The organism is Sphingomonas sp. LaA6.9 (genome assembly GCF_022601895.1).
Taxonomy (GTDB): Bacteria; Pseudomonadota; Alphaproteobacteria; order Sphingomonadales; family Sphingomonadaceae; genus Sphingobium_A.
The window spans coordinates 1-113259 of record NZ_JAKVIO010000007.1 but is presented as its reverse complement, the minus strand read 5'-3'; the positions used below and the strand labels follow the sequence as shown (position 1 = coordinate 113259).

Annotated in this window: 105 protein-coding genes (1 of these 105 only partly in view); 53 read left to right on the top strand and 52 right to left on the bottom strand. The window is 65.1% G+C overall.

The features are described from left to right. Together MKI88_RS05770 and MKI88_RS05765 are read right to left on the bottom strand one after the other, a co-directional pair. Positions 1 to 606, bottom strand: partial view of a type II toxin-antitoxin system HipA family toxin gene (locus MKI88_RS05770; RefSeq protein WP_241630009.1) — the start only. It extends 720 nt beyond the left edge of the window; the window shows 606 of its 1326 coding nt (coding positions 1-606); it begins with the start codon at positions 604 to 606; the stop codon falls past the left edge of the window. Next, positions 593 to 877 carry a helix-turn-helix transcriptional regulator gene (locus MKI88_RS05765; RefSeq protein ID WP_241630008.1) on the bottom strand — a complete coding sequence of 95 codons (285 nt, stop codon included), beginning with the start codon at positions 875 to 877 and terminating at the stop codon, positions 593 to 595. The genes MKI88_RS05770 and MKI88_RS05765 overlap by 14 nt, the downstream gene beginning before the upstream one ends. A gap of 166 nt (positions 878 to 1043) precedes the next feature. On the opposite strand from MKI88_RS05765, the gene MKI88_RS05760 reads away from it, so the two are divergent. Then, a complete protein-coding gene (locus tag MKI88_RS05760; protein WP_241630007.1) occupies positions 1044 to 1523 on the top strand; it encodes a hypothetical protein in 480 nt (159 codons plus the stop codon). Between the two features lie 802 nt (positions 1524 to 2325). Here the strand turns inward: MKI88_RS05760 and MKI88_RS05755 are convergent. The 5 genes from MKI88_RS05755 to MKI88_RS05735 form a co-directional block, all read right to left on the bottom strand. After that, complete coding sequence (locus MKI88_RS05755; RefSeq protein ID WP_241630006.1) at positions 2326 to 9906, bottom strand: hypothetical protein; 7581 nt, start codon at positions 9904 to 9906, stop codon at positions 2326 to 2328. Positions 9907 to 10471: 565 nt separating this feature from the next. Further along, positions 10472 to 11560, bottom strand: coding sequence for a glycosyltransferase family 4 protein (locus MKI88_RS05750; RefSeq protein WP_241630005.1), 1089 nt, complete (start codon positions 11558 to 11560; stop codon positions 10472 to 10474). After that, positions 11557 to 12570: a polysaccharide pyruvyl transferase family protein gene (locus MKI88_RS05745; protein ID WP_241630004.1), complete on the bottom strand. Its 1014-nt coding sequence runs from the start codon at positions 12568 to 12570 to the stop codon at positions 11557 to 11559. The genes MKI88_RS05750 and MKI88_RS05745 overlap by 4 nt, the downstream gene beginning before the upstream one ends. Beyond that, the gene (locus MKI88_RS05740) at positions 12567 to 14063 is read right to left on the bottom strand and encodes a lipopolysaccharide biosynthesis protein (RefSeq protein WP_241630003.1); all 1497 of its coding nucleotides are present in this window, start codon (positions 14061 to 14063) and stop codon (positions 12567 to 12569) included. The genes MKI88_RS05745 and MKI88_RS05740 overlap by 4 nt, the downstream gene beginning before the upstream one ends. Positions 14064 to 14078: 15 nt before the next feature. Beyond that, positions 14079 to 14834 (bottom strand): glycosyltransferase family 25 protein, encoded by a 756-nt coding sequence (locus tag MKI88_RS05735; protein WP_241630002.1) that lies wholly within the window; start codon positions 14832 to 14834, stop codon positions 14079 to 14081. Positions 14835 to 15066: 232 nt separating this feature from the next. On the opposite strand from MKI88_RS05735, the gene MKI88_RS05730 reads away from it, so the two are divergent. The 9 genes from MKI88_RS05730 to MKI88_RS05690 all read left to right on the top strand — a co-directional run bounded on the left by MKI88_RS05730 (position 15067) and on the right by MKI88_RS05690 (position 25508). Next, positions 15067 to 16014 carry a glycosyltransferase family A protein gene (locus tag MKI88_RS05730; protein ID WP_241630001.1) on the top strand — a complete coding sequence of 316 codons (948 nt, stop codon included), beginning with the start codon at positions 15067 to 15069 and terminating at the stop codon, positions 16012 to 16014. A gap of 63 nt (positions 16015 to 16077) precedes the next feature. Beyond that, complete coding sequence (locus tag MKI88_RS05725) at positions 16078 to 18243, top strand: AAA family ATPase (protein ID WP_241630000.1); 2166 nt, start codon at positions 16078 to 16080, stop codon at positions 18241 to 18243. A 43-nt stretch (positions 18244 to 18286) separates the two neighbouring features. After that, positions 18287 to 19615 (top strand): hypothetical protein, encoded by a 1329-nt coding sequence (locus MKI88_RS05720; RefSeq protein ID WP_241629999.1) that lies wholly within the window; start codon positions 18287 to 18289, stop codon positions 19613 to 19615. A 25-nt stretch (positions 19616 to 19640) separates the two neighbouring features. Further along, entirely contained in the window at positions 19641 to 19934 is a 294-nt protein-coding gene (locus tag MKI88_RS05715) for a hypothetical protein (RefSeq protein ID WP_241629998.1), read from the top strand. Positions 19935 to 20051: 117 nt separating this feature from the next. Beyond that, on the top strand, positions 20052 to 21200 hold the full coding sequence (locus tag MKI88_RS05710) for a glycosyltransferase (protein WP_241629997.1): 1149 nt from the start codon (positions 20052 to 20054) through the stop codon (positions 21198 to 21200). Positions 21201 to 21224: 24 nt separating this feature from the next. Next, positions 21225 to 22526 carry a UDP-glucose/GDP-mannose dehydrogenase family protein gene (locus tag MKI88_RS05705; RefSeq protein WP_241629996.1) on the top strand — a complete coding sequence of 434 codons (1302 nt, stop codon included), beginning with the start codon at positions 21225 to 21227 and terminating at the stop codon, positions 22524 to 22526. Between the two features lie 236 nt (positions 22527 to 22762). Further along, entirely contained in the window at positions 22763 to 23920 is a 1158-nt protein-coding gene (locus MKI88_RS05700; protein WP_241629995.1) for an outer membrane beta-barrel protein, read from the top strand. Between the two features lie 2 nt (positions 23921 to 23922). Further along, positions 23923 to 24888: a hypothetical protein gene (locus MKI88_RS05695; RefSeq protein WP_241629994.1), complete on the top strand. Its 966-nt coding sequence runs from the start codon at positions 23923 to 23925 to the stop codon at positions 24886 to 24888. 158 nt (positions 24889 to 25046) lie between these two features. Continuing rightward, a complete protein-coding gene (locus tag MKI88_RS05690) occupies positions 25047 to 25508 on the top strand; it encodes a hypothetical protein (RefSeq protein ID WP_241629993.1) in 462 nt (153 codons plus the stop codon). Between the two features lie 64 nt (positions 25509 to 25572). On the opposite strand, the gene galU is transcribed toward MKI88_RS05690, so the two are convergent. Then, a complete protein-coding gene (gene galU, locus MKI88_RS05685) occupies positions 25573 to 26451 on the bottom strand; it encodes a UTP--glucose-1-phosphate uridylyltransferase GalU (RefSeq protein WP_241629992.1) in 879 nt (292 codons plus the stop codon). Positions 26452 to 26539: 88 nt separating this feature from the next. On the opposite strand from galU, the gene MKI88_RS05680 reads away from it, so the two are divergent. The 8 genes from MKI88_RS05680 to MKI88_RS05645 all read left to right on the top strand — a co-directional run bounded on the left by MKI88_RS05680 (position 26540) and on the right by MKI88_RS05645 (position 34500). Beyond that, a complete protein-coding gene (locus tag MKI88_RS05680; protein WP_241629991.1) occupies positions 26540 to 26797 on the top strand; it encodes a hypothetical protein in 258 nt (85 codons plus the stop codon). After that, complete coding sequence (locus MKI88_RS05675) at positions 26794 to 27282, top strand: MarR family winged helix-turn-helix transcriptional regulator (RefSeq protein ID WP_281063709.1); 489 nt, start codon at positions 26794 to 26796, stop codon at positions 27280 to 27282. Before MKI88_RS05680 ends, MKI88_RS05675 begins: the two co-directional genes overlap by 4 nt. Before the next feature lie 174 nt (positions 27283 to 27456). Beyond that, the gene (locus MKI88_RS05670) at positions 27457 to 28119 is read left to right on the top strand and encodes a CerR family C-terminal domain-containing protein (RefSeq protein WP_241629990.1); all 663 of its coding nucleotides are present in this window, start codon (positions 27457 to 27459) and stop codon (positions 28117 to 28119) included. Further along, on the top strand, positions 28116 to 29117 hold the full coding sequence (gene hlyD / locus MKI88_RS05665; RefSeq protein ID WP_241629989.1) for a secretion protein HlyD: 1002 nt from the start codon (positions 28116 to 28118) through the stop codon (positions 29115 to 29117). The genes MKI88_RS05670 and hlyD overlap by 4 nt, the downstream gene beginning before the upstream one ends. A gap of 2 nt (positions 29118 to 29119) precedes the next feature. Next, on the top strand, positions 29120 to 30847 hold the full coding sequence (locus MKI88_RS05660) for an ATP-binding cassette domain-containing protein (protein ID WP_241629988.1): 1728 nt from the start codon (positions 29120 to 29122) through the stop codon (positions 30845 to 30847). Continuing rightward, entirely contained in the window at positions 30844 to 31977 is a 1134-nt protein-coding gene (locus tag MKI88_RS05655; protein ID WP_241629987.1) for an ABC transporter permease, read from the top strand. The genes MKI88_RS05660 and MKI88_RS05655 overlap by 4 nt, the downstream gene beginning before the upstream one ends. Further along, positions 31974 to 33083 (top strand): ABC transporter permease, encoded by a 1110-nt coding sequence (locus tag MKI88_RS05650; RefSeq protein WP_241629986.1) that lies wholly within the window; start codon positions 31974 to 31976, stop codon positions 33081 to 33083. The genes MKI88_RS05655 and MKI88_RS05650 overlap by 4 nt, the downstream gene beginning before the upstream one ends. Positions 33084 to 33087: 4 nt before the next feature. Then, complete coding sequence (locus MKI88_RS05645; RefSeq protein ID WP_241629985.1) at positions 33088 to 34500, top strand: efflux transporter outer membrane subunit; 1413 nt, start codon at positions 33088 to 33090, stop codon at positions 34498 to 34500. Between the two features lie 121 nt (positions 34501 to 34621). Here MKI88_RS05645 and MKI88_RS05640 read toward each other — a convergent pair whose 3' ends face one another. Both MKI88_RS05640 and MKI88_RS05635 read right to left on the bottom strand, forming a co-directional pair. Continuing rightward, positions 34622 to 35731, bottom strand: coding sequence for a helix-turn-helix transcriptional regulator (locus tag MKI88_RS05640; protein WP_241629984.1), 1110 nt, complete (start codon positions 35729 to 35731; stop codon positions 34622 to 34624). Positions 35732 to 35960: 229 nt separating this feature from the next. Beyond that, positions 35961 to 36644 carry an alpha/beta hydrolase gene (locus MKI88_RS05635; RefSeq protein WP_241629983.1) on the bottom strand — a complete coding sequence of 228 codons (684 nt, stop codon included), beginning with the start codon at positions 36642 to 36644 and terminating at the stop codon, positions 35961 to 35963. 294 nt (positions 36645 to 36938) lie between these two features. On the opposite strand from MKI88_RS05635, the gene chrA reads away from it, so the two are divergent. Further along, the gene (gene chrA, locus MKI88_RS05630) at positions 36939 to 38246 is read left to right on the top strand and encodes a chromate efflux transporter (RefSeq protein WP_241629982.1); all 1308 of its coding nucleotides are present in this window, start codon (positions 36939 to 36941) and stop codon (positions 38244 to 38246) included. Between the two features lie 4 nt (positions 38247 to 38250). On the opposite strand, the gene MKI88_RS05625 is transcribed toward chrA, so the two are convergent. The 17 genes from MKI88_RS05625 to MKI88_RS05545 all read right to left on the bottom strand — a co-directional run bounded on the left by MKI88_RS05625 (position 38251) and on the right by MKI88_RS05545 (position 54447). Beyond that, a complete protein-coding gene (locus MKI88_RS05625) occupies positions 38251 to 38922 on the bottom strand; it encodes a cytochrome c family protein (RefSeq protein ID WP_241629981.1) in 672 nt (223 codons plus the stop codon). A gap of 1 nt (position 38923) precedes the next feature. Continuing rightward, on the bottom strand, positions 38924 to 39301 hold the full coding sequence (locus MKI88_RS05620; protein WP_241629980.1) for a cytochrome C oxidase subunit IV family protein: 378 nt from the start codon (positions 39299 to 39301) through the stop codon (positions 38924 to 38926). 10 nt (positions 39302 to 39311) lie between these two features. Continuing rightward, positions 39312 to 40010, bottom strand: a complete 699-nt coding sequence (locus tag MKI88_RS05615) for a heme-copper oxidase subunit III family protein (protein WP_241629979.1) — start codon at positions 40008 to 40010, stop codon at positions 39312 to 39314. A gap of 11 nt (positions 40011 to 40021) precedes the next feature. Continuing rightward, positions 40022 to 40732, bottom strand: coding sequence for a heme-copper oxidase subunit III (locus tag MKI88_RS05610; protein WP_241629978.1), 711 nt, complete (start codon positions 40730 to 40732; stop codon positions 40022 to 40024). Continuing rightward, entirely contained in the window at positions 40729 to 42465 is a 1737-nt protein-coding gene (locus MKI88_RS05605) for a cbb3-type cytochrome c oxidase subunit I (RefSeq protein WP_241629977.1), read from the bottom strand. Before MKI88_RS05605 ends, MKI88_RS05610 begins: the two co-directional genes overlap by 4 nt. Further along, positions 42465 to 43340 (bottom strand): cytochrome c oxidase subunit II, encoded by an 876-nt coding sequence (locus tag MKI88_RS05600; RefSeq protein ID WP_241629976.1) that lies wholly within the window; start codon positions 43338 to 43340, stop codon positions 42465 to 42467. The genes MKI88_RS05605 and MKI88_RS05600 overlap by 1 nt, the downstream gene beginning before the upstream one ends. A gap of 158 nt (positions 43341 to 43498) precedes the next feature. Then, positions 43499 to 44536, bottom strand: a complete 1038-nt coding sequence (locus MKI88_RS05595) for an MBL fold metallo-hydrolase (protein WP_241629975.1) — start codon at positions 44534 to 44536, stop codon at positions 43499 to 43501. Beyond that, positions 44533 to 45204 carry a peroxiredoxin gene (locus MKI88_RS05590; protein WP_241629974.1) on the bottom strand — a complete coding sequence of 224 codons (672 nt, stop codon included), beginning with the start codon at positions 45202 to 45204 and terminating at the stop codon, positions 44533 to 44535. Before MKI88_RS05590 ends, MKI88_RS05595 begins: the two co-directional genes overlap by 4 nt. Positions 45205 to 45284: 80 nt before the next feature. Then, complete coding sequence (locus MKI88_RS05585; protein ID WP_241629973.1) at positions 45285 to 46229, bottom strand: ROK family protein; 945 nt, start codon at positions 46227 to 46229, stop codon at positions 45285 to 45287. Between the two features lie 64 nt (positions 46230 to 46293). After that, positions 46294 to 46509 carry a hypothetical protein gene (locus tag MKI88_RS05580; RefSeq protein ID WP_241629972.1) on the bottom strand — a complete coding sequence of 72 codons (216 nt, stop codon included), beginning with the start codon at positions 46507 to 46509 and terminating at the stop codon, positions 46294 to 46296. Between the two features lie 7 nt (positions 46510 to 46516). After that, positions 46517 to 47482 carry a magnesium/cobalt transporter CorA gene (gene corA, locus MKI88_RS05575; protein WP_241629971.1) on the bottom strand — a complete coding sequence of 322 codons (966 nt, stop codon included), beginning with the start codon at positions 47480 to 47482 and terminating at the stop codon, positions 46517 to 46519. A 110-nt stretch (positions 47483 to 47592) separates the two neighbouring features. Next, positions 47593 to 48267 (bottom strand): fumarylacetoacetate hydrolase family protein, encoded by a 675-nt coding sequence (locus MKI88_RS05570; RefSeq protein WP_241629970.1) that lies wholly within the window; start codon positions 48265 to 48267, stop codon positions 47593 to 47595. 71 nt (positions 48268 to 48338) lie between these two features. Next, positions 48339 to 49790, bottom strand: coding sequence for a succinylglutamate-semialdehyde dehydrogenase (astD, locus tag MKI88_RS05565; protein WP_241629969.1), 1452 nt, complete (start codon positions 49788 to 49790; stop codon positions 48339 to 48341). Continuing rightward, positions 49787 to 50797, bottom strand: a complete 1011-nt coding sequence (locus tag MKI88_RS05560; protein ID WP_241629968.1) for an arginine N-succinyltransferase — start codon at positions 50795 to 50797, stop codon at positions 49787 to 49789. The genes astD and MKI88_RS05560 overlap by 4 nt, the downstream gene beginning before the upstream one ends. Beyond that, a complete protein-coding gene (locus tag MKI88_RS05555; RefSeq protein ID WP_241629967.1) occupies positions 50797 to 51993 on the bottom strand; it encodes an aspartate aminotransferase family protein in 1197 nt (398 codons plus the stop codon). The genes MKI88_RS05560 and MKI88_RS05555 overlap by 1 nt, the downstream gene beginning before the upstream one ends. Before the next feature lie 7 nt (positions 51994 to 52000). Beyond that, on the bottom strand, positions 52001 to 53425 hold the full coding sequence (locus MKI88_RS05550) for an FAD-binding oxidoreductase (protein WP_241629966.1): 1425 nt from the start codon (positions 53423 to 53425) through the stop codon (positions 52001 to 52003). After that, positions 53422 to 54447: a DUF1338 domain-containing protein gene (locus tag MKI88_RS05545; RefSeq protein ID WP_241629965.1), complete on the bottom strand. Its 1026-nt coding sequence runs from the start codon at positions 54445 to 54447 to the stop codon at positions 53422 to 53424. Before MKI88_RS05545 ends, MKI88_RS05550 begins: the two co-directional genes overlap by 4 nt. Before the next feature lie 87 nt (positions 54448 to 54534). Between MKI88_RS05545 and gcvA the strand changes: the two genes are divergently transcribed. The 9 genes from gcvA (at position 54535) to MKI88_RS05500 (ending at position 64496) form a co-directional block, all read left to right on the top strand. Beyond that, positions 54535 to 55455, top strand: coding sequence for a transcriptional regulator GcvA (gene gcvA, locus MKI88_RS05540; RefSeq protein ID WP_241629964.1), 921 nt, complete (start codon positions 54535 to 54537; stop codon positions 55453 to 55455). 67 nt (positions 55456 to 55522) lie between these two features. Further along, a complete protein-coding gene (locus MKI88_RS05535) occupies positions 55523 to 56515 on the top strand; it encodes an acyltransferase (protein ID WP_241629963.1) in 993 nt (330 codons plus the stop codon). Positions 56516 to 56720: 205 nt separating this feature from the next. After that, complete coding sequence (locus tag MKI88_RS05530; protein WP_241629962.1) at positions 56721 to 57908, top strand: serine hydrolase; 1188 nt, start codon at positions 56721 to 56723, stop codon at positions 57906 to 57908. Further along, positions 57905 to 58789, top strand: coding sequence for a LysR family transcriptional regulator (locus tag MKI88_RS05525; RefSeq protein WP_241629961.1), 885 nt, complete (start codon positions 57905 to 57907; stop codon positions 58787 to 58789). Before MKI88_RS05530 ends, MKI88_RS05525 begins: the two co-directional genes overlap by 4 nt. 68 nt (positions 58790 to 58857) lie before the next feature. After that, a complete protein-coding gene (gene dgcN, locus MKI88_RS05520; protein WP_241630047.1) occupies positions 58858 to 59892 on the top strand; it encodes an N-acetyltransferase DgcN in 1035 nt (344 codons plus the stop codon). After that, positions 59850 to 60839, top strand: a complete 990-nt coding sequence (gene dgcA, locus MKI88_RS05515) for an N-acetyl-D-Glu racemase DgcA (RefSeq protein ID WP_241629960.1) — start codon at positions 59850 to 59852, stop codon at positions 60837 to 60839. Before dgcN ends, dgcA begins: the two co-directional genes overlap by 43 nt. Continuing rightward, positions 60836 to 62407 (top strand): amidohydrolase family protein, encoded by a 1572-nt coding sequence (locus MKI88_RS05510; RefSeq protein ID WP_241629959.1) that lies wholly within the window; start codon positions 60836 to 60838, stop codon positions 62405 to 62407. Before dgcA ends, MKI88_RS05510 begins: the two co-directional genes overlap by 4 nt. Next, positions 62398 to 63648, top strand: coding sequence for a dicarboxylate/amino acid:cation symporter (locus MKI88_RS05505; RefSeq protein WP_241630046.1), 1251 nt, complete (start codon positions 62398 to 62400; stop codon positions 63646 to 63648). Before MKI88_RS05510 ends, MKI88_RS05505 begins: the two co-directional genes overlap by 10 nt. A 5-nt stretch (positions 63649 to 63653) precedes the next feature. Then, complete coding sequence (locus MKI88_RS05500) at positions 63654 to 64496, top strand: phytanoyl-CoA dioxygenase family protein (RefSeq protein WP_241629958.1); 843 nt, start codon at positions 63654 to 63656, stop codon at positions 64494 to 64496. Between the two features lie 21 nt (positions 64497 to 64517). Here MKI88_RS05500 and MKI88_RS05495 read toward each other — a convergent pair whose 3' ends face one another. Both MKI88_RS05495 and MKI88_RS05490 read right to left on the bottom strand, forming a co-directional pair. Beyond that, positions 64518 to 65804 (bottom strand): amidohydrolase family protein, encoded by a 1287-nt coding sequence (locus tag MKI88_RS05495; RefSeq protein WP_241629957.1) that lies wholly within the window; start codon positions 65802 to 65804, stop codon positions 64518 to 64520. Next, on the bottom strand, positions 65801 to 67843 hold the full coding sequence (locus tag MKI88_RS05490) for an alpha/beta fold hydrolase (RefSeq protein ID WP_241629956.1): 2043 nt from the start codon (positions 67841 to 67843) through the stop codon (positions 65801 to 65803). The genes MKI88_RS05495 and MKI88_RS05490 overlap by 4 nt, the downstream gene beginning before the upstream one ends. Before the next feature lie 135 nt (positions 67844 to 67978). On the opposite strand from MKI88_RS05490, the gene dacB reads away from it, so the two are divergent. Beyond that, positions 67979 to 69433 carry a D-alanyl-D-alanine carboxypeptidase/D-alanyl-D-alanine-endopeptidase gene (gene dacB, locus MKI88_RS05485; protein WP_241629955.1) on the top strand — a complete coding sequence of 485 codons (1455 nt, stop codon included), beginning with the start codon at positions 67979 to 67981 and terminating at the stop codon, positions 69431 to 69433. A gap of 6 nt (positions 69434 to 69439) precedes the next feature. Here dacB and MKI88_RS05480 read toward each other — a convergent pair whose 3' ends face one another. Both MKI88_RS05480 and MKI88_RS05475 read right to left on the bottom strand, forming a co-directional pair. Next, positions 69440 to 70441 (bottom strand): serine hydrolase, encoded by a 1002-nt coding sequence (locus MKI88_RS05480; protein ID WP_241629954.1) that lies wholly within the window; start codon positions 70439 to 70441, stop codon positions 69440 to 69442. Continuing rightward, complete coding sequence (locus MKI88_RS05475) at positions 70438 to 71940, bottom strand: AmpG family muropeptide MFS transporter (protein ID WP_241629953.1); 1503 nt, start codon at positions 71938 to 71940, stop codon at positions 70438 to 70440. Before MKI88_RS05475 ends, MKI88_RS05480 begins: the two co-directional genes overlap by 4 nt. Before the next feature lie 258 nt (positions 71941 to 72198). Here MKI88_RS05475 and MKI88_RS05470 point away from each other — a divergent pair, with 258 nt between their 5' ends. The 6 genes from MKI88_RS05470 (at position 72199) to MKI88_RS05445 (ending at position 78596) form a co-directional block, all read left to right on the top strand. Beyond that, positions 72199 to 75195 (top strand): TonB-dependent siderophore receptor, encoded by a 2997-nt coding sequence (locus tag MKI88_RS05470; protein ID WP_241629952.1) that lies wholly within the window; start codon positions 72199 to 72201, stop codon positions 75193 to 75195. Between the two features lie 181 nt (positions 75196 to 75376). Beyond that, a complete protein-coding gene (locus MKI88_RS05465; RefSeq protein ID WP_241629951.1) occupies positions 75377 to 75604 on the top strand; it encodes a hypothetical protein in 228 nt (75 codons plus the stop codon). Between the two features lie 24 nt (positions 75605 to 75628). Next, positions 75629 to 75778, top strand: a complete 150-nt coding sequence (locus tag MKI88_RS05460) for an alpha/beta hydrolase fold domain-containing protein (RefSeq protein WP_241630045.1) — start codon at positions 75629 to 75631, stop codon at positions 75776 to 75778. Between the two features lie 139 nt (positions 75779 to 75917). Beyond that, positions 75918 to 77261, top strand: a complete 1344-nt coding sequence (locus tag MKI88_RS05455; RefSeq protein ID WP_241629950.1) for an erythromycin esterase family protein — start codon at positions 75918 to 75920, stop codon at positions 77259 to 77261. 2 nt (positions 77262 to 77263) lie between these two features. Continuing rightward, complete coding sequence (locus MKI88_RS05450; RefSeq protein WP_241629949.1) at positions 77264 to 77938, top strand: dienelactone hydrolase family protein; 675 nt, start codon at positions 77264 to 77266, stop codon at positions 77936 to 77938. Beyond that, entirely contained in the window at positions 77925 to 78596 is a 672-nt protein-coding gene (locus MKI88_RS05445) for a phosphoribosyltransferase (protein WP_241629948.1), read from the top strand. The genes MKI88_RS05450 and MKI88_RS05445 overlap by 14 nt, the downstream gene beginning before the upstream one ends. A 30-nt stretch (positions 78597 to 78626) precedes the next feature. On the opposite strand, the gene MKI88_RS05440 is transcribed toward MKI88_RS05445, so the two are convergent. Further along, on the bottom strand, positions 78627 to 78791 hold the full coding sequence (locus tag MKI88_RS05440; RefSeq protein WP_241629947.1) for a hypothetical protein: 165 nt from the start codon (positions 78789 to 78791) through the stop codon (positions 78627 to 78629). After that, positions 78791 to 79249, bottom strand: a complete 459-nt coding sequence (locus tag MKI88_RS05435) for a hypothetical protein (RefSeq protein ID WP_241629946.1) — start codon at positions 79247 to 79249, stop codon at positions 78791 to 78793. The genes MKI88_RS05440 and MKI88_RS05435 overlap by 1 nt, the downstream gene beginning before the upstream one ends. A gap of 158 nt (positions 79250 to 79407) precedes the next feature. On the opposite strand from MKI88_RS05435, the gene MKI88_RS05430 reads away from it, so the two are divergent. The 6 genes from MKI88_RS05430 to MKI88_RS05405 all read left to right on the top strand — a co-directional run bounded on the left by MKI88_RS05430 (position 79408) and on the right by MKI88_RS05405 (position 83952). Continuing rightward, the gene (locus MKI88_RS05430) at positions 79408 to 80196 is read left to right on the top strand and encodes a ZIP family metal transporter (protein WP_241629945.1); all 789 of its coding nucleotides are present in this window, start codon (positions 79408 to 79410) and stop codon (positions 80194 to 80196) included. 313 nt (positions 80197 to 80509) lie between these two features. After that, positions 80510 to 80956, top strand: coding sequence for a CBS domain-containing protein (locus tag MKI88_RS05425; RefSeq protein ID WP_241629944.1), 447 nt, complete (start codon positions 80510 to 80512; stop codon positions 80954 to 80956). 22 nt (positions 80957 to 80978) lie between these two features. Next, positions 80979 to 81383, top strand: a complete 405-nt coding sequence (locus MKI88_RS05420) for a DUF3775 domain-containing protein (protein WP_241629943.1) — start codon at positions 80979 to 80981, stop codon at positions 81381 to 81383. 116 nt (positions 81384 to 81499) lie between these two features. After that, positions 81500 to 82648: a site-2 protease family protein gene (locus tag MKI88_RS05415; RefSeq protein WP_241629942.1), complete on the top strand. Its 1149-nt coding sequence runs from the start codon at positions 81500 to 81502 to the stop codon at positions 82646 to 82648. A 51-nt stretch (positions 82649 to 82699) separates the two neighbouring features. Then, entirely contained in the window at positions 82700 to 83644 is a 945-nt protein-coding gene (locus tag MKI88_RS05410) for a 1-phosphofructokinase family hexose kinase (protein ID WP_241629941.1), read from the top strand. Continuing rightward, a complete protein-coding gene (locus MKI88_RS05405; RefSeq protein WP_241629940.1) occupies positions 83578 to 83952 on the top strand; it encodes a MarR family winged helix-turn-helix transcriptional regulator in 375 nt (124 codons plus the stop codon). The genes MKI88_RS05410 and MKI88_RS05405 overlap by 67 nt, the downstream gene beginning before the upstream one ends. Before the next feature lie 75 nt (positions 83953 to 84027). On the opposite strand, the gene MKI88_RS05400 is transcribed toward MKI88_RS05405, so the two are convergent. Further along, positions 84028 to 85344 (bottom strand): NAD(P)/FAD-dependent oxidoreductase, encoded by a 1317-nt coding sequence (locus MKI88_RS05400; protein ID WP_241629939.1) that lies wholly within the window; start codon positions 85342 to 85344, stop codon positions 84028 to 84030. A gap of 28 nt (positions 85345 to 85372) precedes the next feature. Next, positions 85373 to 86335 (bottom strand): GlxA family transcriptional regulator, encoded by a 963-nt coding sequence (locus MKI88_RS05395; protein ID WP_241629938.1) that lies wholly within the window; start codon positions 86333 to 86335, stop codon positions 85373 to 85375. A gap of 81 nt (positions 86336 to 86416) precedes the next feature. Between MKI88_RS05395 and MKI88_RS05390 the strand changes: the two genes are divergently transcribed. Then, positions 86417 to 87100 carry a DJ-1/PfpI family protein gene (locus tag MKI88_RS05390; RefSeq protein ID WP_241629937.1) on the top strand — a complete coding sequence of 228 codons (684 nt, stop codon included), beginning with the start codon at positions 86417 to 86419 and terminating at the stop codon, positions 87098 to 87100. Here MKI88_RS05390 and MKI88_RS05385 read toward each other — a convergent pair. Next, positions 87083 to 87721: a UdgX family uracil-DNA binding protein gene (locus tag MKI88_RS05385; RefSeq protein ID WP_281063708.1), complete on the bottom strand. Its 639-nt coding sequence runs from the start codon at positions 87719 to 87721 to the stop codon at positions 87083 to 87085. The genes MKI88_RS05390 and MKI88_RS05385 overlap by 18 nt on opposite strands. Positions 87722 to 87770: 49 nt before the next feature. Next, the gene (locus MKI88_RS05380) at positions 87771 to 88136 is read right to left on the bottom strand and encodes a hypothetical protein (protein ID WP_241629936.1); all 366 of its coding nucleotides are present in this window, start codon (positions 88134 to 88136) and stop codon (positions 87771 to 87773) included. Between the two features lie 268 nt (positions 88137 to 88404). On the opposite strand from MKI88_RS05380, the gene MKI88_RS05375 reads away from it, so the two are divergent. After that, positions 88405 to 89115: a Yip1 family protein gene (locus MKI88_RS05375; RefSeq protein WP_241629935.1), complete on the top strand. Its 711-nt coding sequence runs from the start codon at positions 88405 to 88407 to the stop codon at positions 89113 to 89115. Between the two features lie 5 nt (positions 89116 to 89120). On the opposite strand, the gene MKI88_RS05370 is transcribed toward MKI88_RS05375, so the two are convergent. Next, on the bottom strand, positions 89121 to 89330 hold the full coding sequence (locus tag MKI88_RS05370; protein WP_241629934.1) for a dodecin: 210 nt from the start codon (positions 89328 to 89330) through the stop codon (positions 89121 to 89123). Positions 89331 to 89445: 115 nt separating this feature from the next. On the opposite strand from MKI88_RS05370, the gene MKI88_RS05365 reads away from it, so the two are divergent. From MKI88_RS05365 to MKI88_RS05345, 5 genes are all read left to right on the top strand, one after another. Next, positions 89446 to 91194 carry a DUF885 family protein gene (locus tag MKI88_RS05365; RefSeq protein WP_241629933.1) on the top strand — a complete coding sequence of 583 codons (1749 nt, stop codon included), beginning with the start codon at positions 89446 to 89448 and terminating at the stop codon, positions 91192 to 91194. A gap of 520 nt (positions 91195 to 91714) precedes the next feature. Then, complete coding sequence (locus tag MKI88_RS05360) at positions 91715 to 92155, top strand: DUF2165 family protein (protein WP_241629932.1); 441 nt, start codon at positions 91715 to 91717, stop codon at positions 92153 to 92155. Positions 92156 to 92449: 294 nt separating this feature from the next. Beyond that, positions 92450 to 93226, top strand: a complete 777-nt coding sequence (locus MKI88_RS05355; RefSeq protein WP_241629931.1) for a DUF2092 domain-containing protein — start codon at positions 92450 to 92452, stop codon at positions 93224 to 93226. Then, the gene (locus MKI88_RS05350; RefSeq protein WP_241629930.1) at positions 93223 to 94035 is read left to right on the top strand and encodes a hypothetical protein; all 813 of its coding nucleotides are present in this window, start codon (positions 93223 to 93225) and stop codon (positions 94033 to 94035) included. Before MKI88_RS05355 ends, MKI88_RS05350 begins: the two co-directional genes overlap by 4 nt. Positions 94036 to 94241: 206 nt before the next feature. Beyond that, positions 94242 to 95471, top strand: coding sequence for a serine hydrolase (locus MKI88_RS05345; protein ID WP_241629929.1), 1230 nt, complete (start codon positions 94242 to 94244; stop codon positions 95469 to 95471). 590 nt (positions 95472 to 96061) lie between these two features. Here the strand turns inward: MKI88_RS05345 and MKI88_RS05340 are convergent. The 11 genes from MKI88_RS05340 to MKI88_RS05290 all read right to left on the bottom strand — a co-directional run bounded on the left by MKI88_RS05340 (position 96062) and on the right by MKI88_RS05290 (position 104383). Next, on the bottom strand, positions 96062 to 96787 hold the full coding sequence (locus MKI88_RS05340; protein ID WP_241629928.1) for an SDR family NAD(P)-dependent oxidoreductase: 726 nt from the start codon (positions 96785 to 96787) through the stop codon (positions 96062 to 96064). A gap of 44 nt (positions 96788 to 96831) precedes the next feature. Beyond that, positions 96832 to 97317, bottom strand: coding sequence for a hypothetical protein (locus MKI88_RS05335; protein ID WP_241629927.1), 486 nt, complete (start codon positions 97315 to 97317; stop codon positions 96832 to 96834). Positions 97318 to 97459: 142 nt separating this feature from the next. Further along, a complete protein-coding gene (locus MKI88_RS05330; RefSeq protein ID WP_241629926.1) occupies positions 97460 to 97852 on the bottom strand; it encodes a hypothetical protein in 393 nt (130 codons plus the stop codon). Between the two features lie 50 nt (positions 97853 to 97902). Further along, positions 97903 to 98439 (bottom strand): demethoxyubiquinone hydroxylase family protein, encoded by a 537-nt coding sequence (locus tag MKI88_RS05325; RefSeq protein ID WP_241629925.1) that lies wholly within the window; start codon positions 98437 to 98439, stop codon positions 97903 to 97905. Further along, positions 98436 to 98915 carry a disulfide bond formation protein B gene (locus tag MKI88_RS05320; RefSeq protein WP_241630044.1) on the bottom strand — a complete coding sequence of 160 codons (480 nt, stop codon included), beginning with the start codon at positions 98913 to 98915 and terminating at the stop codon, positions 98436 to 98438. The genes MKI88_RS05325 and MKI88_RS05320 overlap by 4 nt, the downstream gene beginning before the upstream one ends. A 19-nt stretch (positions 98916 to 98934) precedes the next feature. Next, the gene (locus tag MKI88_RS05315; RefSeq protein WP_241629924.1) at positions 98935 to 100269 is read right to left on the bottom strand and encodes a S41 family peptidase; all 1335 of its coding nucleotides are present in this window, start codon (positions 100267 to 100269) and stop codon (positions 98935 to 98937) included. 181 nt (positions 100270 to 100450) lie between these two features. Continuing rightward, positions 100451 to 101647, bottom strand: coding sequence for a murein hydrolase activator EnvC (locus tag MKI88_RS05310; protein WP_241629923.1), 1197 nt, complete (start codon positions 101645 to 101647; stop codon positions 100451 to 100453). A 5-nt stretch (positions 101648 to 101652) separates the two neighbouring features. After that, positions 101653 to 102075: a 23S rRNA (pseudouridine(1915)-N(3))-methyltransferase RlmH gene (locus MKI88_RS05305; protein WP_241629922.1), complete on the bottom strand. Its 423-nt coding sequence runs from the start codon at positions 102073 to 102075 to the stop codon at positions 101653 to 101655. A gap of 13 nt (positions 102076 to 102088) precedes the next feature. Further along, positions 102089 to 102475 (bottom strand): ribosome silencing factor, encoded by a 387-nt coding sequence (gene rsfS, locus MKI88_RS05300; protein ID WP_241629921.1) that lies wholly within the window; start codon positions 102473 to 102475, stop codon positions 102089 to 102091. A gap of 10 nt (positions 102476 to 102485) precedes the next feature. Then, the gene (locus MKI88_RS05295; protein WP_241629920.1) at positions 102486 to 103118 is read right to left on the bottom strand and encodes a nicotinate-nucleotide adenylyltransferase; all 633 of its coding nucleotides are present in this window, start codon (positions 103116 to 103118) and stop codon (positions 102486 to 102488) included. After that, positions 103118 to 104383 (bottom strand): glutamate-5-semialdehyde dehydrogenase, encoded by a 1266-nt coding sequence (locus MKI88_RS05290; protein WP_241629919.1) that lies wholly within the window; start codon positions 104381 to 104383, stop codon positions 103118 to 103120. The genes MKI88_RS05295 and MKI88_RS05290 overlap by 1 nt, the downstream gene beginning before the upstream one ends. A 77-nt stretch (positions 104384 to 104460) precedes the next feature. Here MKI88_RS05290 and MKI88_RS05285 point away from each other — a divergent pair, with 77 nt between their 5' ends. The 5 genes from MKI88_RS05285 (at position 104461) to MKI88_RS05265 (ending at position 109067) form a co-directional block, all read left to right on the top strand. Further along, positions 104461 to 105531, top strand: coding sequence for a DUF3667 domain-containing protein (locus MKI88_RS05285; RefSeq protein ID WP_241629918.1), 1071 nt, complete (start codon positions 104461 to 104463; stop codon positions 105529 to 105531). 87 nt (positions 105532 to 105618) lie between these two features. Further along, positions 105619 to 106851: a multidrug effflux MFS transporter gene (locus tag MKI88_RS05280; protein WP_241629917.1), complete on the top strand. Its 1233-nt coding sequence runs from the start codon at positions 105619 to 105621 to the stop codon at positions 106849 to 106851. Between the two features lie 76 nt (positions 106852 to 106927). Then, positions 106928 to 107335, top strand: a complete 408-nt coding sequence (locus MKI88_RS05275) for an EVE domain-containing protein (RefSeq protein ID WP_241629916.1) — start codon at positions 106928 to 106930, stop codon at positions 107333 to 107335. 276 nt (positions 107336 to 107611) lie between these two features. Further along, the gene (locus tag MKI88_RS05270) at positions 107612 to 108673 is read left to right on the top strand and encodes a M23 family metallopeptidase (RefSeq protein WP_241629915.1); all 1062 of its coding nucleotides are present in this window, start codon (positions 107612 to 107614) and stop codon (positions 108671 to 108673) included. Beyond that, positions 108666 to 109067: a polymer-forming cytoskeletal protein gene (locus MKI88_RS05265; RefSeq protein ID WP_241629914.1), complete on the top strand. Its 402-nt coding sequence runs from the start codon at positions 108666 to 108668 to the stop codon at positions 109065 to 109067. Before MKI88_RS05270 ends, MKI88_RS05265 begins: the two co-directional genes overlap by 8 nt. Here MKI88_RS05265 and MKI88_RS05260 read toward each other — a convergent pair. From MKI88_RS05260 to MKI88_RS05250, 3 genes are all read right to left on the bottom strand, one after another. Further along, positions 109036 to 110760: a SulP family inorganic anion transporter gene (locus tag MKI88_RS05260; RefSeq protein WP_241629913.1), complete on the bottom strand. Its 1725-nt coding sequence runs from the start codon at positions 110758 to 110760 to the stop codon at positions 109036 to 109038. The two genes, MKI88_RS05265 and MKI88_RS05260, sit on opposite strands and share 32 nt — an antisense overlap. Positions 110761 to 110850: 90 nt before the next feature. After that, positions 110851 to 112698, bottom strand: a complete 1848-nt coding sequence (ggt, locus tag MKI88_RS05255) for a gamma-glutamyltransferase (protein ID WP_241629912.1) — start codon at positions 112696 to 112698, stop codon at positions 110851 to 110853. Positions 112699 to 112793: 95 nt separating this feature from the next. Beyond that, the coding region (locus MKI88_RS05250; RefSeq protein WP_241629911.1) for a class II aldolase/adducin family protein at positions 112794 to 113259 on the bottom strand (466 nt) is incomplete at its 5' end.

The following is a 113259-nucleotide window of genomic DNA, read 5'->3' as shown; positions in this document are numbered from 1 at the left end:
GACGCTGTAGGTGTCGTTGGCTGCCGAAAATTTGGCGATGAATTTCTTTGCGCCGTCATCAATCAGCGCCTTGGGGCGCGCCCCGCCAATCGACGTGCCATGATTGAGGGCCTGGTCGAGTGCCGGGGTCAGTGGCACGCCTTTTTCGATAAGGGCGGCTGCCTCCATAAGCTCGTCAAGGGAGGCTTGTGCGGCAAGGCGGGGGACATACTCTGTGGCCGATGCCTGAAAATCGAGGGCGCCAATCCGGTCGGAGCCTGACTGGAGCAGAAAGGTCAGCTCGCTGATCTCGGGTACGCGAGCAGCGTCGGGCTTTTTGCCCGTCAGCCTGTTGATGATGACCCGGCGGCCCCAGGCATCCGGCGAGCCGTCGCGAATGCAGCTTGCCATTTGCAAGCCGTTGATGGGCGCGATGACTCCTTCCTGGAGGGGGAGTTCAGGCTCGTAGATGGGAATGGCGCTCTTACGGCGCCGGTAGCTGGCACCGTAGGTAAAGAGCAGGCGCTCGCCATCCTGGTCGAGGCGGCCGGCGACCACCGGTTCTGCTGCCCCGGGCAGCCACATCCAGACAAAGGCTTCGGTAGCGTCCGGCTTAGAAGTCATCATCGACCTCCTTCACGGCGTGGCGGACGCTCTTCGGCAGCAGCGTCAGTTTCTCGTCAAGACGGGCATTGTGCATCTGGAGCGTGCGCTCGTCATAGTCGAACAGGCGCAGGCCGACGATTGAGGCGACCTCAAAGACGATGCCGATCTCAGGGCCCGGCGCGCCTTTTTCGATGCTGGATAAGGTCGTGCGGCTGATGCCGGCGCGGTCCGCCAGTTCCTGCGCGGTCAGGCCGCGCTCGGCCCTGCCGACGCGGATCAGCTTGCCGAGCATGGCGAGCGCCTGGTGCGTGACTCTGGAGTAGCTTCTCTGACGGGGCACGGTTATACCTGCTTTGTTCATTTGAGTGGACGTGAGACCTTTTCATGTCCAGAATTTTGGACATTGTGCCATAAGTCTGGCGTCTAGTCAAGTTTTGTTCATTTGATTGGTCGTAAGGATGGTTGGCGGCCAGAATTTTGTACATAGGCCTGGCTGCAATAATGATGCGCGCTCCAGCTGGGCCGAACGCTTACCGGAGGAACCGGAGGCCTTCTGGATCTGGTGTCTTGAGCAGTCGCACGATACTTTGCTGGCGCTTCTGGCCTATATTGCAGCTGAGAGTGTCGATGCCGTGCGCCGCAAAGGCGACACGGAACAGCCCGCGTATCCGTCATGCCGACTGATGCGAGCGCTCGGGGTCGACCTGGCGCACGCGTTTACGCCGGGCGTCGAGAATTACTTCTCGCGCATCAGCAGCGCGCAGATCGTGGCGGCGCTATGCGAGGCAAAGGGCGTACCTGCTGCGCCGTTCTGGTCGAAGATGAAAAAGGCCGAACTGGCAGCGCTTGCTGCTCGCGAAGTCGCCGGGACCGGCTGGCTGCCGGAAGTCTTGCGCCTGAGCGAAGAGCAAGTTTTCGAACGCGATCAGGCGGCCTGAGGCGCTTCTACCGCATTCTGCCGGTCGCGCCTGCGAGGGTCCGGCCGGTATTCATGCTGTGAGACCAGATTTAGGAGAGCCGGAAGGGAATGGCCCCCCTAAAGTCAAAGGAGAAGAAGTCGTGGCACGACGTACGCGCGAGAAGGGGGAGTTTAAGCTGCCGGCGGCAGCGTTAATCTGGGGCAGGTCGTACAGCCCGGGCCACCGCGGCAAAGTGTGGAGTTCCCCTATATGGTTGTCCCCGCATCCTTACTGATGCCGACCCCGAAATTCCGCTGGCCTGGTATCGTAATGATTATGGCCCCGACACCCTGAAAGCCGAATACCCGGATACTGGATCGCTATAGGCAAATACGGGCCTCCCGTCGCTGAGCCTCTTCTCAACGTAACGCGGGAGCAGTTTTCCGACCTACTGCGCCTCTTGGAGGCGCAGCGCTTCAAGGAGTTCTACTTTACAGTCGAGGAGACCGAGAAGGAGAGCGCGTGGCCGGTGCGAAGCTGGCGAATGGCCACTCGTCTCAGCTAGGATGGGAACAGATAGAGCGACGTTCACCCCGCAAGCTGTCGACAGCCTGCTGACGAGGGCTGAGAATGATAAGGCGAAAACAATTATATACGAGTTCCCAGTTTCATCCTGTCCGCGCCATTTTGTTAAAGAATTCTCAGAGCATAGCTCCGTCCGGCAAATTCCGGCCGCGTCCGATCACCCGACAGACAGAAAAAAGGCGGCGCCTCCATGGAGGGAGAGGCGCCGCCGATCCGGCATAGCTGACGACCTGGGGCGTCTGCTTTGCGCGGGGGGTCAGAATTTCACGGAGATCCCGCCGCTGAGGTTGTGGCGTTCGGCGTCGCCAAACTCGCCGACATATCCGACATTGAGCCGGACCGAGTCGGAAAGGTCGAGGCCAAGGCCGGCACCGAGGCGCGCTGTGGTGGTGCTGCGGTCGACGCCAGCCACGGTGAGCACGCCATTTCCGGTAACGCCGGTGAGCACGCCGCTGGCGGTGATGGCGTCTCCATCGAGCATATGGCGTATACCCGCTTCGACCCAGGAACTGAGCGGCAGATTACCAACTTTGGTTTCCGCACCCAGCGTAATACCGGCATCGGCGAACAGGGCATCGGTGCGCTTGCCCTGAACGCTGAGCGCGAACGCGCTGGTCCCCTGTTCGGTGACGCCCTCACGCCTGGTCGAGATCCAGGTGAGCCCTGCCCTGGGCGTCACCGTCATGTCGCCCGCATCGAGATCGTAATCTGCCGAAAGGTCGACCAGCCAGCTGTTGAGGCCATAGCTTCCCGCGACGCTCGTCCTGCCCGGCAGGTTACGCGTCGTCTTCGCATCCGCGCCGTCATAGGCGGCGAGCGCATGGAGACCGAGGCCGCCGATCCGCGCGTCGGCGAAAACACCGCCGACAAAGCCGTCGGCGCTGGTGCTGGCCTTCAGGTGGAACAGTTTCTGCTCACTGTCGAGATGGCCGATAAAGCCACCCACGCGCATGCCATTGCCGAAACCGTAGCCGATACCGCCGATGAGCCCGCTGGCATCGCCATTGGCCGACGACGCGCCCGTCGTCTTGTTGCCGTCGAGCTCGCTGCGCCCGAACAGCCCCTGGCCGAAGCCGAACAGGCCCTGTTCCTCGGGCATGGTGTAGCGCAGACTGCGCGCGCTGTCGGCGAGCAGCAGGCCATTGTCGATGCCGATCCGGCTCGCCGAGGCATAGGCCTCGGGCGTAAGCTGGGCAAAGGCCGCCTGACGCGACTTGCCCTGTGTGTCGACCAGATCGGGCAGCGCCGCGGTGAAGGCCGCAACCTTCTGGCCCGAACCCAGCACCGCATTGGCATAGGCGATCGAAGCCTGCGCATTGGTGCCGAAGCTCGTGTCATTGGCGAATTCGCCGACGATCTGGATCTTGTTGCCGCGCTGGGCGACGAAGCCAAAGACCGACTGCGACTTGTTGATCGTGGTGAAGCCGCCGGTGATCCCGCCACCCGCGACGACGAGGTCGATCGCGCCGCCGGGTGCCGAGCTGAGCGCGCCGGTGATGTCGATCGTCGAGCCCGAGGCGATGCTGAGCGTGCCCGAGATGTTGAGCAGGTCGCGGCCCGTGGGCGCCAGTTCCAGAAGCAGGTTCGAGCCCGATGCGAAGGCGACATTGCCATTCACCGTCATCGTTCCCGGCGAGGCGCCCGGCGACAGCGTGCCGCGCACATCGATGCTCGCATTGACCGTGCCTGCTGATCCGAAGGTCGCGCCCTGGCCGACAAGGATCGAATTGGCCGAGGTGATCGTGGTGCCCGCCTGACCGATCACGCGGCCGCCGGTGACCGCGAAGTTCTGGAAGCCGACATTGCCCGTGATCGAGAGCGTGCCGCTGCCATTCGCGAAATTTTCGAAATCGCTATAGCCCGCGCCGTTCCATGCATTGGTGCCAGCACCGCGGAATTCGAGCGTGTCGTTGCCCGCACCGCCCGAGCGCGTGCCCGTGCCGCTATTGGGCGAGGCGATGATCAGGCGATCGTCGCCCGCACCCAGATCGACATTGCCATTGAGCGCGCCCGAGATCTCGAGCGTGTTGGCAGCTGCCGAGCCCGTGAGCTGGCCGGTGGTCAGCGTCGCGCCGTTGACGATCCTCAGCCCGCTGCCGAACATGTCGACGCTGTCGAAGCTCGCATTGCCATCGACAAGCAACGTGCCTGTGCCGCCCGTCTCGAGCTGCTCGAAATTGCTGTAATCGAGCGAGTTGAGGCTGCGCGTCTCATTGGCCGCCTGCTGGAGCACGAGACGATCGGTACCCGCCCCGCCATCGACCGGGCCGGTGATCGACGCGCCGCCCGCCAGCGTCAGCACATTGTTCGCGCCGTCGAAGACGGTATTGCCCGAAGCAAGCGTCACGCCCGCCGCCAGCGTCAGATTGCCGCCGTTGATCGCGACCGACTGATAACCCGCAGTCTCGCTGAGAATGAGCGTGCCCGCACCATTGGCAACGAGATCCTCGAAGCCCGTCGCGCGGCTGGCGAACAGATTCTGGGTCACCCCGCCCGACAGATCGAAGGTGATGCTGTCGCGCCCTGCCCCGCCATTGACGGTGCCGAGGATCGAACCATCGGGGCCGACGACAAACTGATTGTCGCCGCCATCGAAGTTGAGCGCCTGCCCCTGCGCCAGCACGCCGTTCAGCGTCAGCGGCGCGGCGCCCGCCAGATTGACTGTTTCGAAACCAGCCAGTCCGCCGATCGTCGAGGCGCCGCCGAGATTGAGGTTGAGCACGTCATTGCCCGCCCCGCCATCAAGCGCCCCCGAGAGCGCACCGTTCAGCGCCAAGGTCAGGCTGTCATCGCCACCGCCCAGCGACACGCCGCCGGTGAGCGGGGTGTTGATGGTGACGTTTTGTGCGCCGTCATTGCCGATGATGTTGCCGACATCGTGCATCGACGTCCCCGGATTGAGCACGAGGTTAGAGCCGGACCCCAGTGTGATCGTGTCGAAATTCTGCGCCAGTGCCAGCGACAGCGTTCCCGCCCCCGACACGTCGAGCGATTCGAAGTTGATCACGTCGGGGATCGCGCTGACGTCGCCCGCAATGTTGAAGCCGATCGTGTCGGTGCCGAGGCCGCCGTCGATCGTGCCCGTCGCGGTGCCACCCGCCAGCATGAGGCGATCATCACCTGCGCCGAGGTTGATATGGCCCTCGACCGTGCCGCCCGTCGCCAGCGTCACGACATCCTCGCCGCCCCCCATCTCGACATGGCCCGCCACAATGCCCTCGACATTGAGGCGTTCATCGCCGTCCAATCCCGTGAGCGCGGTCGTCCCCGTGGACGCGAAGCGTGTGCCGGTGGCCACGGTGATGTTTGAATTGGCGATCGTCAGCGTCGCCAGATCTGCGGTTCCGGATATCGCGAGCGTGCCTGAGCCCTTCTGCTTCAGCGTCTCGAAGCCCTTGAACAGATCGAAATTGATCGCGCCATTGCCGGACAGATCGACAAGCAGCGTGTCGACGCCGTCTCCGCCATAAGCAATGCCTTCGAACACCGACGATGCTGCAAATACCAGCGTATCCGCGCCCGAACCCAGCGTCAGATCACCGGCCAGACGCCCGTAATTCTCGAAGACGTCATCACCATCGGCCAGATCGACCGAGCCCTGGATGACGCCCCCGGCAAGATTGCGGATCTTGTCCGTGGTTCCCGCGGTCTGGATCGCACCTGCAACGAAGCCGCCATTGGCTGCGGCGGCATCGCCCAATCCGGCGCCGCGATCATGGACCGTGTCGCCAGGGACGAACCGGGTGCCGGCGCCGCCGCGAATGGTACCCGCATTGGCGAGTTCGAAGACGCGTGATCCGGTGTTCGGGGTCGACGCGGTGAGCGCGGGAAGGAACTCGCTCGCAACGCCGATCGCAACCGACTTTGCGCCTGTCGCCTCGATCACGCCATTGGCGCCGTTGGTGACGCGAACGATGGTGTTGTCGCTGATCGTGGTCACGCCAAGGCCGACCGACATGATATCCCCGCCCGCGTCGGTCACGCCGCCGCCATTGGCGCGAATGATGCCGTCATTGCGGATATTGGCGACGACCGTAGGCGTGGTGGTCTCTTCGCAATTCTCGGCCGAAGGCGCCTTGGGATCGGCTTCGCCAACCGCCGAAATGAGCAGCGCCGCGCCGCCGGCAGCATTGGCCTGGATCGTGCCAGTGTTGCTGAAGTCGACCCGGTCGGCTTCGATGCGACCGCCGATCGCAAGCCTGCCCGCCGCCTCGATCGTGCCGCTATTATCGAACTTGCCGTTGCCGCTCTGCACGTCGATCTCGAGTGCGAGCGAGCCACCATCATAGCTCGCGTCGCCGCTGTTGCGGATCGTGCCGCTATTGCTGAATTCGACGCCCAGGCCATCGTCATCGGCGCCATAGACGGTGAGCGAAACCGTCGAGACATCGCCCCCGCCCGAGGTGAGCATGCCCGTATTCTGGAAACGGAAGCGGCCATTATAGGCGATGCCCTCCGCGCTGATCGCACCGAGCGCAGCGTCGATCGTGCCGTGATTGGCGAAGGCGCCGAGCCCGAAGCGCGCCTCTACACCGCGGACATCGGTGGTGATCGTGCCGCGGTTGATGAGGTTCAATGTGTCGTCATACTGATCGGGAAGCGCGGTCACTTCGAAGGCGGCGCGCTGGTCGGTCAGACCCGTGACGTTGAAATTGGCGGTGTTCTGGATCTCTCCATCGCCGAACAGGCGCATTCCGCTGCCAAGCGTCCCGGTCGCGGAGAGCCTGACGCGCGTGTCTTCCCCTGCCGCCTCGGCCGCGAACAATTCGAAATCGTCGGGCTTGGCGGTCGCGGACAGCGCATAGTCGCCGCTGGAAGTGAAGGAACGGCCATAGGCATCGAGGCCCCCGCCCGCATCTATGGTGCCCGAAACACCCGTCGCGACGCCATCGCGCACAAGGAAACTGTCATCACCCCCGCCAAGGCTGACACTGCCCGTCACAGCGCCACCCGTTGCGATGAACGCGTCATTGCCATCGCCAAGATTTACGTCGCCGGTGATGGAGCCCGCGTTGCGGATGAGTTCGCTGCCCCCGCGACCCAGAATGGCGACGCCCTGGCCGATGATCGAACCGCCCGCAAGATTGTCGATCACGGTCTCGTCGGTGCTGGCGCTGGCGTCGATCGCGATCCCGCCACGGCTCTGGATCAGGCCCGCATTGAGGATCACGCCGCCGCTTTCGACGGCAACGGCGCTGCCGATCATGTCGATCTTGCCGGTCTGCTCGTTGGTCAGGATGCTGCCGCGCAGCGCCACGCCAAGCGAACGGTTTGCCGGGGTCGAGGCGGCTGCATCACCTTCCTCGACAATCGAACCGCGATTGACGATCGTGCTGCCATTGCCCTCAAGCGCAATCGCGTTGTGCGGGGTCGCGGCATCGGTGACGCGGATCGCCGCGCCTTCGCCGATCAGCACCTGCGTGCCGCTGCCCGTGCGAAGTCCGGTGCCCTGCGCGAAGCTGATATCGCCCTTGCCCGCCGCGAGTTCGACGCTGCCCGCCTGGAGCGCATCGACATGCACCGCCGCGCTGCCGCCCTTGATCTTGCCCGACAGCGTCAGGTCGAGCCGCTTGCCCGCATCGTTGAACCACACGCCGGTGCCGCCGTCTTCGACGACCACCGCGCTGTTGCCGCTGCCGCTCATGTCGATATCGGCCACCAGATCGATCTTGCCATCGCCCGCGACATGGATCGTTTTGGTGGCGGTCTGCGCCGCGCCGCCCGCATCGAGCGGGCCGCCCAAGGTCAGCACGGTATCCGCGCCCGCCGCTTCGTAAACGAGCTTGCCGGCCACATCGACGCTTGCTTCCACGACATTGGCGGATTGCGTGCGATCGGCGCGCAGCCAGAGTTCGACAGTGCCGGTGCTGATCATGCCTCCGGCGAGGATGTCGTTCATCCGGAAATTGCCGTTGCGGTCGAGGCGCGAAATGTCCGCGATCGCCTTGTCGCCGTCGCTCAGCTTCAACTGACCCGAGAGTGTCCCGCCTTCGGCCGCCCAGTAGATATCGTTGTTGGTGCCTGCGGTGCCGAGGTCAACCGCACCGTTCAGCGTGCCCTTGTTGGCGATCTTGAGCTGCGAATAAGAGGTAAAACCCCGAATGGCGTTCACCGCGCCGCTGATGACGCCACCCGCATCGTTCACGATCGTGCCGTTCATCGCGACAATGCCGGTGTTCTGCTCGCCCGCGATCGTGCCGCGATTGACGATGTCACCCGACGACATGTTAACGCCGACCAGCGTACCGCGGATCGTGCCCGTCACATTGTTCACGAGCCCGCTGCCGCCATCCATGGTTAGCGCGGTCTGGTTGGTGCCGGTAAAGACGATCGAGCCGTTATTCTCGGCGCTGGTGTAGTTGAGCGCGACGCCGGAACCGAATTCACTCGCGCCGGTGATCGAGCCATTGTTGACGAAGCCCGGGCCAGTCCCGTCGCCAAAAGCCTCGACGTCGAGCGCCTTGCCGAACTGGCCGCTCGCCCTGATCGTTCCGTCGTTCACGAAGCGCCGAAGTGGCCCGCCTGCGCCCGCCTCGATCAGGATCGCAGCTGGAGAGGTGCCCGTCAGATCCAGCACACCCTTGTTGGTGAAGGACAGGCCGAAATCGCTGTCGACGTCGGGCTCAAGCGTCGGCCGGATCTCGAGGAGAGGACGAACGCCCGATGCGGTGATGTTGGCATAGCTGACGACATCGCCCTCGCCCGATACGAGCAGGCCGTTGGTATAGCTGCCCGCCGCGATCGTCGCATCGGTATCGCAGCCGCACAGATCGACGCCATAGCGCTCAAAGCCCGCGGGCAGCGAATCGCCAAGCGTAACGGTCCCCGATTTCGTGACGCGCACGCCGAAGGTGTCATAGCCGTCACCGCCGTCGATCGCGCCGCTCACTCCGCCGGCGATCACGTCGCCCGTCTGCTCGAAATAAAAGGCGTCGTCGCCGCCACCGAGGCTGATATTGCCCTGAACGGTTGCGCCCATGCGCTGCACGAACCTGTCGTTCGACTCGCCGCGCGACACGACATCGCCGATGATCGTGCCGGCATTGTCGATGTCGGTCTCGTCAAAGACCGCGCCGGTCAGTTCGATCGCAACGCCGTTACCGCCGCGCACGACCGCACCCGCGCGATTGCGCAGCTCAAGCTCATCGGCGCGGATCGCGACCGCGTCGCCGCTGCCCTCGATCGTGCCGCTATTGTCGATCACCGCGCTCGCGGCAATCGCAGCGCCACCCGCGGCATTACTCCGGATCGTACCGCTATTGCGGATCTCCTGATCGTAATAGGCGCCGCTGCTGCGGATTCCCGCCTGCATGCCGCCGTCGATCAGCCCTTCATTCTCGATGCGTTCGAACCGCGCATCGATGCCGCCCACAACCTGCCCTGTCGCGGCATTGCGGAACCGGGCGATATGGCCGCTCGACCCGTCGGGGATCATGATCGCGGGCCCGGCTGTTCCGGTGATCATGCCCGCATTGCTGATTGCATAGCGAACATATTCGTCGACCGCTGCGATGCCGCGCTGTCCCGAAATGGAGCCATCCTTGCCCACCGCGATCGTGACAAATCGGCCCGGACCGGCCACGACGCCATCTCCATCGCCACCGTCGACCGCGCCATTCACGACCAGATGACCGTTCTCGTCATAGTAGAAAGCCGTATTCGTGATCGCGTTCTTGCGCACCTTAGCGCCCGAAAGGACCGTCGTGACCTGCCCGGTCACATTCGAGACATAGCCATTGTCGTCGATCCCGCTGCAGAAAATTGCGCCGCCCTCGGGCGCGCATTCCGCGCGCGCGGGTGCGGAAGAAAGCGCGATGGCGAAGCCTGCGGCGCTCATCAGCAGACTCGCCCGCATCAGTCCATGACGCGAAACGCGACCGATGCCGGCAGAGCCGGATTTGCTATTCGACATTCAATTCCTCCGAAAATGGGCACAAATCTTCGGAGCAAGACCGCGGATGATCCTGCTCTTTTCAAATCTCTGAAGGGTCAGGTCAGATCAGAATGTCGCCACGACGCCGCGGCAGCATCATTCTGGACCAGCATGAAACTTCCTTCGTCATCAGCTTCCGGCGCGACCCATGCTTTAAGGGCGCATTGCGCAAGACCGTGTAGCGAACGATCCCGGCTCGACTGACGCAGTCCGTAGAGCGACCAAGATGGATATGACGCGACCAAGCCGGACGCGGACTGGCTCAAATCGAGACGCGCGATTTCATGGATTTACGAGGAAAATGAGGGAATTATGAGCGTTTCATGTTGATGGTGAGATCGGAGCGCCGAAGATGAGGCCGCCGATCGAGCGGATCTCGCATGGAATTTCGAGGTCTATGTAGAGGCATCGGCCAAACCTTCGGCCAGATGATCGTCAGGAGAGGATCTCTGGTTCTCCCCCCCTGGCGTCATGCTGCTACGGCGCGGTAGACCTGCGAGGTGCTGAGCGCGATCGCGTCCCAGTTGAAGCGTTCGCGAAAACTCGCCGCGTCGACCGCGAAGTCGCCGGCGGGACGCGCGAGCGCTGCGGCGAGCGCTGCAACATCGCCGACCGGGAAATAATGCGCCGGGGCGAGGCCGAGATCGCGATTGGGCTGGATGCCGCTGAGCAGCATGGGCGTCGCGCACGATGCGGCTTCGAGCGCGGCGATCGGAAGCCCTTCATGATAGGAGGGCATCACGAACAGCGATGCGTTCTCGTAGAGCACGCGCAGATTGGCGCGATCCTGGAGTCCCGCGAAGACCACGCGCTCGCTCGCGCGATCGAGCAGCGCGCGCGAATAGGGGCTGGCGTGATCCGCCCCGCCCGCGATCACCAGCTTGCGCGGGTCGTTGGACATCGCATGCGCCTCGATGAGGTCGTGCAACCCCTTTTCGGGCACCAGCCGGCCGACGGCGAGCAGATAGCCCTGCGGTTCCACGCCCAGCCGCGCCAGCGTCCCTTGCGCGCCGGCCGGGAGTTCGGGCGCACCATTGGGAATATAAGCGATGCGCCGGGCGGCCGCGGGAAATTTCACGCGCAGCCGCTCGGCGAGCGAGGGCGATACCGCGATGACCTGATTGGCCCAGCCCGTCCCGAAACGCTCGCCAAGTTTGAGCATTGTGCGTGCAAAGCGGCCCCATTTGGCGCGGTTATAATCCTCGCCATGATGCGTCACGACGACGCGCAGGCCCAGCAGCCGCGCCATCGGCGCCAGCAGCGCGGGTCCGATCGCGTGGATATGGATCATGTCCGCGCCCGCGCGCCGCGCGGCGAGGATCGCGTTGAAGGTCGAAACGATCGCTTCGAGCGAGACCGATCTGGGCGAGGCGACCGCAATCACCTCGACGCCGCGATAGGCGTAGCGAGGCTCGCTGACATAGGGCGCGCGCGCGAACACCATGATCTCGGCATCGGGCGCGATGTGCTTCACGCGCGGCAGCATTTCCTCGCAATGCGTCTCGACGCCCCCCATCACGCCGGGGATACCGCGCAGTCCGGTCACCGCAATCTTCATCGGCGCGTGCCCTCGATCAGATCACCCGCAAGCGCCGATGCCTCGTCGAGCGCCTGCGCGCTGCGCAATCGGTCGAACCCGCCCGTCCATGCGTCGACGAAGTTGCCGATCTTGCGGTAGCTGTTGTCGAGCACGACGTGCGGCAGATCAAGCAAGGTCGAGAGGATATGGCCGTGCAGTCGGTCGGTCACGACGGCGCGCCCCGACGACAGCATCGCCGTCCCCCGGTCGAGCCGCGTGCGCGCAAGCCGGTCATAGGTCTTCACGCGCGCGGTCCGTGGATTGTCGGCAATGGTGAGCAGCCTGGCGGCCGCGAGCGCGAGCCGGATCTGCATGCGATCCTCCACCAGCCAGTCTGCCACCGCGATCGAGCGCCCGCCCGAGCGCACCTGCCCCTCGACGGCCTTTTCGAGATCGGTGCGCAACAGATAGAACAGGTCGTGCGACGGCGGGCCACGATCGAGCGCCCCCATGTAGAACGCCATGTCGGGCGCCAGCAGCACCTCACACGCGAAATGCCGCCGCGCGAACTCGAGCGAGGGCGCGTCGCGCACCATTAGCGTGAAGCGCCCATGCGCCTCGATCGCGCGCGCGGTCTCTTCAACCGACTCATCGGACGCGAAATGGATCGACTGCGGCAACTGGACGATCGGATTGTTCGGGAACTGCCGCATGATCGCGATGCGGAAATCCTGGTGCGCCTTCCAGATCGTCCCGAAATTGCCGCCGCCATGAAGGAAGATCGTGCCGTCGCCGATCGCGGCGGCCATTTCATAATCGGCATGGTTCTTCAGCGCGCTGGCATAAGCGGGCTGGCGCCCATGTGCCGAGAAAAAGGCGGTTTCACCCAGCCAGATCGCCGAATCCCCGACATTGCTGTGATCGGGATAGTCGACCAGCGCGAATGGCGCATCGTCGAGCAAAGGCAGCAACTGGGAGTCGATGCTGTGCTTCAGATCGGCGATCAATGTCTGGCGCGTGGCTGGCTGGACGGTCAGCAACTGGGTCATGATTGGACAAGCCTTTTTCGAGTGAGCAGCTTCATGGCAAGCTGGCGATGGAAAGGGGAAAGGAGCGCCAGCGCGGCGAAATAGAAGAGACCGCCGAGCGGTATTGCAGCGGCGATCGCGATCCAGCCATGTGTCTGTACCATGGCGAGCCCGCCCCAGAGCAGTGCGCCCATCGTGCTCGATGCGATGAAGGGCGCACGCACGGCGGCGACGGTATCGCGCAGCCGGATTGGCGTGGACTGCGTGAGAAAGCGGATCTGGAGCGGAAGTGTCAGATAAGACCGCGCGACATAGGCGATCGCTACCGCCATCAGGCCGAAGGGGAGCGCGAGCCATGTCAGCAGGATCGTCGCGAGCAGCTGGACCACGGCGAGCGTGCGCTGGCGGCGGCTGTTGCCCATCGCGGTCAGCAGCGGTGAAGCGAAATAGTTGAGCGTATAAGGCACCGCGATCACCGCGAAGACCTGCGCGAGCTGACCGGCCTGCGCCCATTTCGCGCCGAACACGAGCGGGACGACCTCGGGCGCAAGGACGCCGAAGCCGACCAGCGCGGGGAAGGAGATCGCCGAACACATGCCGAGCATCGAGCGATAGGCCTGGCACAGCCCGTCGGCATCGTGCTGCAACCGCGAATAGGTCTGCAGTCCGACCGAGGCGAAGGGCTGGATCGCGCCATTGGCGAAAATTTCGTTCGAGCGCCAGGCAACGCGGTAGGTGCCCACCGCGGCCGCGCCGAGATTGGCGCCGATCAGCAGGTCCTGCACGCGTACCATCATCAGGAAGATCAGCTGCGCGATCGTCAGGTTGCCGCCAAAGCCCAGATTGTGCCTCGCCTGTTTCCAGCTGAAGGCACGACCGGGCATCCAGCGATACGATGTCCAGGCGAGCACGGTGCTGATCGTCTCGGTCAGCGCGCGCTGGATCACAAGCGCCCATATCCCCGCCCCGGCAAAGGCCGCCGCGACCGCGGCACCGCCACCGATCAGCCCCGCGACAAGCGATCTCAATGCGATCGTCTTGTGCCCGAATTCGCGCAGGCGCAGCGCCATGTGCGTTCCGCCCAGCGCGTTGATCGGCAGGACGAAGGCCAGCGCGCGCAGCGGATCGACAAGGCCGGGCTGTTCGATCCAGCCCGCGATCCAGGGCGCCGCGATCCAGACAAGCGCGACATAGACGATCGCGATCGCCATGTTGCTCCAGAAAATCGTATCCTTCAGCCGCGCGTCCACCACCTGGACCCGCGCGATGATCTGCATCAGCCCGCCCGTCGCAATGATCCGCCCGACCTCCGCAAAGACATATGCCATCGCGAAAATGCCGACCGCTTCCTTGCTGAGCAGCCGCGCGAGCATGACGAAGACAATCAAGGAAAAGAGCTGGTCACTTATCTGTCGCACGATCGTCCAGCCGATGGAGCGCGAGGTCTTCTTGCGCAGTTCGGCATCAAAACCGCGCGCGGCCTCGATACCGATTTGGGGGTCGCGTTCCGCCATTTTTGCCTGCGCCCCTCAGCGCTGAAAGCGGAAGCGGCGGCGGCCGAAGAGCTGATAGCCCGCACGTTCGCGCGTGTGCGCGACGAGGCGTTGCAGCTTCAGCCGGCGCGGCACGGGAAAGCGCTCGAAGCGCTGGAGCCCGATGCCGCTCTCCACCTTTCGCTCCATGAGCGGAAAGGGAAATACCGCGAGGTTACGCACCCCATGCACCCAGCTGCGATCCATCTCGTCGTCGATCGGCCGGCGGAGCTCACGACAATGTGCGGCAAGGCGCTCGGCGCCCGCGCGGGTGATCATATAGCCCTGCGTCCCGAAGCAATATCCCGCCACCTCGGTCAACCAGGTCGCGCGACAGACATAATCCTTCGCGATGATGCGGCTGGGCGCGGGCTTCTTGTAATAGAGCCGGACATAGTCATGCCCCGCAGCGCCATGATACACCGCCGCGAAGCGCGCGACATAGTCCCAGTCGACGATCACATCGTCTTCCAGCACGATATACTGATCCGCATCGGGATCGGCCAGGAGCTGAAGCCAGAGCGCGAAGTGACTTGAATAGCAGCCGATTTCACCCTGGCGCAGCGGCCTGCCCTTGGCGACGATCGCCGCGTCCTCGTCATATTCCAGATCGGGATGAAGCCTGTCCCACGCGTCGAAAAAGCGCCATGGCGCCTCGGCTCCGGCAGCGTCTGCGGCAAAGGCGCGCCTCCGTTCGGACGCATTGGCCATGCTGACGACGAAGATCCGCGTACGGACGGGTCGGGGCGTCATTCAGTATCCTTCTTCGTCATTTAGGTCACCGCCCCCCGGCGCTGCACGAAACAGTGAAACCCAATCCGCGCCGGTGCGTTCCATGCGACGGGCAAGTGGTTTCATGCTGCATTGCACACAAACGAAGCTAGGCCTTATAAAATCCCAGAAAAAGACCTGTTTCCGCACAAGAATTTCAACTCGTCGGCGATTTCGTCCAGATCGTCTTCCGCGCTGCAAAAAACGGGGTAAAATGACCGAACCGCGCTTTTCCGTTATTATTCCCGTCCACAACAAGGCACGCCATGTCGCCGAGAGCGTAGCGAGCGCGCTTGCGCAGACGCTGCCGCCGCATGAAGTGATCCTGATCGACGATGCGTCGACCGATGGCAGCGCAGAGATCATCGCGGCATTCAAACACCCCCGCATCCGTGTGCTGTTTCGCGATACGCCGGGCCCCGGCGGCTATGCCGCACGCAACCTTGGCATCGAAAAGGCGGATGGTGACTGGATCGCATTTCTCGACGCCGACGATATCTGGGCGCCCACGCATCTCGCCGACATTGCGGCGGCGATCGTGCGGGTGCCCGGGGTGGGCTGCGTTTCGACCCGCTATGAGCACGTCTTCAAGGATCGGCGGCACGAATCCAACATGCCCGCGACACTCGCCGCCGCTGAGGGGGCCAGCGTCTCGCTCGAGGGATTTCTCAGGCTATGGCTGGAAACGCGCGATTGCCCGATCTGGACAGGCGCCGCCGCATTCCGCCGTGACGTGCTGGTGCGCGCGGGCCTTTTCCCCGCAGGCAAGGCCGTACGCGGGGGCGACAAGGATCTCTGGCTTCGCGCAGTGGCGACGGCGCCCTTCACATATGTTTCGCGCGCCTCGGCCGAATTTCACCGCGACTCCGATAACAAGGTCAGCAAAAAGACCAACCCGGACACCTTGCCGCTCATCGTCGAGACGGCGCGCACGATGATTCGTGGATCAAATACGGCGGAACGCGCGTTACTCCGTCGGCTGATCAACCAGCAGATCGGGCTCTATGCGCGCTTTTCCTTCAAGGGGGAACGAATCTCGCCCAGCTTCGCACGGAACCTTTATCTGCCCGAGGGTGTTGGGCTCTACCTCCTGATCGAGGGACTGCGGCTGATGCCGGCGAAATTGCGCCAGAACATCTACCGCTCGGTAAAAAGGGTCTGATAGCTTGGTGTTCATACGCGTTTTCCGCTCTGCCCCGTCGTGCACGCAATCGGGAGGTCGTCGATGAACCGCCTAGTCCCCGTCCCTTCCGAAAGCCGTCATATCGCCCGGCGCGACGACAGCGGAGAACTGCTCGACCTGCGCGCGATCGGCCGCACGATCCGCAAGCGCTGGATCCCCATCGCGCTCGCGTCGCTCGCCTCGTTCCTGCTCACGGCGGTGCTCTACATGCTGTCGGATCCACGCTATGTCGCGACCGCGGCAATGGTGGTCGAACGCCAGACCGAGGAGCTGATCCCGCAGACCAATTCCAGCCAGCCGCTCGCCACCGACTCCCCGTCGGTCGACACCGCGGTTCAGGTGCTCAAATCGCCAGCGATCGCGGGCCGTGTCGTCGATGCGCTCAAGCTCACCGGCGTCGAGGAATTCAATCCCGACCGGCAGCCCGCACAGGCATCGTCGTCGCGCGACCGCGCGGTCCGGATCCTGCTCGGCTCGCTCGACGTGAAGCGCGAGGGCGTGTCCTATGTGATCAGCGTCAGCTACGCGTCCTCGGATCCGGACATGGCCGCGCGGGTCGCGAATGGCGTTATCGACCAGTATATCCGCGCCAATCTCGACGCTGAATCGGGCGCCTCGAAGCGCGCGGCGGAATTGCTCGGCACGCGGCTGGACCAGCTGCGCGGGCAGGTGCTCTCGGCCGAAGCGGCGGTTGCGCAGTACCGCGCATCGAACGGTCTGTTCGCGGCGTCGGATGTCAGCTCGGTAACGCAGCAGGAACTCTCGACTCTCAATACGCAGCTTGCCGAGGCGCGCGCGCAGCAAGCCGCGGCGCAGGCCCGGCTCAACACCGCGCAGTCGCAGATCGCGCGCGGTGGCGGCGGCGACAGCCTGGGCGAAGCGCTCAATTCGCAGACCGTGTCGGCACTTCGCGCACAGCGGGCGCAGATCAGTTCGAAGGTCGCCAATCTCTCGGCACGCTATGGTCCGAAATATCCCGAACTGGTGGAAGCCCAGAGCCAGCTCAAGGATATTGACGGCCAGATCCAGGCCGAAGTCGATCGCGTGGTCGCGAGCCTGTCCGCCGAGGCGCGCGTGGCCAGCCAGCGCACAGCCTCGATCGCTGGGTCGATCGGCGGCGTGGAAGGCCGGCTGGCGACCGATACGACCGCCGCGGTCCGGCTGAGCGAGCTCGAGCGCAACGCCGAATCCGCGCGCGTGCTCTACCGCGCGTTTCTCGACCGGTACAAGGAAGCGGTCGCGCGCCAGGGCACCGAAACGAGCGGCGCCGCAAAGGTCTCGCGCGCGCAGGCGCCGGTCATCCCGATGTCGCCCAATCCGGTCGTGTTCTTAGGGATAGCGCTGGTGGGCGCCGTGGCGGCCTCGGTCGCGGTGATGCTGATCATGCAATTCTTCGAAAGCGGGCTCAGGACTGCGGAGGGAATCGAGAAGCGACTCAACGTTCCCGCGCTGGGATCGATTCCAGAACTTAGCTCGCTGCCCGAGGCGCGAGAGCTGCGCGGCGGGACGCCATGGCCCGCCCAGTTCGTTCTCGACTATCCGCGTTCGGCCTTTACCGAGTCCTTCCGGGCACTCAAGACGTCGCTACTCTTCGCACCCACGTCGCGCGAAGTGAAGATCGTCGCGGTCACTTCGGCGTTTCCCGGCGAAGGCAAGACCAGCACCGCGATCTGCCTTGCGCGCACGGCGGCGCTGTCGGGGTCGCGTACGGTGCTGATCGACTGCGATTCGCGTCGCCGCGCCTCCTCCAAGCTGATGTCGGATGCGATCCCCGCCGGGCTCGCTGATGTCGTCGAGGGCCGCGTCACCCTGGACGAAGCGCTCATTCGCGATGAGCCTTCGGGCGCCTGGTGCATCGCGCAGCGCCCGGGGAGCGAGGTGCCCTTCGACATGCTCGGATCCGACGCAATGCGCCGGGTGCTCGACGAGCTTCGCCATCGCTTCGATTTCGTCGTGCTCGACACCGCACCGGTGCTGGCCGTCGCCGAATCGCGCGTGCTGGCTTCGCTCGCCGATACCGTACTGATGCTGGTCCAGTGGCAAAAGACCCCCGCCAAGGCCGCGGAGATCGCGCTCAAGCAGCTCGACGCCGTTGGCGCGCATGTAGCGGGCGTGGCGCTCAGCCGCGTCGACGTCCGCGAACAGGCGCGCAGCGGCTTCGGCGATGCGGGCCTCTATTTCGGACGCTACAAGGAATATTATACCTGAGGCGGCCACCAATGACGCATGTGCATAGCGGGGCGGCGCGCTGATGGGTGCCACCCCCTCCTTCCCGATCCCGGTACTGATTGCGGTCACGGCGCTGCTCGCCGCGGTGCTCGTCGCCGCACTGCGCCGCGTCGACGGCCGCGCCGCGCGTTTCGTGATCGCGGCGGTATGGGCGCGCTATATCCTCAGCGTCTTTCATACCGTCACTTATGATGAGGCCTTGGCCGGGCTGAGCTGGAACGCAATTGGTTCGATCGCGATCACCGCGGCGGGCTTCGTCCTCATCCAGCCACGCCACCTGATGCTGAAGGCGCTGCTCCCGGTCTACGCGATCATCGTGCTTGTTCTGACGAGCGCCAGCCTCAACGCCGGCCCCGTGAGCGCGCTCGATAGCGTCGTGAAATATGGCTATTTCATTGTCGTGATGGTCGCCTCCTACGAGGCATTGCGCGAGAATGGATCGGAGCGCTTCTTCCCCGCGCTCCTCTGGGCCTTTGCGCCGCTGCTGACATTCCAGCTGCTGTCGATCGCCACGGGGACGGTCAAGGCGTCCGAGCTGGACGGATCGGTCAGCTATATCGGCGGATATAATCACGAAGCCGCCTTCTCGGTCGCACTCGCCACCTTCTTCGTCGTTGCCTGTTTCACCGAGACACTGCGCAAGCCGCTCAAGGCCGCGCTCCTTCTCATCCTCATCGTCGGCATCGCACTCGCCAACTACCGAACGACCATCCTCGCGCTGTTGCCGCTGGCGGCGCTGCAGGCGGTCAGTGGCACGGTGCTATCCTTCCGCCGCGACCAGAGGTTCGTGCTGTTGATCGTCATGTCGGTCGTGGCGCTCGCCGCGCTTGCGATTCTCGCCGCGCAGGGATCGGAACGCTTCGCCGATCTTGGCCTTTTCCTGGGCGATCCCGGACAGTTCATCAAGCCGGTGCACGAGTTCTCGCTTGAGGAGCGTCGCCTGCTCTCCGGCCGGGCCTATATCTGGTCGGACTATATCTACACCTGGCTTGACGCCTCGACGCTGCGCCACGTTTTCGGCTTCGGGCCCGATAGCTGGGAGGATTGGTTCAAGGTCTATCCGCACAACACGCTTGTCGCGTTCCTGTTCGAGCTGGGCATGGCGGGACTGTTCGCGCTGTTGCTGTTCTGGACGGTGATGCTCGGGCATGCGTTGCGCGCGCGCGGCGCGGTTCGCTACGATCTGATCTTCGCGCACCTGTCCTTCATTCTCATGAACCTGGCCACGATGGCGCTGTGGCAGGTCGAGGGCATAATTCTCTATGCCATTGTGTGCGGATATTCGCTATTCAGCGCAGTGGAGGCGGGGGCCCCCACATACAGGACCGGGAGTACACACGCCCGGGCATAGGACTTTAAGGATCGGGAAACCGTACGTGGACGATAAGGAACGGATAGCCACGCAACGGAGCCACGACATGTCCGCCCCAGGTGCCGCTCGAATCGACGCCTCCCCGATTTCCCTCGTCGCTGCCAGCGCACGAACCGCGCTCGACACCGAACACACGCCCGAAATAGATGTGCTGGACGCGGTGTCGCGCCAGGGCTTCGACGCCCTTTCGCCCGCGGAAAAAGCACGGGCATTGCCGCGCAAGACGTGGACGATCTTCACCGCCGGAATGCTCGCCTGGGCCCTGTTTGCGATCCCTGCCTGGCTCATTTTCGGCTGATCCCCCAAAGCGGCCGGACGGCCGCATAACCGCCGTTCCCGGGCGTCATTGTGCTTTGCAGCATCGGGCGGATAGGTCATGGGGAAACCCAGTGATTCAGTCCGGAAATCAGCCCCTTTGCGCCGCAAGATCCTCTTCATCATCAACTCGCTGACGGGTGGCGGGGCAGAGCGCGTAATGGCAACCCTGCTGCGCCATTCGGAAGACTGGCGCACGCAATATGACATCGCACTCGCGCTGCTCGACGATGAGCCACAGGCCTATGCGATCCCTGACTGGATCACGATCCACCAGCTCGATTGCGGTTTCAGTCTGATCCGGAGCGCATCGCGTCTGCGTGCCCTTGTCAGGGAGATCCGGCCCGATGCAACGCTCAGCTTCCTGACGCGCGCCAACGTCGCGAACGCGTACGCCATGCGCGGCAGAAATCGACCATGGATCATCAGCGAGCGCGTCAACACAAGCGCGCATCTTGGTGCCGATGCCGCAGGCAAGGTCGGCCGGATGCTCGTGCGCCTGTCCTATCCAAAGGCCAGCGCGGTCATCGCGGTATCGCACGGCGTCGCGGACGACCTTGTCCGCAACTTCGAGGTTCCCGCCGCACGCGTCACTGCGATCGCCAATCCCGTCGACGTCGACTTCATCGCCCGGCGCGCCGCCGAGCCCGCCCCGATCCCGATCGACGGCCCCTATGTCGCGGCGATGGGGCGCCTGGTCGCGAACAAGAATTTCGCGCTGCTGATCGATGCCTTTGCCGCATCGGGCATCCCGGGCAAGCTCGTCATCGGGGGCGAAGGCCCATTGCGCGGTGCTCTCGACGCACAGATCGCGCGGCTGGGTCTTCAGCGACGCGTTATCCTCGCGGGCTTCCTTGAAAATCCCTTTCCGCTCGTCGCTGGCGCGCGCTATTTCGTGCTACCCTCAAATGCCGAGGGCTTCCCCAATGGGCTAGTCGAGGCGATGGCGACCGGTGTCGCGGTTGTCTCAACCAACTGCCTTTCGGGCCCCTCCGAGATACTCGCGGAGGCGGCGCGCGAGGACATTTCGGGCGTTACCCGCTCAAAACATGGGATTCTCGTACCCTGCAATGATCCCGCCGCGATGGCGGGCGCGATGCGCGCGCTCGAGGACGAAACGCTTCGCACGCACTATGCCATGGCCGCGCGGGAGCGCGCCGGCGCTTATGCCCCGCACAACGCCGCCCGGCGCTATTGGCGCGTCATCGAGCAGGCGCTAGATGGTCCCGGGCCGGGGCCAGCACTCTAACCTTACCGCAACTTTGGAGATTTCATGCGTATCACTATGATCGGTTCGGGCTATGTGGGCCTCGTATCTGGCGCCTGCTTCGCCGATTTCGGGCACGATGTGGTCTGCGTCGACAAGGATCAGAAGAAGATCGATGCGCTGCACGAAGGACGCATGCCGATCTATGAGCCCGGGCTCGACGCGCTGGTGGCCTCCAACGTCAAGGGTGGCCGCCTGTCCTTCACCACCGATCTCACCGACGCTGTCGCCGATGCCGATGTCGTCTTCATCGCGGTGGGCACGCCGTCGCGGCGCGGCGACGGCCATGCCGATCTGAGCTACGTCCACGCCGCCGCGGCCGACATTGCCAGGGCGATCAAGGGCTACACGGTCGTGGTGACCAAATCGACGGTGCCCGTCGGCACCGGGGACGATGTCGAGCGCATCATCCGCGAGACCAATCCCGATGCAGAGTTCGCGGTGGTCTCCAACCCCGAATTCCTGCGCGAGGGCGCGGCAATTGGCGATTTCAAGCGCCCAGACCGTATCGTCGTCGGCACCGATGACGCGCGTGCCGAAGAGGTCATGCGCGAGGTCTATCGCCCGCTCTTCATCAACAAATCGCCGATCCTGTTCATGAGCCGGCGCACCGCCGAACTCACCAAATATGCCGCCAACGCATTTCTCGCGACCAAGATCACCTTCATCAACGAGATCGCCGACCTCTGCGAGAAGGTAGGTGCCGACGTCCAGGGCGTGTCGCGCGGCATCGGGCTCGACAATCGCATCGGCGCGAAATTCCTGCACGCTGGCCCGGGCTATGGGGGATCGTGCTTCCCCAAGGATACGCTGGCTCTCCTGAAGACCGCGCAGGATTCGGGCGTGCCGCAGCGCATCGTCGAATCGGTCGTCGCGGTGAACGATGCGCGCAAGCGTGCGATGGGCCGCAAGGTGATCGACGCGCTTGGCGGCGAGGTGCGCAAGAAGACGATCGCGGTGCTCGGACTTACCTTCAAGCCCAACACCGACGACATGCGCGACAGCCCGGCGATCGACGTCGTGCGCGTGCTTCAGGACAATGGCGCCATCATCCGCGCCACCGATCCCGAGGGCATCGAACAGGCCAAGCTCGTCATCGAGAATGTCGAGTATTTCGATAACGCCTATGAGGCGATGGATGGCGCCGACGCCGCGGTGATCGTCACTGAATGGGACGCCTATCGCGCGCTTGATTTCGCGCGTGCGAAAAAGGCGATGAAGGCACCGATCCTGGTCGACCTGCGCAACATCTACCCGCGCGATCAGGTTGAGAATGCAGGATTCTCCTATACGGCGGTGGGTCGCTGAGCATGACGGGCGCGGCTCGTCGCGTGCGATGAACGCGACGGCCCGCCCATCCATGGTGCGACGCATCCAAAACCGGGTTCGCGCGCTTGTGCGCGGTGATGTTATTGCGTTTGCGTCCGGCCTGCAGTGCCGTCCTCGTCCTGGGAACCGCGCTTCCCGTCCATGCTCAGCAAGCTGATGTGCTGGAGGATTTCAGAAATGAAGGCCTCCAGTTCAGGCGTGTCGGAGCGCTTGCGGTGCGCGAACGGCCGCAGCCGCTCTACGATGCCGTTCCCTATCGTATCGACGGAGTCGAGGTGATGCCGCGGCTTAGCGCCGATACGACCTATGACAGCAACATATTTGCGATACCGCAGGCGCGCGATGACCTGATCGTGCGGCTGCGGCCGCGGATGACCGCCTCTGCAGTGCTCGGCAGTCTAGATGTCACCAGCGCGGTGGAGCTCGATCACCGCGAATATCTCTCACACAGCAGCCAAAGCACCACCGACGTCGTCTTCGGACTGGCCGGTCGCTACGATATCAGCCGCGACACCCAGCTATATGCGGGGATGCGCAACGGGCGGCGGACCGAGGACCGCGCCGACCCCGATTCTCCGTTCAATCTGCGCGAACCTGCGCAGTACGACTATGTTTCGGGCCATCTCGGCGCGGCGCACAGCTTCAACCGGATGCGCGTCGCGGGGCACGTCGGGATCGAGGACCGCGATTATCGCGACGGGCGCGATGGCCGCGGCAATCCGGTCGATCAGGATTTTCGCAGTCGCGCGCTGCTGACGAGCGATATCGCCGCCGAATATGCCTTCAGCCCGGACACCTCGGCCTTCGTCAACCTGTCGCTCAACCGACGCAATTACGCCGCTCAGGCACCGCTCGAACCTTCGCGCGATTCAAAGGGCTACCGGATCACCGCGGGCGCCAGTCTCGAGATCACAAAATTGATCCGCGGAGAAATCGGCCTCGGCTATTTCCGCCAGGGTTTCGAAAGCCCTGTCTATGACACCGTGAAGGGACTGGCGGCGCGCGCCAGGCTGGAATATTTCATGACCCCGCTCTTCACCTGGACGCTCAGGGCCAATCGCGGTGTCGAGGAGGCGTCGAGCATCGGAACCGGCGCCTATGTTGCCACGTCTATCTCGCTCCAGGCCGATTACGAGCTGTTTCGTAACCTGATACTCAGCGCAGGCGCGAATTATGAGCATGACGACTTTCAGGACATCGACCGCCGCTACGACATCCGGGGCGCGACGCTCGCAGCCGATTACAAGCTCAGCCCGCGCTATGCGCTGGGCGTTCAGTACGAGTTTCGCGATCAGGAAGCCGCCGGCGCCTTTCCCGGCCGCGAGTTCGCGCGGCACCGCCTTATGGCGGGCCTGACCGTGCAGGGGATGTGACCATGGCGCAGTTTACCCGACGATCGATACTCGCCGCAGCGGCGGCCGCGCCGCTGACCGTCCTTGCGCAGCGCGCGCCCGGCCGCCCAGCCGGCAAGAGCGCCCGTTCGGGGCAGCGGATCACAGGTGCCCGGTTCGTCGATCTCGGCAATGGCGCGATCGTCGTCGATCATCCGGTCGACGGCCTGATCGTCGAGGATGTGAAGGCGGAACGCCTTTACCGTTTTCTGGAGAACACCGCCGCCAAGGGCGCGCCACCCGCACCGCTCACGCGCTTCGTGCTCCGCCGCATCTCGGCGCGCGATCTCGAACGCGGCATGACGCGCATCCGGCACGCCTCGCATGCGGGGCTGATCGAGGATGTCACCGCCTATGGCAGTGGCAATTGCGCGAACTATTGCGTCGGCTTCGCGCTCGACGACGAGGCGCACGACATCATCTATCGCCGCGTCCAGGCGCACGGCTTCGCTGAAGCCACGCGTCCACGGGACAAATACTGGAATGGCGACGGCTTCACCGACGAGCGGGGCAATCGCGCGATCCGCTATCTCGATTGCGTCGCGAGCGGATGCAGCGACGGCGGTTTCGATCTGAAATCGAGCGAGGTCATGGTCATCGGCTGCACCGCGCGGGGCAACAAGCGCAACTTCAGACTCTGGGGCAACGGCCGCCTCGAACGCTGTACGAGCGAGAACCCCAAATGGCACGGCGGCGTGGGCGGCCCCGCGCATTTCTCCTTTCACGGTCCCGAGGCGCGCTACGTCATCGACCGCCCCGTGGTGCGCGCCGATCCGGCCAACAAGGCGCCCGTCTTCCTGTTCGACACCAAGGCCCCCGCTGAAATCGAAATCCGCAATGCCGATATCGACGCCCCGGGAGCGCCGCTCATCGTCGCGGGCGGGCAGCAAATCCCGAAGATCAAATGGGTGCCCGCGCGCGCAGCGCAGAAGATCCGCACCGCGAAGTAGGTGCCGGCGCACAGGGCCGTCACGGCATCCTGTCCGGTAGTGGTGGAAAACCGACACTTCGGAAATTGCGTGATTATCTGGTGCAGACCAACTCGACGCTGGCCTTTGCTTAGGGTACAAAACCCTGATTGCGCGGCAACCTTCACGAAGGATGATGCATGGCGACAGCAACCAGCGAATTCATGCCCGCTTCGGCCGAACAGCCTTCGGACAAGCAGCGGCTCTTCCTTCGGTATTTCACGGGAACCCTGATCGATCTGGTGGTTCTTAACCTGTTCAACGAATATTCCGATCAGGTTTATGTCGATACCTTCACGACTTCACTGCTCGCGGCCATTCTACTCCAACTGCTGCTGAAGGGGACTATTGCGGTCGAGCATTGGGTTGCCGGATTCTTCCATGGAAAGTCCGGCGGGTTCATGACCTTCCTGCGCTTCTTCTGTGCCTGGCTTGTGCTGTTCGGCTCCAAATTCGTGATCCTGGAGGCGCTGGCCATGGCGTTCGGGGATAGCGTCCGCTTCGAAGGCATGTTCCACGGGATCGTGGTGCTGATCATCGTCGTGGTCGTGATGCTCATCGCCGAAGAGCTGGTTGTGCGGTTCTACCGCCGGCTCAACTGAAGCTTCCGCTCTCGGGCAACACGGCTGGCCCCACGATGACGGGGCCAGCCGTGAACCCGCCCCGCTACGCCGCCACGCGGGTCTCGATGATTGATGCCGCGAAGGCGCGCACCGTCGGCGCGATGTCGGGCCTTGCGAGCGCCATGGCCATCGTCGCCTCGACATAGCCCGCCTTGTCGCCGCAGTCGTAGCGCCTCCCCTGGAAGGTGTAGCCGTGAAAGGGCTGGTCGCGCATCACCTTCTCCATCGCATCGGTGAGCTGGATTTCTCCCCCCGATCCGCGCTGGTGATCGGCGAGCGCCTCCATCACCGCCGGCTGGAGGATATAGCGCCCGACGATCGCGAGATTGGAGCGTGCGTCCGCTGGCGCCGGCTTCTCCACCATCCCCTTCACCTCGGTCAGCGCACCGTCGCGCTTGCCGGGCGTCAGGATGCCGTAGCTCCCGGTCCGTGCCGGATCGACTTCCTCGGCACAGATGATGTTGCCGCCCGTGCGGGCGTGGGCCGCAACCATCTGCGCAAGGCAACCGGGTTCGCCGACCATGAAGTCGTCGGGCAGGATCACCGCGAAGGGATCGTCGCCGATGATGTGGCGTGCGCACCATACGGCGTGGCCCAGCCCCAGCGGCTCCTGCTGGCGCACATAGGTGATCGCGCCCGGCGCAAGCCGTGTGCCCGCGACCAGATCCATCGCCTTGCCGCGCGAGCGCATCGTCGTCTCAAGCTCGAAAGCCATGTCGAAATGGTCCTCGAGCGCGCTCTTGCCGCGCCCGGTGACGAAGATCATCTGTTCGATCCCCGCCTCCAGCGCTTCTTCGACCGCATATTGGATCAGCGGCTTGTCGACGATCGGCAACATCTCCTTTGGGGTAGCCTTGGTGGCGGGCAGAAAGCGTGTGCCGAGACCGGCGACTGGAAACACGGCTTTGCGGATAGGGGACATGCAGATACTCCGTTACGCGACTATGTTGCATCGCAGCATCGAATGACGCCACGACAAGTCAATTGGCGGAAACACTTTGGAAATTCGGATGATCCGTCATTTGCGTCGCTTCGCGGTGGACGCTGCATCTCATGCGCCGGATCGCATTCGCCCGGATGGCTGTATCGCTATCATCAGGCATATCCGGACAGAAGTTAAAGGCGTATGGCATTTCTTGATCGACGGGCTTGTGCCATCCGCCATTTCTGCCAAGGATTGGTCGGACACCGACCGAAAGGGGCTGCCGCGCGACCGGCGTGACGATCGGCCGGGGACCAAAAAATCTGTTGGGGGACAGACAGGGTGACAGTTTCGGAAGTGGGGAAAGCCGCGCCTGCGGCAAAGTCGGGCGACGTAAAACTGGGGCTGCTCGCGGACCATCTCGCCTTTTACCTGCGTCGCGCGCAGGACGTTTCCTTTCAGGCATTTGCCAAGCGGGTGAACCGCACCGATCTGTGCCCCGGCCATTTCACGATCCTCACCATCATCGGCGAGAATCCGGGCCTGAACCAGACCGCGCTCAGCCAGGCGACGGGGCGCGACAAATCGACGCTGACGCCCGCGCTGAAGGCGCTGGAGCAGCAGGGTACGATTACCCGGACGCGTTCGGAGGTCGATCGCCGCGCCTATCTGTTGAAGTTGACGCCCGCAGGCGAAGATTATCTTGCCCAGCTCACCGTCCATGCGCATGAACATGGTCGCTTGCTCGACGAAGTGGTCGGTCCCTTCAACAAGCCGCTGCTGATCCACCTGCTCGAGGAAATCGCGCAAAAGCTTCCGACCAAGGCCTGACCGCAACCGCATCGGTTTCGGTCGGGCACGACCTCCGAAAACACGTTCATCAGCAAGCGCCGGTCCAGATACGGCTCTGCCCATGGCGGCTGCACACCATGGCGCCCCGTTCCGTGGGGTTCGATCAATATTGCGCGTTGATTTGTTCGTTCGAACGAATTAATTTGCCTACCCATGAGCAAGCGACTCGAAAAGGCATCGATTGACGATCGGCTGCTGGATACGGCCATCGATCAGTTCGGACGCTTCGGCTTTGAGGCTGCCAGTACGCGCACCATTGCCGCGGCCGCGGAAACCGCGATGTCGTCGATCACCTATCATTTCGGCGGCAAGGAAGGGCTTTATCTCGCCGCTGCGCGCCATATCGCGCAACAGGCACGCGAGGGGTCCGCGGCAGCGCAGGCAGCGGCACGAGCGATTCTGAGCGAAAAGCCCGGTATCGACGGCGCGATCGAGGCGGTGGCGCTGATCCTTGAAGGTTTTACCGATTTGCTGACCAGCGAACGGAGCACGCCCTGGGCACGGTTCATCGTCCGCGAGCAGATGAACCCCGGCCCCGCGTTCGACATCCTCTATTCGGAACTGATGAAGGAACGCGCCGATTTCGCCGCCGCACTCGTGGAGCGTATCGGCGCGGGATCCTTTGGCGCCGCCGAAGCGCGTATCAAGACGCTGGCGCTGTTCGGACAGGTGCTGATCTTCCGCGTCGCGCGCGCAACCGTATTGCGTGTAACCGGCTGGAGCGACGTCACGCCCGTCGAAGCCGCCGAAATCCGGCGCACGGTACGCGCCCACACCCTCGCCATATTGAACAGCATCCGCGGAGACCGTGCATGAATCGCCGTCGCCTGATTCCGATCGTCCTCCTTGTCGCGTTCGTGCTGGTCGCGATCTTCACCAAGGGCTTCGGCCTTTTTGACCGAGACAACGGCGAACTCACGCTCAATGGCAATGTCGACATTCGTTCGGTCGACCTCGCCTTCCGCGTCCCCGGACGCATTTCCGAGATGCCCGTCGAAGAGGGCAGCAAGGTCGAGGCGGGCACGGTCCTCGCCCGCCTCGATACCCGCCCGCTTACCGACGCACTCAATGTTGCCGAGGCGCAGATCGGCGTCGCGAGCGCCGAACTCGACAAGCGCGTCACGGGCAACCGCCCGCAGGACATCGCGCAGGCAGCGGCGCAGGTTGCAGCGGCAAAGGCTTCGCTCGCCAAGGCCAGCGAGGACTATCAGCGCCGCTCCGGGCTGGTGAAGACCGGTGCGGTCAGCCAGGCGGTCTATGATGCGAGCCGTGCCGAGTTTCTTTCGGCACAGGCGCAGCTCCGCGCCGCCGAGCAGGCGCTTTCGCTCCAGCGTGCAGGTGCGCGCCGCGAGGATATTGATTCCGCGCGCGCAGAGCGTGCCTCGGCGGTCGCGCAGCGCGACAAGGCCAGGACCGACCTTGCCGATGCCACGATCACCGCACCGTCGGCGGGCACGATCCTGACCCGCGCGCGCGAGCCCGGCGCGATCGTGCAGGCCGGAGAGGCCGTGTTCACGCTGACGATCGACCGGCCCATGCGCGTCCGCGCCTATGTCCCCGAACCCGATCTCGGCCGCATCTCGCCGGGCATGAAGGTGCTCGTCACCACCGACGGCAATCCGAAGTCCTATCAGGGTACGATCGGCCACATCTCGCCCACCGCCGAGTTCACGCCCAAATCTGTGCAGACCGAGGATCTGCGCACCGATCTCGTCTACCGGCTGCGGATCATCGTCACCAATCCCGACGATGCATTGCGTCAGGGTCAGCCCGTGACCGTCAAGGTTCCCGACGCCCGGCCCGCGAAGGACTGACGGTGGAGACCGTCGCCAGCGCGCGCGGCGTCGTCAAGCGCTTCGCTCCCGGTACGCCGCCGGCGCTCGACGGCGTCGATATCGACATCGTCGCGGGCAGGATGACGGGGCTGGTCGGTCCTGATGGTGCTGGCAAGACCACGCTTATCCGTCTGCTCTGCGGATTGCTCGACGCCGACGCCGGCGAGGTGATCGCGCTTGGCCAGCCTGCGACCGCCTGCGACCGTTCGATGATCGGTTACATGCCGCAGCGCTTCGGCCTTTACGAGGATCTGAGCGTCATCGAGAATTTGACGCTCTACGCCGATCTGCGCGGCCTGCCCGCCGAAGAGCGCGACGCTAGTTTTCGCCGCCTTCTCGATTTCACCGATCTCGAGCGCTTCCGCCTACGTCTCGCGGGCAAGCTTTCGGGTGGCATGAAACAGAAGCTGGGCCTGGCCTGTGCGCTGATCCGCGCGCCGCGCCTGCTGCTGCTCGACGAACCGGGGGTCGGCGTCGACCCGGTTTCCCGGCGTGAGCTCTGGGCGATGGTCAAGGCGCTGACCGGCGAGGGTATGGGCGTGCTCTGGTCCACCGCCTATCTCGACGAGGCCGAGAAGTGCGACACCGTCTTCCTGCTCAATGACGGCAAGCTGCTCTATCAGGGACCGCCCGACGCGCTCACCGCCCGGGTCGAAGGTCGCACCTTCCGCATGTTCACCGGGGCGGAGGGACGCCGCGAGTTGCTCGAGCGCGCGCTCGACCGCGACGATGTCACCGACGGCACGATCCAGGGCGCCTCGCTCCGGCTCGTCATGAAAGCGGGGACCAGGCCGCCCACGCCGCACGTGCTCGGAGCGCCGGCCGACGCGCATGTCGATCGCGCGCCCCCACGCTTCGAGGACAGCTTCGTCGATATCCTCGGCGGCGGGCCTTCGGGCACGAGCGCGCTGGCCGCACATTATCGCACCATTCCCGAAACCGACGAGCCCGCGATCGTCGCCGATCGCCTCACCAGGCGCTTCGGCGATTTCACCGCCTCGCACGACATCACCTTCTCGATTCCGCGTGGACAGATTTTCGGGCTGTTGGGCCCCAATGGCGCGGGCAAGTCGACCACTTTCAAGATGCTCTGCGGGCTGCTCACGCCGACCTCGGGCAACGGGGAGGTTGCGGGATACGACCTCAGGACCGCGCGCGCCGATGCGCGCCAGCAGCTTGGCTATATGGCGCAGAAATTCTCGCTCTATGGCGATCTCAGCGTTCGCCAGAATCTCGATTTCTTCTCGGGTGTCTATGGCCTGACCGGCTCAGAACAGAGCGAGGCGATCGAGCGCGTCACTGAAATCTTCCACCTGCGCGACTATCTGGGCACCAACAGCGGGATGATGCCGCTGGGCTTCAAGCAGCGCCTCGCGCTTGCCTGCGCGGTGATGCACGAGCCGCCGGTGCTCTTCCTCGACGAGCCCACATCGGGCGTCGATCCCATCGTCCGCCGCGAATTCTGGACGCATATCAATGGCCTTGTCGAACGCGGCGTCACCGTGCTCGTCACCACGCACTTCATGGACGAGGCCGAATATTGCGATCGCATCGCACTCATCTACCGCGCCGAGGAGATCGCGATCGGCACCCCCGATGAGCTCAAGGCGCGCGTCGCCGCCGAGGCGGGCATCGAGGACCCCACGATGGAGGACGCCTTCATCGCGCTGATCGAACAGTCCGACCGGCTCCGCGAGGAGGCTGCATGAGCGCACGCTTCGATCGCCGCCGCTTCCACGCGATGCTGGTCAAGGAGTCGCTGCAGATCGTGCGCGATCCCTCCACCTTCCTGATCGCGTTCGTGCTGCCGCTGCTGCTGCTCTTCCTGTTCGGATATGGCGTATCGCTCGACACGACGCGCACGCGCATCGGTCTTGCGCTTCAGGATTCAAGCGCGCCCGCGCTCAGTCTCGCCTCGGCCTATCGCAACTCACCCTGGTTCGAGGTGAAGGAAGCACGTGACGTCCACACGCTGAAGGACGATCTCGTCGCGGGCCGGGTACGCGGCATCGTCGTCATCCCATCCGATTTCGGCGAAAAGGCCGCACGATCACGGGGCAATGCCGCGATCCAGATCGTCACCGACGGCGCGCTCCCCAACACCGCGGGCTTCGTCGCCGCCTATGCCGAGGGCGTCCGCGCCAACTGGGCGATGGCACAGGCGGCCGAGCGCGGCACAAAGCCCCCCGCCCCTCCCATCCAGATCGCCAGCCGCTTCTGGTTCAACCCCGAACTGGCCAGCCGCTACTTCCTCGTTCCCGGTGCGATCGCGATCGTGATGACGATGATCGGCACGTTGCTCACCGCGCTCGTCGTCGCGCGCGAATGGGAGCGCGGGACGATGGAGGCGATCATGGCGACGCCGGTCGGCATGGGTGAATTCCTCGCCACCAAGGTCATCCCCTATTTCCTGCTCGGCCTCGGCTCGATGACCTTGTGCACGCTGCTCGCGATCTTCGTGTTCGGCGTGCCCTTTCGCGGCTCGCCGTTCGCGCTGCTGGTGATTGCATCGGCCTTTCTGGTGCCGGCGCTCGGCCAGGGACTGCTCATATCGGCGGCAACAAAGAACCAGTTCGTGTCATCGCAGGTCGCGCTCATCACGGGCTTCCTGCCCTCGATGCTGCTCTCGGGCTTCCTGTTCGAGATTTCGTCGATGCCCACATGGATCCAGTATCTGACCTATGCGGTTCCCGCACGCTATCTCATCCCGCCGCTCCAGACCGTGTTCGTGGCCGGCGACATCTGGAGCCTCTTCCTCCCCAACATGGCAGCGATGCTGGGCTTCGGCCTCCTGTTCTTCACGCTGGCGGTGCGCGCCACGCGCCGGAGGATCGCATGAGCCCGAAATTCGCCCGCATTCGCGCCATCATCGTCAAGGAACTGCTCGCGGTGCTCCGCGATCCGCACGCGCGCATCGTGCTGGTCGTGCCGCCGCTGATCCAGCTGATCCTGTTCAGCTTCGCGACGACGCTCGAGGTCAAGAATATCGACATCGCCATCTATGATCGCGACAGCGGCGTCTGGAGCCAGGAGTTCACCCAGCGCCTTGCAGGCAGTCCCAATGTCCGCCGCATCGTTCCGGTCCGCTCGCCGCAGGAATTCCGCCGTGTTATCGATACGCGCAAGGTGATCGCCGCGATCGCCTTTGACGAGAATTTCAGCCGTGACGTTGCCGCGGGCCGCCCTGCAACGATCCCGGCGGTATTCGACGGCCGCCGCTCCAACGCCGCGCAGATCGTCGCGGGCTATCTCGACCGTATCGCCGCCGACACCGGCGCCAGCATCCGTCCCTCTGCCACCCCCATGGGCCAGTCGCTCGTCACCCACTGGTTCAACCCCAATCTCGATTATCTCTGGTTCACCATGCCCGCGCTGATCGTGATCATCGGCGCGGTCTCGGCGCTTGCGGTGACCGCCCAGTCGGTCGCACGCGAACGCGAGCTCGGCACCTTCGACCAGCTCATGGTCTCGCCGCTGCGCGTCCACGAGATACTGATCGGCAAGATGGTCGCGCCGCTGCTTGTCGGGCTGTTCAACGGGACGCTGTATCTCGCGGTCATCCCGACGATCTTCGGGGTGCCGCTGACCGGATCTATCCTGCTCTTCTATCTGGCGCTGATCTTCTACCTGCTCGCGCTGATCGGGCTCGGCATGCTGATCTCGTCGATGTCGCAGACGCAGCAACAGGCCTTTCTCGGCATGTTCCTCGTCAGCGTGCCCGCAATACTGCTTTCGGGCTATGCCAGTCCCGTCGACAACATGCCCGGCTGGCTCCAGATGATCTCGCTGGCCAATCCGCCGCGGCACTTCCTCGTCGTCACCGAAGGCGTGTTCCTGAAGGCGATGCCCGCGGCCGATGTTCTGTCCAATATCTGGCCGCTGATGCTGATCGCCGCCGTCACGCTTACGGCTTCATCCATCCTCTTCCGTTCGCGCATGGAGTGACCTGATGTCTCCCCGCCTCGCCCTGTCTCTTCCCCTCCTTGCTCTCGCCGCCTGCACGGTCGGTCCGGACTATGCGCGTCCCGCCGATATCCCATCGGGGCAATGGCTTGCGCCCGCGGACAGCGCGGCGGTGGACACCGACTGGTGGCGCTCGCTGAACGACCCGCTCCTCACCGAGCTCGTCGACCAGGCCGTGGCGCGCAATCTCGACCTCAGGGAAGCCGAAGCGCGCCTGCGCGAAGCGCGTGCCAATCGCGATGCCACCGCGGGTCAGCGCCTGCCCCAGCTCAACGCCACCGGCTCGATCACACAGGATCAGCTCAGCGAGAACGGCCAGATTCCCCTCGGCAACATTCCCGGCTTCGATCGCGACTTCTCGTTGTTCGAAGCTGGCTTCGACGCCGCGTGGGAGATCGACCTGTGGGGCCGAAATGCGCGCGCGGTCGAGGCCGCGGGCGCGCTAGCTCAGGCCGCCGAGGCGGCGCGCCACGAAACGCTGATGCGCGTCATTGCCGAAGTCGTGCGCAGCTATGCCGATCTGCGCGGCGCGCAGGCGCGACTGGCAAGTGCCACCAGCGATGCCGAGGCGCAGGAGGGCATCGCGCGCCTCGTCAATGAACGCTACCGCGCGGGTGAGGCTGCGCGCTTCGACTGGCTGCGCGCGGATGCACAGGGAAAATCGACACGCGCCGCGATTGCCGGGATCGATGCTGATGCGAAATCGGCGGCCTGGCGCCTGGCGCTGCTCACCGGCCAGCCACCCGAGGCGCTTGCCGATCGCCTGCTCGCGCCCGCACCCATGCCACAGTGCCCCGCCACCGTCGCGGCGGGCCTGCGCTCGGACCTGCTGCGGCGGCGGCCCGATATCGTCCAGGCCGAACGCGAACTGGCAGCCGCCACCGCGGATGTCGGCGTCGCTAACGCGGACCTCTTCCCGCGCATTTCGCTGCTCGGATCGATCGGCCAGCAGGCGCGCAGCACTGGCGATCTCTTCTCGGGTGGCAGCACGCGCTTCTCGATCGGACCCAGCCTGCACTGGCCCATTTTTTCGGGCGGCACCATTCGCGCCAATATCCGCGCCGCCAATGCAGGCGCCGATGCCTCCGCCGCGCGCTATGAGCGCGCCGTACTAACCGCGCTTTCGGACAGCGAGACCGCGCTCAACCGCTATGCAGCCGCGCAGCTTACGCGCGCCCAGCGCGAGGCTGCACGCGGCCAGACCGCCGAAGCACTCGACCTTGCACGCCAGCGTTTTCGCGCAGGCGAGGACGACCTGATCGTCCTGCTCGACGCGCAATCGGCCTATAGCGCGGCCGAGCGCCTGAGCATCGACGCGCGCGCCGCCGAGCTTCAGGCACTGGTGTCGCTCTACAAGGCGCTGGGCGGCGGCTGGGAGTCCGTGCCGCCGGCCGGCTGAACTGGTGCGTCGATAGAGACGCCGGCTTCGAAACACCCGTCGATAAACTACGAGAGGTGTTGCGATGACCTGTTGAACCCGCCGGTCGAACCCGGTCATTCGAATTTTATGAGATCACGCCCTAGCGCCCCACCAGCGACACCAGTCGCACCAGTGCCGACTGACGGTTGGTCCCGGTCTTGCTGAAGATATTGCGCAGATGGACGCGCGCGGTCTCGCGGCTGATCGCGAGTTCGTCGGCAATCTCGGCGAGATCGTGCCCGCTGGCGAGACGCGCCGTTATCAGTGCCTCTCGGCGCGTCAGCCCGAATGCCTGCTGGAGCAACGCGCCATCGGCGAGCTTCTGGTCTGCATCGACGACGAACACGAGCGCTGCGGCGCGATAGCCGGCAAGGAAGCGCTGTTCGAACGAAAGCGGATAGATGTTGAGCATCATGCGCCTGCCATTCGCGCATGTCAGCGCCAGTGCGCCGGGTTTGAGGATGCGCTGCGAAACCGCGTCCGCGACGAACTGGCACAGCATGTGATCGCGGTCGGCGGCGACTGCACGGATTCGCCCGGCCGACACAAGCAGCGGATCGCCCTTGTGGATCACCTCCTCGAACGGAGCGGTCATTCGGAGCACGCGTCCGCGCTCGTCGAGCATCGCGGCAATGTTCCCGGTGTGCGAAAGCGCCCCCTCCCAATAGGAATCGGTCAGTGCGTCGGCATGGGTGAAACCCAGCCGGAGCGCAGGTGTCAGGATGTTCTGGAGACTGACCATCCGCGCACGGTCGGCCGCGCAGGCATGGCCTGTCGAACGCGTCCGGTGCAGGGAAAGCCCCACGGTGATGTCAGGTGAAATGTCCTCGGCAAAGGAAAGATGATGCCGGCTGCCGAGCCGCGCCTCCTGCCAGCGCAGATATCCGGCGTCCACCGGATCATCCAGGTCGACATGGTCGCCATCGGCAAAGCTTCGCGATCCCGCACTCGTCATCACGACGCGCACCTGCGTATCGCCCGTGCCGGTTTCCTCGACATATTCACGCCATACCCTGTCGATATCGGTGTCGAAGCCCATCATGCCGGCATGAATCATCTCGCCCGAACGTCGATCGACGACGCCCAGGACCGCACCGATAGCGCTGAAGTCGCCCAGCAATGGTTCGATCAGCGCGGCCCAGCGCGCATCATCCACTGCGGCTTCAAGCGCGGCAGCGCGCAACGCAGCCGAATCAAGGCTTTCAAACATTATCGGCCAACGCCCCCTTATGCGTCATCCGCAACCCTTTGCGGGTTAACTATCTTTTTTGCGTCCAAGACGCCAGCAAATGCCATCCTAACCCGTTCGGGTTACAGACTCAAAGTATCGACGCCGGTATTCGGGCTCCGCGACCCGAGGGTGGAGCGACTGGCCTGTTGCCGGAAGCAAAGCCTGAATTTGGGCCCGGCGTCATATGGCGCCGGGCCCATTTTTTTGTTCAGTATCGCGGATCGCCCATTTCGGCGCCGGGGCCGTCGGCGGGCGGATAGAGCGACCAGGGCCCTGCGACCGACCGATCTTCCGGCAGCAATCGCGCGCGGATATTGGCCGCGGCGATCAGGCGATCAAGCAGACGTTGCCCGAACAGCCAGTGCCCGATCCCCGATTCCGCGTTGATATGGCCGAGCTCTCCGACATCGACGAAATGGCTTCCCCAGAACTTCGCCATGCTGTGCGCGCGGTCGATCGCGGCATAGTCGTCATTGCGGCTGGCGACCACGATCGAAGGGAACGGCAGGCTGACCTTGGGCACTGGCCCGAAGCCGCCGAGCGGGCGGCCCAGGTCGCCACGGTCGCAATCGGGCGGTGCGACCAGCAGCGCACCGGCGACGGGCCAGCCATAGGGCTGCCCCTCAAGTGCCGCCCACCATGCGACAGCAAGGCAGCCGAGGCTGTGCGCGCACAGGATCACCGGGGCGGGCGCGGCCTTGATCGCGTGATCGAGCTTGGTCACCCAGACATTGCGCCGCGGGGTGCGCCACATGCCAAGATCGGCACGATCGCAGTCGCCGCGCGTTTCCTCCCATATCGTTTGCCAGTGCGCCGCGCCCGATCCATTGAGCCCGGGAACGGTAAGCACCAGCGGGGTCGTCCCGCGTCCGGCAAAATCGGCTTCCGACATCTTCGCCTCCGTACGATGGGGTGACGGCAGCAATGCAATCGCGGCCTTCCCGAGCAGAGATATATTCAATCATTTTAGTTGACAATAAAGCGGGCGTCCGCTTGTTGTGAAAATGCGGCAGATCGACCGACGCCACTTTGCTCCGGCAAGAGCGTCGCAAGTCGTCGACAGACTTGTCCTTTCGGAATCATGGGCATAGGTTGAGTTATCCGGGGCAAGGCAACCTCCCGGTCAGGCGTTCCCCGCCCAAGCGTTGCGGCATTGTCCGGCTTTGCCGGAAAGGGGAACGTATTCGTGGCGACACCACATTTTTCGGATCTTGTTCGCGTCTTCGGGCGTATCGGCCTGATCAGCTTTGGCGGCCCGGCGGGCCAGATCGCGCTCATGCACCGCGAGGTCGTCGACGAACGCGGCTGGATCGAGGAGGATGCGTATCTGCGCGCCCTCAATTTCTGCCACCTGCTTCCCGGTCCCGAGGCGCAGCAGCTCGCCACCTATGTCGGCTGGCGGTTGCACGGGCTGAAGGGCGGGCTCGCCGCGGGGCTGCTGTTCGTCCTTCCCGGCGCCGTCGTCATGCTCGGGCTTTCGCTCTTGTACGCCTATGCCGCCGGGCTGGGCTGGTTCGACGCGCTGTTCCTCGGCATCAAGGCGGCGGTGCTGGCAATCGTCGTGCAGGCGCTGATCCGCATCGGCAGCCGCGCACTCAACACGCGCTTCAAGGTGGCGCTCGCCGCGCTGTCCTTCGTCGCGCTGTTCTTCTTCGACCTGCCCTTCCCGCTCGTGGTGCTGGGTGCGGGCGCAATCGGCATGGTAGTCGCGGCCGCGCGTCCTGAATGGCTTCGCCTGAAGCCCGTCAACGGCCCGCCGCCACCAGCACGGCGCGGGGCCATGCTCGTCGCATCCTTGCGCGCCGCGCTTGGCTGGGGCGCGGTCTGGGCGGCCCCGATGGTGCTCATCTGGATCATCCTTGGGCCCGATCACACGCTTTTCAGGATCGGCGCCTTCTTCTCGCAGCTCGCCGTGGTCACCTTTGGCGGCGCTTATGCGGTGCTCGCCTATATGGCGCAGGAAGCGGTGCAATCCTATCACTGGCTCTCGGCGGGCGAGATGGCCGATGGGCTGGGGCTGGCGGAGACCACGCCCGGCCCGCTGATCCTCGTCACCCAGTTCGTCGGGTTCCTCGGTGCTTTCCGCGCGCCCGAACCCTTTACCCCGCTCGTTGCCGGGCTCATAGGCGGAGCGTTGACCACTTGGGTCACCTTTGCGCCCTGCTTCCTGTGGATCTTCGCCTTCGCGCCGTGGATCGAGCGGCTCGAACACGCACGCAAGCTTCAGGGCGGGCTCGCCGCACTGACCGCCGCGGTCGTCGGCGTGATCGCCAACCTCACCGTCTGGTTCGCGCACCACGTCCTCTTCGCGCGCGTCGATGAACAGCGTATCGGCGCGGCGCGGCTCTACATCCCCGACTGGACGACGCTTGACGGGAAAGCAGCGTTGCTCGCACTGCTCGCGGCCGCCCTGCTCTTCCGCACCAAGCTCGGCATATTGCGCGTGCTCGGCATCTGCGCGCTTGCGGGGCTCGCGTTCTTGCTCGCGGGCTGAGGCTTCAGGGCGCGGCCTTGGGTGCGGGTCTCGGCACGCCCGCCGAACCCAGACTCCCGAGATAGGCCAGCAGATTGGCGCGGTCCTGCGGTCGACGGATGCCCGCAAAGGCCATCTTGTTGCCGGGGATCGCGCGCGCCGGGCTCGCCAGATAGCGGTCGAGCTCTTCATAGGTCCAGTTGCCCGGATGCGTGCCGATGGCCTGTGAATAGGCAAAGCCGCCATGCGAACCGACATCGCGCCCGACAACGCCCCATAGATTGGGGCCTGTCCGGTCGGCGCCACCCTGTTCGAAGGTGTGGCACGAGGCGCAGACTCCCGCGGCGCTCTTGCCCCTTGCGGGATCGGCGCTGGCAAGAAGCGTGCCTAGATCGGGCGGCGGCGCCGCCGGCGTGGCGGTTGCCGCGTCCGCGGATGGCAAGGGCACGCCGCCGCGATCGACGACGCGCATGAAGCCCGCAAGCCGGTTATGATCGCCGGGCTCGTTCAACCCCGCGGGCCAGCTGCGCTGGAGCGCGGCGAGATCGACCGGCTGGGCGAGATCAGCGGGTTTGTAGGCGGGGCTGCCCGGATAGGAGACCCCGACGAGCCGGTCGGCCAGCCAGCCGCCGCCAAGGGCGACGACCAGCGCCATGCCGACCGCCGCACCGATCTTAGTCCATTCCCAACCGTCCATGTCAGCCGCCCCAGTCGAGGAAGACGATACGCGTCCACAAGGTATAGTCGGACTCGATGAGCATCAGCCCGACCAGCGTCGCGAGGCACAATGGCGGCACAAGGATCGCATAGACCAGCGCCAGCCTCTCCCACGCCATGTGCATGAAAATCGCCACGATCAGCCCCGCCTTTAGCAGCATGAAGGTGATGATCAGCACCCAGCGCATGATCCCGTGCACCTGGAAGTAATCGACCATGTACGACATCGCGCTGAGCACGAAGAGATAGCCCCAGACCTTGAGATAGACACCGATCGGATGCTGCTGCCCGCTGGCGTGCGCGCCGGCGTCCGGTGTCGCAACGTGCGCCGGAATATCGTGCGTGGTCGCGTGGTTCATGGCCAGCCCCTCACCAGAGATAGAAGAACGCGAAGATGAAGACCCAGACAAGGTCGACGAAGTGCCAGTAGAGCCCTGCAATCTCGACCGCCGCATAGTCGCCGCTACGGTCGTAATGGCCGCGAAGCACCTTGGAGGCCACGACCAGCAGCATGATCACCCCCGCCGAGACGTGGAGCCCGTGAAATCCGGTGATCATGAAGAAGGAGGCGCCGAATTGCGCCGCGCCCATCGGGTTGCCCCATGGCCGCACGCCCTCATGGATCAGCTTTGTCCATTCGAACGCCTGCATGCCAACGAACGTCGCGCCGAGCAGTGCAGTCGCGAACATGAGCGCCGCGGTCGTTCTGCGATCGCGCTTGTATCCAAAGTTGACCGCCATCGCCATCGTGCCGCTCGACGAGATCAGGACGAAGGTCATGATCGCGATCAGGATCAAGGGGATGCTATTGCCCGCGATCGTCAGCGCGAAGACCTCGCTGGCATTGGGCCAGGGCTCGGTGACCGAGGCGCGCATCGTCATGTACGAGGTCAGGAAGCAGGAGAAGATGAAAGTGTCGGAGAGGAGGAAGATCCACATCATGGCCTTCCCCCAATGAACCGACTTGAACACCTCCTGATCGGCCGACCAGTCGGACGCGACTTCGCGCAGCCCCTCCAGCACGGGGTCGGCAGCGGGATCGGCCTTGGTCACAATCTCATGTGCCATGCGTCGTTTCCTCAGGTCATCAGCAGCAGCCCGAACATCACGAACCAGACGAGCAACAGGAAATGCCAGTAGCGCGCGCACAGCCTGACCGAGGACGCGACTGCCGCAGCGCTGCTACCGCGCAGCACGCGCACGCTGGTCCGCCCCCAGGCCACGAGCCCGCCGATTATGTGGAGCCCGTGCAGCGCGGTGATGAGATAGAAAAAGGCAACCGCGGGATTGCCCGTGACAAGCGGCCCCGGCGGCGGCGCCAGCGGATTGTCGACCGCGGTGCAGAGCTCCGAATGAAGCGCGAGGAAGTGCCCCGCGGTGTCGAGCTGGCGCCATACGGTGATCTGCCCAGCAAGGAATGCGAGCGCGAGCAGGCCGCCCGCGATGAACCATATCGTGAGTGTGCGCACGTTCCCCTTGTGCGCCGCTACTATGGCCGCGTGCAGCGCAAGGCTGCTCAGCACGAGCACGGCAGTGTTGACCCACAGCAGCGGCGGTTCAGCCAGCCGCGCCCAGTCGGCGGCACCGTGCCCGATCGGGCCATGCGCGCCCATGCGCATCAGATAGGCCGACGCGACGAGCGCGAACAGCGCGGCGACCACGCCCAGGAACACGCCGAGGAAGACCCCTGCATCGGCCGCGCGACGCTCGGCATCCTCCTTCACATCGGTGCGCGTCCCGATTCCCGGTGACAGCCAGGGCTTGTCGGTCAGGGCGCCGAACATGCTCATGAGCGATGCTCCTCGCCCGCGGGCGGCTCGTTCTGCGGGATGAAGTCCCTTGGCGCACCGGGGACGCTATAGTCATAGGCCCAGCGATAGACGACGGGGAGCTTCGGTCCCCAGTTGCCATGGCCGGGCGGTGTTTCGGGCGTCTGCCATTCGAGCGAGGTCGCCCCCCACGGGTTGGGATCGGCTCTGGGACCGCGGAACAGGCTCCAGAACATGTTCCAGAAGAAGAGCATCTGCGCGACGAACACGATCAGCGCGGCAACGGTGATGGCCTGATTGGCGAGGTGCGCGGAATCGGGGATGAATGCGGTCTCACCCAGCGCATAATAGCGCCGTGGGACGCCGAGAAAGCCGAGATAGTGCATCGGCAGATAGACCGCATAGACGCCGAGGAAGGTGATCCAGAAATGGATCTTGCCCAGCGTTTCGTTCCACATCCGGCCAGTGATCTTGGGATACCAGTGATAGATCGCGCCAAAGATCACGAGGATGGGCGAGACCCCCATCACCATGTGAAAATGGCCGACGACGAAGAAGGTATCGGAAAGCGGCACATCGACGCTGACATTGCCGAGGAACAGCCCGGTCAGCCCGCCATGGATGAAGCTGAAGAGGAAACCGATCGCGAACAGCATCGGCACGCGCAGGTGGATGTCGCCGCGATAGAGCGTCAGCATCCAGTTATAGACCTTGATCGCGGTCGGGATCGCGATGATCAGCGTCGAGGTCGCGAAGAAATAACCGAAATAGGGGTTCATGCCCGAGACGTACATGTGGTGCGCCCAGACGAAGAAGCTGAGCGCGCCGATGATCACGATCGCCCAGACCATCATCCGGTATCCGAAGATGTTCTTGCGCGCATGGACGCTGATGAGGTCGGAGACGATCCCGAATGCGGGCAGCGCGACGATATAGACCTCGGGATGGCCGAAGAACCAGAAGAGGTGCTGGAACAGGATCGGGCTGCCGCCTTCATAGCCGAGTTCCTGTCCCATCGAGATGATCGCGGGCATGAAGAAGCTGGTCCCGGCGATGCGATCGAGCAGCATCATGATCGCGGCGACGAACAGCGCGGGGAAGGCAAGCAGCGCCATGATGCTCGCGATGAAGATACCCCAGACCGAGCAGGGCATCCGCATCAGCGTCATCCCCTTGCAGCGCGCCTGCAGCACCGTCGTCACATAGTTGAGCCCGCCCATCGTGAAGCCGACGATGAACAGCGCCAGCGACACCAGCATCAGGATGATGCCGTACTGGTGGCCCGGCGTGCCCTCGAGGATCGTCTGCGGAGGATAGAGCGTCCAGCCCGCGCCCGTGGGACCGCCCGGCACGAAGAAACTCGCCACGAGCACGAGCACCGCGAGCAGGTACACCCAGTAGCTGAGCATGTTGACGAAGGGGAACACCATGTCCCGCGCGCCCACCATCAGCGGGATCAGGTAGTTGCCGAACCCGCCCAGCAGCAGCGCGGTCAGCAGATAGACCACCATGATCATGCCGTGCATGGTCACGTACTGGAGATACTGGGTCGGCTGGATGAAATCGAAGGTATCGGGAAAGCCCAGCTGCAGCCGCATCAGCGCTGAAAGCACCAGCGCCACGAGCCCGATCGCGATCGCGGTCAGCGAATACTGGATCGCGATGACCTTGTGATCGAGGCTCCAGACATATTTGCCGATCCACGTTTTGGGATGGTGGAGCGGCGTGAGATCGTCGGCGAGTGTCGTTGCCATCAGCGTGTTCCCCCCACCCCAGTTCTCGAATCGCTCGCGCCCGGCGCACTGGCCTGGGCCAGTTGCGCCCCGTCGGTTCCCGCCTCGGCCATGATTTGGCCGAAAGTGGGCTGCTCTCCCAGCCAGCTTCCGAAATCGCGCTCATTGGCAACTATCACCGTGCCGCGCATCACATGGTGCCCCGTTCCGCAAAGCTCGGCGCACAATATCTCGTAAGTGCCCTTCTTCGTCGGGGTCATCCAGAAATAGGTGACGATGCCTGGCACCAGATCCATCTTCGCGCGGAACTGCGGCACGTAGAAATCGTGGAGGACATCTTTCGAGCGCAGCACCATCTTCACGGGCTTGTCGACGGGCAGCCGCAACTCGTTGCCCTCGATCAGCACATCATCACGGCCAAAGGGATCGCGCGGGTTGATGCCGAAAGTGTTTTCAGGGGTCATGTGGCTGACATTGGCGCTGCCGAGCACGCCGTCGGGTCCCGGAAAGCGGAACGCCCATTGCCATTGCTGCCCCGTCGCCTCAACGACGGTCGCGTTCTTGGGCACCGTCACAAATTCGTGCCAGGCGACCAGGCCGGGCGCAAGCATCCCCGCGATCCCGACCGCGGTCCAGAAGGTCAGCCGCTTTTCCAGCTTCGTATTCTCGGGATCGAAATGCGCCTTGTGGCCGGGCCGATTGCGATACCGCACGATCGACCAGGCAATGAACAGGTTGAGCACCACGAACGCGACCGCGCAGATATACAGCGTGACCATCAACGCATCGTCGATAGAGCCCCAGTTGGACGCACGCGGAGTAAGCCACCACGGACTGAACAGGTGAAAGGCGATCGAGCCAAGCACGAGCAGCGCGATTACAATTGCGACAGCCATCCTCTCTCCCGCTGTTGCCGTGGCGCCCGGGATGTCGAGGTGGACCGTTACTGGTTCGCCCCGACACGCGGGAAGCAACCAACTCGTCTTATGAGTCGACTATATATGACAGGAACTACAAGGGAAAGCGGCTCATTCGGCGAACGTGAAATGTCGCGTCACTCGCCGCCCTGCTCGACAGGATAGCCATTGTCGCGCCACAGCTTCATGCCGCCGTCGAGCGCCGTGGCGCGCCTGAATCCGAGTTCGCGAAGCGTCGCCGCCGCGAGGGTAGACACCTTGCCGAATTCGCAGACCGCCAGGATTCTCTGCGTCGGATCGGGAAGTTCCTGGTTCACGCGAAGCTCAAGCTGTCCGCGCGGCAGGTGCCGTGCGCCGTGGATATGCCCCGCATCATAGGCGCTGCGCTCGCGCACATCGAGCACGATCAGATCCCCCGCCCCTTCACCAATCCTCGCATGGAGTTCGGCGAGCGACATGAAGGGCACCTTGCGCGCCGCTTCAGCGAGCATCTGTTCGACGGTCCTGCCCCCGCACATATTGGTGCGCAGCGCTTCGGTCATGTGATCGGGGGCGCTCAGGTTCAGATGCTCCATCATCTCGACAAAGGCGTGTCGGTCGCGTTGCTGCAACCGCGCATTTTCCGCAATTTCCCGGCCGATCGTGCTCGAAACCTTGTCCTTGTAATCATGCGCCGGGTGCACTTCGGTCGCAGGGTCGAGCTTCAGGATCGTGTTGAACAGGCTGTCATAGAGCGCTTCGGGGTCGCCCGTGGGCAGATCGGTGCGCCCGGTACCGCCGATCAGCAACGTGTCCCCCGTGAACAGGTGGTTGTCGACGTGCAGGCACATCGAATCGCTCGTATGCCCCGGCGTGTGGATCGCGTGCAGGCGCATATCGCCGACGATCAGCATATCGCCATCGTCGAGCCGCATGTCGACATGGGGTGCCACGCTGTTGCGGTGCATGACCGCGGGCACGCCGAGACGCTCCTTCAGTTCGCGTGAGGCCGAAAAATGGTCGGCGTGGGTGTGCGTGTCGACGACATAGCGCAACCGCAACCCCTCGCGCGCAAGCAAACCCAGATAGCGGTCGAGCTGGGGCAGCGCGGGGTCGATCAGCACCGCCGAACAGCTATTGGCGCAACCGAGAAGATAGGACTGGCAACCTCCCGTGCTGACGCGCTCGAAGATCATTCGTCCACTTTTTCGGGCTGGGGCACCACGCGCATATAGGGTTTCAGTGTCTTCCACCCGTCGGGGAAGAGCGCCCTGGCGTCGTCATCCGATACGGCGGGGACGATGATGACGTCCTCGCCCTGCTTCCAGTTCACCGGCGTCGCTACCTTGTATTCGGCGGTGAGCTGGCATGAATCGATCAGCCGCAGCACCTCGTCGAAATTGCGCCCCGTGCTCATCGGATAGACGAGCATCGCCTTGATCAGCTTGTCGGGGCCGATCAGATAGACGGTGCGCACCGTCTGGTTGTTGAGCGGGGTGCGCCCCTCGGAAGTGTCGCCGGCGTCGGCGGGCAGCATGTCGTAGAGTTTGGCGACCGCAAGGTCGTGGTCGGCGATGATCGGATAGGTCACCTCGCCGCCCGTCACCTCCTTGATATCGTCCAGCCAGCGCTGGTGATCTCCAACCGGATCGACCGACAGTCCGATCACCTTGCAATCTCGCGCCGCAAACTGGTCCTGGCACTTGGCCAGATAGCCCAGCTCGGTCGTACAGACGGGTGTGAAGTCCTTGGGATGAGAAAACAACATGCCCCACGAGTCGCCCAGCCACGCATGGAAACTGATGGGTCCCTGCGTCGTCTCGGCCGTGAAATCGGGGGCGCGTTCCGCGATTCGCAGCGCCATGATTTCCTCCTCTAAGAAGTCCAGGACATAGCAAATCCGGCGCCCCACCGCCATGGCATGCGCCCGGCTCAATCGGCGTGCTACTTCGTCGCAGCCCACTCCGTCGCTTCGGGCCAGCGCCCCGTTACCGCGCGATACGCCATGGCGAGCGCGCCGGTCAGCCCCACCGCCGCACCTGCGCCGGGCGCCACGATATAGTCGTCCAGCGCATGCGTCCGGGCGTTCAGCCCATATCCGCTGAACTTTTCGTACAGCGCATCGCGCACGAGACCGTGAAGCTGCCCAGCCTGCATCACCCCGCCGCCCAGGATGATGCGCTGCGGCTGCAATACGTAGGTGAGATTGGCGCACAACGCGGCGAGATAATCAGCTTCGATCGCCCAGCCGGGATGATCGTGCGGAAGATCGGCAGTGCCGACGCCCCAGCGCGCCTGCATCGCTGGCCCCGCAGCCAGCCCTTCGAGGCAGTCGCCATGATAGGGGCAGATTCCCCTGAAATCCGCATCGCCCGGCGCGCGCGGTATCCGCATGTGCCCGGCCTCGGGATGGTTGGCGCCCCCATGCGGCGCACCGCCGATAACAATGCCGACACCGATGCCCGTGCCCACGGTGACATAGCAGAAGCAATCCAGCCCCTGCGCGCTGCCGAACAGCATCTCGCCCACCGCCGCTGCATTGACGTCAGTGTCGAGCGTTACCGGCACATTCAACGTGCGCTGGAAATGGCGGACCAGATCGGTGCCTGGCCAGCCCGGCTTGGGCGTCGTCGTTATCGTACCGAAATCGGGGGCGTCTGGATCAAGCGAGAGCGGTCCGAAGCTGCCGATCGCCAGTGCGGCAAGGGGGCTGTGACGCTGGCTCGCGTTGAGGAAAAATGCGCTGGCGCCGGCCAGCGTCGCCGCGGGCGTCGTGGTCTCGATGCGGGTCTGATCAAGTACGCGCCCATCGGGCCGCGCCACGGCACAGAGGACCTTGGTACCACCCGCCTCGACGGCGGCAAGCAGCCCCTCGTTCCTGCCAGTCATGCGTAAGCGCGTCGGGAGATGTTCATGGGTAAAGGCTGAATCAGGCCGGGCCTTTAATCAAGCCCTAGAAGATCAGGCCGAACCCCAGGCTCAATATCCTTTCCTCAGCCAGCGACAGCGGATTGGTGCCGTCGACATAGCGCACGCCCAGGTCGATCCCCGCGGCGTCGCCCCTGAGCCAGAAGCGCTGCTTGAAATAGGCTTCGAGGCGCTCGATGTCGCGATCGCGCCCGGCGATCACCGGCAGGTAGCGATAGCTCAGTCCGCCCAACAATTGCATTGCGCCGCTAGAGCCAGCGCGTCCGCTTGAACCGGATATAGAGCGCCGAACAGAGGAACAGCATGATCCCGACGACGACGAAATAGCCATATTTTGTGCTGAGCTCGGGCATGTTCTCGAAATTCATGCCGTAGATACCCGCCAGCGCGGTCGGCACCGCAAGGATCGCCGCCCATGCGGCGAGCTGACGCGTGCTCTTGCCCTGCCGCTGCTGCTCGAGAAGGTTGCTGACCTCGAAGACCGTGGTCAGCACTTCGCGCAGGCTCCCGACCATGGCTTCCACCCGGCGCACATGATCGAGCACGTCGCGGAAATAGGGCCTCACATCGGCGTCGAGGCAGGGCAGATCGAGGTTGGCGAGTTTGCTGCACACTTCGGACATGGGACCAAGCACGCGCTGGAAGCGGGTGAGTTCGCGGCGCAGCGCGAAGATCCGGCGCACCTCGTCACGCTCGAGAAACGAGTCGAGCGCATGCTGCTCCATCTCGAGGACTTCTTCCTCGATGGCCTCGACGACGGGCAGATAGCCGTCGACGATGAAGTCGAGGATCGCGTGCAGCACATAGTCGACGCCGTGGCTCAACAGCGAGGGCGCCGCTTCGAGCTGGTGGCGCAATTCGGTATGCGCGCGCGCCGAACCGTGCCGGACGGTGATGACATGGTCTTGGCTCAGGAAGATCGCGGTCTCGCCATAGGCGATCTGCTCGCCTTCCATGCGCGCGGTTCGCGCGACAACGAAGAGCTGATCGCCATAGACGTCGATCTTCGGCAGCTGGTGTGCCTTGAACGCATCCTCGATGGCCAGCGGATGCAGGTCATAATTCTCCTGCAACTTGCGCAATTCATCCGGCGTCGGTTCGAACAACCCGATCCACACGAACTCGCTGCGGTCGGCGCAAGGCACTGGCTCGTCGAGCGTGACGGGACCTACCTTCTGGCCATTGCGATAGAGATAGGCGGCGACGACGCTCATCAGACCCTCGATACGACTATGACGAAGCCGAGGTAACAGATGCCCGCTTCATGCCAAAAGGAAAGATCGCGCCACGTGCCTTGCCCGGGCGCCGGCAGCCGGCAATCGCTTCAGACGATTTCCACCTCGAGCGGAGCCAGCCCCTCGATCCGCGCTTCCAGCACATTCCCACGCACGACCGCGCCGACGCCCGCCGGGGTGCCCGTGAAAATCAGGTCGCCGGGCATCAGACGGATATAGGTGGAAAGTTCGGCGATGATCGCGGGGACATTCCACAGCATCTCCGACGTCCGCCCGCTCTGGCGCGTCTCGCCATCGACGGTAAGCGCGATCGCGACGTCGCCAAGGTCGCCCGCCTCGGCCGCGGGGGTGATCGCGCCCACGGGGGCGGCGGCATCGAAACTCTTGCCCATATCCCAGGGGCGCCGCTTGTCCTTGGCTACCCCCTGCAGGTCGCGGCGTGTCATGTCGAGCCCGGCGGCATAGCCGAACACATGGCGCAGCGCGTCCGCTTCGGCGATGTCGGTGCCGCCGAGTTCGAGCGCCACGACCAGCTCGACTTCATGATGCAGGTCTTCGGTCCGCGGCGGATAGGGGAGCTTGCCCGGCGTCGTCGGCAGGCAGCTTGCGGGCTTGATGAAGAAAAAGGGTGGCTCCGCCACCGCGTCGCCCATTTCCCTGGCATGCTCGGAATAGTTGCGCCCGACGCAGAAGATACGCCCCACCGGAAAGCGACCGCCCCCGACGATGGGGAGCATGGGCTGGACGGGCGGCTCGAGGGTCATGATTCTCACTTTCGGCGGATTGCGACGCGCCCCGCCTTAAGCAGCGCGCCCGGCCAATGCCAGCCGATCGTTCATTCGAGCCCCTTGATCGTCATCGTCTGGTCCAGCGCCGTGTCGGCCTCGAAACTGGCCACGGGATAGACGCAGTAATCGGCTGCGTAATAGGCGCTCGGGCGGTGGTTGCCCGACTCGCCAAGCCCGCCAAAGGGCATGTTCGACGCCGCGCCCGTGGTCGGACGATTGCGGTTGATGACGCCGGCACGCGCGCGGCTCAGGAACTTCTGCCACAGCGCGTCCTCATCGGTGATGAGGCCGGCCGACAGGCCAAAGCGCGTATCGTTCGCAGCAGCGATCGCGGCATCGAAATCGGGAACGCGCGTGACCTGCAGGATCGGCGCAAAGATCTCGGCATCGGGCGTGTCGACACCCGTGACATCCAGCATCGCGGGCGTGACGAAGGCGGGGGAGCGGTCGAGGATCCTGAAGGGCAGTACGGTCGTGGCGCCCCGCGCTTCGAGCGCCTTCACCGCTTCGAGTGCATGGGCGGCGGGCGCATTGGCGATCAGCGGCCCCATGAAGGGCTCCTGATTGTCGTTCCACGCGCCGATGCGCAGCCGCTTTGCCAGCGCGGCCGTTGCCTCGATCACCGCGTCGCCGTGCGCGCCCTCGGGGACGATCAGACGGCGCGCGCATGAGCAGCGCTGGCCCGTGGTGATGAAGGAGGACTGGACGATGATCGACGCGGTGGTCTCGGCGTCGCCGTCCCACGCGATCAGCGGGTTGTTGCCGCCCAGTTCCAGCGCAAGAACGACATGCGGCTTGTCCGCAAAGAAGCGCCGGAAATGCGCGCCCGCAGCAGCCGAACCGGTGAAGAGCAGACCGTCGATATCGGCCGCGATCAACGCCTGCCCGGTGTCGCGCCCACCCTGAACCAGATTGAAGACACCCGCAGGAAGGCCCGCTGCCGCCCAGGCTTCTGCCATCAGCTGGCCGGTATGCGGGGTGAGCTCGGAGGGCTTGAAGACGACCGTGTCGCCCGCGATCAATGCGGGGACGATATGCCCGTTGGGAAGGTGGCCGGGAAAGTTGTACGGGCCCAGCACCGCCATCACGCCGTGCGGGCGGTGGCGCAGCACGGCGCGCCCGAAATCCATCGCTGCCTCGCGCGTGCCGGTGCGCTCGGAATAGGCGGCGATCGAGATGCCGACCTTGCCGATCATCGCAGCGATCTCCGTGGTGGTTTCCCAGAGCGCCTTGCCCGTTTCGCGCGAAATCGCCTCGGCAAAGGCGGGCTTGCGGCGTTCGAGCTGCTCGGCGAAGCGCTTCACCGCGGCGATGCGATCGTCGAGCGGAGTGTCCGCCCAGCCCGGAAATGCCGAACGCGCGGCAGCGATGGCGGATGCGCAGTCTTCGGGCGTGGCGGCGCGGCCGTGCCAGACCTGATCGCCCGTCGCCGGATCGAGCGAGGCGAAGGGCTCGCCACGACCGCCATTCCAGTGCCCGTTAATGTAGAGATCGGTCATTGGTTCACCCTTATCATGTCGTCCGTGTTCACGCCGAGCAACCGGGCAGCATCGCGGCCGATGACCGCGCGATTGTCGCTCACCGAGACATCGGCGCGGATCGCCCGGAAGCTGGCGATTGCGGTGGTGGAAAGCAAGGCCGGTTCTGCGGCGCCGGCATCGTCCGCGATCGCGACACGCAGCGTGCGGCCGCTGCGGATCGTCGCGATCGAATCGCGCGGCGCGGTCACGGTCGGCCCGCCGTCGAAGATGTCGATCAGCCCCGAGGCGCTGAAGCCTTCGCGTTTCAGCATCGCCATCGCCGCCTCGCCATCGCGGTGGCAGCGGCCGATCGCATTGCACGCGGCTTCGTCGATCAGCTCGACATAGATCGGGTGGCGCGGCGCGAGGTCGAGGATGAACTGGCCGTCGGTCGACATCACCATCCGGTCGGCCTCGCTAAAGGGCAGACGGTAGAATTTGCTCGCGACGCCTTCCCAGAACGGGCTCGTCGTCCCGTCATCCTCGAACCAGCCGCGTAGTTCGGCCATGACGGTTTCGGAAAAGCGCAGCGGGTCGGCACCGATCAACATGTAGCGCGAGCGCGCGAGCAGGCTGCCCGCACCACCTGCGCGTGCCTCGGGACGCAGGAAGAGCGAGCCCACCTCGGTCCAGCCGCCGCATTCGTTGACGAGCACGAGCGCACGGTGATCGAAGCGCGTATCGATCGCCGAGGAATATTGCGCAAGCGTCACGACGCGGAACGAGAAATGCGGGCGTTTCAGCCCCACGGCAGCGCGGACGCCTGCCAGCCCTTCGACCCGTCCGGTTTCCGAGTCCTCCAGCATCAATGTGTACCAGGCTTCGGCGGGCGCGGTCTCGCCGGCAAAGCTGGCGGCCGACACCGCGAGCCGCTCGGCGAGCGTGGCCTCATCCTCGGGAAGACTGGTGAAGCCCGGGCCCGAAAGGACCGCGAGCTCCATCATCGCATCGATATCGGCGGGACCCGCCGGCCTGATGAAGAGCATCAGGCCGCCTGGGCGAGCGTGGCGCGCACCGCCGCGCAGGTCGCCTCGAAGCGCACCAGCGCTTCCTTCGCGTCCTCGATCGGCATATTGAGCGGCGGCAGCAGGCGCACGCAATTCTCGCCACCACCCGCAACGAGCAGGCGCTGATCGCGCGCGGCCGCCATGAATTCGCGGTTGTTGGTCACCATCTTGACCCCGATCAGCAGCCCCTTGCCGCGCACATCGACGATGATGTCGGCATAACGGGCAGCAATGTCGCTGAGGCCGTTCGATAGCGTTTCCGCGACCTTCGCGGCATGATCGAGCGTTTCGGGGCGCGCGATCTCGTCGAACGCCGCGATGCCCACCGCCATTGCGAGCGGGTTGCCGCCAAAGGTCGAACCATGCGCGCCGAAGGTCATGCCCTTGGCGGCCTCGGCGGTGGCGAGACATGCGCCGACGGGGAAGCCGCCGCCCAGCGCCTTGGCAACCGCCATGATGTCAGGCTCGGCGCCCGCAAACCACTGGTGCGCGAACAGCTTGCCGGTGCGGCCCATGCCCGACTGGACTTCGTCATAGATGAGGAGGACGCCCGCCTCGGTGCAGAGGCGGCGCACCTCGAGCAGCCATTCGCCGGTGAGCGCACGGGCGCCACCCTCGCCCTGCACGGGCTCGACGATCAGCGCCGCCGTAGTCGGACGCGCGATCGCCGCGGCAATCGCGTCCATATCGTCGAGGCTGAGCTGGATGAACCCGGGCAGGCGCGGGCCGAAGCCTTCGAGATAGGTCGCGTTGCCCGAGGCGTTGACTGCGGCATAGGTGCGACCGTGGAACGAGCCGCCAAAGCCGATAATGTCGATGCGCTCGGGCTGGCCATTGGCGGCGTGATATTTGCGCGCGGTCTTGAGCGCGCACTCGATCGCCTCCGAGCCCGAATTGCCGAAAAAGACGGTGTCGGCAAAGCTGTTGGCAGTCAGTCGCTCGGCGAGTTCTTCCTGCCCCGGAATGCGGAAGATGTTGGACAAATGCCAGATCTTGCCCGCCTGCTCGGTGAGCGCGGCAACAAGTTTGGGGTTGGCGTGACCAAGGCCGTTGGTCGCGATGCCCGCGACGCAATCGAGCCAGGCTTCACCGTCCTGCGTGTAGAGCCACGGGCCCACGCCGCGTTCGAACACCATGGGCGCGCGGTTGTAGACCGCCATGATCCTGTCCGACATTCTCTCTCTATCCTTCCTGTGTGCTGGTTGATCCGAAATCGACGCGCCCCAGGCCCTGCGGCGCGACGATGCGCTGTATCTGCCCCGCCACGCGCCGGGCCGGCTCGGGGACGAAGCGCGCATAATGTCTGATGTTGCGCGGCCCGATGCCATGCTCGGCGCTGAAGCTGCCGCCGAACTGCTCCACCACCTTGGAGAAGACATGATCGTGCACCGCCGCCGCCACCGCGGGATCGAGCGGGCCATTGGCACGCGGCCAGACCATGTTGAAGTGGAGGCCGCCATCGCCGACATGCCCGAAATCATGGACGGTCAGGCCCGGCCAGCGCGCGCCGATCTCGCCAAGCGCTTCGGCGCGAAAGCGCATGACGTCACCGCGCCTGAGCGCGATGTCGCACGCGACGACCTGGCCCGAAGCGCGCAGCCCCTCGGGGATTGCGTGGCGGATCGCCCAGAGCGCGTCGCGGCGATCGATCGCGATGTCGATGATCGGCGAGTTGGCGCATGCCATGATATCGGCGAGCGCCTCGCCCAGTTTCGCCTCGAGCGCATCCTCATCAAGCACCGGCCCGCTCGAAAGCTCGACCAGCACGGCATAGGGCGGCATCGCGCCCGAAAACGGATTTTTGAGCCGTGCGACATGCGCGAAGGCCGCGTCGAGCGCGGGCGCTGACATCCCCTCGAACGCGCTGATCAGCATGCCGAAGCGCGCTTCGAGCAACGCCAGCAGTTCAGCTGCAGCCTCGGGCCGCCGGAGTGCGACGAGCGCGGTCACCTGCGCGGTCGGCTTCGGCTGCAGTGCCAGCGTCGCGCGCGTGATCACGCCAAGCGACCCTGATGCACCCGCGAAAAGCTGCTTGAGGTCGAGCCCGACATTGTTCTTCCACAGCGCGCCGCCCAGTTCGAGCACCGTCCCCTCGCCATCGGCGAGCACGGCTTCGAGCCCGAGCAGGTTGCGCCGCACATCGCCATAGCGCAGGAAGCGCGCGCCGCCGGTATTGGCCGCAATCATGCCACCCACCGAGGGATCGGCACCAAGATCGATGGGCAGAAACAGACCGTGTTCGCCCGCGGCGGCATTGATCGTCGAGAGCAGCACACCTGCATCCGCCGTGACCGTGCGATTGGCGACATCGATCTCGGGCGCGCGTGCAAGCCGGTCGAGGCTCAGGATCAGCGCATCGCCGCCATCATCGGCGAGGCCGGCGCCGACCAGCCCCGTGCGCGCGCCCTGCGGCACGACGGTCGCGCCATGTTCGGCGGCAAGTCGCAGGATCGCCGACACCTCGCCGCTGCTCGCGGGCCGCAGCACCGCAAGCGCACGGCCGCCCGACTGGCGGCCATCCGTCTCATAGCGCTCCAGATCGGTGCGATCGGCGAGCACGTGGCTTGCCCCGATCGCATCGCCCAGCGCGGCGAGGAGATCGCTCATGCGGCCCTGGTCATCGCGAAGATGCCCTGCGCATTGCTGCTGTCGAAGCCCAGATCGAGCCTGCCCGTCGCGGGATCGACGTCGCGCGTTATGAATTCGTAGAAGGAGCCCGGCACGCTCAGCGTCACCGTCGCGCCGTCGGCATCGACGAAGCGGCGCTCGACATGATCGGCACGGAATGCGGTCTGGCGCACGCGACCGCTCGCCGAGACTTCGACCGCGTCCTTCACGGGCCGGCCAAGCGTCCGCTGCGCCCCGGCTAGCGCCTCGACATCGGCGACGCGGTCGGTCGCATGGTTAAAGGCATTGCCCTCGGTCGCAATCCACGCCGCCTCGGCCGAGTGTGCCAGCAGCGCTTCATAATCGGCGAGCGCGGGTATATCGTGATGACGCCCGAATGCCGCGACGATCTCGGGCAACGCCGCAACCGCGAGATCGAAGGGCACGCATTCGATCTCGGCGAAATGGGCGAGCGCCGCATAGGCGGACTTGCCCAGGGGATCGCGCGAGCTGCCGAACACGCGCTGCGCCACGCGCTCGAACCCGGCGCCGAAGCGCTCGACATGCAGTTCGCTCACGAAGAATTGCGGGATGCTCTCGGGCGCGTCGAGATGGCACCAGGCGCGGCCGGTCATGCCGAGGCGCGGCAGCGGATAGACATTCGCGACGCTGTAGCCGAGCGGCTTCAGGATACGCGCGAACGCGTCCTGGCCCGCGGGCAGCGCACCCGTCGGGCCATTGGCGAAACGGATCGTGCGCAGCGCGCCATGATCGAAGAACAGCTTGCCACCCCCGACGGTCGCATCGGCGACATAGGCCGCACCCGTGGGCACGCGCGCGAGCAGGTCGTCGAACAGCACGACGTTCAACGCCATTGCGAAGCTCGCGCGCGAAACGATCGCCGAGCCCGCGCTGTCGAGCGCGGGATCGAGTTCGAGCTTGGCGATCGCTGCCTTCGCCGCATCGATGCCGAGCACCGACGCCGCCAGTTTCAGGATCACACTCTCATTCGAACTCGTCATATACGCCTCCACGGGATATGACGCTCACTGCATCATCGCGCGCGACCCACAAAACGACAAACCCGCATGTTTATATGAGTATTTGGAATGAGTGACACATCAAGACGGCTGCTGCCGCCAATGGCCGCGCTCCATTGCTTCGCAGCCGCCGCACGCCATGGCAGCTTCTCGCGTGCCGGCGAGGAGGTCGGGCTGACCCAGAGCGCGGTGAGCCGCCAGATCGCGCATCTGGAGGACTGGCTGCAGACCCCGCTGTTCGAGCGCAAGGGCCGGCGCGTCAGCCTGAATGCCGAGGGCCGCGATTATGCCGATGCGATCATGCCCGCGCTCGAACGCATCCGCCGCGCTACCGCGCGCACGCTCGAACGACGCCCCGAGCGCGAACTGTCGATTGCGACGCTGCCGAGCTTCGGCATGCGCTGGCTCGCTCCGCGCCTGCCCCGGCTGACCGAGCGCCATCCCGGCCTGATCGTCAATTTCCTCGCGCGGTCGGACGAGTTCGACTTCGCCGATGAAAGCTTCGACGCCGCGATCCATTTCGGCCTGCCCGACTGGCCGCGCGTCGAACACGACCTGCTGTTCCGCGAAGAGGCGATCCCGGTGACGGCGCCCGCGCTGCTCGCCGAGCATGCGATCGAAACCCCCGCCGATCTCGCCAGGCTCCCCCTGCTCGTCCAGTCGTCGCGTCGCAATGCCTGGGCAGAGTGGTTCGAGCGCGCGGGCGTTGCGGCCGCCGCACCCGCGGTGGGGCCGAGCTTCGAACATTTTCTGATGCTCGCCCAGGCGGCAGCTGCGGGCGCTGGCGTGGCGCTGATCCCGAGCTTCCTGATCGAACCCGAGCTCAAATCGGGCGCACTCGCCTGCCCCTTCGCGCTGCCGATATCGGGCGAGCAGGCCTATTATCTCGTCTATCCGCCCGATCGCATGGCGAACCCGATCTTCCGCCATTTCCGCGACTGGATCGTCCATGAGGCGACGGGCGCCGCTCTCCCGGATTTCACGAACTAGGCCCGCGAATATTCTGGATTTCGCGTCATCGCCTTGCAATAGGCGCGCGATGTCACGGAATCGTATCTTGTCATTGCAGGTTGTGCGCGGGCTTGCGGCCGCATCGGTCGTGGTTGCCCACGCCTTCCGGGTTCCGGCGACCGAGGGATTCCTCGTCGATGGCCGGCTGGCCAATATCGCCGCAGCTGGCGTCGACGTGTTCTTCGTATTGAGCGGGGTCATCATCTTTCTGGTGGCGGGAGGGTCGCCATCGGCGTTCATGCGGCGACGCTTCCTGCGCGTGATGCCGCTCTATTATGTCGCGACGATCCCCTATATTGTCGTGGCCGTACTGGCGAGCGGCGTGATCGAGCCGGATCGGCTGGCAACGTCGTACCTGTTCTGGGGGGCGTGGGGCGACAGGATATCGGTGCCCTATATCGCCGTCGGGTGGACGCTCAATTTCGAGATGCTGTTCTATCTTTCGGCGGCGCTGGTGATCTGGGCGCGTCATTGGGCGCTCGTCCTGATCGCGGTCTATGCCGCGGCCTGGTTCGGGCGCGTGCAATGGGGGTGGCCCGTGCTTCAGGTGATCGGCAATCCGATCATCCTCGAATTCCTGATGGGTGTGGCGATCGCGGCGCTGTGGCGGCGCTGGCAATGGAACAGCCGGGCGCTGGCGTGGACGATGGTCATTGCCGGCGTAGCAGCGCTGATTGCGTTGCCATCACGCGATGGCGCGTTGATGTGGATGCCCGATGTGCTGAACGGCAAGGTGGCGTTTGAACGCGTGGTGTGGTGGGGCATTCCCGCCGCGCTTATCGTTGCCGGCGCGCTTGGAATCGAGGCGCGCAAGTCCTTCCTCACATATCTCGGCGACGCATCCTACAGCGTCTATCTCGGCCATTCGCTTCTGATGTCCGCCTTCCTGCGCCTCCCGCCAATGCAGGCGGACATACTGGCGCTCATCATCTTCACCTATGGGATGACCATCGGCATTGCCCTGCACGAATTTGTCGAAAAACCGCTGCTGGCATATCTGCACAGGCGGCGCGCATCGCCACAGCTAGCGCCCGCTTGACAGCCAGAATCCGCTCCCCGTGAATGCGGGGAGATCAGGGAGACAAGGCCGCCTGATCCGACCCCGATCGGGCCGACGTGCCCGCGGCGCGGCGCGGCGGCGGCACAGCCCGGATGCGGGCGCTCTGCACAACGCCTGTCCGCAATGAGTCATGCGATGATCGTTGCGCATTGAACTGCGTGGGACCTTCTGTTTAGTTTGTCCTATGCTGCTTACCGCCACGCTGCTCGCCGCAGCTTCCCAACCCGCTGCCAGTGTTCGCGTTTCCTTCGATCGGGAGGGCGAGGTCGCCGCACAGGCGTCCGGCTTTGCCGATATCGCGACGGGACGGAGAGCCACCGCCGACGATCCGGTGCGCGTGGCATCCATTTCGAAGCTGGTGATCGCGATCGCGGTGATGCGACTGGTCGAGCAGGGTCGGCTCGATCTCGATGCCGATGTCTCCGCCCTGCTCGGCTGGCGGCTGCGCAGCCCTGCATTTCCGGACCAGCCAATCACCCTGAAGCTGCTGCTCTCGCACCGTTCGGGGCTCAATGACGGGATCGACTATGTGCTCCCGCTCGATGCCGAGCTGAAAAGCGTGCTGACCGACCCCAAGGCATGGGATGTCGAGCATCCTCCGGGCGCCTTTTTCCGCTATGCCAACATCAATTTTCCGGTAATCGCCGCGGTGATGGAACGCGCAACGGGCGAGCGTTTCGACCGGCTGATGGATCGCCTCGTCCTGGCACCGCTCAAGCTCGATGCCTGCTACAACTGGTCCAGTTGCAGCGACCGAACCGCCGCACGCGCGGTCGTCCTCTATCGAGCGGGCGTTCCGGTGCGTGACGACAATCATGACACAAAGCCCGCATGTGCTGTGCAACCCGCGCGCGACGGCAATTGCGACCTGACGCAGTGGCAGCCCGGCACGAACGGCGCGATATTCTCGCCGCAAGGGGGGTTGCGCATTTCGGCGCGCGGGCTCGCGCGGATCGGGCGCCTGCTGCTGGGGCAAGGCAGTGTAGATGGCGTCACCCTGCTCAGCCCCCGCTCGGTGGCATTGCTCGAGCGGCCGCTATGGACTTTTGACGGCAGTAACGGCGACACCGGCAGCGATGAGACGACAGGCGCGGCGAATATGGGTTTCTATTGCAGTTACGGGCTGGCCGTGACCTTTCTCGCGACCTCGCAAAAGGGGTGCCGCGACGACGTGTTCGGCGACGGACGCCGGCGCTTCGGCCATGCGGGCGATGCCTATGGCCTGCGCTCGGGGCTGTGGATCGACCGCGAACGCGGCACCGGGGTCGCCTATTTCGCGACCGACGTTCCCGCGGACGATGCGGGCAAACGGTCCGCCTTCACCGCCACCGAAGAGGCACTGGCCCAGGAAACCAGGGCGGCGCAACGATGAAGCTGCGCCATATCGAGATCTTCCACGCGGTCTATACCAACGGTTCGGTCACGGCCGCGGCGCGCGCGCTCAATATTTCGCAGCCCTCGGTATCGAAGACGCTTCGCCATGCGGAATCGCTGCTCGGCTTTCCGCTGTTCGAGCGGACGAATGGCGGGCTGGTGCCCACCGAGGACGCGCACATGCTGTTCGAGGAAGTGCGCGAGATCCAGGACAGGGTCTATTCGCTGCGCGAGGCGGGGCGCAATCTGCGGCGCGGTGCGGGGAGGACGCTGCGGATCTCGGCGCTCCCCTCGCTCGCGCTCGGCGCGCTCCCGATCGCGGTCGCGCGCTTCCTGCGCACGCATCAGGATGTGAAGTTCGACCTCCAGACCGTCCATCACGACGATCTCGTGCGCAAGCTCTATGAACGCGAGACCGATATCGCGATCGCCTATGAAGTGCCGCCGACCGCACCCGTCGGCAGTCGCTGGCTGAGCGAGGGCGAACTTGCGGTGCTGTACCGCGAGGAGGACATGCCCGATGCCCCGCCGCGCCTCGAACTCTCGCATCTGCGCGGCCACCGGCTGGTCAGCGTCGCGGCGAGCGGACCGATCGGCTACATCTTCACGCAGGAGCTGGAACGTCTCGGAATAGAGCTTGATGAAGTGGTGTCGGCGCGCACCTTCTATATCGCGACAGCGCTGGTGCGCGCCGGGGTGGGGCTTACCGTTGTCGACAGTTTCACTGCGCAGGCGTCGCTCGGGCCGGGCCTCGCTATGCGCCCGCTCAAGCCGTCGCTGGCCTTCGATGTCCATGCGCTGTTCCTGATCAACCGGCCGCCGACCGCGCTGGCTACCACCTTTCTCAAGACGCTGGCCAAGGTCATCGACGGGTCATAACGCGCGGCTATGGTCTCGCGCGCACTCGCTATGCCCGGTTGGCGCGCGGGCGGCTTACCGTGCATAGGATGATACCTGCACCCTTTCTGCTCTATCTCGGCCGAAGCACGGATTCGGTCGGGATCAAGACCTCCCGCGGTCTCGCGACCTTTCGCGCTCCGGATTGCGTCGGCGAGTTCCGGCACGATGATTGCCCGCTTACGCTGGGTCTGCCACGCCTGACGATCGCCGAAGCGGCGGCGGCGGGCGCGCGCACTCTCGTACTGGGCATTGCCAATTCGGGCGGCACGATGGCCCCCGACCTGATCGAGGACGCGCTCGCCGCGCTCGAGGCGGGCATGAACGTCGCATCGGGCCTCCATCAGCGACTGCGCGACGAACCGCGTCTGGTCGAAGCGGCGCAACGGCATGGTCTGCAACTGTTCGACGTCCGCGATCCGCCCGCAAATCTCGTGGTCGGCAACGGTCGCCCCCGCGCCGGCCACCGCCTGCTGACGGTCGGCACCGATTGTTCGGTCGGCAAGATGTACGCTTCGCTTGCGCTGGTCGATGCGATCCGGGCGCGTGGCAAGAGCGCCGATTTCCGTGCGACGGGCCAGACCGGCATATTGATCGCCGGCGCGGGGGTTCCCGTCGATGCCGTCGTCGCCGACTTCATCTCGGGCGCCATCGAGCAGCTTGCACCCGCGCGCGATGATGACGGCTGGGACGTGATCGAGGGTCAGGGTTCGCTCTTTCACCCCTCCTTCGCGGGGGTTTCGACAGGACTTCTCCACGGCGCACAGCCCGAGGCGATCGTGCTGTGCCACGATCCCTCGCGCACGCATATGCGCGGGATCGCCGGCCGGGACCTGCCGGGCCTCGGCGAGTGCCTCGAGCTCAACCTGCACATGGCGCGGCTTACCAGCCCCGGTGTCCGCGCGGTCGGCATCTGCCTCAATACCTCGGCGATGGACGAAGCGGCGGCGCGGCGGCTGTGCGATGAGACCGCACTGGCTTTCGAGCTTCCCTGCACCGATCCGATGCGCTTCGGCCTCGATACGATCATGGATGAATTGCTGTGCCCCGACATCTCGAAGCCCGTCACGACCGTTTCGCGCTGAAATCGCCCTTCCGCATTTCGCGGGGGGTAAAAACAGAGGCCGACGTCGTCACGGTCACGATCGCGCAAGGCGCGCTCAAAGGGCGCGGTGAAGGCGTCCCCTATGCACGCTATGGCGAAAGCGTCGAGAGTGCACTGGCAATGATCGGGAGCGTGCGCGGCGCGGTGGAGGACGGCGCCGATCGTGCGACGTTGCTCACGCTGCTGCCGCCGGGCGCGGCACGCAACGCGCTCGATTGCGCGCTGTGGGATCTCGAGGCGCGGCTTGCGGGATCGAGTGTCGCCGCGATGATCGGAGCGCCGCCCCCCGGAAGACTTCCGACCGCGCTCACCGTCGTCATCGATACACCCGATGCGATGGCGCGCGCCGCCTCCGCGATCGCCGATGCGCCGCTGATCAAGGTGAAAGTAGACGCCAATGATCCTGCAGCGCAAATCCTGGCGGTCCGTGCCGCCGCGCCCGCCGCGGCCCTGATCGTCGACCCCAATGAAAGCTGGGATCAGGCGCTCACCGAGAGGCTTCAGAACGTGCTGCTGCAATGCCGCGTCGCGCTGCTCGAGCAGCCCGTCCCCGCGGGCGAGGATGCGTGGCTCGAAGGTTTCAGTTCGGCAGTGCCGATCTGTGCCGATGAAGCGATCCATGTGGCGGACGATCTCGATGTGGTCGCGCGGCGCTATCAGGCGGTGAACGTCAAGCTCGACAAGACCGGGGGGCTCACCGAAGCACTGCGCCTCGCCGACGCCGCGCAGGGGCGTGGCATGCAATTGATGACCGGCTGCATGATCTGTTCGTCGCTTTCGATCGCGCCTGCGTTGCACGTCGCCCGCCTCTCAGGCTTCGCCGACCTTGACGGGCCGCTCTGGCTCCGGGAGGATCGGGTCGGTGGCGTTGCCGAAGCGCACGGGATGCTCGTGCCGCCGGCCACAGGTTTCTGGGGGGAAGAATGATAAAGCCGAGGATTGCGCGTGCGGCGGCGATGCTCACGATCGCGATCTCAACGCTCGGCGCGGCTCCCGCGCCTGAACAGGTGGACCTGCTGATCCGCGGCGGTACCGTCTACACCGGTTCGGACGAGCCCTTTGTCGGCGATGTCGCGGTCACCGGCGATCGCATCCGCCTCGTCGCGCCCCGTGCCAATGTGCAGGCGAAACACGTGATCGACGCGAGCGGGATGGTAGTCGCGCCCGGTTTCATTGATCCGCACACCCATGCGGGCGCGATGCTTGCCTCCGACGATGCGCAGGAACGGCTCATCCTGCCCTTCCTCATGCAAGGCGTGACCACCGCTTTCATTGGCAATGATGGCGGCGGCGATCCGGACGTCGCGGCTGTGCTCGGCAGGGCTGCCGGCAAGCCTGTGGGCGTCAACTATGCGACCTATGTCGGCCTCGGGCCCGTAAGGAAGGCCGTGATCGGCGAGACCGATCGCGAACCCACCGCAGAAGAACTTGCGCGCATGAAGGGGCTCGTCGCCAGGGCAATGTGCGAAGGGGCGCTCGGCCTTTCAACGGGACTGTTCTACGCACCGCAGAGTTTCGCGAAGCGCGAGGAAGTGGTGGCGCTGGCCCGCGAGGCCGGATCGTTCGGGGGCACCTATGACAGCCATATCCGCGATGAATCGAGCTACTCGATCGGGCTCAAGGCCGCGATCGAGGAAGCGATCGACGTGGGGCGGCAGGCGCAGATGCCCGTCCACATTGCACACATCAAGGCGCTGGGCGTCGATGTCCAAGGGCAGGCGGGCGAGATCATCGGAATCGTGGAAGCGGCGCGCGCGCAGGGTGTGAAGGTCACCGCCGACCAGTACCCCTGGTCGGCGTCGGGAACCAGCCTCACCGCTTCGCTGGTACCGCGCTGGGCACAGGATGGCGGGCGTGCCGCGCTGCTCCGGCGCTTCGACGACGCGGCGCTTGCGGGTCGATTGCGCGCCGACATGACCGAGAATCTCCGCAAGCGCGGCGGCGCGGCTGCACTGCTGATTACTGAAGGGCACCACAAGGGAGCGACGCTTGCAAAGGTCGCCGAGACACATGGCGGAGATGCAGTCAGCGCTGCCATCGCGGTCATCCGCGATCACGATCCCGGCGTCGCGTCGTTCAATCAGAGCGAGCAGGATATCGCGGCTTTCATGAAGCGGCCCTGGGTGATGACGGGCTCCGACGCCTCGGCCGGCCATCCGCGCATGTACGGATCTTTCGCGCGCAAATACGCCAAATATGTCGTTACCGAGAAGGTTCTGACGCTGCGCGAGTTCATCGAACGCAGCAGCGCGCAGACCGCCGACACGTTCGGGCTCGATGGGCGCGGTCATCTGCGCGCGGGTGCCTTCGCCGACATCGTGATCTTCGACCCCAGGCGCTATCGCGAACGTGCAACCTATGACGCACCAACGCTGCTCACAGAAGGTGTGCGTTCGGTCGTCGTGAACGGCGTGGTAGCTGTTGAAGGCGGCAAGCCCACTGGCAAAGCTACGGGCCGTGCGCTCGCGCACAAGCCAACGGGCTCCTGCACATGATCCGCGGCTGGTTCGCCATAGCGTTGTGGAAGCGCGTCCTCGGCGGGCTGGCGCTTGGACTGATCCTCGCCTTTGTCTGGCCATCGGCCGCGCCATCGGTCGCGTTCCTCGGTGACCTTTTCGTGCGCGCGATCCGCATGCTCGTGGCTCCGATCGTGCTCGTCACGATCGCGGCGGGTATCACGTCGCTTGCCGATCCCAGGCGACTCGGAAGCCTTGGCGGCCGGACGATCGGGTTGTTCGCGCTCACCACCGCGATCGCGGTGTCGGTGGGGATGGTGGTCGCAGCGCTCGTCCAGCCCGGCGTCGGCGCGCCGCTCGGTACAGCGGCGCCGCATGCGCTTGGAGAGCCCGTCACGCCCTATCAGCAGCTCGTCGGCATCATCCCACTCAACATCTTTGAAGCACTCGCCAAGGGCGACATGCTGGCGCTGATCTTCGTCGCGATCCTGACCGGCGTCGGCACCGTCGTCGCGGGCGAGGCGGGCAAGCCGTTTGCCGCATTCTTGCAGTCGGCCTCGGCGGTACTGCTCAAGATCGTCGGCATCGTGATGGAGGCAACGCCCTTCGGCGTCTTCGCGCTGATTGCGAACGCGGTCGCCGCGAACGGCGCGGCGGTGTTCGTCAATGTCGGCTGGCTCGCGCTGGCGGTGGTGATCGGCTCGCTCATACAGATCGTCGTCGTGCACAACCTCATCCTGCGGCTGCTTGCACGCCTTCCCGTGCTGCCTTTCTTCCGCGGCATCGTCGACGCACTCGTCGTGGCCTTTTCGACGTCATCGAGTTCGGCGACGCTGCCCGTCGCGATGCGCGTTGCCGAGAATAACCTCGGCATCAGCCGCCCGATCTTCTCGACAGTGCTGCCGCTCGGCGCAAGCATCGGCAAGGACGGCACGGCCATGTATGTCGGGCTGCTCAGCATGTTCGCGCTCCAGGCTTTCGGCACGCCGCTCTCTCCCGCGGTCTATGGCCTCGTCCTGCTGACAGGTGCGCTCGCCGCGTTCGGGACCGCGCCCGTGCCCTCTGCCTCGCTCTTCATGCTCGCCGCGGTGCTTTCGGCGGTCGGCGTTGCGCCCGAGCAGACCGCGCTCGTCGTCGGCTTCGTCCTGCCCTTCGACCGGCTGCTCGACATGACACGCACCGTCCCCAGCGCTTGCGCCAACCTGACGGTGGCGACCACGGTTGCGCGCTGGGAGGGCGAACTCGACGAGGCCGTATACCGATCACGCCCGGAGGCCTGAGCGAGATGGCGAACGCGTATCCAGAGGATCTCGTCACCCGGTACCAGCGCGACGGCTATGCGGTGATCAGGGGCTTCTTCGATGTGGATGAAATCGCGGCGATCGGCGCGGCGATCGACCAGCTGCACGAAGAAGGGGTACGCCACGGGCGCAGCTTCCGGCACGGAAACCTGTTTTACAACGTCACCCCGCGCGAAGATGGCGAACCGCTGGTGCGGATGGCGCAATGGCCGTCCTATCACATCGCCGCGCTGAACGCAGTCCGCCTAGACCCCCGTTTTGCGCGATTGCTGCAGCCCCTGCTCGGATCGAACCTCAAGCAGATCATCAACCAGGTTCACTGGAAGGCGCCGGGGTCGCTCGGCGATTTCGCCTGGCATCAGGATTCGCGCTTTCGTCAGCCTCAATGGGCCTATCGCAACCTTGCGACATCCTATGTCCAGACCGGGCTCGCGATCGATCCGCACACGCCCGAATCGGGCTGCATGCGCTTCATTCCGGCAAGCCATCTGAGGGGCGACCTCGGCCTCGATTGCTCGACCGAGGTTCTCGGCACCGCGATGAGCGACGCCGCGCTGAAGGCGGCATCGCTTTCGCCCGCGGACGCGATCGACGTCACACTTGAGCCGGGCGATCTGGCACTCTGGAATCCCTATCTGGTCCATGGATCGGGCACCAACCGCTCCGGTCATCGCCGGCGTCTCTACATCAACGGCTATGTCCGCGCCGAGGATTGCGATCGCGGCGAATGGGCATTTCGCGATGGCGAACCCGTACCCTTGGGACCGGAGCCCGCACTGGTCCATTATGAGGAACTGCGCGAACGCGGCGAGCCGCATTATGTGTGATGGGTCGCTGCCCCAACGGCGTTAGTCAAAACTCACGGCGCGTCCCGAAACCCATGTCCGGCGCACCTGATACAAATCCTCGATCTGCTCGTCGGGCCTGCCAGCCACCAACACCAGATCAGCGCGCTGACCGCGGCCGATGCGGCCATGATCGCGAGCGCCCATGATCCGCGCGCTCGTGCTTGTCGCGGCCACCAGCGCCTCGCGCGGGGTAAAGCCAAGCGTAGTCAACAACCGGATCTCGCGCTGCGCGGCAAGGCCGGGATAGACGCCACCAATGCCGGTGTCGGTGCCGACGCCGATGCGGATTCCGCCCGCGCGCAGCAGCCGGACATTATCCTGCATGATCTGCCAGCGCCGCGATTCATATTCGGGAATGGGCGCGTTCGGTTCCGCCTTGCGCTCCGTCTCGCGTTCGAGGTCGCGCGGTCGCAGCCGGCTCCATTCCGCGGCAAGCAGCGTGCGGTCCTGTTTCGGCTCATAGACGACGAGCGTCGGCACATAGGCGGTCCGGTGCTTTTTCATCAACCCGATCAGCTCGCGGTCGACCCTCGCGTCGCCGACGCCGTGGACCAGCGCGTCCACGCCCGCGCGCGCCGCACGCTTGGCGCCCGCGAGCGTCACCGTATGCGTCACGACGCGGATATTCCGGGCGTGCGCAGCATCGACGATTGCCTTTAATGTCGGCAGGTCCATGTCGGGTCGGTCGGCGTCGCGCGCGTAGCGCCAGCCATCCGCGAAGACCTTGATGACATCGGGGCGCGAGGACAGCAGCTCTTTCATCGCGGCCCGCGCCTCGGCAGGCGTGGTGACCTGCGTTGTGATCGAATTGGTGAACTCGGATTCGGTGCCATGGCCGTGCGGCACGCCAAGCCTGATAGCGAGGACCATATGCGGCGCGTCCGCCTGCCCCGAGGCGACGATCGCGCGGATGGGCGCGAGCATCGGTCCCGAAACCGAATATTCGTTGATCGACGTCACCCCGCTCGCGAGATAGGGCCGGTGCGTGTCCGCAAGCGCCTCGGCACCCTCGAATGCGACGCGCGGCGTATGGACGTGGAGATCGTGCAGCCCCGGAAGCAGCGTCAGCCCGTTTGCATCGACGACCTCGGCATCGCGGACGCGGATATGCCGCCCGACCGCGACGATCCTGTCGCCGCGCACGAGTACGTCGCGGATCCGTGCGGGCGCGCCCGTGCCATCGAAAACGCGCGCGCCGCGGATGAGTGTCTCGGGCTCGGCATGCGCCGTGGCGGCACAGGCAAATGCGCCCACCAGCGCGAGGAGGTTGCGCAGCCAGCGTTTCACTTCGCTTCCCCCCTCAATGTCGCCTCGAAAAATGCCTCGGTCGCCTCCATGCTCAGCAGCCAGCTTTGGTGCCGGAAAAAGCTGTGCCGTTCGTTGGGAAAGGTCCGCTCCTGAAAGGGGATGCGCCGCGCCGAGAGTTCGCGCGCCAGCAGCAGCGACTGCCAGAAGGGCACGTTCCTGTCGTCGTCGCCATGAATGAGCAGCACCGGCGATTTCCAGCGGTCGAGCGCTGCCATGGGTGAACTGTCCCATTGAAGCTGGCGCGCCGCCTCCTGCGCCTTGGGAGAAAGGCTGGCGGGCACCGTCCGCAGCAGCGTGTGCACGCCGTGCAGGTCGACCCCGGCGGCGAAAAGCGCACTGTCGCGCGCAAGTGCCAGCGCCGTCAGATAGCCACCCCAGCTCCCGCCCCAGATGCCGATCCGCGCGGCATCGACATCCTCCCGCGCGGCGAGCCACCTGCCGGCAGCGAGCACGTCGCGATATTCGGATGCACCGCCCCGGCCCGTGTCGCGCGCCTCGCGAAACGCCTGCCCATAGCCGGTGCCGCTGCGATAATTGACCGCAAGCACGGTGTAGCCCTGCGCCGCGAGATACTGGTTCATCGCATAGGTGTTCGAATAATAGCCCGACGGGTGGAAGCCGAGCAGCATCTGCCGCCGCGGCCCGCCATGGACGAAGACGATCGCGGGTCGCTTGCCGTTCGCGCGGCCGAGGAAAAGCTGGCCGTGGACCTGCACGCCGTCTTCCGCGGTGAAGGTCACGGCTTCGGGGGTGACGAACCCCTGCGCCTCCACGATCTTGCCGAGCGGCTGTAGCTGGCGCGCAATGAGCGCGGGATGAGCCAGCCGGCGCGCGTCGCTCGCAATCACGGCGAGCGCATCGCCGGCGATCGTCGGATTGCTCTCAATCCCCTCGCCCTGCGTCATCGCCTCGGGCGCGCCGCCGTCGAGACGCTGGCGCCAGACATGGCGCCTGTCGATGTCGCCCGCATTGCTTGCATAGATCAGATTGCGGCCGGGGGCGTCGAGCAGGAAGCTCTCGACCTCGAAGGCGCCCCGTGTGAGCGCGCGCGGCGTGCCGCCGTTCTTCGCGTCGAGCGCATAGGCATGGACCCAGCCGCTGCGTTCCCATGGGAATATGATCTCACCCGCGCTGCTCCAGAACAGATTGCGGCTGCGCGTGCCGTAGTAGCGCCCCCCAATGCCTTGCGGAGCGGTCCAGAGCACATGCGCCGCGCCGCTCGCGGCATCGGCGATCCGGATCGACCAATAAGGCCCGGCTGCGTCGTCCGCGCCCTGAGGCGGATCGACATAGCGGATGAAGGCAACCTGTCGTCCGTCGGGAGAGAAGGCTGGTTCGACCGAATAGCCGAGCCCGGGATCGAGATAGGTCAGCCGTGCCGATGCAATGTCGAGCAGTGCCACGAAGCTGTGATCGTCGCGATTGTCGACGAACAGCAACCGCGCGCCATCGGGCGACCATTGCAGCGCGGTGACGTCGCCTGACACCTCGGCCAGCCTGCGCGGTGCAGCGCCAGCGTGCCACAGCCAGATTTCGCCTTTGCGGGTATAGGCAAGCCGTTCACCCTTCGGATCAAAGGCGGGCGAATGCCCCTCGCCAACGCGTTTAGGCGCGCCGCCATCGGTCGCAACGACGAAGACCTGCTGGGCCGGCGTTTCCGCACCCTGGCCCGCGTTGGGCCGGTCATCGTCGGGAAACTCGCCGTCCCCGCCGGCGACAAAGGCGAGGTGCCTGCCGTTGTCACTGAACATCAGATCATAGAGCTGCTGCCCGTCATCCGCGCTGTACGCGGTCAGTCGGCGGGCGGGGGCGCCCCGATCGGCGGTCCAGATATTGCGCACGCCGGCAATATTTTCGACCCAGGCGAAGCGGGGCACGTCGCGTGCACCGGCAAGTCCGCTCGCGACGGGCAGCGCCAGCGCGTCGGCAAGCGTTACGCGGTCGCCGGCAGCCGACGGACCGGACAGTGCCAGCCCAGCCGCGCAAAAGATCAGCCAGAGCCCCCTCAGCATGTTCATGCCTTCTGTCTGTAGTGCATGGCGCAGCGTCACAAGCGCGAACTCCCCCGTCATGCCAGGCGGTTATGGGCACGCCAACACTCTGAATGATCCCCGGGTGATTGCGTTGGGCGAAGTCGGAACTAGGCTCGCAGGATGATCCTGCTACGCACCACGCTCACGCTTTCGCTCGCCACGGCCGCCATGCCCGCCACGGCCCAGACACCGCTTCAGGCGCGCATAGAGGCCAGACTGGCCGAGGCGGGACCCGGGACGCGCTTCGGTCTGGTCGTGACCACCAGCGATGGCAAGGAACTGATCGCGATCTCCCCCGATGATCGCTTCATCCCGGCGTCCAATACGAAGATTGTCACCACCGCCGCGGCCTATGCAACGCTCGGCGGGCTTGAACAGCCCGACGCGGGAGGGGGCACGGCGGTGCGGCTCGACCAGAATGGCCGCGGAGCGCCCGATGTCGTTCTGATCGGCAGAGGCGACGCGCGGCTTTCAGGGGCTGCGAACTGCGTGACGAATTGTCTTGCCACGCTTGCCGATGCGGTTTCGGCGCGCACGCGCCTGGTCGGCGATATCGTGGGCGACGACACGCTTTTTCCCGACGAGCGCTGGAGCCCGGGAATGAGCTGGAACAACATTTCCTCGCGATACGGCACAGCGACCTCGGCGCTGACCATGGACGACAATGAGCTGGTGCTTACGGTCTCACCCACGGCGCCCGGCGCCACCGCCCGCGCAGAAGGGCCGTCCTACTACACGATCGACAATCGCGTCCTGACCGTCGCTGCGGGCGAGACCAAGGTCGACTTCGCGCGCGAGCCGAATGGCGATGCGGTTCGGCTGACGGGCACGATCGTCGCGGGTGCCAAACCCGAGGACCTGCGGCTCAGCATCGATGATCCGGCTCACTACACTGCCTGGCGCCTGAAGGAGCTGCTCGCGGCGCGCGGCGTGCGCGTGACCGGCGGTATCGCGGTGCGCCACCGGCCGCTGGCGCCGGCCGACGATCCCGCGATCCGCAAGCAGACGCCGCCCGCACGCCCGCCCGCATTGCCTGTGTTGGCCACGCTCTCTCCGCCCCCGCTCGCCGACGACATCGTCGAGATCAACAAGGTCAGCCAGAATCTCCACGCCGAACTGTTGCTCAGACGCGTCGCCACACATAAGGGCACGGGATCGATCGGCGACGGCGTTGCGGCGGTCCGAGCGATCATGGAGAATGCGGGCGTGGCGCGGAGCGCCTACGACTTTTCCGACGGTTCGGGCATGTCGACCTATAACCGCGTGGCTCCGCGCGGCATGACGAAGCTGCTGCGCTGGATCGCCCAACAGCCCTGGGGCGCGGCCTGGCGCCAGACGCTTCCCGTGGCGGGCGTGGACGGAACACTGTCCAAACGCTTCCGCGGCACCACGCTCGAGGGCCGGTTGTTCGCCAAGACGGGCACGCTCAACGCAACCAACGCGCTTTCTGGCTATATGACCACAAAAAGCGGGCGCGAGCTGATCTTTTCGATCTACGCCAATGACGTGCCTGAAAATATCAAGGCGACCACGACGATGGATGCGGTGCTCGAGATGATCGCCGCGGAAAACTGAGTAACGTCAGCCGCGCCACGCCGCGATCACCGCATCGCCCGTTGCCGGCCGCAGCGTGAATATGCCGCTGTCGCGGTGGCGCGTCGGGTGGACGCGATTGGTGAGCAGGGTCCAGGCGAGCCCGCGCTCGAAATCGATCCACAGGCCCGTGCCCGTGAAACCGGTATGCCCGATCGTCTCGTCCGAGCAGGCATCGCCGCCCGGCCAGCCGGCAAAGCGTCGTTCCCACCCGGCGGTGCGATCGCCATTCATGCGTGTGCGGATCGCGGCAAGCGTCGCCGGCGACGCGCCGCTGCCATCGAGGAGCCCTTGAGCAAAGCCAAGCACGCCGTCCACCGTGCCGAACAGTCCGGCATGGCCGGGCGCGCCGCCCAGTGCCGAGGCGTTCTCGTCATGCACCTCGCCTTTCAGGACGCGGCCACGCCACTGGCAATGCTCGGTGGCGACTACGGGCCCGGGGGGCGGTCCGTAGCTCAGCCCTTCGCCGAGCGGCCAATCCGAAAGCGGCGCGCCGGTGATGCGTTCGATCGCGATCCCGAGCAGGATATAGTTGATGTCCGAATAGACGGCCGGCCCCTGCCGCCATTCGCGCTGGAGCACGAATGCGCGCAGACGCGCGGGGTCTTCCCCATAGGTATAGATCGGCTCGACCGCGGGAAGGAATGTCCGGTGCGCCAGGCAGTCGCGAAAGGTGATCTTACGCTCCGCGGCGCTCGCGACGTCATATTGCCGCAGATCGGGGATGGCGGTGGTCAACGGCGCGTCAAGGTCGATCCTCCCCGCATCGGCGAGCTCGAGGATCATCATGGTGGTGGCGACCACCTTGCTGACCGAGGCGAGATCGAACCAGTGATCGACCGTCAGTTGCTCGGGCTCGGGCACCAGCGCGGCCTTACCCGCGGTCTTCACCCAGCGCCGTCCGTCCGCCGCGACGATACCGAGCGTAGCTCCGGGAATGCGGCCCTCAGCCACAGCGTCCGCGGCCGGGACGAATGCGTCGTCGATCATATGCCTTCCCCCCTCGGCCGGATGCGCGCGATCAGCGGCAGGAAGAGAATGGCGGCTAGGCTCACCACCCCCGACAGGATGAAGAATCCGTCATAGCCGATCTGCATGACCATCGCGCCGCCGGCGCCCGACAGCAGTCGCGGCAGCAGAAAGGCGAAGCCCGAGAGGAAGGCATATTGCGCGCCTGGATAGCGCGGGTTCACCAGCATCGAGAGATAGACGACGAAGATCGCCCCCGCCATGCCGTTGCCGAACTGGTCAGCCGCGGTGGCGATGTAGAGCGTGGCTTCGGACGGCGTCTGATGCGCCAGCCAGACAAAGCCGAAATTGCCGAGTGCGGCAAAGACCGCTCCGATCGAGAGCGTTACGCCCCAGCGCCAGCGCGCCGCCATCAAGCCGCCCAGCCCCACGCCGACGATGCTCGCAATCAGCGCCACATAGCTGTCGGCGCGACCGATCTCGCTCAGCGAATAGCCCAGTTGCTTGATCATCGGCTTGGACAGGTTGAGCGCCAGCACGTCGCCCATCCGGTATACCGAAACAAAGGCCAGCACCAGCAGCGCGCCATAGGCATAACGCCAGAAGAAATCGACATACGGGCCAACCGCCGCAGATCGCCGCAGCGGATGCCCTGACGCCAGCGTGCGGATCCGGGGTATAGCCGCCGCCATGATCAGGAACGGCACCATGCAGATCACGAGCACATAGGGCGTGACATTGGTCTTGTCGCTGACGCCCAGTTGTGCGGCCGCACCGAGGAGCAGCCAGCCCGCGGCCGCGGTCAGCAGCATCGCCGCGAACAGGATCAGGCCGCTTGCGATCAATCCCGCACCAAGCGCAGCCCATCGGTTGCCGCCATGCGCGGGATCGGGGCGCATCGCGGCGAGTATGGGAAACGGGAGAAAGGCGGCGGCGGCGATCGCGAGATAGGAGATCGTCCAGTCGGCCTGATCGGCGATCAGTAGCGCGCCGCTCCCCGCTGCGACCATCGCGGTGCGATACCCCCACAGGTTCGCTGCTGCGACCGGTCCCTGCTCGTGTTGCGTGGGTGCGATCTCGATGCGCCAGGCATCGGCGGCGACCTCAAGCGTCGTTGTCCAGAAAGCGAGGAGCACCGCGAACAGTGCGGTTATCGCAAGATCCGCATCCGATGACGTCAGCGCCATCGCGATCATCGCTGTGAAGATGCCGAGCTGCGAGAGCATGATCCACCCGCGGCGCTTGCCCCAGAAACGCGCAAAGCCCGGCACGTCGAACTGGTCGAGCATCGGCGCCCACAGGAACTTGAAGGTCGGCAGCAACTGCACCCAGGCGAAGAAACCGATGATGACGAGGCCGACCCCATGCGCCTGGAGCCTGAGCATCAGCACCGTCGAGAACATGTAGAAGGGCAGCCCTGCCGAGAAGCCGAGCAGGATGTAGAGCGCCTGACGTGCGCGGATTGACGGCAGCGCCGATGGCACGAATGTGCCCGCCGTGGCTGTGCCAGCATCACTCATTGCTGTTTCCATCGCATATGCCGGCTGGCGGCCTCCTCCGGCCAGGCTCGGCCCCCGCGACCCTTGCTCGGGCCAAGCATGCCGCCAGTCAATGGCCGCCATACGGGCGCGGCGCATAGGCGGCAAAACTGTTGCAGAAAGATGACAGTTTCCTTGCGGTTATGCCCTTGCAACCAGATACTATGGCACTCAGCGCTTGATGTGACTCTTAATGCGGCAACCGCCTTGGGAGGGCGGAATCACAACAAGGGGGCAATCATGCGTGATGTGACGACGAGGCTGCGGTTTCTGGCTACGGGGACGGCGCTGGCCGCGTTGTGCTGGTCGGGCATGGGTGTGGCGCAGGACGCCGCGCCGGCGGAGACACCCGCGAAGGCTGCCGACGGCAGCGAGATCGTGGTCACGGGAACGCGCGTCGTGCGCGATGGCTTCCAGGCGCCGACCCCGCTGCAGGTTATGACCGAGGAAGACATCGAGAATTCCTCGCCGACCAACAACATCGCGGACTTCGTCAATCAGCTTCCCGCGCTCGCGGCGTCCATCCGTCCGTCGAACTCGCGCCTTGAACTCAGCAACGGCATCGCGGGGATCAACGCGCTCAACCTGCGCAGCCTGGGCACCGTACGCACGCTCGTGCTGATCGACGGGCGGCGCTCGGTGGGCTCGACCGCCAACGGCGTCGTCGACATCAACACGATCCCGCAATCGCTGGTCGAGCGCGTCGAGGTGGTGACCGGTGGCGCATCGGCCCAGTATGGTTCCGACGCGGTTGCCGGCGTGACCAACTTCATCCTCAACAAGAAGTTCGAGGGCCTGAAGCTGTCCGCCGACACCGGCATCACCGAAAGGGGTGACGGCTTCAATTACTCGGCTGAGATTGCCGCCGGTTTCAAGTTCGCCGATGGGCGCGGCCGCCTGATCCTGGCCGGCGAGCTCGCCCATACTGACGGCATCTTCCAGGTCGATCGCGACTGGAACCACACCGGGTTCGTGCGCATCCAGAACCCTGCCTGGACAGCCAACAGCACCGTGCCGCGTTACCTCTTCCGCACCCAGGTCGGCGCAGCCAACTCGACCCCCGGCGGGCTTATTACCGGTTCGGCCGGTGGCGTCGCCAACCGGCTCTGCGGCACCTATTTCGGTCAAGCCGGTTCTATCAACCAGTACCAGTATGGCAGCCTGACATTTCCGTCGCCTGCCTGCTCCTCGACCCCCTCGCTGACGCAAGGCGGCGACTGGCGGGTCAATGATTCGGGCCGCCGCATCGGCCTCAACGCGGAAGAAGACCGCTATGGCCTCTTCGGCAGGCTGAGCTTCGATGTCAGCGACGGGGTCACGCTTTTTGCCGAGGCTTCGTACAATCAGCAGGAGACCTTGTTCAACGCCGGCCCGAACCTGATGACCGGCCTCTCGCTGAATGCGACCGGTTGCGGCGCCGCGGCAACGGCGGCGGCGGCTCCGCTTACTTGCAACGCTTTCCTCTACAACACGCTCGGGCCTGCGCGGCTAACGGGCCTGACCAGCGCCACGCTGGCGACGACCGCCGTCGACCTGCCCGGCCGCGGCTCGAATAACGAGCGCAAGGTGCAACGCTATCTGATCGGCGCGGAGGGCGGTTTCGACGCTTTCGACAAGCCGGCGCGCTGGGACGTTTACGGCCAGTACGGCCGTGCCGAATTGCACGAGCAGCTGACCAATATTCAGCAGACCGTGCGCAGAAACAACGCGCTCGCCGCCGTGTTCGCGCCCGCCGGCAACCCAAACAACTTGCCGGTCGGGTCGATCCAGTGCCTGATCAACGTCAACGCCAGCGCGGCGGATGACGATCTCGCCTGCCGTCCGCTCAACCTGTTGGGCATCGGCGTCGCCGATCCCGCTGCGGTCGACTATATTCTGGGCGATCCGTTCCGCGATCAGACGCTCGAACAGACCGTCGTCGGCGCCAACCTGTCGCTCACGCCGTTCGCAACCTGGGCGGGCGACGTCAGTGTCGCGATCGGCGCCGAGTATCGCAAGGAGAAGATTTCCGGCTTCGTGCCCACCGAGTTCCAGCCCATCTTCAACCCGGCTACCGGCGCATCGACCAGCGTTTGGTCGGTCGGCAACTACCGCCCCAGCAAGGGCAGCTACGACGTCAAGGAAGCCTATCTCGAAACGGTCGTGCCGCTGGGCTACGGATTCGAGTTCAACGGGGCGGTACGTGGCACCGACTATTCGACCTCGGGCTTCGTCACGACGTGGAAGCTGGGTGCAACCTGGCAGCCGATCGAGGACATCCGTTTGCGTGCAACACGCTCGCGCGATATCCGCGCGCCCAACCTCAATGAGCTGTATCAGGCGGGCACCGCCAACACCTCCACCGTCACCAACCCGTTCTTCCCCGGAGTGGGGCCGGGGACCGGCACTTATGGAGCCAGCCTCTCCTATCTGGGTACGATCACGGGCAACCTGAATCTGGATCCGGAGAAGGCGGATTCGTGGAACGTCGGCGCGGTGTTCTCGCCGCGCTTCCTTCCGGGCTTCACCGCGTCGGTCGATTATTTCGACGTCAAGGTGAAGGACGCGATCGACAGCCTCAGCGCGGACGACATCGTCAACCGCTGTTTCGAGGGGCTGGCGGACTTCTGCGCAGCAATCACGCCTGACCCGGCCAATCCTTCGCGCGTCCTGATCAGCCGCCAGCCGGTCAATTTCTCCAGCATCGTCATGCGCGGTCTCGATCTGGAAGCGGCGTACCGGATGCCCATCGGCGCGGGCAATCTCTCCCTGCGCGGTCTGGCGACGCGCTACATCGACAACATCGTCACCACCGGCGTGCCGGGATTCGTGCCGCTCAACTCCGTCGGGACGCTTGGTGTCGGCACCGGCACGCAATCGATCACGCCGAAGTGGATCTACCGCTTCTCCGCAACCTACGACACCGAGGATTACTCGCTGACCGCGACGGCGCGCGGGGTGAGCGACGGCAGGTACGACGCCACGGGCATCGAGTGCGGGACCACCTGCCCGATCTCGACCAACCAGTTCCCGACCTACGAGGATAACAGCATCGGGGGCGCGACCTATGTCGATCTCAACGCGACGTTCAAGTTCGACGCAATGGGCCGTGGCGACGCGGAGTTCTTCGTCAACGTCACCAACCTGTTCGACGCCGATCCGATCCTGCTGCCCGAAACCGGCCTCGCCGCGAACAGCACCTATAGCGATCTGCTCGGACGGGCATTCCGCGTCGGCGTCCGCATGAAGCTGCGCTGAGTTCGCTGACCGGCGAGGTTGATCCTTCGCGCTCGCCGTCGTGGCATCGTAGCCCGAGGCGAGCGCCGATATCCCCCTCGATCGAGAGGGGGATATCGGCCGGCACTGACGGGAGAAGGCGCGAGCGGACATTGGTCCAGATTTGAGTTACAGTCGATGCCCGGACCAGCGGGAGGATTGGATGCGCAAGTGGCTTTTAGGGCTCCTGGCAGCCGCCGCAGCCATCGCTGTCGCCTTCCTCCTCTCGCCTTGGCCAAGCGTCTACATCATTCGTGCGATCTTCGATAAGGGCGTGGCGGAAGCCTCCGGGAAGCTTGAAAAGCATGTCCCGGCCACCGTCAGCTTGCACACCTTGCATTATGACCAGGCCGACAGCGACGCGGTGCTGGATGTGCTGCGGCCAGCCTAGCCCAACCCTGGCTCACCATTGATCGTGTGGGTGCATGGCGGTGGGTTTGTCTCAGAGCGTAGAGGCGACCTAACCAACTATCTCAAGGTTTTGGCCGGCAAAGGCTTCACCGTCGTGAACGTCGATTACACGATTGCGCCGGAAGCGGTGAAGGTGAAGCAGCGCACCCACTAAAGCGGGAGACGTCACCATGAGCCGGCTTCGGGCCGTTCCATGACACAGCCCGTGCCCGCGCGTCTTGCGCATCCGTATCCTTCCTTAGTGATTGTGCCCCGCCAATGCGCGATCTTCTGGCCGTTGCCGGAGACCGACGATGAGCGAAGCGTGGATTCCGAGGAGAACGGGGCGTCCCGCCCCCGATGCGCTGGTGGAAAGCCTGCACCATCATGCCGAGCCACTGCCTTCCGCCGATGATCAGCAGGCGTTCGGCCAGTTCTTCGACCGATACGGCGATGCACGCGTCGTGCTGCTCGGCGAAGCGACGCATGGTACGTCGGAATTCTATCGCGCCCGCGCCGCGATCACGCGGCGGCTGATCGAACATCACGGCTTCAACATCGTCGCGGTCGAGGCCGACTGGCCCGATGCCGCACGCATAGACGGCTATGCGCGGCATCACGCGCCGCGTCCGCGCCGCGGCGAGGCCTTCGTTCGCTTCCCGACCTGGATGTGGCGCAATGCCGAGGTTCTCGCCTTTGCCGACTGGCTGCGCCGCCACAATGAGCCGTTGCCTGCGGGCGACCGGGCATCGTTCCACGGCCTCGACGTGTACAGCCTCGGCGAGTCGATCGATGCGGTGCTCGCCTTTCTCGACAAGGCGGATCCCGAACGCGCCGCCGTCGCGCGCCGCCGCTATGGCTGCCTGACGCCCTGGCAGGACGAGCCCGCCCATTATGGCCGCGCGGTCGTCCATGGCGGGCGCGACAGTTGCGAGGAGCGCGTCGTCGAGCAGCTCCGCGACATGCTCCGCCACCGCATCGACCTCTTCCATGCCGATGGGGAGGCCTGGTTCGATGCCGTGCAGAACGCGCGGATCGTTCGTGCTGCCGAGCGCTACTACCGTGTGATGTATCAGGGATCCACGGAGAGCTGGAACCTGCGCGACCGGCACATGTTCGGCACGCTCCAGGCGTTGCTCGCGCACCGTGGCGAGCATGCAAAGGCCGTTGTCTGGGCGCATAATTCGCACGTCGGCAATGCCGCTGCGACCGCAATGGGCTGGCAGGGCGAGTTCAATATCGGCGAGCTATGCCGCATGGCGTTCGGCGACGAGGCTGTGCTGATCGGTTTCGGCACCGATACCGGCACCGTCGCCGCCGCCAGCGACTGGGGCGCCGATATGCGCATCATGACGGTCCAGCCCGCGCGCATCGACAGCTACGAGCACGCCTTTCGCCGCACCGGACTTGCGCGAACGCTCACCGATTGGCGCGGTCCGGGGCGCCGCGAGCTTGCGGCAATGCTCAGGACGCCGCTGCTCGAGCGCGCGATCGGTGTTGTCTACCGGCCCGAAACCGAGCTTTTGAGCCACTATTTCGAAACCGTTCTGGCCGAGCAGTTCGATGCCTGGGTCTGGTTCGAACAAACCAGCGCCGTATCGCCTCTGGGCCATGAGCGGCCACATGGCGCACCCGAAACCTATCCCTTTGGACTTTGATCATGTCACGCCTGCTCTACGACAACGAACATGTCGCGATCGGCAAGCATCAGCTTTCAGGCTTTCTTGACGTGCCCGAACATCCGCTGGGTCTCGTGATCTTCGCGCATGGCAGCGGCAGCGGGCGGCACAGCCCGCGCAACAACTATGTCGCCGCCGGGCTTCGCCGCGCAGGCCTGGGCACATTGCTCATCGACCTGCTCGACCTCAATGAGGAGGCCGACCGGCGCAACGTCTTCAACATTCCATTACTGGCTGAACGCCTTGTCGAGGCGACCGACTGGGCCAGCTCGGTACATAGCTTCGCCGGGCTTCGCATAGGCTATTTCGGCGCAAGCACCGGTGCCGGTGCCGCCATGATGGCGGCGGCCGAGGTCGATGGTCGGATCGGTGCGATCGTATCGCGCGAAGGGCGCCCCGACCTTGCGGGAGACGCGCTCGAGCGGCTCCATGCCCCGACGCTGCTGATCGTGGGCAGCCTCGACACGCCCGTCATTGCGCTCAATCGCGCGGCATTGGCGCGCATTCTCGCGCCCAAGGAGCTCGTGATCGTCACCGGCGCCGGCCATCTTTTCGAGGAACCCGGTACGCTCGATCGCGTCATCGTCGAGGCGGCGCGCTGGTTCACCACCCATCTTTCAACCACGCGTGCAGGAGCCGAAAATGCAGGCGCATAAACCCGAGTTCCTCAATCGCAGGGAGGCCGGGCTGCGCTTGGCCGCCGCACTCCGCCACCTGAGCGACACGAACCCCGTGGTGCTCGCGCTGCCGCGCGGCGGCGTCCCGGTGGCCTTCGAGGTTGCGCAGGCGTTCGACGCCGAGCTCGACCTTGTGATGGTACGCAAGATCGGAGCGCCCGGCCATGAAGAACTTGGCATCGGCGCGGTGGTTGACGGCGCACATCCCCAAATCGTGCTGAACGAGGATCTCGTGCGCGAGTTCGCGCTGAGCCCGACCTATATTCAGGATGCGATGCGCAGTCAGCTTGCCGAGATCGAGCGCCGGCGCCAGCGCTATCAGACCGGTACGCCACCCGCCGATATCGAGGGGCGCACGGTCATCCTTGTCGACGATGGCATCGCAACCGGCGCAACGGTACGCGCCGCGCTCAAGGGCCTCAGACGCAGCCACCCCGCGCGGCTCGTCCTGGCGGTTCCTGTGGCGCCCGCAGATACTTTCGCGGAGCTGGAGGCAGAGTGCGACGAAATAATCTGCCTGACGACGCCATATCCGTTTCACGCGGTCGGCCTGCACTATCGCGATTTCGACCAGACAACCGATGAAGAGGTGATTGCGCTTTTGCGGCGCGCACAACGCTATGAACTGCCGGGATAATTGTCCGGCCCGGCGCTCAGGGGCCCGGGCTCAGGGCTGGAGATAGGCGTTCACCGTCACCCACAGATCCGCGGCGATTGTCGCGATCAGCCAGATCAGGCCCGCCAGGACCACAGCGCCGGCAAGGACGAAGGCTACGCCCATCGCAGACGGACTGCGCCTGACCTGTACCAGCCGGTTTCGCGCCCGCCGCATCACCGCCCCCCGCCGGGCCGCGCCTTCAACGCTTCGCCAAAACGGTCACGCTGCTGCGCCGCGATGCCGTCAAGCTCTTGGAAGTGGTCCGCCATTGCCTCGTTCTGCAACGCCCGCGCCCGGAACTTGGCCGAGGAATACTGACGTCCCTGTTCCAGCGCCGCGCCCAGCGCCTCGCGGAGTCCGTCGTCGGGGGTCGCCATGTCCAGCATCGCCAGGTGCCTGGAAAATTGCGCGCGATCAGTGGCTGCCGCCTGTTGATGGAGCGCCGCATCCGCAGGATTGCCCGCCAGCCGCGCGCGCTCGGCGAGTGCCAGATTCAACCGTTCGCCATAGGCCTCGATCCTCATCGCTTCGCGAATGTCGTTTTCGATCGCGCGGGGCACCGGTTCGGCGCCACCTGCGGTGCCCGCGAGCATGATGGCCGATGCCAGCATGTCGCACCGTGAGAATGTCATGATATTCATCCTCCATGAGCGAACGCATGGTGCTGCGTCCACGGCAATGTATCGATCTCAGGCGGGCCAGGCGGAATCCGGGAACTTACCTATGGTCGCACACGCGGCCTCCGGGTCAGGCTCCAGTACCTTCGGGAGACACGGTCGAGGACCAGGCAATGCCCGACGATTTCCTTGTGGTCGTGATCATCGCAGGCATAGCCGCGCTCAGTTCGCTGATGGGCGGGCTGATTGCGCTCTGGATGCGCACGGCAACCCTCATTCTCTCGATTGCCGTGGGCGGGGCTGCGGGCATATTGCTCGGGACCTTCTCGTTCGAAATGTTGCCACAGGCCCGAAATTCTGCGGGCCTGATGCTGTCGGCCAGCGGTTTCATCCTTGGGTTTTTGTTGATCTACGGCTTCGATCTCTACCTCAACCGTGGCCTGATCGTCGGCGACGAGGCCGACGAGCGGCCCCGAATGATGCGTCTGCGCAAGCATCGGGAAAGGCGGGGATCCGATATCGTGCTGCTCGCGGGCGGCACAAGCATCGAGGAACTGGTCGAGGGGGTAAGCATCGGCGTCGGCATTGCCGCCGACCCCGGGCTCGGCGCGATGATGGGCATCGCGATCGCCATCGACAATGTCAGCGAGGCGCTCAGCATCGGCGAACTCATCCGTGCCGAAAAATCGCAGCATATACGCCGGCGCATTCTTGGCTGGACCGGCCTGATCGGGCTTTCAGTGTTCGTCTCGGCACTGCTGGGCTGGTTGTTCCTGCGCGCCATGCCGCCAGCCATGCTGGGATTCCTGCTGGCGCTGGGGGCCGGAGGCATGTTCTACCTGACCGTGACCGATCTGCTCCCCAAGTCGGAAAAGACCCAGTTCCGGCAATCCGCGGGACTAGCCACGGCGGCTGGATTCCTGCTCATGTTCATGCTGTCGGGCCTGAACCTCCGCCTGTGACCATCGCGACCAGGGCAAGGTTCGAGCCATCCGCCAGGCCGTCGGCCGCGAGCGGCAGCATTCGCCGCTGGCTAAGGAACATTCCCTATCACATCCGGGTTGGTGGCCGCGTATCAGGAGATTCATCCGAGACCTTGATCGTTTCAGGCTGAATCAGCCTGAAGCGTGAATCAAGGTCTCACCCATTTGAATAGAGCCTGATTCACGCTTTCGGCGGAAGCGCGCAGGGCTTCCACCTCAACGATCAGGCTCTAAAGCGCCGATGTCTGCCCCGTTCCGGACGGGCGCGTGGCGCGTGCACCGGGAGGCCAAGATGAAGATCAGCCAGGCAATGTCGCGCACTGTCCATTCGATCCTGCCTACCGAGAGCATGGTCAACGCCGCGAGGATGATGGCGGATCACGATATCGGGGCCCTGCCCGTTGTCGAGGACGGCGAGCTTGTCGGCATGGTGACCGACCGCGACATCGCGATCCGCGGCGTCGCGACCTCGCTCAACCACGGCGCGCCCGTGCTCCGCGTGATGAGCCAGGATGTCCGCCATTGCCGTGAGGACGATGACGTCGATGACGTTCTTGAAATCATGTCCGACGAGCAGATTCGCCGCATACCCGTCTGCTCCGGCTCGGGCGAGCTTGTCGGCATGTTCACGATCGGCGATGCCGCGCGCGAGGCCGATGACAAGGAAGATGTCAGCGAGACGCTGAGCCACATCTGCCGTCCGCATGGCCGCCATTCGCAAACAATTCCTGTCCATTGAGGCGAGAGCAAGGACCACGCGCATGAACGACGCTCCCGCCTTGTCCGTCTCGCCCGAACAGGTCTGCTTCATCGTCATCAAGGCGCGCGAAATCGACGTCAAGGACGGGATCAGCGATCCCGACTCCGGTTCGAACCCCAGCGACGACGGGATGATCGACGTGCTCGAGGATCATGGCGACGATCCCTCGCTCGAGGAGGTGACCGCCTTCATCGACGCGCTCGACGAGGATGAGCAGATCGACCTCGTCGCAATGGCCTGGCTGGGCCGCGGCGACGGCGAGTTGGCAGATTGGGGAGAATTGCGCGCCGAGGCCGGGCGCAATCACAATGATCGCACGGCCGCCTATCTGCTCGGGATGCGCTACTGGCGGATTATCTGGAGGATGCGCTCACGCAGTTCGGGGAATCCTGCGACGACGCAGTGATGGGGCGCCTCTAGAGAGCCGGGCCTCTCCCGATCAGGAACCTTACGGATAGGGACCACGTCCGGCTGCCTCTAGACATGGTGGCCAGCCGCAATCGCAGAGGTCTGGAGTTCGCCATGAGCTGGTCGTTTTCGATCGGAACCGTGAAGGGCACGGTCATTCGGATTCATGTCACCTTGCTTCTGTTCCTGCTCTGGATCGCCGCGATGTCGTACGCCCAGGCGGGCATGCCTGCGGCCGTCTGGGGTCTCGCCTTCTTCGCGCTGCTCTTCCTGTGCGTTGTCCTGCACGAGTTCGGCCATATCCTGACTGCGCTGCATTTCGGTGTCCGCACGCCAGACGTCACATTGCTTCCCATCGGCGGTGTGGCGCGAATGGATCGGATGCCGGAAAAGCCGCAACAGGAGTTGCTCATCGCGCTGGCGGGACCGATGGTGAACCTCGTCATCGCAGCCGTGCTCGTTCTATATCTTGGCGGGTTGCCCGCGCCCGGCCTTGTGCTGGCGGCCGATCCGAGGCCGGGTCTGATCGAGATGCTGGCGCTCGCCAATCTGTCGCTCGCCATATTCAACCTCATCCCGGCCTTCCCGATGGATGGGGGCCGCGCCCTGCGCGCCTTGCTTGCCGTGCGGATGGGGCACGCCCGTGCCACACGCGTCGCAGCGACCATGGGCCAGATCATTGCATTCCTGTTCGGAATCTTCGGCGTCATGATGGGCCATTTCATCCTCGTCCTGATCGCGGTCTTCATTTACATGGCGGCGGGCGCCGAGGCAGGGTTGGCACAGTTGCGCCGCGCAACTGCCGGAAGGACCGCGGCCGACCTGATGATCACGAGCTTCGAAAGCCTGGCGATCGACGCGCCGCTGTCGGCAGCTGCGGACGGTCTGATCCGCACCGCCCAGCATGAGTTTCCCGTGGTCGACCGAACCGGCCATCTGCGCGGCCTGCTGACGCGCGACCGGATCATCAAGGCGCTGCAGCAAGGCAGTGAACACATTGTTGTGGGGGATGTGATGCAGGCCGATTTTCCCTCGATACCAGCTGGCGCGAGCGCCGAAGAAGCGGTGCGGCTGCTTGAGCAGGGCGCGGCCGCCGTCGAGGTCGCGGACGCTGAGGGGAAGATAGCCGGGTTCGTCACCTGGGAAAATCTGCTCGAGTTCCTGCTGATAGAGGAGGCGCGACACGGCGGCAGGCAGAAGCCCGCACTTAGCGGGACGTCGCTGCCCGTGTCGGTTCCTCGCAGCCGACACCTCACATCCTAGCGTGACGGTCCGGTTGCCCCGCCGATCAAGTCTGCCCGCAGGAACTGCGCCATGAAATCGATCGTGACGCTCACCCTGAATCCGGCAATCGACGGCTCGTGCGACGCCGATCTCGTGCGCCCGACCCGCAAGGTCCGCACGACCAATGAGCGCTACGACCCCGGTGGCGGCGGCATCAACGTCGCACGCATCGTGAAGCGACTGGGTGGCAGGGTGCACGCCTTCTACCTGGGCGGCGGCGCTACGGGTGCGGTTCTGAGCAGCTTGCTCGATCGCGACGGCATTTCCCGCACCTGTTTCGACATCGCAGGCCATACACGGATCAGCCATTCGGTCTTCGAACGCTCGACCGGCCTCGAATATCGCTTCGTTCCCGAGGGCCCGCTGGTCAGCGAGCCCGAATGGCAGGCCTGTTTCCAGGCGCTTGCCAGTTTGCGCTGCGACTATCTGGTGCTCAGCGGATCTCTGCCGCGCGGCATAGCCGATGATTGCTATGCGCGCCTCGCGCGGATCATGCACGCACGCGGCACGCTGCTCGTGCTCGACACGTCGGGCGCAGCACTGCGGCGCACATTGGCCGGAGGCAATATCTTCCTGGTCAAGCCAAGTCGTGGCGAACTCGAACAGCTTGCCGGCCGCACGCTGCCATCCGACGAAAGCATCGCGGAGGTCGCGTCCGGCATCATTCGATCAGGGCAAGCGAAATATGTTGCCGTGACACTTGGCCATCACGGTGCTCTGCTCGCATCGGCCGACACGACGGAGAGGCTTCCGGCGATCAAGGTGAAAACGCGCAGCGCGGTCGGCGCAGGGGACAGCTTTCTCGGCGCAATGACCTTTGGCCTGGCACAAGGGCTGGACGTTGGCGCGGCATTTCGCCTCGGCATCGCCGCAGGCGCGGCGACCGCCATGACGCCGGGGACCGGCCTGTGCGACCTGGCCGACATCGATCGGCTGACGGAAGTGGTTGCGCGACGCCGCAGGCGCACGACCTGACCGATCCGCAATGGCGCGTCCTGACAATTCCGAGCGCGGTCGACGAGATCGATCTTTCCGAGCTGGCGAACCGTTCGATGCTGCCCGGCCCCCGCCTGTCGCGCATATTGAAGGATCTGGAGGCTCTTAAGCTGATGACGCGGCGCACTTGCGAAAAGGACGGCCGCCGCTTCCTCGCCTCGATTACCGGTGAAGGACGATCGCTCATCGCAACGGTGTCGCCAGAACTGAACCCATTTTCCAGCAGTTGCCCTGCGCCTCAATCAGCGACCCCGAAAGACCTTGGGCTTCGAAACACCCGTCGATAAACTACGAGAGGTGTTGCGATGACCAGTTGAACCCGCCACGACATAACGGACATTCCCAATTTACGGGTTCACTGCCTAATGCAGCTTCAACCGCGGGCGGATGATTGCGTTGACCTGTCCGACCGCGATCAGCGCGGCGCCCTTGAGCCAGCCGTGGATCGCGATCAGGTGCATCCGGTAGAGCGAGGTATAGACGAAGCGCGCCAAGCGCCCCTCGATCGCCATGCGCCCGCCGATCAGGTTTCCCATCAGGCTTCCCACCGTGGAAAAGCGGCTGAGCGACACGAGCGAACCGTGATCGTGATAGCGGAACGCCACGGGCTCTCGTCCCTCCATCAGCGCAACCAGATTGTGCCAGGCGGTCGCAGCCATCTGATGTGCCGACTGCGCACGCGGCGGCACCGGGCGCTCGGCGCCTGGCAACAGGCATGAGCAGCAATCCCCGATCGCGAAGATGCGGTCGTCGCGCGTGGTCTGCAACGTGGGACGAACGACGAACTGGCCGATGCGGTTGAGTTCGAGTCCGCCGCTGCCGCCCGCAACGGGGGCGCCGCGCACACCGGCCGCCCAGAGCTTCAGGTCCGCCACGATTCTCTCGCCTGATTGCGTTACGATCGCGTCGGCGGTCGCCTCGGTCACGGGCGTTCCCGCCAGCACGCGGACGCCCAGCGCCTCCAGTTCGGCCTGTGCTGCTTCGGCGAGCTTTTCGGGCAGCGCGGGAAGGATGCGCGGTCCCGCTTCAATCAGCGTCACCTCCAGCCGATCCTCATCGAAAACCTCAAGGCCGTAGTGGCGCAGCGCCCCCGCTGCATTGTAGAGTTCCGCGGCGAGCTCGACCCCCGTGGCCCCTCCACCGACGATCGCGATACGGACATGCGCATCGCTCGCAGGATCGGCGACCATCTCGTGCGAGACGCGAAGGCAGTGATTGAGCAGCCTGTTCCTGAAGCGATCGGCCTGGATACGGCTGTCGAGGAAGATGCAATGTTCGCGCACCCCCGGCGTACCGAAATCATTGCTGACCGAGCCCATTGCGAGCACGAGATAGTCAAAGCGGATCCGGTGGCGTGCGATGAGCTCGCTGCCATCCTCATCGAGCAGCGGCGCGATGATCACCTCGCGCTCGTCAGGGTCGATAGCTTCCAGAGTACCGGGAAAGAAGCGATATCCCCAGCGATGGCAGTGGCTGCGATAGCCGACCTCGTCGAGATTGGCGTCGAGCGATCCTGCCGCCACCTCATGCAGCAGCGGCTTCCAGACATGCGTGTGATTGCGGTCGACGAGGATGATGTCGTGACGCTTGCGGCCGTAACGCGCGCCGAGCCGCCTTGCGAGTTCGAGCCCACCGGCGCCTCCGCCGACGATCACGATCTGTGTCTTCTTTGCCGTCACGGTGCCCCCCGCCGAATGAAGATCCCGGTCAGGCGGCCGCGTGAACCGCCCTGTATGCGTTGGCGGTCATACCAAAACGTCGGCGAAATGCCGCCGACAATCGCGCGACATCGGGAAAGCCGGTTTCCGCGGCCACCGATTTGAGCGCGCGCCCCTCGGCGATCAGCGTCCGTGCGCGATCGAGGCGGAGGCCGGTGACGAACGACGCGGGCGGCTGCCCGGTCGCGTCCGCGAAGTTGCGATGGAAACTCCGTAGCGTCTCGCCCGCGCGATCGGCGAGCGCCTCGACGCCGAGCGGCTTGTCGAGATTGAGCGCGATCCAGCCGACGAGATCGCGGTAGCGCCCTTCCCTGCCCGCCTGCGCGGCGATGAGCGGGCTGAACTGCGATTGCGTGCCCGGCCGGCGGACGCTGAGGACGAGCCTTTGGGCAATCTTCTGCGCGACTTCGGCGCCATGATCACGTTCGACCAGCGCAAGCATCATATCGATACCCGTCGTGACCCCTGCCGAAGTCCATAACGGGCCATCCTCAACGAAGATCGCCTCGGCATCGAGGTTGAGCCCGGGGTAGGTTCGCCGGAGGTGGCCGGTCGCCTGCCAGTGGCTTGTGAAGCGCCGCTCGCCGATCATCCCCCACGCCGCGAGCACGACGCTGCCCGTACAGATCGATCCGTAGAGCCGCGCGTCGCAGCGCGCCGACTCTGCCCAGCGCCGCGCCGCGTCATCGGCGACCATGGCGGCGAGCCCCTCACGGCTTCCGCCCGGAACGAAGAAGGCGTCGATGCCCGTCGCCGGAACCTCGGCGAGCGCGCGGCAGCCAATCTCCACACCGCAATTGCTGCGGACGGTTCCACGCTCGCGCGCGGTCACGACGATATCATAGGCGACGTGGCCGAGCAGATCATTGGCTGCGCCCAGCACCGAGCACGGCCCCGTCACATCGAGGATCTGGATGCCATCATAGGCGAGGATGACCGTTGGGCCCGACATGGCACAAAAATGTACTTACTTGTCATTTCTGACAAGCCACAATGGGGATATCCAGACCAGCCAACCCCGGAGACCCAGGCCATGCACGTCGTTTTCCTGATCTATCCCAACGTGACCCAGCTCGATTTCACTGGTCCGGCGCAGGTCCTCTCGCGCCTTCCCGGCGCGCGGGTCGACTATGTGTGGAAGACGCGCGATCCCGTTCCGACCGACGCGGGCTTTTCCGTGCTCCCGACCGCGACGCTCGCCGACATCGCGCATGCGGACATTCTCTGCGTTCCGGGCGGCTTTGGCTGCACCGACGTGATGGAGGACGAGGAGGTGATCGCATGGCTCGGGCGCATCGGCGCGGACGCGGGTTGGGTGACCAGCGTGTGCACCGGCTCGCTCATTCTCGGCGCCGCCGGTTTGTTGGGTGGCTATCGCGCGACCTGCCATTGGGCATGGCACGACTATCTTTCATTGTTCGGCGCCGAGCCCGTTCGCCAGCGTGTCGTGTTCGATCGCAACCGGGCCACCGGCGGCGGTGTGACCGCGGGCATCGATTTCGGCTTCGCGCTGATGGCCGAGATCGCGGGGGAAGATCATGCCAGAATGGTCCAGCTCGGGCTTGAATATGATCCCGGCCCGCCCTTTGATTCGGGCGTTCCCGAAAAGGCATCGCACGAAACCGTGGCACGGCTCTCGGCCCTGTACGCGGGTCAGGCCGGCGATCGCGACGCGCGTATTCGCGCGGTCGCGACGCGGTCAAAGGAGACGGCCTGAGGGTCTGCTGACTGTTTCGGTGGCGTGCCCAGCAGCTTGCCGCAGATCGTCGACGAAGCGCGCATATTCCTCTTCGGCGCGCGCTCCGTCCTCGATCCTGAGCACATAGCTGGGGTGGACCGTCACCCACGCATTGCCACCGTGGGGCAGTTCGAGCAGGCGGCCGCGCTCGCGGCCTATCGTCATGACGCGTCCGAAAAGCGAGCGCGCCGCGGTTGCGCCCATCGCGACAACCATTGCGGGGCGGACAAGTCGCACCTCCTGATCGATCCACCATCGGCAGGCCGTGATTTCACCCGCATCGGGCTTGACGTGCAGCCGCCGCCTGCCGCGCGGCTCGAACTTGAAATGCTTGACCGCATTGGAGATCCAGGTCCGCGCCCTGTCGATCCCCGCATCCGCCAGCGCGCGATCGAGCACCCGGCCCGCGGGGCCGACAAAGACGCGCCCCTGCAGATCCTCCTGATCGCCAGGGCATTCGCCGACCAGCATGAGCCGCGCATCGACAGGTCCCTCGCCGAAGACCGCCTGTGTCGCATGCCGGTATAGATCGCAACGCGTGCACGCCTGTACCCCGGCGCCAATCGCCGCCAGCAAGGCCCCGCTATCATGTTCTGGCATCGCCTGCTCGCCTCCACATGAGGCTTAACGAGAATGCGACGCTCCCAGTTCAGCCCGCGAATTGCCCGAAGGCAAGGAGGGCACCCAGAAACAGGCCACTCCACACGAAAGGCAGCGCGATCGCCGCGCCCCAGAGACGCACGCGCTCGGTGCGGAAGCGCGCGTTCAGATCGGCCTCGGTCAGACCGCGCAGCGCCTCGCCATGCCAGCGCCCTTCGACGCGCCCAAGGGCCGGGATCACCAGCCCGACGAGGATCGTGATACCGAGATAGCTGACGAGCGAGGACCGGGAATAGCCCGCAAGGGCGGTGAAGCAGGTGACGTGCAGCAACGTGAACAACAGCAGCGCGCCGGCCGCGTTGTTCGAAATTCTTTTCTGCCAAGTGCCGAACTCCGGCATTGGGACTGACGCCATTTTCCTCTGCTCTCCCTTGATCGACGACCAGCCAATGCCCGGCCGCCTCACAAGATAAGGTTAACGCCATAAGACGGATGGATGCAAGTGCGCGACCAACGACATCTTGCCGCCCGACGGTGCCGCCTATAGCATCGCGAAAAATGGGGGCGGGCTGTGACGGGGCGCACATAAGCCACTGATCGCGGGGCGTAACGCCTGACAAGAACATGGTCGCGCCGGCATGATGCCGGCTGGTTTCGAAACATGTGATGCAGGGAGGCAGAATATGGATCAGTTTCCAGTCAGCGAGCAGGACCGCGCGGCGCTGATCGCGCGCGCGAAAAACCTGTTGCTGAAGCCCACCGATGAATGGTCGAAAATCGACCCCGAGCCCGCGACGATTGCCGATCTCTACAAAAGCTGGGTGCTGCCGCTCGCCGCGATCCCCGCGCTTGCTGGTCTGGTCGGATCGCTTGTCTTCGGAAACTCGTTCCTTGGGATCACCTACCGGCCCTCGATCGGCGAGGCGCTCGGCACCGCGGTGGTGCAATATGTCCTGACGCTCGCCTCGATCTTCGTCATCGCGCTCGTCATCGATTTCCTTGCACCGAAATTCGATGCAACCCCGAACCGGATCCAGGCATTCAAGGTCGCGGCCTATTCGGCGACCGCCGGCTGGGTCGCGGGCATCTTCAACCTGTTGCCCGCGCTTGGCATTTTCGCGGTCATTGGCGGGCTCTACAGCCTGTACCTCCTCTATCTTGGGCTGCCGACGCTCATGAAGGCGCCCGAAGGCAAGGCACTGCCCTATACGGCCGTGGTTGTGGTCGTCACGGTGCTCGCCTTCATGGCGATGGGCGCGATCGTCGCGCCGGTCACGGCGATGTTCGTCGGTGCCCCCACATTGGCGGCTCACGATGGCGCTGTCCCGGGGACTCTCTCGGTGCCCGGCGTCGGCTCGGTCGACCTCGGCAAGCTGGAAGGCGCCGCGCGCTGACGGCGCTATCCGTCGAGCGTGAAGCCGATCTTGAGCGTCACCTGATAATGGCCGACCTTGCCATCGACGATGTGGCCGCGCGTGCCCACGACCTCGAACCAGTCGAGCCGATGCAGTGATTTCGCGGTTCGCGCGATCGCCTTTTCGATCGCGTCCTCGATGCTGGTAGAGGACGATCCGACGACTTCGGTGATCTTGTAGACATGGTCGCTCATGGCCGCGCTCCTCGCTTCGGTTCACAAGGGTAACGAAGAAGCGGAGCGATCGTTGCACTGGAAAGCAGGCCGGACCATCGCTAGCGTCGCGCACTGTTTCAAGGGACTGGACTTTATGCCCAAACTGCTTCTTCCGGCGCTCCTCGCGCTCGCAACCCCCGCCGCCGCCGCGCCCACCGACGATTTCAAGGCGCTCACCGATCAATATTGGGCGTGGGTGCTGAAGGAGAACCCGGCATTTGCGACGACGCTGGGCGTGCGCGACTATGACACGCAGATCCAGGACATCAGCCTGAAGGCCGCGGACCGGCGCGCCGCCGAGGCCGCGGCATTCCTGAAGCGGCTCGATGCGATCCCGACCAACGGCCTCTCCCCCGCCGACCAGACCAACAAGGCGATCCTGCGCCGCACGCTCTCCGAGGCGATCGAGGCCAATGGCTTTGGCCAGCGCATGATGCTCTTCACCACCTATGACGGATGGCACCAGAGCTTTGCGGGGCTCGCGGACAATTTGCCGATGCGCACCAGGGCCGATTACGGAAGCTATCTGACGCGCATCGCGCAATATCCGAAGCTGAACGACGAGGCGCTCAAGATCACGCAGGCCGCGGTCGACAAGGGCTATGTGCTGCCCTGCGTCGCGATCCAGGGATCCGAAAAGGGCATTGTCGGGGTGGTTGCCGAGGACCCGGCGAAATCGCGCTTCTACGCGCCCTTCCTCAAGGCCCGGCCGCTCGACATGGGCGAGGCCGAATGGTCGGCGATGCAGGCGCGCGCGCGGCAGATCGTCACCGATGTGATCAACCCCGCCTATGCAAAGCACTATGCCTTCTACACGGACACCTACCTGAAGAAGTGCGCGAAATCGGCGAGCGTCTCGGCGCAGCCCGATGGCGCGAAATATTACGCCTTCCGCATCCGCGCGGAGACGACCACCGACCTGACCGCCGACCAGATCCACCGGATCGGGCTGGACGAGGTCAGGCGCATCCGCGCCGAGATGGAGACGGTCGCGAAGAAGGCGGGCTTTGCCAGCCGCGAGGCCTTCATCCAGGAACTGCGCACCAATCCCAAATATTACGCGAAGACCCCCGAAGAGCTGATGGAGAAGGTCGCGCGGATCAACAAGACGATCGACGGCAAGATGCCGACGCTGTTCGGCAAGCTGCCTCGCCTGCCCTATGGCATCCGCGAAATCCCCGCCGAGATCGCGGAAGGCACGACGACCGCCTATTATAATCAGGGGTCGCCGCAATCGGGCATTGCGGGCACCTATTACGTCAACACATCCAAGCTCGACCAGCGCCCGCTCTGGGAGGTTCCTGCGCTCAGCGTGCATGAAGCGGTGCCCGGCCATCATCACCAGATCTCGCTCCAGCAGGAGCTCGACATGCCCGAATGGCGGCGCCACGCGACCTTCTTCACCGCCTATACCGAAGGCTGGGGCCTCTATTCGGAACGGCTGGGGATCGAAATGGGGCTGTACGACACGCCCGAAAAGGACATGGGGCGCCTGAGCTACGAGATGTGGCGCGCGTGCCGCCTCGTCGTCGATACGGGCATCCATGCCAAGGGCTGGACCAAGGAACAGGCGGTCGCCTTCATGACCGACAACAGCGCGCTCAGTGCCGCAAATATCAACGCCGAGGTCAACCGCTACATCACCTGGCCGGGTCAGGCGCTGGGCTACAAGATCGGCGAACTCAAAATCCGCGAATTGCGGGCGCGGGCCGAAAAGGAACTCGGCCCCAAATTCGACCTGCGCCGCTTTCACGACGCGGTGCTCGGTCAGGGTGCGGTCCCGCTCGACGTGCTCGAGGCGCAAATCGACGGCTGGATCGCGACCGAAAAGGCGAGCGCGTGAAGCTGGCTTAGCTTCACTTAGCTTCACACTTTTCTCACAAACGCGCATCGTATTCGCCCTCTCGCGGCGCCCGGCCAATCGGGCGCCGTCGAGAACATGACATGAACATTGGATGTAGGACAGACGGCTGTCGGGGCGTGGCGATGGCCGTCATCCGCGCCTTTTTCGATGACGGCCAGAAGCCACGAATGAAACCTGCCGGTCCGCATACACCGGCATTTCTGCCCCTCCCTGCAAGGGAGGGGTTAGGGGTGGGTGTCGCCGTCAGGCGATCAAAACACGGGTGTTAGAGTGGGCTCGCTCCGCTCGCTACCCACCCCCAGCCCCTCCCTCGCAGGGAGGGGAGCATACTGCGTTCGACGACCGCTTCCCCGACTTTCCGGACAGAGAGGCCAGGGCGGTGGGCAGCAGGTCAGCCCGTTCCTGACTTGTCGCCGCCGAGCCAATAGCGAACTCTTGATGACCATTGCGTTCCTGAGATAGCTATCGGCGCAAGCAATGCGGAGGGGCCGGGCCCACGATGCGAATTTTCAAAAGCCTGCTGGTATCGCTCATCGGGCTGACGTCCCTGATGTATGCGCTGCAGAACCTGGGCGACACAGGCGCAATGCGTCAGCAGATTGACGCCGCACCGTCGGCTGCGCGTTCGCCGGCCATAAGCTGGGCCGCGTTCGCGCTGATCACCTTGTGCCAGCTCGCGATTGCGGCGACGGCTCTGAAAGGCGCGTGGGACTTGTTTGCGGCGCGAAGAGGCACAGCAGAGGAGTTCAGGGAGGCGAAGTCCATTGCAGTTTGGGCTGGCGGCCTCTCGCTGCTTTCGTGGTTCGGCCTGTCACTCATGGTCGGGGCAGGGCTGTTCCAATGGGGCACGGACAATGGCGCAGCGGCGCTGGCAAAGACCTTTGCGCTCGGCACCACATCGGCCCTGACGGTCCTCTTTGTCTGGGGCACAAAGGATTAGGCCCCGACAGTGGAGCCGTCGAAAATGGTCGGCGACCGGATTAAAATGCGGGCGCGGGCGCCTTGCCCCGCCATCCCGCCATGCCCAGTCCCCCTCGTCTTCCCAGGACAAGCTCGGGAGAGCCGGGAAGACCGCTCGCGCCGACTTTCTGGATATATATTTCTCATGCGATTCAGGATAATATCGAAAGAGTAACAGGCCTCTGCAGGCCAGTTTGCTTATGCTCACGGCAGAAAAGCCAGACACGACATGTGTATCGGAATCGTGTCCGGATAAACCCGGGTGGAGAGCAATATGCGCGCCTTGGTATCGGTATGTGGCGCCGCGACACTGATGATCGCCGCGCCAGCAAGCAGCCAGGCCGACAGTTCGGCCGCCGCCCAGCCGGCAGCCGGCGAAGCTGTCAATCCCGAAGCCGCTGCGGCGCTGAAGCGCATGAGCGACTTTCTCAGCACGTTCAAAACCTTTGAACTGACCTCCAATGCCACGCGCGATATCATAAGCGCCGATGGCCAGCGCGTGCAGATTGGCGCAGTCGTCAAGTACAAGGTGGCGCGGCCGGGGATCTGGATCGACTTCGTCAGCGATGTGAGAAATCGCCAGTATTTCTACGACGGCAAGACATTCACCATCTACGCCCCGACACTGAATTTCTATGCCTCGGCACCCGCCCCGGCCACCAACCGCGAGTTCCTGAAATCCATTTACGACAGGTTCGGAATCTCGCTTCCGCTCGAGGATCTGTTCCGCTGGAATGATGGCGACAAATCCGACCTCGAGGCGCTGACCTCGGGCTTCAGCCTGGGGACCGCGAACATCGACGGCGTTGCGACCGACCATTGGGCATTCCGGCAGGGCGACTTCGACTGGGAGGTGTGGATCGAGCAGGGCAACCGCCCGCTTCCGCGCAAGCTTGTGATCGTCGATCGCACCGACCCGGCATTGCCCGCCTATAGCGCGCGGCTGAACTGGACACTCGATCCGCCTTTGGCGGCAAAGGATTTCACGTTCGTGCCGGGCAAGAATGTGCTGCGGATTCCGCTGGCCAATTTGACGGAGGCGGTGAAATGATCAGGTCATCGTCGTTCATGTGCCTCGCTTCGGTCCTGGCGCTTGTCCTCGTCCAGATCGAAGCTGCCGACGCCCGCGGACGCGGGGGTGGCGGCGCTCGCGGCGGGGGTTCGATGAGCATGAGCCGCGGCGGCGGCGGCGGCTTCAGCCGGGGCGGCGGAGGCGGCGGCCGGGGCGGAAGTTACAGTCGGCCGGGCGGCGGCGGCAGCTTCAGCCGACCCAGCACGCGGCCGAGCGGCAGTCAGCGGCCAAGCGCGAGCCAGCGACCGAGCGCCGGTCAGTTGCCAGGCGGCGGTGATCGACCTGCAGCGGGGCAGCGGCCCAGCGCCGGCCAGTTGCCGAGCGGTGGTGATCGACCCGGAGCGGGACAGCGACCGGGCGGTGATCGGCCGGGCGCGGGACAATTGCCGAGTGATCGGCCCGGCGGCGGTCAACGACCGGGAGCCGGCGACCGGCCAGGCGGCGACAGAGACTTCAACCGCAACACCAACATCAACAACGACATCAATATCGACAATGACTGGGACGGCTGGGGCGGCTATTTCGATTATCCGATCGCCGCCGGTATCGCGATCGGCGCGATAGCCGGATTTACAGCGGCGGCCTATGGCGCGGCGTTCTATGCGCTGCCCTATGGCTGTGCGCCCTATCCCTATGGCTATTATGCCTATTATTCATGCGGCGGCGCCTATTACCAGCCGCAATATGAAGGCGATACGGTTGTCTATGTCTCGGTGCCACCACCGAACCAGCAACAGCCGTCGGGCACCACGCCACCCCCACCCAAGCCCCAGCCCGGCGCACCATGAGCGGTAGCGCGCGGATATAGCCGGAAGCGGCGCTCCGGCCAGCCGTGCCGTGGCGTCGCATGCGATCTCCCCGACCGCTTCCAACGGGCCACTGCGCGCGTGACTTTCGCGCGATGACCGCGCGGCAGCAGGACGATTTCCGGTTGTCATTCAGAGCCCCTCTCCGCCAGAGTAGCGGACTGAAAACCAAGGGGGAAGAGATCGCCATGTCGCGTTGGTTCGCTGCCGCATTGCTGTTTGCGGCTTCGCAGGTTTCCGGCCCGGCCGCGATGGCGAGATCCTCCTTCGATGCGGAGTTGAGCGACTTTCGCAAGCTGCACCGCGCCGAAATGCAGCGCGCGGGCATTGTCGGAAGCAGCTTCTACGTGGTGCGCGACGGTCGCACCATCGCCGCCGATCATCTGGGTGAGCAGGACGCGGATGCACATGTCCCCGTCGATACCCGGACCATCTATCACTGGGCATCGATCACCAAGACCATGACCGGGATCGCGATCATGCAACTGCGCGATCGCGGACTGCTGAAGCTGGACGATCCGATCGTCCGCTATGTGCCCGAGCTTGCCACGGTCCATAACCCGTTCGGCGACGCGAACGCGATCACGATACGCCGTCTGATGAGCCACAGCGCGGGCTTCGGAGGCCCGACATGGCCGTGGCGCGACCATGACTGGCAGCCGTTCGAACCCAAAGGCTGGACGCAACTGGCGGCGATGCTTCCCTATACCGAAGTTCGATTCCGGCCGGGCACGCGGTTCAGCTATTCCAATCCGGGCATCGTCTATCTGGGGCAGGTGATCGAGCGGCTCTCGGGCGAGGATTTCGAGGTTTATATCGACAAGAACATCCTGAGGCCGCTGGGCATGCACGCCAGCTATTTCGACCGGACGCCGCCGCATCTGCTGCGGTACCGCTCACACAGCTATTACATCCGCGAAGGCAAGCGCGTCGCTGCCCCGTTCGACGTCGACACCGGCGTGACCGTGTCGAACGGCGGGCTCAACGCGCCCATGCCCGATATGGCGCGATATGCGGCCTTCCTGCTCGGCGACCCGGCCCGCCAGTCCGCGTACGAGCTTGTCCTGAAGCGATCCTCGCTCGAAGAGATGTGGCAGCCGCAAATCGCGGCCGGCGAGGATTTTTCGCAGGGCCGGATGGCCAGCACGACACAAAGCGGCCTGTCCTTCTTCATCGACCGCGGCGCGAGCGTCCGCTTCGTCGGGCACAATGGCGACCAGAATGGCTTTCGCGCCTATCTCAGCCTGTGTCCGGACCAGCGCGTCGGAAGCCTGCTCGCGTTCAACACCGAAACGCGCGCTGTAGAGAACAATTCTTCCAACCGCGCCACCGCCGAATCGCGCATCGCACTGGCCACCGATCGCTTGTGCGAGGCCCTGGCAAAACCGCCGGCGAAGGATGCCAGAACAACGGACTGATCGTTGATCGAAGTGCGGGCGGATGGGGCCGATAGTGGTCCGGGCGGCAGGTCACGCCGACAAGGTGGTCATTCCCGGCGTCGCCCGCAGACGCCAAAACCGGACTGCCGGCACCCGACGACATTGCAAACGCTCGCGGGGACCGGCAGACCGGCCGGGGCAAAGGGGCGTTTGTAGAGTGATGGAGCTGCTACAGGTTGCGATTGAAGCGTTCGTGTCAATTGCCCTCGACTGGGCGATTTACACACACCTAAGTGCATTTTTAAGGGTCGGGTTCCCGACAACACCGTGCTGCGGTTATAGGGAGCTCGCGTTCGGTAGCTCCAAAGCCAACATCCGAACTTGCATCGTCTGTGCTGCGGGTGTGGCGGCTGGATTTGCCTTTGCGTTGAAACTCGCCTTTCTCTGGCTCTTCTCCCTAGGGCTGTTCATCGTAATTCACTCGTTGCTGTATGCTTTGCTCTACAGAACGCGATAGCCGTCGCCACAACCGGCGAATGTCCGCTTTCACCGGACTCGACTGGAAAGCGGAGAGTCCGCTTTCCACAACAAAGCCGACGGCCGATCACGCCTTCCACCACGCCTGCCGCTCAGAAATTTTCAGACCATGGGCGCAAATCGAGTTCGAGCGTCCATGCGCTGCGGTGCTGTTGATGCAGCACCCAATAGGCCTCGGCGATCGCGTCGATGTTGAGCATGCCGTCCACGCCGCGCTGCGCCTTTACCTGCGGGCGCAGCGTCAGGAGGCGATCGCCCTCGATGCCGCCGTCGATCACGACATGCGCGACATGGATGTTCTGCGGCCCGAACTCGCGTGCCAGACTCTGGGCGAGCGCGCGCAGCGCCGCCTTGGCGGCGGCGAAGGGTGCGAAGTTCGCCTTGCCGCGCAGGCTGCCGCTCGCGCCCGTAAAGAACAGGCCACCGGCGCCCCTCTCCAGCAGCCTCGGGATCGCGGCCTGCGCGAGATGGAAACCGCCAAGCGCGTGCTCGCGCCAGTGCGATTCGAAGCTCGCTTCCGATACATTCAGGAATGGCGAGGGCTGGTTGGACCCCGCATTGTGGATCGCAAGCTCCAGCGGCGCCTGTGCGACGGCGGCGTCGACGAAGTTCTGGGCGTCCGCCGCCAGCGATCCGTCTCCAACGACGGCGGTAACGCGCGCGCCCGAAGCTTCGAGTTCCTGCCGCGTCTGTTCCAGCTTCGCCGCATTGCGGCCCGCGATCACCACCGGATAGCCTTCGGACGCAAAGCGGCGCGCGATCGCGGCACCCAGTCCCTGTGAGGCACCGACGCCAACGATCAGCACGCTGCCCTTCATGATCTGCTCCTCTCAGCCTGCATCAGCAGCGAGGCGAGGCATCCCTATTGCGGCGCCTTGGCCGCCTCTTCGGCCTTGATCTGCGCCTCGATACGCGCGGTTTCAGCGTCGATGCGGCTCAGGCGTTCCTCGCGCGCGGCCTCGACGAGCCCGGTCCAGTTGGTGCCGTCGCCATACGCAAGTTCCTCGCGCGCCTGGCGCATGATCTGGTTGAAGCAACCCGACGCACCGCCCGATCCCGCGGTGCTGCACGAACCGATGCCCGTGCGGCCGACATATTCGAGCCGCTCGGCATGGTTCGCCCAGCTGTCGCGCGCCGGATCATTGGGATTGCCGCGCAGGTTCTCGGGAATGCGGAAGCGCTCATTCTCGCCCTTGCGCGCGCACACGACAATCTCGTCGGCGCTGCTCGCGGGGCATGGATCGTCGCCATAGACGACGATCTGGTTGATTCGCTCGCGCTCCTGTGCATGCGCCGCGCCCAAGGGTACAAGCGCCAGCAGAATTGCGGGGGCCACAAGACGTATCATAACTTCCTCCTCAACCCTGCCTGACCCTGGGAGCGGCTTCCGGCCCGACTCTATCGGATCTGCCGCTCCATATCCTTGTTATTCCGCAATTTCCGAGTCGCGGGGCGCTTCCCCTCGTCTCGCAATCGCCGCTTTCAGCCTATCACGGAACGCGGGCGCGCTCACGCGCTGCCTGTCGCCGTTCCGCGTTCGCGATGCGCAGCATCTCGGCATAGCAGCCCGTCCAGCCACCCGGCCCCACGACCGAGCAGCTGTTGATGCCAGTTCTGCCCGCATATTCAAGCGCTTCCGCGCGCACTGCCCAGCTTTCATTGGCATTTTGCGGCGAAATTTCCTTTTCGCGGAAGCGCTCGGGGATCCGGAAGCGCTCGGACTCGGGATGGCGCGCGCAGACGACGATCTCGTCCTCGCTTTGCCCGCGCGGGCATTCGTCGTCGCCATAGATGACGAGCATCCGCTCGGTCTCCTGCGCGCCGGCCGGGGTTGCGACGGCACCCGCAAGGGCAAGCGCCGCGAGGAGGATGGGGCTTTTCATTCGATCAATCCTTTACGCTACCCCGTTGATACGCACGGCGCCCCGTTACGTCAGATCCGCTTCGACAATGCGATGGCGGCGCGGCACCCCATGCGGATCGCAGCACTGAGCAGCGGATAGCCCGGTGCATTTTCGGCGCCCGCCGCGAGCGCGGCATCGCGGTGCTCGACCTCCTCCGCCTGAAATTCGGCGATCGCCGAGGCAAGTTCGGGGTCGCTGTCGCCCAGTTGCTCGAGCTGCTCGGAATAATGCTTGTCGATCTCGGTCTCGATCGCGGCGGTGCAGGCCATCGCGGCTTCGGGACCGAGCGCCGCGGTGACCGCGCCAAGCGCGAAGCCCGCCACATGCCATACCGGCTGGAGCAGCGTCGGACGCACCCCGCGCTGCGCGATCATCGTGTCGAAATGTTTGCGGTGACGCTCTTCCTGCGCCGCCATGCCCGCAATCGTGCGCGCGGCGGGGAGCCGGTCGCCCATCACCGCCAGCTGCCCGGCATAGATCCGCGTCGCGCCGAACTCGCCCGCCTGGTCGACGCGGAGCATCGAGGCGGTGTCGGGACGTCGCTCGCCGGGCCGTATCGGGTTCATTGCTTCCTCGCCTTCGCCATCAGCATCCATATGGCGATCGCGGCGCCGATCGAAAAGATCGCGTTGAAGCCGGCAAGCGAGATTCCGCCGAGCGTCCATTGGGCCTGATCGCAGCGCACCACCGGGGTCGCCATGATCGAGTTCAATATATCCTCGGTGCTACCCCCCGAAAGCGTGGTCGAGCAGCTCGTCAGCCCTTCCCACCAGCCATATTCGACGCCGGCGTGGAAGACACCGATCGCGCCGCTGACAAAGATCGCGAGGCCGGCAAGCGCGAGGAGCAAGAACCCGGCCGCGCTCTTGCGCAGCGCGATCGCCAGCAGCGCGAGCGCGAGCGCCGCCCAGTGCGGCCAGCGCTGCCAGTAACACATCTCGCACGGGTGGAGCCCGCCCAGATATTGCGAACCGAGCGCGCCGCCCAAAAGCGCTGCAGGCGTAAGCAGCGCGAGCGCCCGCGCCTTGCCAAGTGCGTCCATCACGATCCCCCGGTCCGTGTCAGCGCTTGGGAGTCGGACGGGCCGCCGCAACCGTCAGCGGCTTGTTGAGCCGCGTGATCGAGTCGATGGCGTAGGTGAGCTGGAAGTCCTCGACGCCCTTTTTCTTCAACTCCTCGGCCGTCATCTTGAAGCGCGGATCGTCCTTGGCATCCTCTTCGAGGACGCTGTTGTCGACCTTGGCCTCGTTGATGAGGTGGCGCTTGAGATCGGCCTCGCGGAAGCGCGGGCGCGTCTTGTAGTCGGGATCCGAAAGCTGCGGCACCTGGATGTCGGGTTCGATCCCGCCTTCCTGCACCGAGCGACCCGAGGGCGTATAATAGCGCGCGGTGGTCAGCCGCAGCGCGGTGGTGTCGGTCAGCGGCAGCAGCGTCTGCACCGATCCCTTGCCAAAGCTGCGTTCGCCCATCACGACGCCGCGGTGGTGATCCTGGATCGCACCGGCGACGATCTCGGCGGCCGACGCCGAGCCCGAATCGACGAGCACGACGATGGGCAGACCCTTCGCCATGTCGCCCGGACGCGCATAGAAGCGCTCGATATCGCCCTTCTGGCGACCCCGCTGCGAGACGACCTCGCCGCGTTCGAGGAACACGTCGGACACCTCGACCGCCTGATCGAGCAATCCGCCCGGGTTGGAGCGCAGGTCGATCACATAGCCGAGTGGCTTGGCGCCCAGCGACTTCTCGACGCCGACGATCGCGGCGCGCACGCTCTCCGCCGTGGTGCGCGAGAAGCTATTGATGTTGATGATGCCGACCTTGTTCTTCACCTCCCACTTCACCGGCTTCAGCTCGATGATCTCGCGCGTGAGCGTGACGTCGAAGGGCTTGTCGCGGCCGGGGCGGACGATGGTGAGCTTGATCGACGTGCCCGGCTTGCCGCGCATCTGGTCGACCGCCTCGTCGAGCGTGCCGCCATAGATCAGCGTGCCGTCGAGGTGCGTAATATAGTCGCCCGCCTTGATCCCCGCCTTGTACGCAGGCGTGTCCTCGGTCGGCGTGATCACCTTCACCGCGCCGTCTTCCATCGAGACGGTGAGGCCCAGCCCGCCATAGGCGCCATCGGTCTGCGTGCGCATATTCTCGAAATCGCGCGCGTCGAGATAGGAGCTGTGCGGATCGAGGCTGGACAGCATGCCGTCGATCGCGCCCTTGATCAGCGCCTCGTCATCGACCTTTTCGACATAATCGGCGCGCACGCGCTCGAAAACGGCAAGGAACTGGTCGAGCTCGCGCCAGGTCGTCGCATCCACCGCGGCCATGCTGGCTGTCGTCGCGGGCACCAGCGCCACCGCCGAAAGGGCAAGGGCAGCGCGAATCATGGGCTTGGGCATTTGTGTCACGGTTCCTGCAGTAAGGAGTCCCAGAAATTGCCGGGCAGCATACAGGCTTTTACGCGCCGGAGAAATGCAAGTTCGGCCCCTGATCGAACGGTGAGGGAGCAGGGAAGGGGCAGGCACCGCCAAACCCCTTCCCCACAGGGAGCCCGACCAGCTTACGCATGTTTCCTGAACCTCAGCTGACGAGCGGCACGATATCGACGGGCTGGCCGTCGCGGCGCAGCTCGACCGTGATCGTCGGCCGCCCCTGCCCGGCGCGGCCAAGCGGACTGCCCTGCTCGACATTGTCGCCCACCTTGACGCCGAGCCGCGTCATGCCCGTGATCAGTGTCGTCACGCCGCCGCCATGGTCGATGATCACGATCTGGCCATAGCCGCGCCAGGGCGCGGCAAAGGCGATGCGGCCGCTTGTCGGCGCGACCACCTGCGCATCGGGTGCGGTCTGGAGCGTGATCCCCCTGGAGCGCGTGCCCGCCACGGACACTTCGCCCAACCCGGTCACGACCTCGCCCACCACCGGCAGCCGGTAGGGCGGGTTTCGCGTTGCGGCGGGCCGGCGGTCGACCGGTGCGTGCGCGGCACCATTGATCGCGCGCGGCCTGAGCAGAGGCCCCGGCAGGCTTTCCAGCGCCTCGCGGGTGACCGCAGCCACTTCCAGCTCGTCCATCAGGTCGGTGATGTCGCGCGCCTCCTCGCCGAGCGCGAGCGCGCGGTCCGATTCGAACATCGCGCTGTTGGCGTAGCGCTGCGAGCGCGCGCGGTGCTCGGCCTCCAGCCGCGCCAGCGCCACGCGCTCGGCCTGAAGCTTCTGCCGCCCTTCGCGCAGCGCCGCCGCCGCGTGATCCGCGGTACGCCTGAGCGCGCGCCCGCGCGCAACCTCGTCGCGCAACCCGGCGGTGCGTTCCTCGACCACGGGCATGACGGTTGCGAGCAGCGAGCGGACATGGACGACATCGCGCGTCGACCCGGGCTGGACGATCGCAAGCACGGGCGGGCGGCGCGACATCGTCTGCAGCGCCGCGACAAGACGGACGATCGCGCCCTGTTTTTCGGCGAGCCGCGCGCGCTGGGCGGCCTGAAAGCGCGCAACGATCGCAATGCGTGCCTCGGCCGCGGCGATTCCCGCCTCGGCTTCCTGAATGCGCGCGGCGACCGCTGCGGCGAGCCGTTTCGCGCGGACCGCCTCGTCACGTTCCGCGGCGGCGTCATGCTCGAACTGGCGCGAGCGCTGATGCGCGATCAGCGCGTCCTGCTTGGCCTTGATGAGCGCGCGCTGCTCGTCCTTCAGCGTCGTCGCCGCGGGCGAAAGCGTGGCGGCACCGAGGCCCAGGCCCAGCACCGCGATCCCACCCCATATCGCCACCCGCTTCATGCGGACTATCCTTCGCGATGATAGGGGTGGTTGGCAAGGATGGAGGTGGCGCGCCACAATTGTTCGGCGAGCATCGCGCGCGCCATGAGGTGCGGCCAGGTCGCCTTTCCAAAGGCGATCAGCAAGTCTGCGTGCGCGCGCTGCGCGTCGTCGAAGCCATCGGCCGCGCCGATGAGGAAGCGCACCTCGCGCCGCCCCTGGTCGCGCCAGGCCTCCAGTTTCTTGGCGAATTGCAGCGAGCCCAGCTGCTCGCCCTTCTCGTCGAGCATCACCGTCACCGTGCCCGGCTCAAGCACAGGCATCTTGCCGCCGGTGTCGGGCAGCTCGGTCATCCTGAACGGCCAGTTCAGCCGTTTGACATAGCGATCGACTAGCTCCGCCTCGGGCCCGCGGCCAATGCGCCCGCGGGCGACGATATGGAGCAGCATCTTGGGTCCGCGCTCAGCCTTCGTTGGCGGCGGGCGCGTCCCCGAAATTCCACATCCGCTCGAGATTGTAGAAGCTACGAACCTCGGGACGGAAGAGATGGACGATCACATCGCCCGCGTCGATCAGCACCCAATCGGCATTGGGAAGCCCCTCGATGCGCGCGGACCGGTGAAACTCGGCCTTGATCTTCTCGACGAGTTTCTGCGCCATCGAGGCGACCTGACGCGTAGAACGGCCGCTCGCGATCACCATGTGATCGGCGATGCTGCTTTTTCCGGCTAGCGGGATGGAGACCGTCTCTACCGCCTGGTCGTCTTCGAGCGAAGAGAGCACGAGTTGATGAAGCGCCTCGACGCCTTCGGCGTCATTGGGCACTTTTGCGGAAGCGGTGGCTGGCAAGGTTGCTCCTTCAGGGTATCGGCACTCGTGTCAGACCGTCGCGCGGAGCGCTCCGGCCGAAGACGTGGTGCCAATGGGGGTCTGCCTGTCGCAGACGGGTTGCGGAGGTTGGGTCGGGGCGAAAGCGCAACAGCACGAGCGCCGGCAAACTCCATTGCGTCCAACTGTTTCTCTGGCATGCGGGGCGGACGAACCCCCTGAGCCAACCCATCGCAGGGCTTGCGCGGGCAGTGCCATCATAACCCGGACGCGCGATTACGGCAATCGGGACTGTGGCTGCAATTGCCCGCCAGTCGCGCCAGCGGTGAAACTGGCCGAGATTGTCGGCCCCCATCAACCAGATAAAGTCGATCTTTGGATAGCGTCGCGTGAGCGCGCGGAGCGTGTCGATCGTATATCGCGTGCCCATTTGCGCCTCGATCGCGGTCGCGCGAATCCTGCTGCCGCGCGCCATCCTGTTCGCCGATGCAAGCCGCGCGCGCAGCGGCGCCATGTCGCCCGCCCCGTCCTTTAGCGGATTGCCCGGCGACACCAGCCACCACACCTCGTCGAGCCCCAGCGCCGCCATCGCGAACAGGCTGATCTTGCGATGTCCGCTATGCGCAGGGTTGAAGGATCCGCCGAGAAGGCCGACGCGCGCCATCAGGGCCGCGTCTGCCCCGTTCCGCGGACCAGCCATTTGTAGGTCGTGAGCCCTTCGAGCGCGACGGGGCCGCGCGCGTGGAGCCGGCCGGTCGAGATGCCGATCTCTGCGCCTAGGCCGAATTCGCCGCCATCGGCGAACTGCGTCGACGCATTATGCGCGACGATCGCGCTGTCGACGCCGCCAAGGAAGCGCTCTGCGACGGCCTTGTCTTCGGTGATGATCGCGTCGGTGTGATGCGACCCGTGGCGCGCGATATGCGCCATTGCGCCCTCGACCCCGTCGACAAATGCGACCGAGGCGATGGCGTCGAGATATTCGGTGTCCCAGTCTTCGTCACCGGCTTCGGCAACGCGCGGATCAAGCGCCTGAGCGTCGGCGTCGCCCCGCACCGTGCAGCCCGCGTCGATGAGCGCGTCGACCAGCGTCCCGGGCGCGGCATAGCCACGGTCGATGAGCAGCGTCTCCATCGCGCCGCACACGCCCGTGCGACGCATCTTGGCGTTGACGGTGATGTCGATCGCCTTGGCCGGATCGGCCGCCGCGTCGACATAGACGTGGTTGATGCCGTCGAGGTGGGCGAGCACGGGCACGCGCGCCTCTTCCTGCACGCGCGCGACGAGCGACTTGCCGCCGCGCGGGACGATGATGTCGATCAGCCCCGACGCCGTCAGCATCGCGCCCACCGCCGCACGGTCAGTGACGCCGACAAGCTGGATCGCGTGTTCGGGCAGCCCTTCGGAAACGATCCCGCGCACGAGCGCAGCATGGATCGCGCGGTTGCTCGCCATCGCCTCCGAGCCGCCGCGCAGGATCGCGGCATTGCCCGATTTGAGGCACAGCGCCCCCGCATCGGCGGTGACGTTGGGCCGGCTTTCGTAGATGATGCCGATCACGCCGAGCGGCACGCGCACGCGCTGAAGGATGAGCCCGTTGGGCCGCAGCGTCTCGTCGATGATCCGGCCGACGGGATCGCGCAGATGCGCCACCGCCTCGACGCCGGCGGCCATCGCCTCGAGCCGCTTCACATCAAGGCTGAGCCGGTCGAGCAGCGCAGGTGAAAGGCCATTGGCACTGCCGCGCGCCATATCCTCGGCATTGGCGGCGAGGATCGTGTCGCGTTCGGCCAGGATCGCTGCCGCTGCCGCCTCGAGCGCGGCGGCCTTGCGCGCGCTCGAGGCGCCGGCAAGCGATTGCGCCGCGCCGCGCGCGGCCTCACCCATGGAACGGATCAATGATCCGCAGTCGATGCCCTTCTCGATCATCTCCGCCCGCTAGCACGATCGGCGCGGCTTCGAAATAGCCTCTCCACAGCAGCGAACACCGCTGATATCTCAGCGACATGACAGGGGAAATCGAAGCGGCCGGCGATGCGGTCACGGGCGGACTGATCGCACGCGCGGTCGAGGGCGGTGTCGACGGACATGGCGCAGATGGGGGCATCTGCCTGAATTGCGGGACGAAACTGATCGGCACGCATTGCCATAGCTGCGGCCAGCCCGGCCATATCCACCGATCGCTGGGCGCGATCTGGCACGATATCGCGCATGGCGTGCTCCATTTCGAAGGCAAGATCTGGCGCACGCTGCCGCTGCTGGTCTTCCGCCCGGGCGAGCTCACGCGCCGCTATATCCGGGGCGAGCGCATGCGCTTTGTCTCGCCGCTCGCGCTGTTTCTCTTCTCGGTCTTCCTGATGTTCGCGGTGCTGAGCATCTTCGGCAGTCATCTCGAGGCGCCCGCCGCGATCCAGAACGACATCGCCCGGCAAGGTGCTATCGAAGTCGAATCAAAGCGCGACGAGATCGCGGCAAAGCTGGCGGAGATCGACCGCCAGATCGCCGACGCCCGCGCGGCGGGCAAGGACACCGGCGAACTCGAGCGCGAAAAAGCGACGGTTTCGGGCGTCGTCAGGATCGTCGAAGGCGGACCGACGGTGCTTGCCGAAAAGGGCGACACGCTCCTCGGCGATGCGCGCACGGGCTGGAATCGGCTCGACAAGGGCATCGCCAAGGCGCGGGAAAACCCCAATCTGCTGCTCTACAAGCTCCAGACCAACGCCTATAAATTCTCGTGGATGCTGATCCCCATATCGGTGCCCTTCGTCTGGCTGCTGTTCTTCTGGCACCGCAAGCGGCACATTTACGACCATGCGGTCTTCGTGACCTACTCGCTGGCCTTCATGACGCTGCTGTTCACCGCGCTGACGCTGCTTGGCTCGCTGGGGCTCAGCTCCAGATGGTTCGTCCTTGCGGGCGTCTTCATCCCACCCGTGCACATGTTCTTCCAGCTGAAGGGAGCCTATGAACAAAGCACGGCAAAGGCGCTGCTGCGAACCTTCCTGCTGGTCAATTTCACGGTCTTCACGCTGGTGATCTTCCTGCTGCTGCTGCTCGGAATGGGTCTTGCCGGCTGAGCCCGACACCTGAACTTGTTTGCACCGCAACAATTATTGTGAACGCGACTCTGGCGCCGGGAGCGGCTTTGCGCCAAAGGCCGGGGCATGAATGCGCCAGCCCATCCCGAAGTCGCCACGAGCCTGCGCCCGGGTTTCCGCGAATTCGTTGCGATGATGGCAGCGATCATGGCGATGGTGGCATTCGGCATCGACTCGATGCTGCCCGCGCTGCCGGCGATCGGCGATTCGCTGTCGATCCCGACCGAGAATGATCGCCAATATGTGATCGCGGCCTTCATGATCGGCTTCGGTGTCGCGCAGCTGTTCGTCGGCACGCTGTCGGACCGTTTCGGCCGGCGCGTCATCCTGCTGACCGCACTGGCAGCCTATGCCGTGTTCAGCGTCATCGCGGCGCTGGCGCCGACCTTCGAGACACTGCTGATTGCGCGCGTGCTGCAAGGCGCCTCTTCCGCCGGCGGGCGGACGCTCGTCGCATCAATCGTGCGCGACCGTTATGTCGGCCGTCAGATGGCGCGCGTGATGAGCCTTGCGTTCATCGTCTTCATGGCCGCGCCGATACTGGCGCCGTCGGCGGGCCAGCTCATCCTGCTGGTCGCGCCATGGCGCTGGATCTTCGTCGTGCTCGGCCTCACCGGCGTCGGACTGTTGATCTGGGTCGCGCTGCGCCTTCCCGAAACGCTGGCGCCCGAGCGCCGCATCGCGATCAACCCGACCCAGATCAGGCGGTCCTGCGGCAAGATCCTGCGCGACCGGCAATCGGTGGGATATACCGTTGCCCTCGCCTTCCTGACCGGGGCGCTGTACGGCTTCATCAACTCGGTCCAGCAGGTCTTCGCCGATACCTTCGGCGCGCCACATCTGCTCGCGCCGCTCTTCGCGAGCGTGGCCGTGACGATGGCGCTGGGCTCGCTCATCAACTCGCGCCTTGTCGTGCGCCTGGGGATGCGTTTCATCGGCCACTGGGCGCTGATCGGCTTCACGGTGCTGAGCAGCATTCACCTGCTGGTTGCGACGAGCGGATACGAATCGATCTGGACCTTTGCGCTGCTCCAGTCCGCAGCCATGGGCTGCTTCGGCTTGTCCACCGCCAATTTTGGCGCGCTGGCGATGGAACATGTCGGCGAGGTGGCCGGCACCGCCAGTTCGCTTCAGGGCGCGTTCTCGACGGTCAACGGAGCGATCATCGGCATCACGATCGGCCAGTTCTTCGATGGCACCACCGTCCCGCTTTATACGGGTTTCTTCCTGTGCGGACTCGGCGCGCTGGGCGCGATCCTGATCTGCGAGCGCGGACGCCTCTTCCATCATCCGGCATGAAGCCCGGCGCGGTGGCCCTTGGCTACCGCGATCGTACGGCATAACACCGCAGGACTGCCGCACGGGGAGAAGCGCGATGGCGTACTGGCTTATGAAATCCGAACCCGACGCCTATGGCTGGGACGATCTGGTGCGCGATGGCGAAGGCTATTGGGACGGCGTGCGAAACCCGACGGCCGCGCTGCACATGAAGGCGATGAAGGCGGGCGACCAGGTGCTGTTCTATCACAGCAATATCGGGCTCGAGGCCGTGGGCGTGATGGAAATTTCGGGCGAGGCCGAGCCCGACAAAACGGACAAGACCGGGCGCTGGGTCGCCGTCAGGGTGAAGCCGGTAAAACCCCTCCCCCGTCCCGTCAGCCTCAAGGCGATCAAGGCCGAACCGCGGCTCGCCGAACTGCCAATGATCCGACAATCGCGCCTGTCGGTGGTGCCTATCTCCGAAAGCGAATGGAAGGTCATCATGGAGATGGCGGGAGCGTAACGATCGATTCAATCTGCCGGTCGATTCGCATCCACAACGAATACCAAAGCTGAATTTTCCGTTTACGAAAACGTCTCGTCGCACGACTCGACCGACTCGTCACGAGTGGAAGCAGTTCGACTCGGGACTCGGAAAGCCGCTTGCTATGTGAGCGCCACCAATCGGTATAGAGCGGGTCGCAAAGTGTTGAAAATTCGAGCGGGGTTTGCCGGGCTTCATGCCCGAACGGCCCGGTTTTTCCCTGATCACGAGATCTATGTCCGCTCCGGCGGACAGATGCGTTTCCTGAAGATCACCACGGCATTCCAGATGAAGCTGGCGTCGCTGGCGCTGGTCGGCGTCGTCGCGTGGCTGATGGTGACCGTTGTCATCGTCGGACTCCAGATCCAGACGGTGCGCGATCGCCTGGCCATCGGTGCACAGAAGGAGGCCGTCAGCCAGTCGGCAAGCCGCGTGCAGGCCTATCGTTCAAGCGTCGACGGCATGGCCGAGCGCCTCGAAAGGCGGCAGCAGCTGCTCGACAGCATGGTCGAGGGCTATTTCGGCAACGTGAAGCCGCAGGCCGCGACGGCCACCCCCGACGCCAGGGCGACAAAGATCGGCGCCGTCATTCCCGAGGCCGCACCGCTGGCGCGGATCGAGCAGCGCCAGCTCGCCTTTGCCGAGACGCTGACGATGGCCGCGGCACTGCGTGCGCGGCAGGCCGAGCAGGCGATCCGCCGCTATGGCCTCAATCCCAGGGCGCTGGCGGGCGCCCGCCCGCTCGCGATGGGCGGCCCCCTGATCCCGGTCAGGAGCGCGCGCTCGGCCAAGGACATGCAGCTCGTCCGTCTCGCCAGCTCGCTGAGGCAGCTCGACCTGATGGAGCGCACGCTGCTCGCCATCCCCAATTCCGCGCCCACCGCGCCAATGGCGCTGACAAGCGGCTTCGGCTATCGATCGGACCCCTTCACCGGCGGCGCCGCGCTCCATGCCGGGCTCGATTTCTCGGGCCATATGGGTCAGCCGATCGTCGCCGCCGCGTCGGGACGCGTCATCCATGCCGGCCCGGCTTCGGGCTATGGCTATCTGGTGACGATCGATCACGGCCACGGCATCGAAACGCGCTATGGCCATCTTTCAGGCTTCGACGTGAAGGTCGGCGACATGGTCGCGCGCGGCGAACAGGTCGCGCGCATGGGCAATACCGGCCGCTCGACAGGCACACATCTGCACTTCGAAGTCCGCGTCCATGGACGTCCGATGAATCCGCGACCTTTTCTGGAGGCCAATGCCGATGTTCTCAAAGTCCAAGACAACGTCCAGAAGCGGTTCGCAAAGCCCGCAGCCAATGGCTAAGGGCGCCGCGCGCAGCGCAGCGACCTTTTCGGTCATCGGTGCCGACGTTGTCGTGACGGGGAATATCAGCGCGACGGTGGACCTGCATATCGATGGCAGCGTCGCAGGGGACATCTCCTGCGCCGCGCTGATCCAGGGTGAAGGTAGCCGCATCACGGGCAGCGTCGTTGCCGACAGCGCGCGGCTTTCGGGCATGGTCGACGGATCGATCAACGCGCGCGAGCTCGTCATCGCACGCACCGCGCGCGTGACGGGCGATGTTGCCTATGAGAGTATCAGCATCGAGACCGGCGGCGTCGTCGAGGGCCGCTTCACCGCCAAGGGTAGCGCGCCGCTGCTCACCTCCGAGCATGAAAGCCAGCTCAAGCTGGTGGCGTCGACCCCGGCGGAATAGCGACCCTGTCTGCGGCGCGGAATGCCTCTGCGCCGTGATGGACGGTCGGAAAATGTCGATCCGCGCCGATACGTTCGGCAAGCCCTGACCGCTCAAGCATCGTCAGCGCAAAGCTGTTGCCCCGCGCGAGCGCGAAGACGATGCCGCGCACCTCGAACTCGACGCGCAGGCGCTCGAGCGCCTCGATCCCGGTGATGTCGAGCACGGGCATCGACTCCATGTCGAGGATCACCCATTCGGGCCGCCGGGGCGCAGCCTCGATCGCCGAGCGGAGGCGCCCGAGGAAGTGATCGGCGTTGAAGAAGAGCAGCGCGCCGTCAAAGCGATAGATCAGGAGGCCGGGCTCGGGGGTTCCGCCGGGGGCATAGACACCGGGCTGCCCATCGACGGTTCCGAGCACCGCGTCATTGGGCCGCGAAGCCATGACGAGCAGCCGCAGCAGCGCCAGAGCGACCGCGATCAGCACGCCCTGAAGCACGCCGATCGTCATCACCCCGAGCATCGCGACGATGGCGTGGCGGAATTCGGCGGGACTCTGGAGATAATAGCGTCGTAGCGAGGCGAAATCGAACAGGCCAAGCGCCGAGGAAATCAGAATGGCCGCGAGCGCCGCGGTGGGCACATAGGCGAGCGGCGTCGTGAGGAAGATCAGTACCAGCGCCATGACCAGCGCGGCTACGATCGTCGCCAACTGCGTCTTGCCGCCGCTTGCATCCGCAACTGCCGTCCGGGAATCAGCGCCGCTGACCGCGAAGCCGCGGCTCAATCCGGACACGATATCGGCGGCGCCAAGCGCGATCAGATCCTGGTTGGAATTGATGCCGTAGCCGTTGCGCGCGGCAAACCCCCGGGCGGTCGTCATCATGCTGCAGAAACTGACCAGCATGATCCCGCAGGCGCCGGAGAAGAGGCCGGAGAGCTCTTCGAGGCTCACTGTCGGGATGTGCGGTACGGGGAAACCTGCAGGCACAGCACCGACGACAGCGACGCCCTGAGCGCCAAGCCCCATAGCATAAACCGCAGTGATGCCGACAACCGCCGCGACCAGCGGCGCGGGAACGCGCGGCATGGTGCGTTTCAGGATGACCACGATCGCAAACAGCGCCAACCCGAGCAACAGCGTGGGCATGTGCGTCTGCCCGATCCGTTCGACCACCCTGCCAACGGTTCTGAAAAAGCCGCCGGATTCGACATGATAGCCGAGCAAGGTGCCGAGCTGCCCCGCGATGATGCTGAGCGCGATTCCGTTGAGATAGCCGGTCAGGATCGGCCGCGACAGGAAGTTGGCGATGACGCCGAAGCCCGCCAGACCGCCGACGATGCACAGAACACCGGTCAGCAGTGTCAGCACGATCGCCAGATCGGCATAGCGCGCGGCATCCCCCGCCGCGAGTGGCGCGACGGTGGCCGCGATCATCGCGCAGGCCGCGGCATCGGGATTGACGACGAGCTGGCGCGAAGACCCGAAAAGCGCATAGGCGACCGCGGGCAATATGCACGAATAGATCCCGACGACGGGCGGGAAGCCGGCGAGCTGGGCATAGGCGATGCCAATCGGCAGCGCGACCGCGGCGACCGAGAGCCCCGCAACAAGGTCGCTGCCAAGCCATTCGCGGCGATAGGTGCGGACGAGCCGCAATCCCGGCAACCAGCGCTCCAGCCCGCGCGCGTTCGCCATGTCGGCCGTGCTCATGCGACGGAGCATTGCAGCGGACGGCGAGGCGGCCAATCGGGACAAACCCCGAGCCGTTACGCGAGCGACTATGCGGGCGCAGCTGCCTCGTCAGTAGGCCAGCGCGCAGCCATCGGCGCGCATCTCGCTCGCCGCGGCATAGACGCGGTCCTTGCCGTCATGGCGCAGCTCGACGCACTCGTAGCGACCGAAGCCGCCATCGCTTTCGCCGATCTTCCAGCCGATATCCGCGAGCGCCGCGCGTGTGGCGGCGGGCACGCCGCTTTCGAGGCGGAGCAGTCCTGTCGTGCCAAGGCTCGGATCATCCTCGCCCATCGATTGCGACGAGCCTTCATGGTGCCAGCGCGGCGAATCCCCCGCAGCCTGAATCTCGAGGCCATAATCCTGCCGGTTGACGATGATCTGCGTCTGCCCCTGCGGCTGCATGTCGCCGCCCATCACGCCGAAGGACATCCAGGGCTGCCCGTCCTTCGTGGCGAAGCCGGGGATGATCGTCTGGAAGGGGCGCTTGCCCGGCGCATAGATATTGGGGTGGCCATCCTTCATCGAGAAGAGCTGGCCGCGATCCTGGAACATGAAGCCGAGCCCGTCGGCAACCAGCCCCGAGCCCATGCCGCGGAAGTTGGACTGGATCATCGAGACCATCATCCCGTCCTTGTCGGCGCAGCTGAAATAGGTGGTGTCGCCCTTGCTCGGCGCGTGCCCGGGATGGACGGGGGTCAGGATGCGGTCGGGGCGGATCAGCTTCGCGCGCTCGGCGGCATATTCCTTCGAGATGAGCCACTCGACGGGCACTTTCGAGAAGTGCGGATCGGCGTAGTAACGCGCGCGGTCCTCATAGGCGAGACGCTTGGCCTCGGCCTGGAGATGGATCGAGAGCGGCGACTGGAAGCCCGCCGCCCCCATGTCGAAATTTTCGAGGATGTTGAGCATTTGCAAGGTCGCGATGCCCTGCGTGTTCGCGCCCAGCGCATGGACGCCGACGCCGCGATAGCTGGTCATGTGCGGCTCGATCCACTCGCCGCGATGCGCCGCGAGATCCTCATGGCGCAACCAGCCGCCGATGCGTTTGAAATAGGCGTCGATCGTCTTCGCGATCGGCCCCTCATAAAAAGCATCGCGTCCGCCCTCCGCGATCATGCGCAGCGTGCGCGCAAGATCGGGGTTGCGGAAGACGCCGCCCGTCTTCGGTGCTTCACCACCCGGCGCCCAGGTTTTGAGCGCGTTGTCGAGTTCCTCGATCTGCCCCGAATTGCGCTTGAAATTGGCAAGGCTGCGGCGGATCGACACGGCGATCAGGTCGGGGACGGGCGCGCCATTCTCGGCGAGCTCGATCGCGGGCTGCAGTATCTCGGCCCATTTCAATTTGCCGTAACGCTGGTGGAGCATCCACCACGCATCGACCGTGCCGGGCACCGAGACGGTGACCGCGCCGTAAGGGGGCAGCACGCCGTTCTTCGCGCGCTTGCGGACGGTATCGAGGCTGAGGCCACGGGGTGATTTGCCCGATCCCGCAAGCCCCATCACCTTGCCGGCCTTGGGGTCCCACAGCATCACATAGCAATCGCCGCCGATGCCGTTGGCGGTGGGCTCGAGGAAACCGAGGCACGCATTGATCGCGATCGCCGCATCGACCGCCGAACCCCCGCGCTTCAATATGTCGATCCCCGCCATCGTCGCGAGTGGATGCGCGGTGCCCGCTGCACCCGACATGCCATAGGCCGCGGTGCGCGATCCGAAGCTCGCCCCCACCGGACGATCGCCCACGCCGACATCGGGGCGGATGAACCGGTCTTCGCCGGGCTTCCAGCTTGAGGGCAGATCAGGGGTCAGGCTGGGTGCGGGCTTGCCACCCGTGGCAATCGCTGGCTGTTGCGCGAGAAGCGGCGCGCCCAGCGCAACGGCGGGGACGGAAGCGAGAAAGGTCCTGCGGCGCAACTTTACCTCCGGCGTAGAATGATGGCGGAGGTGTTGCGGCCATTCAGGCGCGCGCGCAAGACCATGTTACGCGCGCAACCGTGACGTGGCGGAGGTTACTCCCGGAAGCTCGCGTCGATCCGGTCGAGCTTCCTCAGGAGCGCGGGCCAGGCGAGGAGGTCGGCGGCCATTGCCATGGTCGGCCCGGTCGTCTGTTCTTTCACCTTTTCGGGCGTGCCCTGCGGCGGGTTGTTGAGGCCGTTGCGGCCGGCCGAAAGCATATGGACCTGCACCTCGCAGGCGCGCTCGAGGAAATACATGCGCAGGAAGGCGCGGCCGACGGTCTCGCCCACGGTCAGCGTGCCGTGGTTGCGGAGCAGCATCGCGCTCTTCTGGCCGAGGTCCTGCACCAGCCGCTCGCGCTCGTCGAGGTCGGTCGCGATCCCCTCATAGTCGTGATAGGCGATGTCGTGCCGCGCGATCATCGCGGTCTGGGTGTGCGGCAGCAGCCCCTCCTCCATCGCCGACACCGCCTGCCCATAAGGCGTGTGGAGATGCATCACCGCATGCGCGTCCTCGCGC

What these genes read in the sequence shown, in the direction of transcription:
- MKI88_RS05765 (WP_241630008.1), bottom strand. Translation starts at nt 877, where the DNA reads ATGCTCGGCAAGCTGATCCGCGTCGGCAGGGCCGAGCGCGGCCTGACC.
- MKI88_RS05760 (WP_241630007.1), top strand. Translation starts at nt 1,044, where the DNA reads ATGGTTGGCGGCCAGAATTTTGTACATAGGCCTGGCTGCAATAATGAT.
- MKI88_RS05755 (WP_241630006.1), bottom strand. Translation starts at nt 9,906, where the DNA reads ATGAGCGCCGCAGGCTTCGCCATCGCGCTTTCTTCCGCACCCGCGCGC.
- MKI88_RS05750 (WP_241630005.1), bottom strand. Translation starts at nt 11,560, where the DNA reads ATGAAGATTGCGGTGACCGGACTGCGCGGTATCCCCGGCGTGATGGGG.
- MKI88_RS05745 (WP_241630004.1), bottom strand. Translation starts at nt 12,570, where the DNA reads ATGACCCAGTTGCTGACCGTCCAGCCAGCCACGCGCCAGACATTGATC.
- MKI88_RS05740 (WP_241630003.1), bottom strand. Translation starts at nt 14,063, where the DNA reads ATGGCGGAACGCGACCCCCAAATCGGTATCGAGGCCGCGCGCGGTTTT.
- MKI88_RS05735 (WP_241630002.1), bottom strand. Translation starts at nt 14,834, where the DNA reads ATGACGCCCCGACCCGTCCGTACGCGGATCTTCGTCGTCAGCATGGCC.
- MKI88_RS05730 (WP_241630001.1), top strand. Translation starts at nt 15,067, where the DNA reads ATGACCGAACCGCGCTTTTCCGTTATTATTCCCGTCCACAACAAGGCA.
- MKI88_RS05725 (WP_241630000.1), top strand. Translation starts at nt 16,078, where the DNA reads ATGAACCGCCTAGTCCCCGTCCCTTCCGAAAGCCGTCATATCGCCCGG.
- MKI88_RS05720 (WP_241629999.1), top strand. Translation starts at nt 18,287, where the DNA reads ATGGGTGCCACCCCCTCCTTCCCGATCCCGGTACTGATTGCGGTCACG.
- MKI88_RS05705 (WP_241629996.1), top strand. Translation starts at nt 21,225, where the DNA reads ATGCGTATCACTATGATCGGTTCGGGCTATGTGGGCCTCGTATCTGGC.
- MKI88_RS05695 (WP_241629994.1), top strand. Translation starts at nt 23,923, where the DNA reads ATGGCGCAGTTTACCCGACGATCGATACTCGCCGCAGCGGCGGCCGCG.
- MKI88_RS05690 (WP_241629993.1), top strand. Translation starts at nt 25,047, where the DNA reads ATGGCGACAGCAACCAGCGAATTCATGCCCGCTTCGGCCGAACAGCCT.
- galU (WP_241629992.1), bottom strand. Translation starts at nt 26,451, where the DNA reads ATGTCCCCTATCCGCAAAGCCGTGTTTCCAGTCGCCGGTCTCGGCACA.
- MKI88_RS05680 (WP_241629991.1), top strand. Translation starts at nt 26,540, where the DNA reads ATGATCCGTCATTTGCGTCGCTTCGCGGTGGACGCTGCATCTCATGCG.
- MKI88_RS05670 (WP_241629990.1), top strand. Translation starts at nt 27,457, where the DNA reads ATGAGCAAGCGACTCGAAAAGGCATCGATTGACGATCGGCTGCTGGAT.
- hlyD (WP_241629989.1), top strand. Translation starts at nt 28,116, where the DNA reads ATGAATCGCCGTCGCCTGATTCCGATCGTCCTCCTTGTCGCGTTCGTG.
- MKI88_RS05655 (WP_241629987.1), top strand. Translation starts at nt 30,844, where the DNA reads ATGAGCGCACGCTTCGATCGCCGCCGCTTCCACGCGATGCTGGTCAAG.
- MKI88_RS05650 (WP_241629986.1), top strand. Translation starts at nt 31,974, where the DNA reads ATGAGCCCGAAATTCGCCCGCATTCGCGCCATCATCGTCAAGGAACTG.
- MKI88_RS05645 (WP_241629985.1), top strand. Translation starts at nt 33,088, where the DNA reads ATGTCTCCCCGCCTCGCCCTGTCTCTTCCCCTCCTTGCTCTCGCCGCC.
- MKI88_RS05640 (WP_241629984.1), bottom strand. Translation starts at nt 35,731, where the DNA reads ATGTTTGAAAGCCTTGATTCGGCTGCGTTGCGCGCTGCCGCGCTTGAA.
- MKI88_RS05635 (WP_241629983.1), bottom strand. Translation starts at nt 36,644, where the DNA reads ATGTCGGAAGCCGATTTTGCCGGACGCGGGACGACCCCGCTGGTGCTT.
- MKI88_RS05625 (WP_241629981.1), bottom strand. Translation starts at nt 38,922, where the DNA reads ATGGACGGTTGGGAATGGACTAAGATCGGTGCGGCGGTCGGCATGGCG.
- MKI88_RS05620 (WP_241629980.1), bottom strand. Translation starts at nt 39,301, where the DNA reads ATGAACCACGCGACCACGCACGATATTCCGGCGCACGTTGCGACACCG.
- MKI88_RS05615 (WP_241629979.1), bottom strand. Translation starts at nt 40,010, where the DNA reads ATGGCACATGAGATTGTGACCAAGGCCGATCCCGCTGCCGACCCCGTG.
- MKI88_RS05610 (WP_241629978.1), bottom strand. Translation starts at nt 40,732, where the DNA reads ATGAGCATGTTCGGCGCCCTGACCGACAAGCCCTGGCTGTCACCGGGA.
- MKI88_RS05605 (WP_241629977.1), bottom strand. Translation starts at nt 42,465, where the DNA reads ATGGCAACGACACTCGCCGACGATCTCACGCCGCTCCACCATCCCAAA.
- MKI88_RS05600 (WP_241629976.1), bottom strand. Translation starts at nt 43,340, where the DNA reads ATGGCTGTCGCAATTGTAATCGCGCTGCTCGTGCTTGGCTCGATCGCC.
- MKI88_RS05595 (WP_241629975.1), bottom strand. Translation starts at nt 44,536, where the DNA reads ATGATCTTCGAGCGCGTCAGCACGGGAGGTTGCCAGTCCTATCTTCTC.
- MKI88_RS05590 (WP_241629974.1), bottom strand. Translation starts at nt 45,204, where the DNA reads ATGGCGCTGCGAATCGCGGAACGCGCCCCCGATTTCACGGCCGAGACG.
- MKI88_RS05585 (WP_241629973.1), bottom strand. Translation starts at nt 46,229, where the DNA reads ATGACTGGCAGGAACGAGGGGCTGCTTGCCGCCGTCGAGGCGGGTGGT.
- MKI88_RS05580 (WP_241629972.1), bottom strand. Translation starts at nt 46,509, where the DNA reads ATGCAATTGTTGGGCGGACTGAGCTATCGCTACCTGCCGGTGATCGCC.
- corA (WP_241629971.1), bottom strand. Translation starts at nt 47,482, where the DNA reads ATGAGCGTCGTCGCCGCCTATCTCTATCGCAATGGCCAGAAGGTAGGT.
- MKI88_RS05570 (WP_241629970.1), bottom strand. Translation starts at nt 48,267, where the DNA reads ATGACCCTCGAGCCGCCCGTCCAGCCCATGCTCCCCATCGTCGGGGGC.
- astD (WP_241629969.1), bottom strand. Translation starts at nt 49,790, where the DNA reads ATGACCGATCTCTACATTAACGGGCACTGGAATGGCGGTCGTGGCGAG.
- MKI88_RS05560 (WP_241629968.1), bottom strand. Translation starts at nt 50,797, where the DNA reads ATGCTCTTCATCAGGCCGGCGGGTCCCGCCGATATCGATGCGATGATG.
- MKI88_RS05555 (WP_241629967.1), bottom strand. Translation starts at nt 51,993, where the DNA reads ATGTCGGACAGGATCATGGCGGTCTACAACCGCGCGCCCATGGTGTTC.
- MKI88_RS05550 (WP_241629966.1), bottom strand. Translation starts at nt 53,425, where the DNA reads ATGAGCGATCTCCTCGCCGCGCTGGGCGATGCGATCGGGGCAAGCCAC.
- MKI88_RS05545 (WP_241629965.1), bottom strand. Translation starts at nt 54,447, where the DNA reads ATGACGAGTTCGAATGAGAGTGTGATCCTGAAACTGGCGGCGTCGGTG.
- gcvA (WP_241629964.1), top strand. Translation starts at nt 54,535, where the DNA reads ATGAGTGACACATCAAGACGGCTGCTGCCGCCAATGGCCGCGCTCCAT.
- MKI88_RS05530 (WP_241629962.1), top strand. Translation starts at nt 56,721, where the DNA reads ATGCTGCTTACCGCCACGCTGCTCGCCGCAGCTTCCCAACCCGCTGCC.
- MKI88_RS05525 (WP_241629961.1), top strand. Translation starts at nt 57,905, where the DNA reads ATGAAGCTGCGCCATATCGAGATCTTCCACGCGGTCTATACCAACGGT.
- dgcN (WP_241630047.1), top strand. Translation starts at nt 58,858, where the DNA reads ATGATACCTGCACCCTTTCTGCTCTATCTCGGCCGAAGCACGGATTCG.
- MKI88_RS05510 (WP_241629959.1), top strand. Translation starts at nt 60,836, where the DNA reads ATGATAAAGCCGAGGATTGCGCGTGCGGCGGCGATGCTCACGATCGCG.
- MKI88_RS05500 (WP_241629958.1), top strand. Translation starts at nt 63,654, where the DNA reads ATGGCGAACGCGTATCCAGAGGATCTCGTCACCCGGTACCAGCGCGAC.
- MKI88_RS05490 (WP_241629956.1), bottom strand. Translation starts at nt 67,843, where the DNA reads ATGAACATGCTGAGGGGGCTCTGGCTGATCTTTTGCGCGGCTGGGCTG.
- dacB (WP_241629955.1), top strand. Translation starts at nt 67,979, where the DNA reads ATGATCCTGCTACGCACCACGCTCACGCTTTCGCTCGCCACGGCCGCC.
- MKI88_RS05480 (WP_241629954.1), bottom strand. Translation starts at nt 70,441, where the DNA reads ATGATCGACGACGCATTCGTCCCGGCCGCGGACGCTGTGGCTGAGGGC.
- MKI88_RS05475 (WP_241629953.1), bottom strand. Translation starts at nt 71,940, where the DNA reads ATGAGTGATGCTGGCACAGCCACGGCGGGCACATTCGTGCCATCGGCG.
- MKI88_RS05470 (WP_241629952.1), top strand. Translation starts at nt 72,199, where the DNA reads ATGCGTGATGTGACGACGAGGCTGCGGTTTCTGGCTACGGGGACGGCG.
- MKI88_RS05465 (WP_241629951.1), top strand. Translation starts at nt 75,377, where the DNA reads ATGCGCAAGTGGCTTTTAGGGCTCCTGGCAGCCGCCGCAGCCATCGCT.
- MKI88_RS05455 (WP_241629950.1), top strand. Translation starts at nt 75,918, where the DNA reads ATGAGCGAAGCGTGGATTCCGAGGAGAACGGGGCGTCCCGCCCCCGAT.
- MKI88_RS05450 (WP_241629949.1), top strand. Translation starts at nt 77,264, where the DNA reads ATGTCACGCCTGCTCTACGACAACGAACATGTCGCGATCGGCAAGCAT.
- MKI88_RS05445 (WP_241629948.1), top strand. Translation starts at nt 77,925, where the DNA reads ATGCAGGCGCATAAACCCGAGTTCCTCAATCGCAGGGAGGCCGGGCTG.
- MKI88_RS05440 (WP_241629947.1), bottom strand. Translation starts at nt 78,791, where the DNA reads ATGCGGCGGGCGCGAAACCGGCTGGTACAGGTCAGGCGCAGTCCGTCT.
- MKI88_RS05435 (WP_241629946.1), bottom strand. Translation starts at nt 79,249, where the DNA reads ATGACATTCTCACGGTGCGACATGCTGGCATCGGCCATCATGCTCGCG.
- MKI88_RS05430 (WP_241629945.1), top strand. Translation starts at nt 79,408, where the DNA reads ATGCCCGACGATTTCCTTGTGGTCGTGATCATCGCAGGCATAGCCGCG.
- MKI88_RS05425 (WP_241629944.1), top strand. Translation starts at nt 80,510, where the DNA reads ATGAAGATCAGCCAGGCAATGTCGCGCACTGTCCATTCGATCCTGCCT.
- MKI88_RS05420 (WP_241629943.1), top strand. Translation starts at nt 80,979, where the DNA reads ATGAACGACGCTCCCGCCTTGTCCGTCTCGCCCGAACAGGTCTGCTTC.
- MKI88_RS05415 (WP_241629942.1), top strand. Translation starts at nt 81,500, where the DNA reads ATGAGCTGGTCGTTTTCGATCGGAACCGTGAAGGGCACGGTCATTCGG.
- MKI88_RS05410 (WP_241629941.1), top strand. Translation starts at nt 82,700, where the DNA reads ATGAAATCGATCGTGACGCTCACCCTGAATCCGGCAATCGACGGCTCG.
- MKI88_RS05395 (WP_241629938.1), bottom strand. Translation starts at nt 86,335, where the DNA reads ATGTCGGGCCCAACGGTCATCCTCGCCTATGATGGCATCCAGATCCTC.
- MKI88_RS05390 (WP_241629937.1), top strand. Translation starts at nt 86,417, where the DNA reads ATGCACGTCGTTTTCCTGATCTATCCCAACGTGACCCAGCTCGATTTC.
- MKI88_RS05385 (WP_281063708.1), bottom strand. Translation starts at nt 87,721, where the DNA reads ATGCCAGAACATGATAGCGGGGCCTTGCTGGCGGCGATTGGCGCCGGG.
- MKI88_RS05380 (WP_241629936.1), bottom strand. Translation starts at nt 88,136, where the DNA reads ATGGCGTCAGTCCCAATGCCGGAGTTCGGCACTTGGCAGAAAAGAATT.
- MKI88_RS05375 (WP_241629935.1), top strand. Translation starts at nt 88,405, where the DNA reads ATGGATCAGTTTCCAGTCAGCGAGCAGGACCGCGCGGCGCTGATCGCG.
- MKI88_RS05370 (WP_241629934.1), bottom strand. Translation starts at nt 89,330, where the DNA reads ATGAGCGACCATGTCTACAAGATCACCGAAGTCGTCGGATCGTCCTCT.
- MKI88_RS05365 (WP_241629933.1), top strand. Translation starts at nt 89,446, where the DNA reads ATGCCCAAACTGCTTCTTCCGGCGCTCCTCGCGCTCGCAACCCCCGCC.
- MKI88_RS05360 (WP_241629932.1), top strand. Translation starts at nt 91,715, where the DNA reads ATGCGAATTTTCAAAAGCCTGCTGGTATCGCTCATCGGGCTGACGTCC.
- MKI88_RS05355 (WP_241629931.1), top strand. Translation starts at nt 92,450, where the DNA reads ATGCGCGCCTTGGTATCGGTATGTGGCGCCGCGACACTGATGATCGCC.
- MKI88_RS05350 (WP_241629930.1), top strand. Translation starts at nt 93,223, where the DNA reads ATGATCAGGTCATCGTCGTTCATGTGCCTCGCTTCGGTCCTGGCGCTT.
- MKI88_RS05345 (WP_241629929.1), top strand. Translation starts at nt 94,242, where the DNA reads ATGTCGCGTTGGTTCGCTGCCGCATTGCTGTTTGCGGCTTCGCAGGTT.
- MKI88_RS05340 (WP_241629928.1), bottom strand. Translation starts at nt 96,787, where the DNA reads ATGAAGGGCAGCGTGCTGATCGTTGGCGTCGGTGCCTCACAGGGACTG.
- MKI88_RS05335 (WP_241629927.1), bottom strand. Translation starts at nt 97,317, where the DNA reads ATGATACGTCTTGTGGCCCCCGCAATTCTGCTGGCGCTTGTACCCTTG.
- MKI88_RS05330 (WP_241629926.1), bottom strand. Translation starts at nt 97,852, where the DNA reads ATGAAAAGCCCCATCCTCCTCGCGGCGCTTGCCCTTGCGGGTGCCGTC.
- MKI88_RS05325 (WP_241629925.1), bottom strand. Translation starts at nt 98,439, where the DNA reads ATGAACCCGATACGGCCCGGCGAGCGACGTCCCGACACCGCCTCGATG.
- MKI88_RS05320 (WP_241630044.1), bottom strand. Translation starts at nt 98,915, where the DNA reads ATGGACGCACTTGGCAAGGCGCGGGCGCTCGCGCTGCTTACGCCTGCA.
- MKI88_RS05315 (WP_241629924.1), bottom strand. Translation starts at nt 100,269, where the DNA reads ATGCCCAAGCCCATGATTCGCGCTGCCCTTGCCCTTTCGGCGGTGGCG.
- MKI88_RS05310 (WP_241629923.1), bottom strand. Translation starts at nt 101,647, where the DNA reads ATGAAGCGGGTGGCGATATGGGGTGGGATCGCGGTGCTGGGCCTGGGC.
- MKI88_RS05305 (WP_241629922.1), bottom strand. Translation starts at nt 102,075, where the DNA reads ATGCTGCTCCATATCGTCGCCCGCGGGCGCATTGGCCGCGGGCCCGAG.
- MKI88_RS05295 (WP_241629920.1), bottom strand. Translation starts at nt 103,118, where the DNA reads ATGGCGCGCGTCGGCCTTCTCGGCGGATCCTTCAACCCTGCGCATAGC.
- MKI88_RS05290 (WP_241629919.1), bottom strand. Translation starts at nt 104,383, where the DNA reads ATGATCGAGAAGGGCATCGACTGCGGATCATTGATCCGTTCCATGGGT.
- MKI88_RS05285 (WP_241629918.1), top strand. Translation starts at nt 104,461, where the DNA reads ATGACAGGGGAAATCGAAGCGGCCGGCGATGCGGTCACGGGCGGACTG.
- MKI88_RS05280 (WP_241629917.1), top strand. Translation starts at nt 105,619, where the DNA reads ATGAATGCGCCAGCCCATCCCGAAGTCGCCACGAGCCTGCGCCCGGGT.
- MKI88_RS05275 (WP_241629916.1), top strand. Translation starts at nt 106,928, where the DNA reads ATGGCGTACTGGCTTATGAAATCCGAACCCGACGCCTATGGCTGGGAC.
- MKI88_RS05270 (WP_241629915.1), top strand. Translation starts at nt 107,612, where the DNA reads ATGCGTTTCCTGAAGATCACCACGGCATTCCAGATGAAGCTGGCGTCG.
- MKI88_RS05265 (WP_241629914.1), top strand. Translation starts at nt 108,666, where the DNA reads ATGGCTAAGGGCGCCGCGCGCAGCGCAGCGACCTTTTCGGTCATCGGT.
- MKI88_RS05260 (WP_241629913.1), bottom strand. Translation starts at nt 110,760, where the DNA reads ATGAGCACGGCCGACATGGCGAACGCGCGCGGGCTGGAGCGCTGGTTG.